General features: G+C 60.2%; 101 protein-coding genes, 1 tRNA gene and 2 pseudogenes (1 of these 104 running past the window's edge). 62 read left to right on the forward strand and 42 right to left on the reverse strand.

The features are described from left to right. Positions 1 to 171: 171 nt before the first annotated feature. A complete protein-coding gene (locus HDE79_RS17125) occupies positions 172 to 588 on the forward strand; it encodes a nuclear transport factor 2 family protein (RefSeq protein ID WP_184603705.1) in 417 nt (138 codons plus the stop codon). Positions 589 to 610: 22 nt separating this feature from the next. Continuing rightward, positions 611 to 1,226: pseudogene (locus HDE79_RS17130) on the forward strand (hypothetical protein); the annotation flags it as partial. 259 nt (positions 1,227 to 1,485) lie between these two features. On the opposite strand, the gene HDE79_RS17135 reads toward HDE79_RS17130, so the two are convergent. Further along, positions 1,486 to 2,817 carry a hypothetical protein gene (locus HDE79_RS17135; protein WP_184603707.1) on the reverse strand — a complete coding sequence of 444 codons (1,332 nt, stop codon included), beginning with the start codon at positions 2,815 to 2,817 and terminating at the stop codon, positions 1,486 to 1,488. A gap of 107 nt (positions 2,818 to 2,924) precedes the next feature. Between HDE79_RS17135 and HDE79_RS17140 the strand changes: the two genes are divergently transcribed. The 4 genes from HDE79_RS17140 (at position 2,925) to HDE79_RS17155 (ending at position 6,882) form a co-directional block, all read left to right on the forward strand. Continuing rightward, complete coding sequence (locus HDE79_RS17140) at positions 2,925 to 4,184, forward strand: FAD-dependent oxidoreductase (RefSeq protein ID WP_184603709.1); 1,260 nt, start codon at positions 2,925 to 2,927, stop codon at positions 4,182 to 4,184. Positions 4,185 to 4,308: 124 nt separating this feature from the next. Then, positions 4,309 to 5,658, forward strand: coding sequence for a glutathione-disulfide reductase (gene gorA, locus HDE79_RS17145; protein WP_184603710.1), 1,350 nt, complete (start codon positions 4,309 to 4,311; stop codon positions 5,656 to 5,658). Between the two features lie 45 nt (positions 5,659 to 5,703). After that, on the forward strand, positions 5,704 to 6,483 hold the full coding sequence (gene hutG / locus HDE79_RS17150; protein ID WP_184603712.1) for an N-formylglutamate deformylase: 780 nt from the start codon (positions 5,704 to 5,706) through the stop codon (positions 6,481 to 6,483). A 186-nt stretch (positions 6,484 to 6,669) separates the two neighbouring features. Beyond that, positions 6,670 to 6,882 (forward strand): hypothetical protein, encoded by a 213-nt coding sequence (locus HDE79_RS17155; RefSeq protein WP_184603714.1) that lies wholly within the window; start codon positions 6,670 to 6,672, stop codon positions 6,880 to 6,882. Positions 6,883 to 7,030: 148 nt separating this feature from the next. Here the strand turns inward: HDE79_RS17155 and can are convergent, their stop codons facing one another. The 5 genes from can to asnS all read right to left on the reverse strand — a co-directional run bounded on the left by can (position 7,031) and on the right by asnS (position 11,240). Then, positions 7,031 to 7,702, reverse strand: a complete 672-nt coding sequence (gene can, locus HDE79_RS17160; protein ID WP_184603716.1) for a carbonate dehydratase — start codon at positions 7,700 to 7,702, stop codon at positions 7,031 to 7,033. Between the two features lie 136 nt (positions 7,703 to 7,838). After that, positions 7,839 to 8,630 carry an SDR family oxidoreductase gene (locus tag HDE79_RS17165; protein WP_184603718.1) on the reverse strand — a complete coding sequence of 264 codons (792 nt, stop codon included), beginning with the start codon at positions 8,628 to 8,630 and terminating at the stop codon, positions 7,839 to 7,841. A 19-nt stretch (positions 8,631 to 8,649) separates the two neighbouring features. Beyond that, positions 8,650 to 8,964 carry a hypothetical protein gene (locus HDE79_RS17170; protein WP_184603720.1) on the reverse strand — a complete coding sequence of 105 codons (315 nt, stop codon included), beginning with the start codon at positions 8,962 to 8,964 and terminating at the stop codon, positions 8,650 to 8,652. Further along, positions 8,961 to 9,809 (reverse strand): MalM family protein, encoded by an 849-nt coding sequence (locus HDE79_RS17175; protein WP_184603722.1) that lies wholly within the window; start codon positions 9,807 to 9,809, stop codon positions 8,961 to 8,963. Before HDE79_RS17175 ends, HDE79_RS17170 begins: the two co-directional genes overlap by 4 nt. Before the next feature lie 15 nt (positions 9,810 to 9,824). Further along, positions 9,825 to 11,240: an asparagine--tRNA ligase gene (gene asnS, locus HDE79_RS17180; RefSeq protein ID WP_184603723.1), complete on the reverse strand. Its 1,416-nt coding sequence runs from the start codon at positions 11,238 to 11,240 to the stop codon at positions 9,825 to 9,827. Positions 11,241 to 11,441: 201 nt separating this feature from the next. Here asnS and HDE79_RS17185 point away from each other — a divergent pair, with 201 nt between their 5' ends. The 7 genes from HDE79_RS17185 (at position 11,442) to radA (ending at position 17,536) form a co-directional block, all read left to right on the forward strand. Further along, positions 11,442 to 11,768: an iron-sulfur cluster assembly accessory protein gene (locus tag HDE79_RS17185; protein ID WP_184603725.1), complete on the forward strand. Its 327-nt coding sequence runs from the start codon at positions 11,442 to 11,444 to the stop codon at positions 11,766 to 11,768. A 268-nt stretch (positions 11,769 to 12,036) separates the two neighbouring features. Then, entirely contained in the window at positions 12,037 to 12,456 is a 420-nt protein-coding gene (gene rpsF / locus HDE79_RS17190) for a 30S ribosomal protein S6 (RefSeq protein ID WP_184603727.1), read from the forward strand. Between the two features lie 14 nt (positions 12,457 to 12,470). Further along, positions 12,471 to 12,701: a 30S ribosomal protein S18 gene (gene rpsR, locus HDE79_RS17195; protein ID WP_007081973.1), complete on the forward strand. Its 231-nt coding sequence runs from the start codon at positions 12,471 to 12,473 to the stop codon at positions 12,699 to 12,701. Between the two features lie 134 nt (positions 12,702 to 12,835). After that, positions 12,836 to 13,285 carry a 50S ribosomal protein L9 gene (gene rplI, locus HDE79_RS17200; protein WP_184603729.1) on the forward strand — a complete coding sequence of 150 codons (450 nt, stop codon included), beginning with the start codon at positions 12,836 to 12,838 and terminating at the stop codon, positions 13,283 to 13,285. Between the two features lie 238 nt (positions 13,286 to 13,523). Then, a complete protein-coding gene (locus HDE79_RS17205) occupies positions 13,524 to 14,918 on the forward strand; it encodes a replicative DNA helicase (protein WP_184603731.1) in 1,395 nt (464 codons plus the stop codon). Positions 14,919 to 14,946: 28 nt separating this feature from the next. After that, a complete protein-coding gene (gene alr / locus HDE79_RS17210) occupies positions 14,947 to 16,035 on the forward strand; it encodes an alanine racemase (protein ID WP_184603733.1) in 1,089 nt (362 codons plus the stop codon). A 115-nt stretch (positions 16,036 to 16,150) separates the two neighbouring features. Then, the gene (radA, locus tag HDE79_RS17215) at positions 16,151 to 17,536 is read left to right on the forward strand and encodes a DNA repair protein RadA (protein ID WP_184603734.1); all 1,386 of its coding nucleotides are present in this window, start codon (positions 16,151 to 16,153) and stop codon (positions 17,534 to 17,536) included. On the opposite strand, the gene ccsA is transcribed toward radA, so the two are convergent. After that, positions 17,537 to 18,340: a cytochrome c biogenesis protein CcsA gene (gene ccsA, locus HDE79_RS17220; RefSeq protein ID WP_184604106.1), complete on the reverse strand. Its 804-nt coding sequence runs from the start codon at positions 18,338 to 18,340 to the stop codon at positions 17,537 to 17,539. Positions 18,341 to 18,437: 97 nt separating this feature from the next. Here ccsA and ffh point away from each other — a divergent pair, with 97 nt between their 5' ends. The 5 genes from ffh (at position 18,438) to rplS (ending at position 22,107) form a co-directional block, all read left to right on the forward strand. Then, positions 18,438 to 19,826: a signal recognition particle protein gene (gene ffh, locus HDE79_RS17225; protein ID WP_184603737.1), complete on the forward strand. Its 1,389-nt coding sequence runs from the start codon at positions 18,438 to 18,440 to the stop codon at positions 19,824 to 19,826. Positions 19,827 to 20,056: 230 nt separating this feature from the next. Beyond that, positions 20,057 to 20,311 (forward strand): 30S ribosomal protein S16, encoded by a 255-nt coding sequence (gene rpsP, locus HDE79_RS17230; protein WP_179479683.1) that lies wholly within the window; start codon positions 20,057 to 20,059, stop codon positions 20,309 to 20,311. A gap of 2 nt (positions 20,312 to 20,313) precedes the next feature. After that, complete coding sequence (gene rimM / locus HDE79_RS17235; RefSeq protein WP_184603739.1) at positions 20,314 to 20,829, forward strand: ribosome maturation factor RimM; 516 nt, start codon at positions 20,314 to 20,316, stop codon at positions 20,827 to 20,829. Positions 20,830 to 20,891: 62 nt separating this feature from the next. After that, positions 20,892 to 21,668 carry a tRNA (guanosine(37)-N1)-methyltransferase TrmD gene (gene trmD, locus HDE79_RS17240; protein WP_184603741.1) on the forward strand — a complete coding sequence of 259 codons (777 nt, stop codon included), beginning with the start codon at positions 20,892 to 20,894 and terminating at the stop codon, positions 21,666 to 21,668. 31 nt (positions 21,669 to 21,699) lie between these two features. Next, entirely contained in the window at positions 21,700 to 22,107 is a 408-nt protein-coding gene (gene rplS, locus HDE79_RS17245) for a 50S ribosomal protein L19 (RefSeq protein WP_184603743.1), read from the forward strand. 91 nt (positions 22,108 to 22,198) lie between these two features. Here the strand turns inward: rplS and HDE79_RS17250 are convergent, their stop codons facing one another. Further along, positions 22,199 to 24,274: an EAL domain-containing protein gene (locus tag HDE79_RS17250; protein WP_184603745.1), complete on the reverse strand. Its 2,076-nt coding sequence runs from the start codon at positions 24,272 to 24,274 to the stop codon at positions 22,199 to 22,201. A gap of 136 nt (positions 24,275 to 24,410) precedes the next feature. After that, on the reverse strand, positions 24,411 to 25,433 hold the full coding sequence (epmB, locus tag HDE79_RS17255) for an EF-P beta-lysylation protein EpmB (protein WP_184603747.1): 1,023 nt from the start codon (positions 25,431 to 25,433) through the stop codon (positions 24,411 to 24,413). Positions 25,434 to 25,530: 97 nt separating this feature from the next. On the opposite strand from epmB, the gene efp reads away from it, so the two are divergent. The 7 genes from efp to folE2 all read left to right on the forward strand — a co-directional run bounded on the left by efp (position 25,531) and on the right by folE2 (position 31,305). Beyond that, positions 25,531 to 26,109, forward strand: a complete 579-nt coding sequence (gene efp, locus HDE79_RS17260; protein WP_184603749.1) for an elongation factor P — start codon at positions 25,531 to 25,533, stop codon at positions 26,107 to 26,109. Between the two features lie 119 nt (positions 26,110 to 26,228). Continuing rightward, positions 26,229 to 27,560, forward strand: coding sequence for a TRZ/ATZ family hydrolase (locus tag HDE79_RS17265; protein ID WP_184603750.1), 1,332 nt, complete (start codon positions 26,229 to 26,231; stop codon positions 27,558 to 27,560). 54 nt (positions 27,561 to 27,614) lie between these two features. Then, positions 27,615 to 27,869 (forward strand): YciI family protein, encoded by a 255-nt coding sequence (locus tag HDE79_RS17270; protein ID WP_184603752.1) that lies wholly within the window; start codon positions 27,615 to 27,617, stop codon positions 27,867 to 27,869. A 27-nt stretch (positions 27,870 to 27,896) separates the two neighbouring features. After that, entirely contained in the window at positions 27,897 to 28,619 is a 723-nt protein-coding gene (gene ubiG, locus HDE79_RS17275) for a bifunctional 2-polyprenyl-6-hydroxyphenol methylase/3-demethylubiquinol 3-O-methyltransferase UbiG (protein WP_184603754.1), read from the forward strand. A gap of 8 nt (positions 28,620 to 28,627) precedes the next feature. After that, positions 28,628 to 29,311, forward strand: a complete 684-nt coding sequence (gene gph / locus HDE79_RS17280; RefSeq protein ID WP_343205993.1) for a phosphoglycolate phosphatase — start codon at positions 28,628 to 28,630, stop codon at positions 29,309 to 29,311. Position 29,312: 1 nt separating this feature from the next. Then, positions 29,313 to 30,167 carry a phytoene synthase gene (locus HDE79_RS17285; RefSeq protein ID WP_184603763.1) on the forward strand — a complete coding sequence of 285 codons (855 nt, stop codon included), beginning with the start codon at positions 29,313 to 29,315 and terminating at the stop codon, positions 30,165 to 30,167. A 190-nt stretch (positions 30,168 to 30,357) separates the two neighbouring features. Beyond that, positions 30,358 to 31,305, forward strand: coding sequence for a GTP cyclohydrolase FolE2 (gene folE2, locus HDE79_RS17290; RefSeq protein WP_184603765.1), 948 nt, complete (start codon positions 30,358 to 30,360; stop codon positions 31,303 to 31,305). Positions 31,306 to 31,489: 184 nt separating this feature from the next. On the opposite strand, the gene HDE79_RS17295 is transcribed toward folE2, so the two are convergent. The 4 genes from HDE79_RS17295 to HDE79_RS22085 all read right to left on the reverse strand — a co-directional run bounded on the left by HDE79_RS17295 (position 31,490) and on the right by HDE79_RS22085 (position 33,427). Then, positions 31,490 to 32,314, reverse strand: coding sequence for a M23 family metallopeptidase (locus HDE79_RS17295; protein ID WP_184603766.1), 825 nt, complete (start codon positions 32,312 to 32,314; stop codon positions 31,490 to 31,492). Continuing rightward, positions 32,311 to 32,439: a hypothetical protein gene (locus HDE79_RS22080; RefSeq protein WP_255488487.1), complete on the reverse strand. Its 129-nt coding sequence runs from the start codon at positions 32,437 to 32,439 to the stop codon at positions 32,311 to 32,313. The genes HDE79_RS17295 and HDE79_RS22080 overlap by 4 nt, the downstream gene beginning before the upstream one ends. Beyond that, positions 32,429 to 32,701 carry a membrane protein insertion efficiency factor YidD gene (gene yidD, locus HDE79_RS17300; RefSeq protein ID WP_184603768.1) on the reverse strand — a complete coding sequence of 91 codons (273 nt, stop codon included), beginning with the start codon at positions 32,699 to 32,701 and terminating at the stop codon, positions 32,429 to 32,431. The genes HDE79_RS22080 and yidD overlap by 11 nt, the downstream gene beginning before the upstream one ends. A 75-nt stretch (positions 32,702 to 32,776) precedes the next feature. Beyond that, positions 32,777 to 33,427 (reverse strand): hypothetical protein, encoded by a 651-nt coding sequence (locus tag HDE79_RS22085; protein WP_255488488.1) that lies wholly within the window; start codon positions 33,425 to 33,427, stop codon positions 32,777 to 32,779. Positions 33,428 to 33,509: 82 nt separating this feature from the next. Here HDE79_RS22085 and dksA point away from each other — a divergent pair, with 82 nt between their 5' ends. Then, positions 33,510 to 33,998, forward strand: a complete 489-nt coding sequence (dksA, locus tag HDE79_RS22090; RefSeq protein ID WP_255488489.1) for an RNA polymerase-binding protein DksA — start codon at positions 33,510 to 33,512, stop codon at positions 33,996 to 33,998. A gap of 97 nt (positions 33,999 to 34,095) precedes the next feature. Here the strand turns inward: dksA and HDE79_RS17310 are convergent, their stop codons facing one another. Beyond that, complete coding sequence (locus HDE79_RS17310; protein WP_184604108.1) at positions 34,096 to 34,533, reverse strand: SufE family protein; 438 nt, start codon at positions 34,531 to 34,533, stop codon at positions 34,096 to 34,098. 50 nt (positions 34,534 to 34,583) lie between these two features. Beyond that, the gene (gene cysS, locus HDE79_RS17315) at positions 34,584 to 35,954 is read right to left on the reverse strand and encodes a cysteine--tRNA ligase (protein WP_184603777.1); all 1,371 of its coding nucleotides are present in this window, start codon (positions 35,952 to 35,954) and stop codon (positions 34,584 to 34,586) included. Positions 35,955 to 36,133: 179 nt separating this feature from the next. Here cysS and HDE79_RS17320 point away from each other — a divergent pair, with 179 nt between their 5' ends. Then, positions 36,134 to 36,706 carry a glycine zipper 2TM domain-containing protein gene (locus HDE79_RS17320; protein ID WP_184603779.1) on the forward strand — a complete coding sequence of 191 codons (573 nt, stop codon included), beginning with the start codon at positions 36,134 to 36,136 and terminating at the stop codon, positions 36,704 to 36,706. Positions 36,707 to 36,873: 167 nt separating this feature from the next. Here the strand turns inward: HDE79_RS17320 and HDE79_RS17325 are convergent, their stop codons facing one another. Next, a complete protein-coding gene (locus HDE79_RS17325) occupies positions 36,874 to 37,080 on the reverse strand; it encodes a hypothetical protein (RefSeq protein WP_184603781.1) in 207 nt (68 codons plus the stop codon). A gap of 30 nt (positions 37,081 to 37,110) precedes the next feature. Between HDE79_RS17325 and HDE79_RS17330 the strand changes: the two genes are divergently transcribed. The 13 genes from HDE79_RS17330 to HDE79_RS17390 all read left to right on the forward strand — a co-directional run bounded on the left by HDE79_RS17330 (position 37,111) and on the right by HDE79_RS17390 (position 51,278). Beyond that, complete coding sequence (locus tag HDE79_RS17330; protein WP_184603783.1) at positions 37,111 to 38,118, forward strand: N-acetylornithine carbamoyltransferase; 1,008 nt, start codon at positions 37,111 to 37,113, stop codon at positions 38,116 to 38,118. A gap of 10 nt (positions 38,119 to 38,128) precedes the next feature. Beyond that, complete coding sequence (locus tag HDE79_RS17335) at positions 38,129 to 38,755, forward strand: FMN-binding negative transcriptional regulator (protein WP_184603785.1); 627 nt, start codon at positions 38,129 to 38,131, stop codon at positions 38,753 to 38,755. After that, complete coding sequence (locus HDE79_RS17340; protein WP_184603786.1) at positions 38,752 to 39,237, forward strand: OsmC family protein; 486 nt, start codon at positions 38,752 to 38,754, stop codon at positions 39,235 to 39,237. The genes HDE79_RS17335 and HDE79_RS17340 overlap by 4 nt, the downstream gene beginning before the upstream one ends. 39 nt (positions 39,238 to 39,276) lie before the next feature. Continuing rightward, positions 39,277 to 40,482 (forward strand): argininosuccinate synthase, encoded by a 1,206-nt coding sequence (locus HDE79_RS17345; RefSeq protein WP_184603788.1) that lies wholly within the window; start codon positions 39,277 to 39,279, stop codon positions 40,480 to 40,482. Continuing rightward, positions 40,482 to 41,582, forward strand: coding sequence for an acetylornithine deacetylase (locus tag HDE79_RS17350; RefSeq protein ID WP_184603789.1), 1,101 nt, complete (start codon positions 40,482 to 40,484; stop codon positions 41,580 to 41,582). The genes HDE79_RS17345 and HDE79_RS17350 overlap by 1 nt, the downstream gene beginning before the upstream one ends. Before the next feature lie 37 nt (positions 41,583 to 41,619). Then, a complete protein-coding gene (locus HDE79_RS17355; RefSeq protein WP_255483603.1) occupies positions 41,620 to 42,885 on the forward strand; it encodes an acetylglutamate kinase in 1,266 nt (421 codons plus the stop codon). 4 nt (positions 42,886 to 42,889) lie between these two features. After that, positions 42,890 to 43,876, forward strand: a complete 987-nt coding sequence (argC, locus tag HDE79_RS17360) for an N-acetyl-gamma-glutamyl-phosphate reductase (RefSeq protein ID WP_184603793.1) — start codon at positions 42,890 to 42,892, stop codon at positions 43,874 to 43,876. A gap of 52 nt (positions 43,877 to 43,928) precedes the next feature. After that, positions 43,929 to 45,293 carry a proline--tRNA ligase gene (gene proS / locus HDE79_RS17365; RefSeq protein WP_184603794.1) on the forward strand — a complete coding sequence of 455 codons (1,365 nt, stop codon included), beginning with the start codon at positions 43,929 to 43,931 and terminating at the stop codon, positions 45,291 to 45,293. Beyond that, positions 45,290 to 46,585 carry an argininosuccinate lyase gene (gene argH, locus HDE79_RS17370; RefSeq protein WP_184603796.1) on the forward strand — a complete coding sequence of 432 codons (1,296 nt, stop codon included), beginning with the start codon at positions 45,290 to 45,292 and terminating at the stop codon, positions 46,583 to 46,585. Before proS ends, argH begins: the two co-directional genes overlap by 4 nt. Beyond that, positions 46,582 to 46,944 (forward strand): cupin domain-containing protein, encoded by a 363-nt coding sequence (locus HDE79_RS17375; RefSeq protein WP_184603798.1) that lies wholly within the window; start codon positions 46,582 to 46,584, stop codon positions 46,942 to 46,944. Before argH ends, HDE79_RS17375 begins: the two co-directional genes overlap by 4 nt. A 6-nt stretch (positions 46,945 to 46,950) precedes the next feature. Next, entirely contained in the window at positions 46,951 to 48,123 is a 1,173-nt protein-coding gene (proB, locus tag HDE79_RS17380) for a glutamate 5-kinase (protein WP_184604110.1), read from the forward strand. After that, on the forward strand, positions 48,120 to 49,382 hold the full coding sequence (locus tag HDE79_RS17385) for a glutamate-5-semialdehyde dehydrogenase (RefSeq protein ID WP_184603800.1): 1,263 nt from the start codon (positions 48,120 to 48,122) through the stop codon (positions 49,380 to 49,382). Before proB ends, HDE79_RS17385 begins: the two co-directional genes overlap by 4 nt. 594 nt (positions 49,383 to 49,976) lie before the next feature. Then, on the forward strand, positions 49,977 to 51,278 hold the full coding sequence (locus HDE79_RS17390) for an MFS transporter (protein WP_221440226.1): 1,302 nt from the start codon (positions 49,977 to 49,979) through the stop codon (positions 51,276 to 51,278). Here the strand turns inward: HDE79_RS17390 and HDE79_RS17395 are convergent, their stop codons facing one another. After that, positions 51,279 to 52,313 (reverse strand): helix-turn-helix domain-containing protein, encoded by a 1,035-nt coding sequence (locus HDE79_RS17395; protein ID WP_184603802.1) that lies wholly within the window; start codon positions 52,311 to 52,313, stop codon positions 51,279 to 51,281. It lies immediately after the preceding gene. 607 nt (positions 52,314 to 52,920) lie between these two features. Here HDE79_RS17395 and HDE79_RS17400 point away from each other — a divergent pair. Next, positions 52,921 to 53,736 carry a sulfotransferase gene (locus tag HDE79_RS17400; protein ID WP_184603804.1) on the forward strand — a complete coding sequence of 272 codons (816 nt, stop codon included), beginning with the start codon at positions 52,921 to 52,923 and terminating at the stop codon, positions 53,734 to 53,736. Positions 53,737 to 53,869: 133 nt separating this feature from the next. After that, entirely contained in the window at positions 53,870 to 64,087 is a 10,218-nt protein-coding gene (locus tag HDE79_RS17405) for an autotransporter-associated beta strand repeat-containing protein (protein ID WP_184603806.1), read from the forward strand. A 206-nt stretch (positions 64,088 to 64,293) separates the two neighbouring features. Here HDE79_RS17405 and HDE79_RS17410 read toward each other — a convergent pair whose 3' ends face one another. Beyond that, positions 64,294 to 64,698 carry a hypothetical protein gene (locus HDE79_RS17410; RefSeq protein WP_184603808.1) on the reverse strand — a complete coding sequence of 135 codons (405 nt, stop codon included), beginning with the start codon at positions 64,696 to 64,698 and terminating at the stop codon, positions 64,294 to 64,296. A gap of 500 nt (positions 64,699 to 65,198) precedes the next feature. On the opposite strand from HDE79_RS17410, the gene HDE79_RS22095 reads away from it, so the two are divergent. Further along, positions 65,199 to 66,401, forward strand: a complete 1,203-nt coding sequence (locus HDE79_RS22095; RefSeq protein WP_255488490.1) for a transglycosylase SLT domain-containing protein — start codon at positions 65,199 to 65,201, stop codon at positions 66,399 to 66,401. Positions 66,402 to 66,414: 13 nt separating this feature from the next. Here HDE79_RS22095 and kynU read toward each other — a convergent pair whose 3' ends face one another. The 6 genes from kynU to HDE79_RS17445 all read right to left on the reverse strand — a co-directional run bounded on the left by kynU (position 66,415) and on the right by HDE79_RS17445 (position 73,074). Continuing rightward, positions 66,415 to 67,710: a kynureninase gene (kynU, locus tag HDE79_RS17420; protein WP_184603810.1), complete on the reverse strand. Its 1,296-nt coding sequence runs from the start codon at positions 67,708 to 67,710 to the stop codon at positions 66,415 to 66,417. Between the two features lie 185 nt (positions 67,711 to 67,895). Continuing rightward, positions 67,896 to 68,420: a hypothetical protein gene (locus tag HDE79_RS17425; protein ID WP_184603812.1), complete on the reverse strand. Its 525-nt coding sequence runs from the start codon at positions 68,418 to 68,420 to the stop codon at positions 67,896 to 67,898. A gap of 613 nt (positions 68,421 to 69,033) precedes the next feature. Then, positions 69,034 to 69,219, reverse strand: coding sequence for a hypothetical protein (locus HDE79_RS17430; protein WP_184603815.1), 186 nt, complete (start codon positions 69,217 to 69,219; stop codon positions 69,034 to 69,036). A gap of 120 nt (positions 69,220 to 69,339) precedes the next feature. Beyond that, positions 69,340 to 71,448, reverse strand: a complete 2,109-nt coding sequence (locus tag HDE79_RS17435; protein ID WP_184603817.1) for an FUSC family protein — start codon at positions 71,446 to 71,448, stop codon at positions 69,340 to 69,342. Positions 71,449 to 71,612: 164 nt separating this feature from the next. Next, positions 71,613 to 72,176: an elongation factor P-like protein YeiP gene (gene yeiP, locus HDE79_RS17440; protein WP_184603819.1), complete on the reverse strand. Its 564-nt coding sequence runs from the start codon at positions 72,174 to 72,176 to the stop codon at positions 71,613 to 71,615. A 130-nt stretch (positions 72,177 to 72,306) separates the two neighbouring features. Beyond that, positions 72,307 to 73,074 (reverse strand): SDR family oxidoreductase, encoded by a 768-nt coding sequence (locus HDE79_RS17445; RefSeq protein WP_184603821.1) that lies wholly within the window; start codon positions 73,072 to 73,074, stop codon positions 72,307 to 72,309. A gap of 242 nt (positions 73,075 to 73,316) precedes the next feature. On the opposite strand from HDE79_RS17445, the gene HDE79_RS17450 reads away from it, so the two are divergent. The 3 genes from HDE79_RS17450 (at position 73,317) to HDE79_RS17460 (ending at position 74,550) form a co-directional block, all read left to right on the forward strand. Beyond that, entirely contained in the window at positions 73,317 to 73,652 is a 336-nt protein-coding gene (locus tag HDE79_RS17450) for an RcnB family protein (RefSeq protein ID WP_184603824.1), read from the forward strand. A gap of 40 nt (positions 73,653 to 73,692) precedes the next feature. Beyond that, entirely contained in the window at positions 73,693 to 74,031 is a 339-nt protein-coding gene (locus tag HDE79_RS17455; RefSeq protein ID WP_255488491.1) for an RcnB family protein, read from the forward strand. Between the two features lie 324 nt (positions 74,032 to 74,355). Next, a complete protein-coding gene (locus tag HDE79_RS17460) occupies positions 74,356 to 74,550 on the forward strand; it encodes a hypothetical protein (RefSeq protein WP_184603826.1) in 195 nt (64 codons plus the stop codon). 599 nt (positions 74,551 to 75,149) lie between these two features. Here HDE79_RS17460 and HDE79_RS17465 read toward each other — a convergent pair. From HDE79_RS17465 to HDE79_RS17480, 4 genes are all read right to left on the reverse strand, one after another. Continuing rightward, the gene (locus HDE79_RS17465) at positions 75,150 to 77,003 is read right to left on the reverse strand and encodes a hypothetical protein (RefSeq protein ID WP_184603827.1); all 1,854 of its coding nucleotides are present in this window, start codon (positions 77,001 to 77,003) and stop codon (positions 75,150 to 75,152) included. A 12-nt stretch (positions 77,004 to 77,015) separates the two neighbouring features. Beyond that, positions 77,016 to 79,625 (reverse strand): ATP-binding protein, encoded by a 2,610-nt coding sequence (locus HDE79_RS17470; protein WP_184603829.1) that lies wholly within the window; start codon positions 79,623 to 79,625, stop codon positions 77,016 to 77,018. Then, positions 79,625 to 80,938: a hypothetical protein gene (locus HDE79_RS17475; RefSeq protein ID WP_184603831.1), complete on the reverse strand. Its 1,314-nt coding sequence runs from the start codon at positions 80,936 to 80,938 to the stop codon at positions 79,625 to 79,627. Before HDE79_RS17475 ends, HDE79_RS17470 begins: the two co-directional genes overlap by 1 nt. A 354-nt stretch (positions 80,939 to 81,292) precedes the next feature. Then, complete coding sequence (locus HDE79_RS17480) at positions 81,293 to 81,568, reverse strand: hypothetical protein (RefSeq protein ID WP_184604151.1); 276 nt, start codon at positions 81,566 to 81,568, stop codon at positions 81,293 to 81,295. Positions 81,569 to 81,673: 105 nt separating this feature from the next. On the opposite strand from HDE79_RS17480, the gene HDE79_RS17485 reads away from it, so the two are divergent. Beyond that, on the forward strand, positions 81,674 to 81,868 hold the full coding sequence (locus HDE79_RS17485; RefSeq protein WP_184603832.1) for a hypothetical protein: 195 nt from the start codon (positions 81,674 to 81,676) through the stop codon (positions 81,866 to 81,868). Between the two features lie 180 nt (positions 81,869 to 82,048). On the opposite strand, the gene HDE79_RS17490 is transcribed toward HDE79_RS17485, so the two are convergent. Both HDE79_RS17490 and HDE79_RS17495 read right to left on the reverse strand, forming a co-directional pair. Continuing rightward, on the reverse strand, positions 82,049 to 83,191 hold the full coding sequence (locus HDE79_RS17490; protein WP_184603834.1) for a DUF3800 domain-containing protein: 1,143 nt from the start codon (positions 83,189 to 83,191) through the stop codon (positions 82,049 to 82,051). Positions 83,192 to 84,005: 814 nt separating this feature from the next. Next, the gene (locus HDE79_RS17495) at positions 84,006 to 85,022 is read right to left on the reverse strand and encodes a hypothetical protein (RefSeq protein ID WP_184603836.1); all 1,017 of its coding nucleotides are present in this window, start codon (positions 85,020 to 85,022) and stop codon (positions 84,006 to 84,008) included. A gap of 599 nt (positions 85,023 to 85,621) precedes the next feature. Here HDE79_RS17495 and HDE79_RS17500 point away from each other — a divergent pair. Together HDE79_RS17500 and HDE79_RS17505 are read left to right on the forward strand one after the other, a co-directional pair. Then, a complete protein-coding gene (locus HDE79_RS17500; protein WP_184603838.1) occupies positions 85,622 to 85,921 on the forward strand; it encodes a hypothetical protein in 300 nt (99 codons plus the stop codon). Positions 85,922 to 86,218: 297 nt separating this feature from the next. Next, the gene (locus tag HDE79_RS17505; RefSeq protein ID WP_184603840.1) at positions 86,219 to 87,319 is read left to right on the forward strand and encodes an IS1595 family transposase; all 1,101 of its coding nucleotides are present in this window, start codon (positions 86,219 to 86,221) and stop codon (positions 87,317 to 87,319) included. 919 nt (positions 87,320 to 88,238) lie between these two features. Here HDE79_RS17505 and HDE79_RS17510 read toward each other — a convergent pair. The 8 genes from HDE79_RS17510 to HDE79_RS17545 all read right to left on the reverse strand — a co-directional run bounded on the left by HDE79_RS17510 (position 88,239) and on the right by HDE79_RS17545 (position 94,712). After that, positions 88,239 to 88,802, reverse strand: coding sequence for a GNAT family N-acetyltransferase (locus HDE79_RS17510; RefSeq protein ID WP_184604117.1), 564 nt, complete (start codon positions 88,800 to 88,802; stop codon positions 88,239 to 88,241). 13 nt (positions 88,803 to 88,815) lie between these two features. Then, the gene (locus tag HDE79_RS17515; RefSeq protein WP_184603842.1) at positions 88,816 to 89,418 is read right to left on the reverse strand and encodes a DUF1801 domain-containing protein; all 603 of its coding nucleotides are present in this window, start codon (positions 89,416 to 89,418) and stop codon (positions 88,816 to 88,818) included. Positions 89,419 to 89,432: 14 nt separating this feature from the next. Next, the gene (locus HDE79_RS17520; RefSeq protein WP_184603843.1) at positions 89,433 to 89,921 is read right to left on the reverse strand and encodes a GNAT family N-acetyltransferase; all 489 of its coding nucleotides are present in this window, start codon (positions 89,919 to 89,921) and stop codon (positions 89,433 to 89,435) included. Between the two features lie 30 nt (positions 89,922 to 89,951). After that, positions 89,952 to 90,851: a hydroxymethylglutaryl-CoA lyase gene (locus HDE79_RS17525; RefSeq protein ID WP_184603845.1), complete on the reverse strand. Its 900-nt coding sequence runs from the start codon at positions 90,849 to 90,851 to the stop codon at positions 89,952 to 89,954. Between the two features lie 53 nt (positions 90,852 to 90,904). Beyond that, on the reverse strand, positions 90,905 to 92,893 hold the full coding sequence (locus HDE79_RS17530) for a biotin carboxylase N-terminal domain-containing protein (protein WP_184603847.1): 1,989 nt from the start codon (positions 92,891 to 92,893) through the stop codon (positions 90,905 to 90,907). A 91-nt stretch (positions 92,894 to 92,984) separates the two neighbouring features. Further along, the gene (locus tag HDE79_RS17535) at positions 92,985 to 93,506 is read right to left on the reverse strand and encodes a cupin domain-containing protein (RefSeq protein ID WP_221440227.1); all 522 of its coding nucleotides are present in this window, start codon (positions 93,504 to 93,506) and stop codon (positions 92,985 to 92,987) included. A gap of 2 nt (positions 93,507 to 93,508) precedes the next feature. After that, positions 93,509 to 93,895, reverse strand: coding sequence for a VOC family protein (locus tag HDE79_RS17540; RefSeq protein WP_184603848.1), 387 nt, complete (start codon positions 93,893 to 93,895; stop codon positions 93,509 to 93,511). A gap of 22 nt (positions 93,896 to 93,917) precedes the next feature. Beyond that, positions 93,918 to 94,712 (reverse strand): enoyl-CoA hydratase/isomerase family protein, encoded by a 795-nt coding sequence (locus HDE79_RS17545; RefSeq protein ID WP_184603850.1) that lies wholly within the window; start codon positions 94,710 to 94,712, stop codon positions 93,918 to 93,920. 130 nt (positions 94,713 to 94,842) lie between these two features. Here HDE79_RS17545 and HDE79_RS17550 point away from each other — a divergent pair, with 130 nt between their 5' ends. From HDE79_RS17550 to HDE79_RS17560, 3 genes are read left to right on the forward strand one after another with little or no spacing between them, the layout of a single operon-like run. Next, on the forward strand, positions 94,843 to 95,085 hold the full coding sequence (locus tag HDE79_RS17550; RefSeq protein WP_184603852.1) for a FeoA family protein: 243 nt from the start codon (positions 94,843 to 94,845) through the stop codon (positions 95,083 to 95,085). Next, on the forward strand, positions 95,082 to 96,938 hold the full coding sequence (locus HDE79_RS17555; protein ID WP_184603854.1) for a ferrous iron transporter B: 1,857 nt from the start codon (positions 95,082 to 95,084) through the stop codon (positions 96,936 to 96,938). Before HDE79_RS17550 ends, HDE79_RS17555 begins: the two co-directional genes overlap by 4 nt. Further along, the gene (locus HDE79_RS17560) at positions 96,935 to 97,231 is read left to right on the forward strand and encodes a DUF6587 family protein (protein ID WP_184603856.1); all 297 of its coding nucleotides are present in this window, start codon (positions 96,935 to 96,937) and stop codon (positions 97,229 to 97,231) included. The genes HDE79_RS17555 and HDE79_RS17560 overlap by 4 nt, the downstream gene beginning before the upstream one ends. 119 nt (positions 97,232 to 97,350) lie before the next feature. On the opposite strand, the gene rpsT is transcribed toward HDE79_RS17560, so the two are convergent. Further along, the gene (gene rpsT / locus HDE79_RS17565; protein WP_072760571.1) at positions 97,351 to 97,614 is read right to left on the reverse strand and encodes a 30S ribosomal protein S20; all 264 of its coding nucleotides are present in this window, start codon (positions 97,612 to 97,614) and stop codon (positions 97,351 to 97,353) included. A 255-nt stretch (positions 97,615 to 97,869) separates the two neighbouring features. Here rpsT and murJ point away from each other — a divergent pair, with 255 nt between their 5' ends. The 6 genes from murJ (at position 97,870) to HDE79_RS17595 (ending at position 105,318) form a co-directional block, all read left to right on the forward strand. Continuing rightward, complete coding sequence (gene murJ / locus HDE79_RS17570) at positions 97,870 to 99,477, forward strand: murein biosynthesis integral membrane protein MurJ (protein ID WP_184603858.1); 1,608 nt, start codon at positions 97,870 to 97,872, stop codon at positions 99,475 to 99,477. 62 nt (positions 99,478 to 99,539) lie between these two features. Continuing rightward, positions 99,540 to 100,493 carry a bifunctional riboflavin kinase/FAD synthetase gene (locus HDE79_RS17575; RefSeq protein WP_184603860.1) on the forward strand — a complete coding sequence of 318 codons (954 nt, stop codon included), beginning with the start codon at positions 99,540 to 99,542 and terminating at the stop codon, positions 100,491 to 100,493. 111 nt (positions 100,494 to 100,604) lie between these two features. Next, positions 100,605 to 103,445, forward strand: coding sequence for an isoleucine--tRNA ligase (ileS, locus tag HDE79_RS17580; protein ID WP_184603862.1), 2,841 nt, complete (start codon positions 100,605 to 100,607; stop codon positions 103,443 to 103,445). 64 nt (positions 103,446 to 103,509) lie between these two features. After that, positions 103,510 to 104,010 (forward strand): signal peptidase II, encoded by a 501-nt coding sequence (gene lspA, locus HDE79_RS17585; protein ID WP_184603863.1) that lies wholly within the window; start codon positions 103,510 to 103,512, stop codon positions 104,008 to 104,010. A gap of 122 nt (positions 104,011 to 104,132) precedes the next feature. Beyond that, positions 104,133 to 105,095 carry a 4-hydroxy-3-methylbut-2-enyl diphosphate reductase gene (gene ispH / locus HDE79_RS17590; RefSeq protein ID WP_184603866.1) on the forward strand — a complete coding sequence of 321 codons (963 nt, stop codon included), beginning with the start codon at positions 104,133 to 104,135 and terminating at the stop codon, positions 105,093 to 105,095. 147 nt (positions 105,096 to 105,242) lie between these two features. Next, positions 105,243 to 105,318 (forward strand) — tRNA-Thr (locus HDE79_RS17595). A gap of 310 nt (positions 105,319 to 105,628) precedes the next feature. Here the strand turns inward: HDE79_RS17595 and HDE79_RS17600 are convergent. From HDE79_RS17600 to HDE79_RS17610, 3 genes and pseudogenes are all read right to left on the reverse strand, one after another. Further along, complete coding sequence (locus HDE79_RS17600; protein WP_255488492.1) at positions 105,629 to 106,879, reverse strand: FtsX-like permease family protein; 1,251 nt, start codon at positions 106,877 to 106,879, stop codon at positions 105,629 to 105,631. Between the two features lie 10 nt (positions 106,880 to 106,889). Continuing rightward, complete coding sequence (locus HDE79_RS17605) at positions 106,890 to 108,161, reverse strand: ABC transporter permease (protein WP_343205994.1); 1,272 nt, start codon at positions 108,159 to 108,161, stop codon at positions 106,890 to 106,892. Positions 108,162 to 108,568: 407 nt separating this feature from the next. Then, a pseudogene (locus tag HDE79_RS17610) lies at positions 108,569 to 108,997 on the reverse strand (IS30 family transposase); the annotation flags it as partial. 266 nt (positions 108,998 to 109,263) lie between these two features. Between HDE79_RS17610 and pilV the strand changes: the two are divergent. The 4 genes from pilV to HDE79_RS17630 form a co-directional block, all read left to right on the forward strand. Next, the gene (gene pilV, locus HDE79_RS17615) at positions 109,264 to 109,794 is read left to right on the forward strand and encodes a type IV pilus modification protein PilV (RefSeq protein ID WP_184603870.1); all 531 of its coding nucleotides are present in this window, start codon (positions 109,264 to 109,266) and stop codon (positions 109,792 to 109,794) included. Continuing rightward, positions 109,794 to 111,122, forward strand: a complete 1,329-nt coding sequence (locus tag HDE79_RS17620) for a PilW family protein (protein WP_184603872.1) — start codon at positions 109,794 to 109,796, stop codon at positions 111,120 to 111,122. Before pilV ends, HDE79_RS17620 begins: the two co-directional genes overlap by 1 nt. A gap of 125 nt (positions 111,123 to 111,247) precedes the next feature. Further along, positions 111,248 to 111,877, forward strand: a complete 630-nt coding sequence (locus tag HDE79_RS17625; protein ID WP_184603874.1) for a PilX N-terminal domain-containing pilus assembly protein — start codon at positions 111,248 to 111,250, stop codon at positions 111,875 to 111,877. A gap of 19 nt (positions 111,878 to 111,896) precedes the next feature. Then, positions 111,897 to 115,343, forward strand: the 5' portion of a protein-coding gene (locus tag HDE79_RS17630) for a PilC/PilY family type IV pilus protein (protein WP_184603876.1). 288 nt of this gene lie beyond the right edge of the window; only the first 3,447 of its 3,735 coding nucleotides appear in the window; its start codon is at positions 111,897 to 111,899; its stop codon lies off the right edge, out of view.

Genomic DNA, 115,343 nt, shown 5'->3' on the forward strand with positions numbered 1-115,343 from the left:
CGCACCGATCCAACTTGGCGGGCTTTCGGAAGGTGGACTGCTTGTGCAGGCGCGCGGAAATAGCTGGGGTCAACTGATCTTTAAGGACTTGGTCACGTTCGACTGATTAATCGTGATCGCAAATTTTGATGCGATCGACACGATCCGATGTAAGGAAAACGGAGAGATTCGATGAGCGTGGAAGAGAATGTCCAGACTGTGAAGGACTTTTTTGCAGCAATAGGCGGCGGCAATAAGCTAGATGTGCTGGCGTTGGTTGCCGAAGATATTGAGTGGATCATTCCGGGTGAGGATTGGCCGCTGGCTGGCACTCACCGCGGGCACGCGGGGTTGGCGGATGTGCTTCAGAAGGCGTCCGAAGAGGTGGAAATGACATACCCAGAGCCCCCCGAATTCGTAGCGCAAGGGGACCGGGTTCTGGTCGTCGGTGTTGCTACGGGGAAAATCAAAGCCACGAATAAGCCGTTCAAGGACGACTGGGTCTTCGACATTACCGTTCGAAATGGCAAGCTGAAGACCATCCGAGAGTATATCGACACGCAAGCGCTGGCGCGGGCCTCCGAGATGGAAGCGAGCTCCAGGTCCTGATCCACCGACACCGTTACCACGCGAAACGGATGTTCGACCCCACGAGTTACCGATGCTCGACAGCATGCCGGCGGGCCATCCCAAGGTCCAAGAGCCGCGCACGTTTTAGCTGTGGCTCGAGGGTCAGGTGCGGGTGAGTCCAGAACGCCACGGTACGGTGATTGGCGCCTTCACGACTGGCTGCCGTTAGAGGATGGCAGCGTGCGCCCGACGCAGGGATGCACGCTGGCGGTGATGCAGTTTTTCAGTCGCTCGCAGTCGTTCAACGCGGTGAAAGCGCTGCGCTTGCTCGGCCGCCGAGTGCGCACTGTAATCATCCCCAACCAGTCTTCTGTCGCCAAGGCTTGGTAGGAGTTCGACGACGCCGTGCGCATGGAGCCCTCGACTTACTACGGCCGCGTGGTGGGCGTGATGGAGGAGTCCAAGTTCACGCTCACGATTCGCGACCGCGGTGATCAGCTAGTTGCCGTTACAGCGAGCGGAAGGGATCGAATGGAGTGAGAGAGCTTGCTAGAGCAGCGAAGGTCGTTGCGTCGAATGAGCAACCAGCACGCTCAAACCAATTTACTGAGCAGCGGTTAACGGTGATCTTAATAATGACTCTTAGGCGCCGGGTCGGCGGTCGAGCGACGTCATGACCATTACTGGCGCGCCCGCCAGGGGTTAACCGGAATCAATGACCAGCTTCACCGGAATCCGCACTCTATTTGGATTGCCTCCCATTTCATCCCTTTTTTCTCTATGCCGCGGTTCCTCAAGCCCTGTGCCCCAGCACAGTAGGCGACGGTGGATACAGAGTATTTGGCGCTTTCACCGCGTCGTCTTGAATACTGAAAGTGACGGGAATCTTGGAATAAGCAGTGATGCGGAGACACCTTGGCCGTTCAGCCGGGTCGGCTAGTGCTTGGCTATGTGAATAGTCTGCTCGGACAGAATTCCACCAGAGCTATTCAGCGCACTTAAGCGGTAAAGACCAGGTCGCAGATATAACTTGCTTTCGACAAGTGGCTCAAAGAAAACGTAACGGTCAGCGGCTATGGCGCCATCTGACTCATTGACGTATTCCGCTTTAATGACACAGGGAAAATGTCTTTTGCAGAGGTCGGCGCTGATGGGTATCGAAGAACGAGTTCCTGAAAGCGTCAGCCAATTCGGACGCTGCATGTCCTTTGGGTTCATTAAATCTAGTGAGAGCCGCGTTATGTCCTCTACATGATTGGCTTCTGCGCTACTGCCAAAGGATCTCAAACCCACGGATGCCGGTAGAATGACATTCACGTCATACAGCCTGGGTTCGGCGCTCCATAACTTTCCATTTATGTGGTTGGCCAGCACCACTGGAATCGTCGGATGAAAGCTGGTGACGAGTTGGTGATAGGCATCAGATGGATCCGTGACTACCTCGAGAAATTGAGTTTGGTCAATCGACAACGGATCAAAGCCAGTCAATTCGCGCAATCGCATGGCCAAGGGCTTGATATTGCCCAATCGTCCTGCGGCTTTATCGATGTGAGCATAGCCGCAGTGCACAAACAGGCGCGCTTTAGGGTCTTTGGCAAAGACTCTTTGATACAGGTTATTCGCCTGTCCGATTTCACGCTCCTCACCGCTCTCGCTGGAATCGTAAGGCACGATAATGAAGCCAAGTCGGATCGCTTCGCGCACGATCTCGCCGTAAAGGGGCTCGCGCAGATACTCGGTGCCACTTTCCTTGATGGGATAACCTCGCCGCATTAGTTCGAGGTCTTTGTCGCTCAAAGCCTCAGCTGCGAAGTATGTAAATCCCAATGCACGCAGACGAGGCAGCAGTGTCAACGTCAGCTGACGGGTGTGGGCATCGTGATGGGCCTCATTGACAAGGACGATACGACGGTCAGTACTCAGTTTCGTTACGGCGTCGGACGCGTCTATAGCCTCCCAATCGCCTGTCGTTGGAAGGGTCAGGTTTGGCAGTGCCTTACTCTTGAGGGGAAAGCCAAGAATGGCCTGATCATAAAGACCAAGCTCGCTTTCAGATGATGAAAGTAATTGGTTGGCTACAATTTGGTCCGAAGCGGAAAGGTGCGGTATCACCCGTTTTAGATAAATGTAGCGAGCCAAATCGCCATCTTGCTGATTTAACTTCTGGAAAAGCTCGATTTCGGCTTGGTCATATGCCTGCGATACGACAGTCATCGGCGTCAGCAATGCGACAACACAGATCCCAGCAAGGAAGAGTTTGGCCGTCATACCCCAAGTCCATGAAGACGATCTATAGCCAGCCTGCGCGCGCAATGTCGGTAAAGCAATATCCGGGAGAGTCCAGTCAGCCATAGTCGCGTTGTTAGAATGGCGAAATGGATACCAAGCGCAGTGATGTATTGATTCTTGGCGGCGGCGTCATCGGGCTGGCGTGTGCGCTATCTCTGCTCAAGGCCGGCGCCAGCGTGCGGGTGCTTGAGCAGGGCACCGCAGGTTGCGGCAGCTCTCACGGCAACTGCGGCACGATCACACCCAGCCACGCGCCGCCGTTGGCGATGCCTGGGATGATCGGTGTGGCATTGCGTTCGATCTTGAAATCCGACGCGCCGCTGTATCTCAATCCGCGCTTCGACGGGCCGCGCCTTCGCTGGTTGTTTGGTTTTGCACGACGCTGCAATTGGCGCGACTTCAACCATGCGGCGGCGGCGCGTCTGGCCATCCTGCAGCGCTCGCGGCAATTGCTGGGCGAGCTGGTGCATGACGAAAAACTCGATTGCGAATTTGCCGAGGATGGCGTGCTTTACGCTTACCGCACGGCGAAAAAACAGGCCGTTGACGAGCAACATCATGCGGCCGTGCTCGACGGTCTCGGGATCGAGGTGCAGCGTTTGCGCGGCGAAGACGTTGAGGCGATGGAGCCGGCGTTGACGCCAGGCGTTGTCGGTGGTTTGTTCCACCCAGGCGATGCGCGACTGCGGCCGGATCGCTACGTGGCCGAGCTGGCGCAACGCGTTGTGGCACTCGGCGGTGTGATCGAGACGGGTGCACGTATCGATGATTTCACGACCAGCGAAGACCGCATCACGCAGGTAGTCACCAGTCGAGGCGCATTCCAGGGCGATACCGTGCTGCTGGCGCTCGGCGCCTGGTCGCCGCTACTGGCAAAAAAGCTGGATCTGCGCCTGCCGATGCAACCCGGCAAAGGGTACTCGCTCACCTATGCCAGACCCTCACTGGCGCCGCGTCATGCGCTGGTGTTGCGCGAGGCATCGGTGTGCGTCACCACGTGGCAGAGCGGTTATCGGCTCGGCAGCACAATGGAGTTTTCCGGCTATGCCGAAGGCATCAATCGCACGCGACTGAATGCGCTGCGCCGCGGTGCTGCCGAAGGTCTGCGCGAGCCGGAAGGCCCCGAATTGCTTGAGGAGTGGTGGGGCTGGCGGCCGATGAGCGTGGACGAATTGCCGATCATCGGACGAAGCGCACGCTGGTCCAACCTGCTGCTGGCGACGGGACACGGCATGCTGGGCGTCAGCATGTCGACGGGCACCGGAGAGTTGGTGACCGGCATGCTCGGTGGCCCAGCTTCGCCCATCGATGCACTGCCTTACGCGCCGGCAAGGTTTGGACTTTAAGCGTTGGGCGCAGCGTTGAGGGCGTATCGCAATTGTGTCGTCCGCATCTGAACTGGTTGCATAGAGTGACGGCGACTTCGCATGTTATCGGTTAGCTTTGCCGAACCAGACGAAGGACGCGCCAATGACTGCAAGCTATGACCTGATCGTACTCGGTGCCGGCTCCGGCGGATTGTCGGTAGCGTTTCGCGCAGCCCGCCATGGCGCACGCGTCGCCTTGCTTGATCCTGCGTTGGCGCTTGGCGGTACCTGCGTCAATCGCGGCTGTGTGCCGAAGAAGGCGCTGTGGTTTTCCGCGCAGTTGGTGCAGGCTCAGCAGCTGGCCGTCGAGTTTGGTTTTGACCTGCAACCCGCGCGGCTGGACTGGGAGCATTTTCGTGGCTTGCGCGATCGTTATATCGCGGGCATCAACCAGCGATATGCCAAGCGGTTGCAGGAAAAAAACATCGAAGTCGTGCATCAGGCCGGACATTTCATTGCTGCCGATACGGTCGAGTTGACCGATGGTAGCCAGCTGCAGGCAGCTCACATTGTGATCGCCAACGGCGCTCGTCCGCGCTGGCTCGATCTGCCGGGCTTCGAACTGGGCATGGTGTCCGATGACATGTTTTCGCTGCAGACCTTGCCGCGTCGTATCGCGATCGTCGGCGGTGGTTATATCGCGGTGGAATTCGCCGGCTTGCTGCGGGCACATGGTGCCGACGTCGATGTTCTGGCCGTCGAACGACTGTTGAAAAATTTTGACGTCGAAATGGTGAAGGCGCTGAGGGAGAAAATGGAAGCACAGGGCATTCGCATCGACGATCAGAGCGCGGTCAAGGGCGCATGTCGTACGGCGGATGGCATCATGCTGGACGACGCCAGGGTCGGTTTGCGCGGTCCCTACGATGCCGTGCTGTGGGCCGTGGGGCGTGTGCCCAACAGTGAAAAGTTGGGGCTTGATGACATCGGCGTGAATACCGACAAGCTTGGCCACGTGCTGGTCGACGCGCAGCAGAACACCAGCCTGTCGGGCGTCTACGCTGTGGGCGACATTACCCAGAACAAGGCACTGACACCGGTAGCGGTGGCTACCGGAAGGCGACTCGCTGACCGGCTGTTTGGCGGTCAAACGGATGGCCATATCGATAACGACATCATTCCCAGCGTGGTTTTTTCCGAGCCACCACTTGGCACGGTCGGGCTGACCGAAGAGCAGGCTCGCAAGCAATACGGCGATGCGGTCACAATCCACCGCAGTCACTTCACGCCGATGCAGCTCATGCTGGTGGGGCGCAACGAACAGAATCTGATGAAGCTGGTTTGTGTGGGAGAGAATGAGCGCGTGGTCGGCATCCATCTGCTGGGTCCGGGCACCGACGAAATACTCCAGGGCTTCTCGGTGGCAATGAAGCTTGGTTTGCGCAAGCGCGACCTTGAGGCAGCGGTGGCGATTCACCCCACGGTTGCCGAAGAACTCTTGTCGATGAGCTGATGGTGGCAGGGCAGTCGATGCGGGATCGCCACTACAATCAAGCCCATGAATACCTTCACGCTTAAACGCGGCAGCTCGCCGCTACTGATCAGTCTGCCGCACGACGGCAGCTTCATTCCCGACGATATCGCAGAGCGCATGCTGCCGGCGGTCAGGCGCTCGCCGGATACTGACTGGCATGTCGGTCGTCTTTACGAACCGTTGGCGCAGAAGCTCGGTGCCAGCGTGCTGAAGCCTGTTTCGTCGCGCTATGTGATCGATCTCAATCGACCGGCCGACGGTCATGCGCTGTATCCCGGGCAGCGCGAAACCGGTCTGGTATCGACGATAGGTTTCGATGGCGAGCTGCTCTATCTGGATGGCAAGGCTCCCGATGCGTCTGAAGTACAACAACGCATAAACGAGTTCTGGCGTCCTTATCATCAAGCGCTTTCGCATGAAATTGCGCGATTGCTTGAAGAGCACGGTCGCGCCGTGTTGTGGGAGGGCCACTCCATCCGCAGCCGTGTGCCAATGCTTTTCGATGGTCAACTGCCCGATTTCAACTTGGGGACGGCAGCGGGTGAAAGTTGTGGCGGGCCGCTGCAAGCGGGGCTGGAAGCTTGCCTCCAATCGCAGTCACTCTTCAGTTTTGCCGTCAACGGCCGCTTCAAAGGTGGCTATATCACCCGGCAGTACGGCAAGCCGGCTAGCGGAGTGCAGGCGGTGCAACTGGAGCTGGCGCAGGTCAACTATATGGACGAGGAAAGCTTCGCTTACGACGAGCAAAAAGCGTCGGCAGTGCAGGATTTGATCGGGCAATTGCTGCAAACCGCACTGGCATAATCGCAAGTTATTCCGTTATGAATTGACGCTTTGGAAAGTCAAGACTGGGCCTTCCTTTCGACGTGAATTTCCCGTGTTTTGTTCAGCTTCGGTATCCCCCCTTTGCTGTTAAGGTCATCTCGTCGCGCCACCCGAGACGCCGGGTTCCGGCCGGGTTCGCGATACCTAATTTTGAGGCTCAACATCATGATGCGTAAACTTGCGATCGCTTCCTTGCTTGTAGCTGGCGTGGCTCTTTCCGGCTCTGTGTTCGCCCAGGCTGCCGCTAGCTCCGCTCCGGCGGCCGCGTCCAGCACCAAGGCTGCTCACGCCACCAAGCACAAGAGCACCACCACCAAGACCCACAAGAAGGCAGCAACCAAAAAGGCTGCTCCGGCCTCGGCTTCGACGGCTGGTTAATACCCAGCGAGTCAGTTGCACGAGTCGAAACCCCGTCGGCAAAACCGACGGGTTTTTTATGTCCTGGGCACTGGCTCAGGATTGAATTGGGTTTGCCAGGCTTCCAATCGACATGGCTGGAGTCGAGGGATCGCCTCTGTCGCTTCGGTCAGGCCGGCGACTTTCCCGCCAAGGCGGCGAGTCGATTCAGCGCCTTTGCATAGGTTGGCCATAGCGCATCGCGCGCATCGACATGCATGTCCAGATCGTTCATGTGACCGTTGTCGAGGCTGTAGCACCAGGCGTGCACCGCGAGTTTCTGGCCGCGTTCCCATGCGTCCATCACCATCGTGGTATGGCAGACATTAACTACCTGTTCGATCGCATTGAGTTCGCACAGCCGCATATTGCGCAGTGTCATCGTATCCAGCGCGGAGAGCATGATGTCGTGCTTCTGCGCGACGTCTCCGACATGGCGCAGCCAGTTGTCGACCAGTCCGAGACGGCGCTGGTCCAGCACGGCCTGGATACCACCGCAGCCGTAGTGGCCCACCACGATGATGTGCTCGACCTTGAGTATGTCGACGGCGAACTGGATCGTGCTGAGGCAGTTGAGATCGGTGTGCGACACCACGTTGGCGACATTGCGCTGCACGAAGATCTCGCCGGGCGGCAGGTCCACAATCTGAGTGGCCGGCACGCGCGAGTCGGAGCAACCGATCCATAGATATTTTGGCGACTGCTGCCGCGCGAGATTTTCGAAAAAGTGCGGGTCGGCGTCGTTCATTGCCGCGGACCAGCGTCGGTTGCCGTCAATCAGATCTTGCAATGGGTTGGTCAAGGTGCTGGTCTCCGTTACGGCTTTCAGGTCGAAATTATCCCGTTAGCATAGCGCGAGAGCGGTGCTGGCAGCCTGTGCAAACGTGGTCGGAGCATCGGCAGTCCGGGCGAATTTCCGCACCCTCGGGCATCGTCGATCAACTCAGCGCACGGGTGCGGCCACCATCGACGGCGATGCTGACACCGTTGACGTACGCGGCGGCAGGCGTGCAGAGAAAAGCGATGACCGCAGCGACTTCATGGGCTTCGCCGAAACGGCGCGCGGGGACAGTGGCCAGCAGGCTTTCGGCGATGTCGTGTTCGCTGCGCCCGCTGGATTTGGACTGTGCCGCCAGCAGGCTGTCAAGCCGATTCGTGCGCGTGTAGCCGGGCAGCACGTTGTTGACGGTGATGCCTTCGGCGGCCAGTTCACCGGCCAGCGTCTTGGCCCACGCGGCAACGGCGGCGCGCACCGTGTTGGATACACCCAGGCCGGCGATCGGTTCCTTCACTGAGGTGGAAATCACGTTGACCAATCGACCGTAACCGCCGGCACGCATGCCCGGCAGCACGGCTTGCAGCAGCACTTGCCCAGCAAGCAACTGCTGGCGAAAAGCGCTTTCGAATTCGACCAGCTCGGCGGCATGTGCCAAACCGCCAGGCGGACCGCCGGTGTTGTTGATAAGGATATGCACTGGGTTAACCGCCACAATTTCAGCGGCCGTTGTCTGCAGCGCTGCAGTTTCCCGCATATCGATGCTGCGCCATCGGTGCTGCTGCTTTTCGTGCGTGTGCGGAAGGCTATCGGCCAGTGTCTGCAAGGCATCACCCGAGCGCGCCAGCAGCGTTACATCTGCACCCAGTTCGGCGAGTTCAATCGCACTCGCGCGGCCGATGCCTTGAGACGCGCCACAAACCAGCGCATGTCGTCCCGTCAGATCCAGTTGCATGTTGAACCTCCGTCAAAATTCAGCGCAGCAGAAGGCGCATCGCCAACGCAGCTAACCAGCACAGCCAGCCAAACCATGGGCTGTAACGCCACAAGCGCAGCCATTGGTTGATGGTGGAATCATCGAGTGCAGGCATCGCAGGCGAGCGCATCGCGTGTTGCATGCGAACCCAGGTACGAAACCCCGAGGCCTTGCCTGACTCCGGTTCCGCGATGATCTTCCAGTGCTGCGGATAACGCTCGCGCATCAGGCGAGCCAGTCGAAACTGCGCGACATACGATAGGGCAAACGCGATGACACCTGCGACGAGCAAGGTCAGATAGAGAATGATCATTGGCTGCTCTTGCTGCTGTTGTTTTTATCAGCATCGCTGCCATTGATCCATGGAATCGGCAGATCGGCACGCAAGGTGTTGAGCACGCCGGTGCCTGGCGGTGCCTTCTTGCAAATGGCGTTGTCCACTGCCTTGGCATAGGTCTTGTCCATCATGCCGACCCACAGCGTGCCGTCCGGACCGTGCGGTACGCTGAAGCTGCCGCTGGGGTTCATGTTCAGTGACGGATTGGAGTCACTGGTGGTAACCGATGCCGGCGACTGCTCCCAATAGGTCTTGCCTGACTGCTGCGCGGCGGAGCTGTAAACAAGTAGATAGCGCGCTTTGTCGCTGGTGATCGAAACCGCGCCAAATGCGCCAGTGGTTTCGTTGCTCCAGCCCACGTGTTCGCACAGGCCGACATCGTTTGTACCGATGGGCTGAAAACCTCCGTCAAGCAGCACGATGGTCGGGGCGAACAGGTAGCTCGAACGCAGCCAGCGGCCGTTCAATTCCGACTTTACCGCGACGCGATAAGGCAGCTTCACGCCCGTAGGAAGGCCAAACGCAATGAAGTAGCTGTGCACGCCATTCAGGTTCGCCACCATGGCGTCGCTGCCCAGTACAAACTTCTGCGGCTGCCACGGCAGGATGGTCTGATAGGAAAAATCCGCAAAGCTGCTGCAGCACGGCGAAGCGTCCTGCAGCTTCTTTTGAGCCAGCTTCAATGCTGCGCCGTTGTCTTCGGCGGGTGGCCGAAGATTCGGCGGAATCAGCGCCGGCGGAATCAGGTTGGCTGTGTGGCAACCGCTGAGCAGGGCAATGCATGTCAGCGCGATGGACAGTGCGGGCAATCGGTACGTCATTAGCGTTGGCAATACTCAGAATTCTGCTGTGCCGGCGGCACGTGGGAAGGGAATGGCATCGCGTATGTTGGACAGGCCGCAGACGTAGACCAGCAGGCGCTCGAATCCAAGACCGAAGCCAGCGTGCGGCACCGTTCCGTAGCGCCGTAGATCACGGTACCAGCCATATGTGGTGGTATCGAGTCCAAACTGGGTCATGCGACGGTCAAGATAGTCCAGCCGTTCCTCACGCTGCGCACCGCCGATGATCTCGCCGATGCCGGGTGCCAGCACATCCATCGCGGCGACGGTCTTCTCATCATCGTTCAAGCGCATATAGAACGCCTTGATCGCTTCGGGGTAGTTCATTACGACTACAGGGCGGCCGATATGTTTCTCGGCGAGGTAACGTTCGTGCTCGGTCTGCAGATCGATGCCCCAGGCGACGGGGTAGTCGAACTTCTGACCTGACTTTTGCAGGATGCTAATCGCATCGGTGTAATCGATGCGTTCGAACGGTTTGGCGATAAAGGCTTCTAGACGGCTGATGGCATCCGGTTGTACGCGCTCGGCAAAGAACGCCATGTCGTCGGCGCGCTCGTCGAGGATCGACTTGAAGATAGCCTTGAGTAACGCTTCGGCCTCGTCGGCGTTGACGTTGAGGTCGGCAAAGGCAATCTCCGGCTCGACCATCCAGAACTCGGCCAGGTGCCGAGGCGTGTTGGAGTTTTCCGCGCGGAAGGTTGGTCCAAACGTATAGACCTTGCTCATCGCCATGCAATACGACTCGACGTTGAGCTGACCTGACACGGTAAGAAATGCCTCGCGGCCGAAGAAGTCCTTGCGGAAGTCGATCTTGCCCTTGTCATCGCGGGGCAGGTTGGCCAGGTCCAGCGTGGACAGGCGGAACATGTCGCCCGCGCCCTCGGCATCGGAGGTGGTGATGATCGGCGTATTGATCCAGAAGTAACCGCGCTCGGTAAGGTGTCGATGGATCGCCATCATCATCGTGTGGCGCACGCGTGTCACCGCACCGAACAGGTTGGTGCGCGGGCGCAGGTGTGCGACCTCGCGCAGGAATTCCACCGAAAGCGGCTTGGGCTGGATCGGGTAGGTCATCGGATCATCGACCAGGCCGGTCACGGTGACCTCACTGGCCTGCAGTTCGAAGCTCTGGCCTTTGCCCTGGGATGGCACCAGGGTGCCGCTGACGATCAGTCCGGCACCTGTGCTGAGGTGCTTCACTTCACTTTCGTAGTTGGCTAGCGTGGCGGGAACCACCGCCTGGATCGAGTCGAAACAGGAGCCGTCGGTGACGTTGACGAAGGACAGGCCGGCTTTGGAGTCGCGTCGCGTGCGTACCCAGCCGCGCACGGTGACCGTGCTGCCGGCCTCGATGGCACCGGATAAAGCCTGTTTCACGCTGCACACCGTCGCGCTGACCACTGCCATGAATTGAAACTCCTGCTAGACGCCATATCTAGGTATGTACGCCGGATGATGAATGCGCACGCCGTGTTGCGCGACATGCATAGTGAGCCGGCATGATAATGTAGGCACCGCCCGAGCCGCGACTTTGCGGCAACAGCAAATCCGCCGTCTTGCTCGGCATGTCGGCACCGCGTTTCAGAGTCCGAGGTTCGACCAACCGCCATGACCATCACGATCACCCCTGCTGCCAGCGACCGTATGCGCCATTTCCTGGCTCACATGCCGACCGCTGCGGGCGTGCGTTTTGGCGTCAAGCGCACCGGCTGCTCGGGTTTTGCGTATGTGGTCGATCTGGCCGAGACGCTGGGCGACGGTGATCAGATGGTCGATGTCGATGGCGTGCCGCTGATCGTCAACGACAAGAGCGTGGCCCTGGTGGAAGGCACCGTGATCGATTTCCAGCGCCAGGGGCTGAACGCGAGTTTTGTGTTCCACAACCCCAATGCCACCGGCGAATGCGGCTGCGGTGAGAGTTTTACCGTGGGGTGAGGCGAGCAGGGTTGCAGGGGCGGGCGCCGAGGCAGGGCATAGCTTTCGCATTCTGCAGTCCTGATTGCTCGGTTTTTGCACCCTCGCTACTTGTCCCTCGTCCCTTGCGATACTAGCCCTTACGCAACAACGACTTGCGCGATCCTGCGTCGGCACCGTACAATTCCGCTTCTGTCCAGGCCTGATTGGCTTGGACGGGCACTTGCCTCACCGCAACGGCGGGAGGCTGCGAGGCCGCAAGGCCGCATCCACAAGGAGTCAAACCCCAATGACGCTGCGTCATTACGAAGTCGTGTTTCTGGTCCACCCTGACCAGAGCGAACAGGTTCCGGCGATGATCGAGCGCTACAAGGCGCTGGTCGAGACCGACGGTGGCAAGCTGCACCGTCTGGAAGACTGGGGCCGTCGTCAGCTGGCCTATCCGATCGTGAATCTGGCCAAAGCCCATTACGTGATGCTCAACATTGAAGTGAGCCAGAACGCACTGAACGAGTTGGAGTCGGGTTTCCGCTTCAATGACGCCGTGCTGCGCCACCTGGTGGTGCGTCGTGATGAGGCCGATACCGAGCCGTCCTTCATCATCAAGAGCAAAGAGAAAGATGATGCCAAGTCCTCGCGTCGCCGCGATGACGACGATGGCGAAGGCCGCGGTCTCGACCGTGACAACGATCGCGACAGCGACGACTGATAGGAATCCAGACCATGTCCAAGTTTTTCCGCCGCCGCAAGTTTTGCCGCTTCACTGCCGAAGACGTCAAAGAGATCGACTACAAGGATCTCAACACGCTGCGCCAGTACGTGACCGAGAATGGCAAGATCGTGCCCAGCCGCATCACCGGTACCAAGGCGCGCTATCAGCGTCAGCTGGCCACCGCGATCAAGCGCGCACGCTTCCTCTCGCTGCTGCCGTACACCGACAACCACGACGTCTGATCGTGCCGGTGGGCAATCCTCGGGTTGCCTGCCATCTGTCACGCTTGGCCATGGTCGGGCGTGACTTCAGATACTTCGGACAGCCGTCCACGGCTGCGTCGGGCCACACCAGCGCTAACGAATAGGGATACACCATGGAACTCATTCTTCTGCAGAAAGTCCGCAACCTCGGCACGCTCGGCGACAAGGTCGTCGTGAAGCCTGGTTATGGCCGCAATTTTCTCCTGCCGCAAGGCAAGGCCGTTCGCGTCAATGCCGCCAATCTGGCTGCGTTCGAGCAGCGTCGCGCCGAATACGAAGCCAAAGCTGACAGCCAGCTGGCCGATGCCCAGGCACGTCAGGCCAAGCTGGCCGATGCGTCGGTCACCATCGCGGCGCACGCCAGCGCCGAGGGCAAGCTGTTCGGTTCGGTCGGCCCGCGCGATATCGCCGAGGCTCTGGCTACCGCTGGTTACGCCGTGAACAAGGGTGAAGTGATTCTGGGCGAAGGTCCGCTTCGCAACACCGGCGAATACGACGTGGCGGTGCACCTGCACGCCGACGTCCACACCACCGTCAAGGTGATTGTGGTCGGCGACAAGTAAGTCGATACATCCCAGTGATGTACCAGAACGGGCGCCTTCGGGCGCCCGTTTGTTTTAGCGGCGGTATCGACTGATTCGGGTGATGGCGCCGAGTGATATCGCCGTTCTATCCACAGTAACGCACAGCTTATCCACAGACTTATTGTCTCGGCGGCTGAGATGACGCCGCGTATGATGACGGTCAGTGCCGCCATGCCTTCGGCGTCGGCGCACCGCTGCTTTTTTGTGAGGTAAATCCATGTCCTTTGTGCCCGAACGCAAATCTTCTTCCTCGGCGATCGAGGCGTTGCGCGTACCGCCGCATTCGATCGATGCCGAGCAGGCGGTGCTGGGTGGCCTGATGCTGGCACCCGATGCATTGGACAAGGTGGCCGACAAACTGGCCGAGCTTGATTTTTATCGCAAGGATCACCGGCTGATCTGGCGCGCGATCAATGAGCTGGCGAACAAGGGCATGCCTTGCGACGCAGTGACCCTGGGTGACTGGTTCGAGAGTAACGGTCTGGCCGAGATGGTTGGGGGTGCGAGCTATCTGATCGAGTTGGCGAACAGCACACCCAGCGCGGCCAACATCAGCGCATACGCAGGTATCGTGCGCGAGAAGTCGGTGATGCGGCAGCTGATCGATGCTGGTACATCGATCACCGAAGACGGCTATCGCCCCGAAGGCAAGAGCATGCAGGAGGTGCTGGAAAGCGCTGAGCAGCGCGTGTTCCACATTGCTGAATCCGGTGCGCGCGGCAAGAAGGATTCCGTCTCGATGCGCGAGGCGGTAAAGGATGCCTTCCGGCTGCTCACCGAGCGCTATGAAAATCGCGGCCAGCTCACCGGCATCACCACCGGCTTCACCGATCTGGACAACCTCACCTCAGGCTTGCAGCCGTCCGATCTGATCATCGTGGCGGCGCGCCCGTCGATGGGCAAGACGGCATTTGCGCTGAATATCGCCGAGACCGCTGCCATCCGCAGCAAGAAGGCGGTAGTGGTGTTCTCGATGGAAATGTCCGCCTCGCAGCTGGCGTTTCGTCTTATCTCCTCGGTCGGCCGCATTCACCAGCAGCATTTGCGCAACGGTGACCTGCAGGAGGAAGACTGGCCGCGCGTCTCCAATGCGATCCAGATTCTGTCCGAGGCGAAGATTTTCATCGATGACACGCCCAGCCTGTCGCCGGTAGAGCTGCGCTCGCGCTCGCGCCGATTGCACCGCGAACACGGCGGTCTTGGCCTGATCGTGATCGATTATCTGCAGCTGATGCAGGTGCCCGGAAACAAGGAGAATCGCGCCACCGAAATTTCAGAAATTTCGCGTTCACTCAAGGGCCTCGCCAAGGAGTTGAACGTACCCGTGATCGCACTCTCTCAGTTGAACCGCTCGCTCGAGCAGCGCGCCGACAAGCGGCCGATGATGTCCGACCTGCGCGAGTCCGGTGCTATCGAGCAAGATGCGGACGTGATCATGTTTATTTACCGCGACGATTACTACAACAAGGAATCGCCGGACAAGGGCATGGCCGAAATCATCATCGGCAAGCAGCGTAACGGCCCCACCGATACCTGCAAGTTGACCTTCCTCGGTCACTACACCAAGTTCGAGAACTACGCGGCCGACTCGTTTGGCGGGACGTTCGATTGAGAGCGGGGAATTCCCGTTTCCTGCAGCCATGAGCCGCACCACGGTCGCCACCATCCATCTCGGTGCGCTGCGCCATAACCTGGCGCGGCTCAAAGCCATCGCTGCGCCAGCGAAAGTGATGGCGGTCGTCAAGGCGGATGCTTACGGTCACGGATTGGAACGGGTCGCGCGTGCGCTGGCGGCCGATGCCGACATGTTCGCCGTGGCGGCGATCGGCGACGGCCTGCGGCTGCGTGCAGCGGGTCATCATCAGCGCATCGTGGTGCTGTCCGGTCCCGACAACGCCAGCGACATCACCGAGATGCAGCGGCTGACGCTGGAGGCTGCGATTCATCATGAGGCGCAGCTGCAGTGGTTGACGCACGCTACGCCACCGCGCGGCAAACTGCGCGTATGGCTGAAGATCGACAGCGGCATGCACCGACTGGGCTTTGCGCCTGAGCGCGTTGCCGACGTGCACGCGCGACTGCTGGCGATGCGTGGCATCGATCCGGAAATCGGACTGATGACGCATTTTTCCGAGTCGGAAGTAGCCGATGGTCTTCAGACGCCACTGCAGATGGCGCGCTTCAGTGAAGCCACGAAAGATCTGCAAGGTTCTCGCTCATTATCCAACTCGGCAGCGGTGATCGGCTGGCCTGAATCGCGCGCCGACTGGGTCCGCACCGGCGGCTTGTTGTATGGCCTCTCGGTGGTCGATGGGAAGACCGGAGCCGACTTCGGTTTTCGTCCGGCAATGAGTCTGAGCACGCGGCTGATCGCGATCAATCCGATCAAGCGCGGCGAGCGCATCGGCTACAACGGCACCTGGATCTGTCCTGAGGACATGAACGTGGGCGTCGCCGCAGTTGGCTACGGCGATGGTTATCCACGCAGCGCCGTGGCTGGTACACCGGTATTGATCGGCGATCAATCCGTGCCGCTGATCGGCCGTGTCTCGATGGATCTGATTACGCTGGATCTGCGCGATGCGCCCCAGGCCAAGGTCGGTGATCGCGTGACGCTGTGGGGGCCGTCGTTGCCGGTTGAACGCATTGCGGTCCAGGCTGGCACGATCTCCTATGACTTGACCTGCGGTATGACGCGACGGGTGCTGGTTGTCGAGGACGAGAACTAGACAGCGGCAACGTTAGTGGGCGAGAGCTGACAGCCGTATCCGTCAAGGCGTCTCGCGATCTGCAACCACGGCAGGCTAAGCTCGCCGCATTGATTGCATCGAGTACGAGAATCTGATGGCCAAAGCCAAGACAGCCTATGTCTGCACCGAGTGCGGCGGCGAACACAGCAAGTGGCAAGGCCAGTGCATCGAGTGCGGCGTGTGGAACACGCTGAGCGAAATCGTGCTCACGCCGTCCTCGGTTGCCAAGTCGTCGGTAGGGGCTCAGCGCTCCAGCTATGCCGGCAATGCGGCGGGCAGCGCGCGCATCACGCCGCTGACCGAAGTGGCGCTGACCACCGAAGCACGGACACATACCGGCATCGGTGAGCTGGACCGCGTGCTGGGCGGTGGACTGGTGCAGGGATCGGTGGTGCTGATTGGTGGCGATCCGGGTATCGGCAAGTCAACCTTGCTGTTGCAGGTGCTGGGTACGCTCGGTACCCAGCTATCCAGTGTCTATGTCACCGGCGAGGAATCGCTGTCGCAGGTCGCCTCACGCGCGCAACGATTGGGCTTGCCGCTGGAGCCGCTGCAGGCGCTGGCGGAGACCTGCATCGAGCGGATTCTGGAACAGGCCATCGCGACGCGACCGCGGGTGCTGGTCATCGACTCGATCCAGACCATCTGGACCGAGCTGCTGACCGCGGCGCCCGGATCGGTCAGTCAGGTACGCGAATCCGCGGCCAAGCTGACGCGCTTTGCCAAAGAAACCGGTACCTCGGTGTTTCTGGTGGGCCATGTCACGAAAGAGGGCGGTATCGCCGGTCCACGCGTGCTCGAACACATGGTTGACGCCGTGCTGTATTTCGAGGGCGAATCGGGCAGCCGTTTCCGCATCCTGCGCGCGTTCAAGAACCGCTTCGGTGCGGTGAACGAGCTGGGCGTGTTCGCGATGTCCGACAAGGGCCTGCGTGAGGTACCCAACCCGTCGGCCATTTTCCTTTCTGCGCACACGGGTCCGACGTCGGGCAGTGCGGTGATGGTGACGCGCGAAGGTTCGCGGCCACTGCTGGTCGAGGTGCAGGCGCTGGTCGACCAATCGTCATTGGGCAATCCACGTCGCGTGGCGTTGGGTCTGGAACAGAACCGACTGGCGATGCTGTTGGCGGTGTTGCATCGGCATGGCGGCGTGGCGGCGTATGACCAGGACGTGTTCGTCAACGTGGTCGGCGGTATCCGCGTGCAGGAAACCGCAGCGGATCTACCGGTGCTGCTGGCGGTGCTTTCATCGCTACGCGATCGGCCGTTGCCGGAGCAGACGATCACGTTTGGCGAAGTCGGCCTTTCCGGCGAGATCCGCCCGGTGCCCAATGGCGAGGAGCGCCTCAAGGAAGCGGCCACGCACGGCTTCAAGCGTGCAATCGTGCCCAAGGCCAATGCGCCAAAGAAAGGGCGCGTCGGTGAGATGGAGGTGATCGGGGTGGAGCGTCTGTCGGACGCGATCGACGCCTGTCGCTAATCAGCTGTCGATGCCGCGATGCAGGATCAGTTCCAGCACGAACTTGGAGCCGAAGAAAGCCAGTAGCAACACGGTCATGCCGATCAAAGTGAGATTGACCGCGCGCTGCCCACGCCAGCCGTGCCGCCAGCGCCCGTAGAGCAGCACGCCGAACACCAGCCATGCCACGATCGAGAGAATTGTCTTGTGTGCCAGGTGCTGGCCAAAAAGGTCATCCACAAACAGCGCGCCGGTCACCAGCGTCAGCGTCAGCAGCAGGAAGCCTGCGGCGATCAGCCGGAACAGCAAGGTTTCCGTCAGCGTCAGCGGCGGTAGTGCGCGCATCCAGGGACTGAATTGGCGATGGCGCAGCGCGCGTTCCTGCACGGCCAGCAGAATCGCGAGCACGGCGGCCATCGACAGCACGCTGAAGGCGATCAGCGCCACAGTGACGTGCAGCTTGATCTGCCAGTCCATCGTATGCGGCAAGGTCGGCGGTGCCACGAAGCTGTCGATCAAGATCAGCAGCGCGGTCAGCGGAAACACGATCACGCCCAGCGCCGCGACCGGACGTGAGAGATTCACCAGCAGGGTCAATGTTGCGACCACGAAAGCGACCAGTGACAGCGCCGCAAAGAAATGCAGGTCCAGCGCACCACGATGCGCCCCCAGCAGAATGGCGGCATGCAGAACCATGGCACTGCCGGCCAGGCCCAACGCTAGCCGGTTCAGCGGCTGGCCGCCGTTGAGCAGCGGCCGCGCCAGCGCCGCCGCAGCGGCGAGGTATAGCACGATGGCGAACAGGGCGGCGGTGTGGATAAGCATAGTCTGGGAAGTGTCGCACAGGCTCTGCGGGGCGTGCAGGCGGCGAGCGGCGATACGTCCGCTATAATCGAACACTTTCCTGTTTGCCGGTCCCGTCATGTTCGAGTCGCTCAGCCAACGCCTTTCCACCACCGTCAATCGCCTGCGCGGCCGCGGCCGGCTGACCGAGGAAAACATCCGCGAGTCGCTGCGCGAAGTCCGTATCGCACTGCTTGAGGCCGACGTCGCGCTGCCCGTGGTACAGGCGTTGATCCAGCGGATCAAGGTGCGTGCCGTTGGCCAGGATGTGATGAAGAGCCTGAGCCCGGGCCAGGCCTTGGTGAAGGTGGTCAGCGACGAGCTGACCACGGTGATGGGCACCGCCAATACCGAATTGAATCTGGCCCAGCAGCCGCCAGCCGTCGTGCTGTTGGCTGGCCTGCAGGGTGCCGGCAAAACCACCACCGTAGCCAAGCTGGCGCGCCTGCTGACCGAACGCAAAAAGAAAAAGGTGATGGTGGTGAGCTGCGACGTTTACCGTCCAGCCGCGATCGAGCAGCTGCGCACGCTGGCCGAGCAGGTCGGCGTGAAGTTCTTCCCGTCCGATGCGTCGCAGAGCCCGGTCGAGATCGCGAAGGCTGCGATTGCCGCGGCCAAGCGCGAAGTGATCGATGTGCTGCTGGTGGATACCGCCGGCCGTCTTGCCATCGACGAAGCGATGATGGCCGAGATCAAGGCGCTGCATGCTGCGATCAATCCGATCGAGACCCTGTTCGTGGTCGACTCGATGACGGGCCAGGATGCCGCGATCACGGCCAAGGCGTTCAGCGAGGCCCTGCCGCTGACCGGCGTGATCCTGACCAAGACCGATGGCGATGCGCGTGGCGGCGCAGCGCTGTCGGTGCGCTACATCACCGGTCGACCGATCAAATTCTTAGGTGCCGGTGAGAAGACCGACGCGCTGGAACCGTTCCACCCGGATCGTCTGGCCCAGCGCATTCTCGGCATGGGTGACGTGCTGTCGCTGGTCGAGGAGGTCGAGCGAAAGGTCGATCAGGAGAAGGCCCAGAAACTCGCTCAGAAGGTGATGAAGGGCAAGCGCTTCGACCTGAACGACATGAAGGATCAGCTCGAGCAGATGGGCAACATGGGCGGCCTGGCCGGCCTGATGGACAAGCTGCCGGGCATGTCCAGCTTGCCGGACAGCGTCAAGTCCAAGGTCAACGATGGTGAGATGAAGCGCATGATCGCCATCATCAGCTCGATGACCAAAAAGGAGCGGCGTCATCCGGACCTGCTGAACGGTTCTCGCCGTGCCCGCGTGGCGCGCGGCTCTGGCACCCAGCCAGCCGACGTCAACCGCCTGCTCAAGCAATACATGCAGATGGAAAAAATGATGTCCAAGCTGTCCAAGGGCGGCACCAAGGGCCTGATGCGCCAGATGCGTGGTGCCATGAAGGGCATGGGCGGAATGGGTGGCATGGGCGGTTTGCCGCCGCCGCGTTGATTGTGAAGCCAGGGACGAGGAGCGAGAGCGGAATACCTGGGGCTACGGCGATTCTGAAATGGTTGTTTCGCCTATCCGCTGCACTGGCGGGTTTTGGCGCCCTCGCAACTCACCTCTAATGCCTTAGCTCTTGTAACTCTTCCCTTTTCCCCAAAAACCGCTAAAATGCCCCGTTTACCGCGCACGTCTCTCGTGTGCCTGCCGATATCCGGCAATTCTGGAGTTTTACTATGGTCAAGATTCGTCTTTCGCGCGGCGGCGCCAAGGGCCGTCCGTTCTACCACGTTGTCGTCACCGATCAGCGCAACAAGCGCGACGGCCGCAACATCGAGAACATCGGCTATTACAACCCGGTGGCTTCAGGCAAGGACAAGCGCCTTGAACTGAACGTCGATCGCGTCAAGGAATGGGTTGGCAAGGGCGCCCAGTTGAGCGACAAGGTTGCTGCACTGGTGAAGGAAGCCGGTAAGCAGCAGGCTGCCTGAGCATGAGTGAATCCGGTCGGCGCGTCCTGATAGGGCGCATCGTCGGACTGTACGGTGTGCAGGGCTGGCTCAAGATCGAATCCTGGGCCGAACCTCGCATGAAGATCTTCGATTACCAACCATGGCTGCTCAATACAGCGCCCGGTGTGGAAACGCAGATTGCGGGTGCCAAGGGTCGTCAGCAGGGCAAGGGCATGGTGGCCCAACTGCCTGGCATTGACGATCGCGAGCAGGCGGCAGCATTGATCGGCATGGATATCCATGTCGATCGTGGACAGCTTCCGCCACCCGGCAAAGACGAGTATTACTGGGTCGATCTCGAGGGTCTTGAGGTCGTCACCACGGAAGACGTGGTTCTGGGTCGCGTCAGTCATCTGTTCGCGACCGGTGCCAATGATGTCGTGGTAGTAAGGGACGGCGAGCGCGAGCGGCTGATTCCTTTCATCCAGCGTTCTTACGTGCGTTCGGTGGACCTGTCCGCAAAACGCATGGTGGTGGACTGGGATCCTGAATTCTGACGTTGCCGGATGGCGAGACAAAGAGTTCAAAATCCAGGGCTCCGGCACCGAGGTTAAGCATCATGCGCATCGACGTCGTCACTCTGTTTCCCGACTTCGTGCGCCAGTGTGCTGCGGTTGGTGTGGTAGGACGCGCACAGCAACGCGAGTTGTTGCAGGTGGAAACCTGGAATCCGCGCGACTACACCACAGACCGGCACCGTACCGTGGATAGCAGCTCTTACGGCGGCGGTCCCGGGATGGTGATGTTGATTCAACCATTGCGTGCAACCCTCGAGGTCATGCGCAATGCCGCACCAGAACCGGTGCATGTGATTTATCTCAGTCCGCAAGGAGCGCGGCTGACGCAGGGCAGGGTGGAAGCGCTGGCAAAACGGCCGCGCATCGCTCTACTTTGTGGGCGTTACGAAGGTGTGGACGAACGTCTGCTGACGCATGAGGTCGACGAGGAGCTTTCGATCGGCGATTATGTACTGTCAGGCGGCGAGCTCGCGGCGGCGGTGATCATCGACGCGGTTGGCCGCTTGCAGGACGGCGCATTGAACGATGCGCAGTCGGCCGAGCAGGATTCATTCTCGGATGGCCTGCTGGATTGCCCGCACTATGCGAAACCGGTGCACGATGCGCTGGGTTCCGTACCGGAGGTGTTGCTTTCCGGTGACCATGCGGCCATTGCCCGCTGGCGCCAGAAGCAGTCGCTGGGACGAACCTGGTTGCGCCGTCCGGAGCTGTTGTCACAGCGCGCGCTGGATGCTCAATCCCGTGCGCTGCTGGATGAATTCCGTCGCGAACATGTTCAATACGAACAAAAGCGGCAAAACGATGCGGTCGACGACTGACCGCAGTTGATTGAAAACAATAGGTGTTGCCATGAACAAGATCATTGAACAGTTCGAAGCCGAGCAGATCATCCGCCAGCTGCCGGAGTTCGGCCCCGGCGATACCGTGGTCGTCAACGTCAAGGTGAAGGAAGGCAACCGCGAGCGCGTGCAGGCGTTCGAGGGCATCGTCATTGCGCGTCGTAGCCGCGGCCTGCATTCGGCCTTTACGGTGCGCAAGATTTCGCACGGCACCGGCGTGGAGCGTGTATTCCAGGCACATAGCCAGGCGATCGATTCGGTCACCGTGAAGCGCAAGGGCAAGGTCCGCGGCGCCAAGCTGTATTACCTGCGTGGCCTGGAAGGCAAGGCTGCCCGCATCAAGGAAGACGTCGCCGCTGCTGCTGCTGCCAAGGCTGCCAACAAGGCCAAGGCTGCCGCCGCTTCCAGCGCCGAGTAAATCAGCGCCGGATAATCCGGTCAGCGTTGTTCGATGCAATAAAAAAACCGCGGAGCGATCCGCGGTTTTTTGTTTTAGGGATACGGGATGGTCAGCTGACGACGGCCTGTGCGACGCTGCCGGCTCCGGTCAGCTGCTGCGGTATCTGCAGGAAATTGCCCTGCACGAAATCCACGCCATACGCGAACAGCAGCGATGTGCTGGTCGCATCTTCCACCCACTCGGCGATAGTCTGGCGCTTCAGTTCGCGGGCCCGATCGCAGATCTCGGTGATCTTCTTCTGACTCTCCGGGTGCTGGGGCAGGTCAGCCATGTAGCTGCGGTCGATCTTCAGATAATCCGCATCGATATGGTTGAGCAATTGGAACGAGTTCAGGCCGGAACCAAACTGCTCCAGCGCGAACTTTCCGCCAAGTTTCTTCCAGCCGTTGACGAACTCCTGTGCGGGCCGAAGCATCGTCATCACCTTGCTCTCGGTCATCTCCAGCACGATCTGGCCATGTTTCAGCGCCGCCCGCTTCAGCCGATCGGCCAGCCATGGCAGCAGGGTTTCATCGTTCATCGAGGCGGCGGTGAGCTTGACGAAGAACGTGGTGTCCATCCCGTGGCTTTCGCGAATCTGCAGTGCGCTGATGGTCCGGTGCAACACCCAGCGATCGATCGCGCCGTTGAGGTTGTGCTTCTCGGCGATCGGCATGAAGAAGCCTGGCGATACCTCACCCTGAGGACCATTCATTCGCACCAGGATCTCGGAATAGTCGCCTTCGGCATCCTGCAGGCTGATGATTTGCTGGTGGTAGAGCACCAGACCGTTTTTTTCCAAGGCCTCGCGCAGCAGGTCCAGCCAATAGCGGTCGCGCTCGTCGTCGGCTTTTTCGCCGGCTGCCGGGTCGTTCAGTTCCACCTTGCTGCCGCCAAGGCTTTGCGCCATGCGCAGGGCTTGGCTAGCCTGATTGAGCAGCAGGTCAGCATTGGCATTTTTCTCGCCGAGAAGGCTGCCACCGATGCTGGCGGTTACGCTCATCGAGCGTGCGCCGACATCAAAAATTTCGTTGCTGACGCTGTGTTGCAGCTTGGCGATCCACTCTTTGATGGCATCGTCCTCGCGCGTGTCCAACACAATGCCAAAGGTATGTTCGGCAAGCATGCCAGCCACGTCACCGGTACCGAGAAGCATCCGGACTCGGCCAGCAAACGCGGCCAACAGTCCATCGGCCTTGCCAAGGCCAATGCCGGCAACGAGGTTTGTCCAGTTGTCGGGCTCGACCAGCAGCAGGGCCTGCCCCTTTTTACCGTTGGTGGCATCAGCTACCGCGTTGTCCACGCACTCGAGCATGCGTGAGCGGTTGAACAGACCGGTGACTGGGTCGCGCTGAAGCTGTTCAAGCACGGCAGGGTCAACCAACTGCCGCCGGAACACAATCTGCAGACACGATTCACCCTCGAACGTGGCGGGTGCGAACTCAACGGTGGCATCGAATTGACTGCCGTCGGCGCGGCGCGCATGCAGGGTCAGTTGCGAGAGCATCTTCTCGTGGCGCGCGTGACCCTTGAGCAGCACCTTGAATTCATCGGCGTTAGCCGAATCGACCATGTCCATCACGGGGATGCCGAGCAGGTCGTCGAAGCTCGCGTAACCGAAGTTGTCCAGGTAGGCCTGGTTGGCACGCACATGCATGCCTTCGTGCACATAGGCGATCGCATCGTTGGATGAATCCAGCAGTGCATCGCAGCGCCGTTCCGATTCGCGCAGCGAGGTTTCCAGCCGGCGCACTTGCCGACGCGTCTGCAGCGCGTCAAATTCACGCTGCAATATGATAATCAGCTGCTTCGGCTGATTGCGCGGAGCGACGCCACGGGCGCCGCCGACAAAGAGGTCGGCGACCTGCTGGCCGTCGAGCTTGTCCGGTAGACCAATCAGTGAATAGTCGCGGCCGTAGGCATCGAGCGCCTGCACGACTTCGCGCAGTTCCAGGCCTTTGACGGACGGATCGAACATCACGATGTCCGGCTCCAGCTCGTCGATCGCTTTCTGCAACTGTTCGGCGTTGGTAGCGCGGGCCGGACGCACGGCGATGCCGCTGTTGCGCATGAGGCTGATGATCTGTTCGGCCTCTTCGAGCGAGTTCTCGATGAAGAGGATCTTGATGACGTAATCTTTTTTCATGGGGCGTCGAACTGTCCGTTGAGCACCGCTGACTCTACTTTATCGATCTTCCGGGACTTCCGGCTGACGACATTCATACTTACGTTTGTAGCGGATTCTGCTACGTGCCGCTAGCGAAATGCGTCGCCAGAGCCGATTACAAAGGTCGCTTGGACGCCTCGCCACCCACTTCGCGAACCAGCTTGGGAACCAGATAGCCCGGCAGCTGCGCACGCAGGCCATGTACCAGCTCCAGCGCGCGGGCGTCATCCACTTCGAAATGCGCCGCTCCCTGGACGCGATCCAGTTGATGCAGGTAATACGGCAGCACACCGGCAGCGAACAGTTGTTCGGAGAGTGCGGCCAGTGCAGCGACGTCATCATTGATACCGCGCAGCAGTACCGACTGATTTAGCAGCGTAACGCCGGCATTGCGCAGTCTTGTGCAGGCGGCTGCGACGCTGGCATCGATCTCGTTGGCGTGGTTCGCGTGCAAGACCAGAACCTTTTTCAGCGGCAACGATTCCAGCCAGGCGATGAAAGGTGAATCGACCCGCTCGGGCAGGACCACAGGGAGACGCGTGTGGATGCGCAGTCGCGTGACGTGTGGAATATCGGCCAGGCCGCGGCTTAGCTCTTCCAATTTGGATGTGGCCAGCGCCAGCGGGTCGCCGCCGGAAAGGATCAACTCCGTGATGGAGCTGTCGCTGCGCAGATGCTCCAATGCCTGCCGCCACTGGCCTGCCGCCGCCATTTCCTCGCTGTAGGGAAAGTGCCGCCGAAAACAGTAGCGGCAGTTGATTGCGCAGCTGCCGCTGGCGATCAGCAGGGCGCGACCGTGATATTTGTGCAGCACGCCGTGTGCCGCCCGGGCGTCCATGTCGCCAACCGCGTCGGTTACGAAGCCGGACACCTCTTCACACTCGGCCAGCTGCGGCAAAACCTGCAGCAACAGCGGATCGCGGGCGTCACCACGGCGCATGCGTGCCACGAAACCGCGTGGCACGCGCAAGGCGAAGCCGGCATCGTTGGAGGGAAGCTGCGTGGCGAGTTCATCAAGGCCCAGCAGCGCAAGGAGTTCAAGTGGGTCAGTCACCGCATGGCGCCACAGATGACGCCAGTCGCGACCGTCGGAGTCGGTTGCTGAGGTTAGGCGGGCGGCGGTGCTTGCGGTTATCATGTGCGGCCTTGGGGCGGGCGTTGAGCCCGACTGACCCGTGATTTTAACCGCTGACAGTGGCGGTTTTTACGTTACAACCTACAACGGAGTGAAATGCATGGCGACCCTTGGCCTCAATGATGTCAAAACGGGCAAGAAGATCCTTCATAACGGTGATCCCTGGATCATCACCGAAGCCGACTTCGTCAAGCCCGGCAAGGGCCAGGCATTCACCCGTATCCGCATCCGCAACCTGAAGGATGGCCGCACCACCGAGCAGACGCTGAAGTCCAGCGACTCCTTCGAGGAAGCGGATGCCACCGATACCGACATGCAGCTGTCCTTCGTCGACGGCATCGGCAAGGATCGGGTGTGGAACTTCATGCAGATGGAGACCTTCGAGATGGCACAGGCTCCGCTGGCTGCCATGGGGGATGCATGGAAGTGGCTCAAGGGTGAGGAAGAGTGCGTGGTTACCCTGTTCAACGGCCAGATCATCGCCGTGCAGGCGCCGAAGTTCGTCGAGCTGAAGATCACCGAGACCGATCCTGGCGTTCGCGGCGATACCTCGGGTGGTGGCGGCAAGCCGGCCACGCTGGAGACCGGGGCCGTGGTGCGCGTGCCGCTTTTTGTCAATCAGGACGAAATCATCAAGGTCGACACCCGCACTGGCGAATACGACAGCCGCGTCAAGTAAGTGCGTCAAGCTCGGGTCATGCCGGAGCGTCAGCATCGATGGGGCGGACGTCGCAAGGCGTGCCGCCTCTTGTTTTATCAAGTCACGTTATACCTGCGGCCAACCGGAGCGAGCCCACGATGAGCGAAACCTCACTGCAGCCGATCGACCTTTTGATCGAAGCACGCTGGGTCGTGCCGGTCGAACCCCATGCCGTGGTGCTCGAGGATCACGCGGTGGCGGTGCAGGGCGATCAGATCATCGCGCTGCTGCCAATCGGGCAAGCCCGCGCACGCTACGCGCCGCGCGAACGCGTCGAACTGACCGAGCACGCGCTGATTCCCGGCCTGATCAACAGCCACACGCACAACCCGATGACCTTGCTGCGCGGCCTGGCCGATGATCTGCCACTGATGGTGTGGTTGCAACAGCACATCTGGCCGGCCGAGGCCAAGGTGATCGGGCCGGAGTTCGTCCGTGACGGCGTGGAGCTGGCCGTGGCCGAGATGCTGCGTGGTGGTACAACCTGCGTCAACGAGAACTATTTTTTCCCGGACGTGATTGGCGCGACGTATCGCCAGCTTGGTTTTCGCGCGGTGGTCGGCCTACCGGTGATCGATTTCCCTACCGCCTGGGCCAAGACGCAGGACGAATATTTCGAGCGGGCCTGCGACGTGCACGACAGTTTTCGCGGCGATGCGCTCATCAGCACGGCGTTCGCGCCGCACGCGCCGTATACGGTGTCGGACGAGAGTTTCGAGCGCATCCGCGTGCTGTCTGATCAGCTCGATATTCCGGTGCATCTGCATACGCACGAAACCGCCCACGAGGTCGAGGAGGAGAAAAAGAAGAGCGGCCTGCGTCCGTTCCAGCGCCTGCAGAAACTGGGTTTGATCAATGACCGTTTGATCGCCGTGCACATGACCCAGCTCACCGACGGCGAGATAGCCGTCTGCGCCGAATCCGGCGTATCGGTGGTGCATTGCGCCGAGTCGAACATGAAGCTGGCCTCGGGTTTCTGCCCTGCAGAAAAGCTGCGCCGGGCCGGCGTCAACGTTGCGCTGGGTACCGATGGCTGCGCCTCCAACAACGATTTGGACATGTTTGGCGAGATGCGTAGCGCGGCGCTCATGGCCAAAGTCGTCGCCGAGGATGCTGCCGCTTTCGATGCGAGTTACACCTTGCGTGCTGCCACGCTCAACGGCGCGAAGGCGATCGGGCTGGAAGCGAAGATCGGTTCCATCGAAGTCGGCAAGCAGGCCGACCTGGCCGCCGTGCGCATGAGCGATCTGGAAACCCAGCCGATGTTTCATGTGGTGTCACAGCTGGTCTACGCGGCCGGCCGTCATCAGGTCACCGACGTCTGGATCGCCGGTCGGCGCAAGCTGGCCAATCGCGTGCTGCCCGATATCGACACCGCCGCTGTGCTCACCAGAACGCGCGCCTGGCGTGAGCGCATTGCGGCGCACTGAGTGCAACAACTTGGTCATCATCGATCAGATCATCATTGATCACTGGGAATCGCCATGAATCGCTATCTCGTCCTCGCCATGCGTCGCGCCCAGTTCGATGCCGCCGTCGTGCCGCTGCACCAGCAGTTTCTCGAGGAACTGCGTGCGGAGGGTCGGATCGAGTTGTCTGGTCCGTTCGGCGACAAGTCCGGCGGTGCCTATTTGTTGCGCGCCGATGACCTGACTGAAGCAAAGGTCATTGCCTATCGCGATCCGGCGCATATCAGCGGCGGTTGGGATATCACGCTGTACGAATGGGCTGCCCGTTAAACTCGGCCGCTAGTTCTGGAGAATTCGATGATGCAGACCGCAACGCACGCCAGCACCAACGTAAGCGCTGAGGAAATCGCCCATTTCGACAAACTGGCCTCGCGCTGGTGGGATCCGGATGGCGAATCGCGTCCGCTACACGATCTCAATCCGGTGCGTGCGGCTTACGTCGCGAAGCACGTCGACGTGCGCGATGCGCGCGTGGCCGACGTCGGTTGCGGCGGTGGATTGCTCAGTGAGGCGCTGGCGCGCGCCGGTGCCAAAGTCACCGGCATCGATCTGAGCCACAAAGTGATCGATATCGCCAAACTGCATTTGTACGAGTCGAATCTCAGTGTCGATTACCGCGTGCAGTCTTCGTCGGATCTGGCTGCCGTGGAACCGGAAGGTTTCGACGCGGTGTGCTGCATGGAGCTGATCGAACACGTGCCCGATCCGGCCGCGCTGGTGCAGGATCTGGCAACGATGTTGAAGCCTGGCGGCTGGCTGTTCATGTCCACTCTGAATCGCACACCGGCGTCTTTTGGCGCGGCGATTCTGGGCGCCGAGTACGTGATGCGCATGCTGCCGAAAGGTACCCATCACTATGCGCAATTCCTGAAGCCGTCGGAGCTGGGCCGACTGCTGCGACATACCGGGTTGGAGCTGGAGGAAGTATCCGGGCTCGCTTATAACCCGCTGACCCGCAAGGCGTGGCTGAGCCGATTCACGGCGGTCAATTACATACTCTGCGCGCACAAACCCCTATGAAATCAGACGTGTCGAAGTCGTTGCCTGAAAGCATCCAGGGCGTGCTGTTCGATCTGGACGGTACCTTGCTCGATACCGCGCCCGATCTTTATGCCGCGCTGGTTGCGCAATGCGCTGAAGAGGGCGTGTCACCATCGCCGTATGCGCCGGTGCGCCAGGTCGTTTCGCACGGCGCGCGCGCCGTGCTTCGTTGTGCGTTCGTCGATCGCGATGAGCCGGCAATCGACGCGCTGATGCCGCGCTACCTGGAAATCTATCAGCGTCTGATGGGCGAACAGACCACCGCATTTGACGGCATCGACAACCTGCTGGAACGCATCGAAGCGCAGGGCATGCCCTGGGGCATCGTGACCAACAAGGCTGGTTTTCTTACCGACGACTTACTGGTGCGTATCGGCTGGGGTGGCCGAGCGTATGCGGTGGTTTCCGGTGATACGTTGCCGGTGAAGAAACCCGATCCTGCCCCGGTACTGCTGGCCTGTGAGCACGCGGGGATCAAACCGGCAAACGCTGTCTTCGTCGGCGATGACCGACGCGACATCCAGGCTGGCGTTGCAGCAGGGCTCTACACTGTCGCAGTGAGTTGGGGCTATCTCGACGGTGGCGATCCGCATACATGGGGCGCCGATGCCGTGGTGGATCATCCGGCTCAGCTCGCCGAGCTGCTGCGGTTGCAAACGGTTACTGCCTGAGATGGTCGAGCTGGTCGAACAAAGCGCCAAGCTACAAAGTTTCATCGACAAGTGGTTGGCGGTGCAGCCGCAGCAGCGCGTCGCGCTGGTCTTTGTCGATGGGCAACGCCACCCCGGACATATCGCGCTGGCTGCGTTGGAGCAAGAGCTGGTTGCCGCGGCCTACGGCATTCGCGAGCCGCAGGTCGCCGTGGCGAAGCTCAACTGGTGGGCGGAGGAACTGTCTGGAGCGGCAACTAGCGGCGGTCGCCATCCGCTGACCCAGGTGATCTTTGACGACGAGCGCGTCCATGCCATCGCTGGCGAACGCTGGCTGGCACCCGTGCTTGCTGCGATGGCACAGTTGGAGCAGGGCACGGCGGCGGACTTTGCCACGCAGATAATCGCCGCGGCCCCGCTGCACGGTGCGTTGGCGGCGCTGGAAACGGCGTGGTGGTATGGCGCCGAGGCGTCGCCCGATCGCGCGGCACGCGTCGCCGCGCTCAATCACCTTCTGTATGCGCTGCTGCGCCTGGAGCAAGACGCCGATCGCGATCGCCTGCCACTGCCCATGGTACGGCTGGCGCGCCATGGCCTGAGTCGAGCCCAGCTGCGTGTGCCCGGCGATGCGCGCCAGGCAGCGATCAAGGCTCAGCTGGACGATTTGCTGGCGAGTTGGCGCGAGTCATCCCGATTGCCCGGGCCGCTCAGCGTGTTTCGTGCGCTGGAGTCGCGCCATGGCCAGCAGCTGGCGCAAAATGCCGCAGGCGCGTCGGATTCGCTCGTTGCCTTGCAGTCGGGTCAGCCGCGCACTGGACTCGGCACCACGATTCAAGCCTGGAATGCAGCGCGTGCCTGGCGTCGCCAGATGGCTTGACGGCAAGTGCTGGCCGACGTTTTATCAGCAGGCTTTTGTTATTTGTTTGAGTGAAAAGCAACGCTTTGACGTTGCGAAAGCACTCATGCAAGACGCACTGTTTCCAGCAAACCACTATTGCGCGACACCCGGCTTGCCCCAAGATTGAAAGCTTTCGCGGTGATCTGTTCGCCGATGTCAGGATTCACCCATGTCAAATCAAGAAAATACCGCCCGCCTCCTGCCCGACGTTGCCGTGCACGCGCAGCCGCATCTTGCCGGTGCGCTGGACTGGGTCGGCATGGCCGATATCCAGGTACCGGTGCATTTCGATGCCGGCGATGGCGAGGTGCATCGCGCCAGCGCCAAGGTCGGTGCCTTCGTCAATCTGAAGCGAGCGGACAAGCGCGGTATCCACATGTCGCGGCTTTATCTGCAAGTCGAACAGGTGCTCAGCACACAGCCATTGACGGTCGATACGCTGCAGGTATTGCTGCGCGGGTTCCTTGAGTCACACAAGGATCTCTCCGACCGCGCCTGCCTCAGCGTCAAGTTCGAGCAGCTGGTGCGTCGCCCTGCGCTTCGCAGCGACAACAGCGGCTGGCGCTCCTATCCGGTGACCATCGAGGCGAGCCTCACCGGAGATACCTTCCTGCTCGAGCTGGGTACCGAAGTGGTTTACTCCTCGACCTGTCCGGCCTCGGCGGCGTTGTCGCGGCAGCTGATCCAGGACCAGTTTTCCAAGGACTTCGACGCCGCCAAGCCGATCGATGCCGCCGCCGTGCTGGCCTGGCTAGGCAGCGAGCAGGGCATCGTCGCCACTCCGCATGCCCAGCGCAGCGTCGCCTGCCTGCGAATTCGTCCCAACGTTGGCTCGGGCCTGCATCTGATCGATCTGATCGACCGCGTCGAACACGCGCTGGGCACCCCGGTGCAGACCGCGGTGAAGCGTGAGGACGAGCAGGCTTTCGCGCTGGCCAATGGCAGCAACCTGATGTTTTGCGAGGATGCTGCGCGGCGCATTCAGAAAGCACTGGATGCCGATGATCGACTCAGCGATTTCCATGTCCGTGTCGAGCATCAGGAGAGCCTGCATCCGCATGATGCGGTGGCTTATGCGAGCAAGGGCGTGGACGGAGGTTACGGCGCGACGCCGTGACTCTTCCTTCCTGCTTCGCTATGTTGGGTAAAGAATCCAGCTGAGTCCGAACACGCTTTTCCTCCTCTCGCTGCCGGCGAGAGGGCTGCGGTGAGAGGTGGGTGATCGCGTAGCAACCTGATTTTTCGTTTTAAGAGTTTCTCGTGCCCCTTCGGAGCCCGAGTCACACTCTCTGCGAGGTTACTTACGGAGCCACGATCCCAGGCAACAACAGCGGATCGAGCCTTACGCCAAACCAGTTGAATCCCCAATGCAGATGCGGGCCGGTGGCACGGCCGGTCATGCCCGAGAGGGCAATGATTTGGCCCTGACTGACATGCTGGCCGACATGGACTTCGAGCTTGGACAGGTGCAGAAAGTTGGAGCTGAGGCCGAAGCCGTGGTCGAGCAGGATGGTGCCGCCGGTCAGGTAGAGGTCGGGCTGGGCGAAGGTGATGATGCCGGCGGCAGGCGCTCGGACGGGCGTGCCTTGCGGTACGGCGATATCCATGCCGGAGTGCGGGGCCTTGGGCTCGCCGTTGTAGATGCGCTGATTGCCGAAGCGGCCGCTGATGTGCCCTTGCACCGGCCAGCTGAAGCCGCCGAGGAAATCTTCGCGATTGTCGTCACGGTTGCGTGCGGTGGCGACGGCGGCCTGTTCGCGTTCGATCCGTGCGGCGAGTTCGGGTGGCGGGTTTACTGTCGCGGGCGGTACGCCGTTGACGCGCTCGATCGGCCAGTCGCGCGGCGTGATGGCTATGCGTGTGTTCTGTTGATGGCCATCGGATCCGACCACGCTCACCATCAGTGGGCCTTGTTCGTCGCGACCGGCACCGAAGACCGCCACACCGTCCTCCCCCACATGCACGGGTTTGCCCGCGACATTGAGCTGACTACCGGGTTTCAGCTGGACGACAACCAGGCCGCCCTGCGATAGCGTGCTGGGCAATCGGGTAGCGACGGATACAGCGAGCGCGGGTGCGCAGAGGCCGACGAAGAGCAGCAGCGCGAACCAGCGCGCCTGCCTCATCGATCGGAGGCCAACCACAGGCTGCTGGCGTCGATCACCTGTGCGCCCTTCGCACGGAGGTCAGCGTGGCAGCGGCGGCCTTCGTTGACCAGTTCGGTGTTCTTGATCAGCCGGTCATGGGACATCAGGGGAATCTCCTTGGCCGCGGCAGCGCGGGTAGTGAAAATGGTCGGGCACCGGGTCGTTGCCGCCCGTGCACAGCGGTTGGCAGCGTAACAGCCGCCAGCCGGACAGCAGACTGCCGCGCCACGGACCGAAGCGCAGCACGGCAATCCGTGCATAATCCGAACAGCTGGGATGGAAGCGGCAGCGCTGCCCAAGCAAAGGACTGATCCAGCGCTTGTACAAACGGAGCAACCACAGTATCAATCGGGTTGGGGAATTCACGTTATCGGCACGACATACGGCGTCTAGTGGCTCGATTATTCCAGATGCATGCTTGCCGGTGGTGAACACTTTGAGCTATAACACCCGGCCGTCACGGCCGAAATGGTGAAGGGATATGGCAAAGACAACGCGTAGTGCAAATGCCACGAAGGCGCAGAAAGGAAAGATTTCGGCGAAGGCGCATGATGTCAAAAGCGGCGGGTCGAAAACAGTTGCCAAAAAGGGAGCAGCCGTGAAGAGCGCCACCAAGACACCCGCAAAGAAAACCCATGCTGCCAAGCCAGTCAAGAAAGCGCCAGTCAAGAAAGCGGTTGTAAAAAAGGCGGCGCCCAAACCGGTAGCTGCCAAAAAGCCGGCAGCCAAGGTTGCTGTCAAGAAGGCCGTCGCCAAACCGCAACCAAAAAAAGTCATTCTGCCCAAGAAGCCTGTCCCGCCCAAGAAGCCCGTCGCCAAGAAAGCTGCAGTAAAAAAGGTAACAGTGAAAACACCCGCATCCAAAGCCGCACCTGCTAAAAAAGCCCCGGTCAGCAAACATGCTGTCAAGGCAGCGCCAGCAAAGCCAGCCACCAAGCCGCTGGCCAAGAAAGCCGCTGCACCAGTCAAGCCGGCGCCAACCAAAACGGTAGCCGTCAAGTCGACAGAGAAGGCTGCTCCGGCTCCGGCTCCAAAAAGCGCATCCCTGGCATCCGCAGCCAACCTTTTCAAAGGCAAGGTCGCGAGTGCCACCGCTATGGTGACGCCGCGTGCAGCTCCGGCTGACGTGCACCATGCTTCCTCCAACAAAAGTCAGAAAAACTCGTCATCATCAATGAATAAATTGGCTACGAAAAAACTCGATAACGGTGTCACCCGCGAAGACGGGCGTTACGCACTACCTGCCACCAGCGTGATTGTGTTGCCGAAGGGATTCAAACCCTCCAGCAAAGAGGAGTACATGAATCCGGAGCACCTGGCCTACTTCCGCAACAAGCTTCGCGATTGGCGTGATCAGCTGGTGGAAGAGTCGCGCCAGACGATGGACAACCTGCGTGATGAAGTGCGTGATGTCGGCGACGAAGCCGAGCGCGCCACGCGTGAAACCGAAAACTCGCTGGAGCTGCGTACCCGCGACCGCTACCGCAAGCTGATCTCCAAGATCGACAAGGCCTTGCGCCGAATCGAGGACGGAAGCTACGGTTTCTGCGAAGAGACCGACGAAGAGATCGGCGTCGAACGTCTCGATGCTCGTCCGATCGCCACGCTGTCGCTGGATGCGCAGGAACGTCGCGAGCATCTGCAGAAGCAGATGGGCGACTGAGTTCGTTGTTCTTTGCATAAAAAAGCCCCGCCGATGTGCGGGGCTTTTTTGCGTTGAGCCTTGCGCGGGTCTGGTTTTTGGAAAATATCCGTAGCAATTACACCGACTTCAGCTCCTGCGCGGCGTACTGCTTCAGCTGCGTCAACATCGCGGCCAGGCCATTGGAGCGTGTTGGTGAAAGGTGCTTGGCCAGCCCGATCGTGCCGATGAATTCCGGTTGGGTATCGACGATCTCCTGCGCCGACCGATCGGAGTAGACCCGCAGCACCAGAGCGATGAGCCCCGATACGATGGCAGAGTCGCTGATTGCATCGAAATGCATGTTGGTCGCTTCACCGCTGGGTACCAGCCAAACCATCGACTGACAGCCATGCACGCGGTGTTCTTCGGTTTTCCAGTCATCCGGGAAGGGCGGCAGCTGTTTGCCCAGATCAATCAGGTACTGGTAGCGCTCGGTCCAATCACCGAAAAAGGCGAATTCTTCGGCGATCTCGCGTTGTGCGTCGGCAGCGCTGGCGGTGACAGTCGTATTCATGCGTGGATTATCGCGCGCTTTGCGTGAATTCACGCGTGCGCTCGAATGCCTCAGGCTTTCACCACGCTCCAGCGCGTGCCCTGGGCGCCGTCCTCGATCACGATGCCCATCGCAGTGAGTTCGTCGCGGATGGCATCGGCTCGGGCAAAATCCCGGGCGCCTCGGGCGGCACGACGCTGCTCGAGCAGATCGTCGACGTGCGCGGCGTCGATATCGCTTTCGCCGCGCTTGAGCCAGGCCTCAGGTTCTTGTTGCAGCAGGCCGAGCAGAGCGCCACCGCCGAGCAACGCTGCCTTGGCTTCGCCGTTTCCGCTGTGTCTGGCCTGATCCGCCAGCTGCGATAGCTCGGCCAACGCCTGCGGCGTGTTCAGGTCGTCGCACAGGGCGGCTTCCACACGCTCGGGAACAGGCAGATCACCGGCAGGTATCTCGATATGAGCCAGATCACGCAGCACGCGATACCAGCCGTCGAGCGTGCTGATGGCCTGCTGGATCGCGTTCTCGGACCAGTCCAACGGCTGGCGGTAATGGCCGCGCAGCAGCAGCAGGCGCAGCGCCTCCGGCGGGTGCAGCTTCAGCAGTTCATGTACCAGCAGCACATTGCCGAGCGACTTGGACATTTTGCGGCCGTCGAAGGTCAGCATGCCGTTGTGCATCCACCAGCGCGCGAATGTCTTGCCGCCGTGTGCGCTGGTCGACTGCGCGATCTCGTTCTCATGATGCGGGAACAGCAGGTCGACGCCGCCAGCGTGAATGTCGATGGTCTCGCCAAGCTGCGCGGCGCACATCGCCGAGCATTCGATATGCCAGCCCGGGCGGCCGCGGCCCCAAGGGCTGTCCCAGCCGGCAAGGTCAGGTGTGGAAGGTTTCCACAGTACAAAGTCGACGGGGTTTTTCTTGTACGGCGCAATCTCGACCCTGGCGCCGGCGATCAGCTCCTCGGTGTCGCGGCCGGACAGCGCGCCGTAGGCCGGGTACGAATCGACATCGAACAGCACATGGCCTTCGGCCGCGTAGGCGTGGCCATTGGCGATCAGCGCTTCGTTCATCGCAATGATTTCGCTGATGTGAGCGGTGGCGTGCGGTTCCAGATCGGGTGGGGTGATGCCGAGTCCGGCCATGTCGTCGCGATAGGCAAGCGTGTAGCGATCGGTAATGGTGGCGATCGGCACACCTTCGCGCTGCGCGGCGGCGTTGATCTTGTCCTCGACGTCGGTGATGTTGCGGGCGTAGACCACATTCGGGTAATGCCGGCGAAGCAGTCTCGCCAGTACATCGAACACCACGGGGCCGCGCGCATTGCCGATATGTACGTAGTTGTAGACCGTGGGGCCGCACAGATACATCGTCACCCGTTTCGGGTCGAGCGGGGCAAACGGCTCGGTGCGGCGCGTTAGGCTGTTGTAGAGCGAAATCGGCATTGGCGAAAAGTCCGCAACGTGGGGCGTGTTTTGGCAAGGCAAAGTTAGCCCAACATCTTAACAAGATGTAAGTGGAACGGTTGCGAAACGTTAATTCTAAGCCTGTATTCAGCGTGAACTTGATGCAATGATCGCAGGGAGCACACATCGCGCTCCACGTCCCGAGATTGGAGGTCGAAATGACCAGGTTATGGCTTTCCACGCTGGCATTGGCCCTGATGGTCACCAGCATTCATGCGCAGGACGTGCGTTATTCCGATCAACCACCACCGCCGCCTCCGGGTGCTCCCGGTCCGGGCCCCGGTCCCGATGACAACGCGCATTTTGGTTGGGCCGATGTGCTTCGCGCCGATCCGGTGCAGGGCATCGTGCGTACCAGCGTGCCGCAACAGCAGTGCTACAACCAGCAGGTGGTTCAGCACGATCCCGGTAACAGCGGCGTCGGTACGGTACTCGGCGCGGTGGTCGGCGGCGTGCTCGGTAGCACCATTGGCAAGGGTGGTGGTCGGGTTGCAGCGACGGTGGGCGGTGCCGTGGTCGGCGGTGCCGTGGGTAACCATGTGTCAGATCAGGGTGGCGATTACGCCACGACCCAGACCAACTGCCAGCAGGTGAATACGGTCAGCGATCAGCGCCGCATCATTGGCTATGACGTTGAGTATCGCTATCGCGGTGAGGTTTACACCTCGCGCCTCAACTACGACCCGGGTGAGCGTTTGCGGGTTCGTGTGCAGGTGCAGCCGGCGGATTGATCGGCCCAATAATCCAGCCGATTGTTGCCAAGATCGCCGCCTTCGGGCGGCGATCTTCATTCAGGGGTCCGGATTTTATTCAGGGCCTCGGATTTTTCTGTTGCGTGGCAGCGAAATTCTCGCCATCATGCGACTTCACCAGCTGGAATCTGCATGTCCGCAGCCGTCTATACCGCCACCGTACTTACCAGCGCCCGCGCGGCTGCTGGCATGACATCGCGTGCGCGCCGACCGTTGTATCGACATTCGGCCGGGTAGGCTGTCGCACGCGTTTCATGTGTATCGACGATAAAACCCGGCCATGCGCCGGGTTTTTTTGTTTTGGAGTTAATTTCACGCAGGCCCATCTGCAAAAACCAAACCCGGCCATCCATGGCCGGACTCTTCACCAAGAGCCGCTAACCATGACGATTCGACATTTCATCACCACCCAGGATTACAGCCGCGCCGAGATCGATGCCTTGCTGGTGCAGGCGGCAGAGTTCAAGCGTTCGCCGCACGGCCAGCAGTTGGCCGGCAAGTCGATTGCACTGCTGTTCTTCAACCCGTCGATGCGCACGCGCACCAGTTTCGAACTCGGCGCGTTTCATCTGGGTGGCCATGCGATCGTGCTGTCGCCGGGCAAGGACGCGTGGCCGATCGAGTTCGAGGTCGGTTCGGTGATGGATGGCGACACCGAGGAGCACATCGCCGAAGTGGCGCGCGTGCTGTCGCGCTACGTCGACCTGATCGCTGTGCGCGCCTTTCCGAAGTTCCAGGACTGGGCGGTGGACCGGCAGGACAAGGTGATCAAGGCCTTCGCGCAGTACGCCACGGTGCCGGTGATCAATATGGAGACGATCACCCATCCCTGCCAGGAGCTGGCGCACGCACTGGCGCTGAAGGAGCATCTGGGCGACCTGCAGAACAAGAAGTACGTGCTGACCTGGACCTATCATCCGAAGCCGCTGAATACCGCTGTGGCCAACTCGGCCCTGCTGATCGCCACCAAGCTCGGTATGGATGTGACCCTGCTATGCCCCACGCCGGACTACGTGCTGGACGAGCGCTATATGGCGTTTGGCCGTCTGAATGCCGAACAGAACGGCGGCTCGCTGAAGGTCAGCCACAACATCGAGGAAGCTTATCGCGGCGCCGACGTGGTTTATGCCAAGAGCTGGGGTGCGCTGCCGTTTTTCGGCCAGTGGGAAAAGGAAAAGCCCGTGCGAGAGGCCAGCAAGCACTTCATCGTCGACGAGGCGAAGATGGCGCTGACCAACAACGGCCTCTTCAGCCACTGCCTGCCGCTGCGCCGTAACATCAAGGCCACCGACGCGGTGATGGACTCGCCCGCCTGCATCGCCATCGACGAAGCCGAGAACCGGCTGCACGTGCAGAAGGCCGTGATGGCTTCGCTGATCGCGCAGCGCTAAGACTCTATCCATGTACACGCCGAAAACTTTCCGGGAGACAAACCCTGAAGTCCTGCATGGACTGATGCGGGCGTATCCGTTCGCCACGGTGGTAGTGCATGCGGCATCCGGATTCGTCGCCAATCATTTGCCGTTCGAAGTCGCGGGCGATGCCCTGCTGCACGGTCACGTTGCGCGTGGCAATGAACTGGCGCAAATGGATGGTGCCGAAGTGCTGGTGATCTTTCAGGGACCGGACGGCTATATCAGTCCGAACTGGTATCCGAGCAAGCACGAGACCGGTCGCGAAGTGCCGACCTGGAACTATGCCGTGGTGCACGTGCATGGCCGTTTGCAGGTGATCGACGATGCCGCATGGATGCGCCAGTTCCTGGAGACGCTTACCGATCGGCACGAGGCGATGCAGCCAAAGCCGTGGCACGTTTCGGATGCGCCGGCCGACCATGTCGAGAAATCCTTGAAAGCGATCGTCGGCATTGCGATCACGATCGAGCGTATCGAAGGCAAGTTCAAGCTGAGCCAGAATCATCCGGCGCGCAATCAGATCGGCGTCGTTGAAGGTTTGCGCGAGCGCAATGGTGACGGTGACAGTGAACTGGCACAGCTAATGGCGTTAACCCGAGAGGGCAAATCATGACCGAAGGCATACTGCATCAGCATCGTTATCGTGTGGATGTCGACTGGACCGGCAATCGCGGTACGGGCACGCAAAGTTATCGTGGCTACGAGCGCAGCCACGATATCCGGGTGCCCGGCAAGCCGGTGCTGGCCGGATCGTCCGATGCCGCATTTCGTGGCGACGCTTCGCGCCACAATCCTGAAGACCTGCTGGTTGCCGCGCTGTCGTCGTGCCACATGCTGTCGTATCTCCATCTGGCAGCGACCTCCAAAGTCGTGGTGACTGCCTATAGCGATATCGCCGAAGGCATGATGGAAACCGACGCCAGCGGCGGCCGCTTCGTCGAAGTGGTGCTGCGTCCCACCGTGACCATCAGCACGACCAGCGACGCGGCGAAAGCCGAGGCTCTGCATGCCGAGGCGCACCACGCCTGCTTTATCGCCAGCTCCGTCAATTTCCCAGTGCACTGCGAACCACGCATCGTGGTCGAACCTGCCTAGAACCCCATAGCCCCTTTCCCCATCAAGGATTCGCAAGTCATGAGCCAAGCCAGCGCCCACAAAGACATCGTCCTCGCCTTTTCCGGCGGCCTCGACACCAGCTTCTGCGTGCCTTATCTGCAGGAGCGCGGCTGGGCCGTGCACACCGTGTTCGCCGATACCGGCGGTGTCGATGCCGAGGAACGCGCCTTCATCGAGCAGCGCGCGGCCGAGCTGGGCGTCGCTTCGCATGTCACCGTCGATGGCGGCCCGTCGATCTGGCAGGGCTTCGTCAAGCCGTTCGTTTGGGCGGGCGAGGGTTACCAGGGTCAGTACCCGCTGCTGGTCTCCGACCGCTACCTGATCGTCGAAGCCGCGCTGAAGCGCGCGGGTGAACTGGGCACCAAGGTCATCTCGCACGGCTGCACTGGCATGGGCAATGACCAGGTGCGCTTCGATCTGGCGGTGAAGTCGCTAGGTGATTACGAGATCGTCGCGCCGATTCGTGAAATCCAGAAAGAGCACACTCAGACGCGCGCTTACGAACAAGCGTATCTGGAGGAACGCGGTTTTGAAGTGCGCGCCAAGCAGAAGAGCTACACCATCAACGAGAATGTGCTCGGCGTCACCATGTCTGGCGGCGAGATCGATCACTGGAAGACGCCCGGCGAAGGTGCTCGCGGCTGGTGCAAGCCGCGCGCCGAATGGCCGTCCGAAAAGCTCAGCGTGACGCTGGGCTTCGAGAAGGGCGAAGCGGTCTCGCTTGACGGTAAAAAAATGGCCGGCGACAAGTTGCTGGTCAAGCTCAACGAGCTGTTCGCTGCTTACGGCGTGGGTCGCGGCATGTACACCGGCGACACCACCATCGGTCTCAAGGGTCGCATCGTGTATGAGGCGCCAGGGATCGTGTCGCTGCTGACCGCCCATCGCGCGCTGGAGGAGGCCGTGCTGACCAAGCAGCAGAACCGCTTCAAGCCGGAGATCGCGCGCAAGTGGGTCGAGCTGGTGTACGAGGGTTTCTACCACGACCCGCTGAAGACCGATCTCGAAGCCTTCCTGGCTTCCAGCCAGAGCTGTGTCAACGGTGAGGTGGTGCTGGAAACCCAGGGCGCGCAGGTTACTGCGGTCGAGGTGCGTTCGCCGCACATCCTCAACGCCAAGGGCGCGGTCTATGCGCAGTCGGCCGACTGGGGCGTGGCCGAGGCCGAGGGCTTCATCAAGCTGTTCGGCATGAGCAGCACGCTGTGGGCCGAGGTCAACCGCTGATGAGCGCGCTGCTCGATGCCACGGTCGAACATCTGAAGGCGCTGGTCGCCTTCGATACGCGCAATCCGCCGCGCGCAATCGGCACAGATGGCTTGTTCGATTATCTGCGCGCGCAACTGCCGGGTTTCACGTTGACGTTGACCGATTACGGCGCGGGCGCAGTGACCTTGCATGCCGTGCGCGGTGAGCCGAAATTTCTGTTCAACGTGCATCTGGACACCGTGCCCGATTCGCCGAGCTGGAGTGCCGATCCACATACGCTGCGTCTCACCGAAACCCGCGCGATCGGACTGGGTGCGTGCGATATCAAGGGTGCGGCTGCGGCGTTGATAGCCGTCGCTAATGCTGGCGACGGCGATATGGCGATGCTGTTTTCCACCGATGAGGAGGCCAATGATGCGCGCTGCATTGCTGGCTTTCTCAGCGAATCGCATCCCTACGAGGCGATCATCGTGGCCGAACCGACCAAGGGTGAAGCGGCGCTGACGCATCGCGGCATTCATTCGGTGATGATGCGTTTCGCCGGTCATGCCGGCCACGCGTCAGGTGAGCAGAAAGCCACTGACAGCGCCCTGCATCAAGTGATGCGCTGGGGCGATGCCGCACTCGATTTCGTCGCGGCACAATCGCACGAACGTTTCGGCGGACTCACCGGTCTGCGTTTCAATATCGGCCGAGTCGAAGGTGGCATCAAGGCGAACATGATCGCGCCATCGGCCGAGGTGCGCTTTGGCTTTCGGCCGCTGCCGACGATGGACCCGGATCAGCTGCTGCGCCATTTCCGTACGCTGGTGGAACCGCAACCGGCCGAGTTCGACGAGACCTTCCGCGGTGCTTCGCTGCCCGCCGGTGACACCGCCAATGCCGAAGCCAACCGGCTGGCGGCGCGCGATCTAGCCGACGAACTGGAGATTCCCGTCGGCAACGCCGTGGATTTCTGGACCGAGGCGGCACTGTTTTCCGCTGCCGGTTACACGGCTTTTGTCTATGGCCCCGGCGACATCGCTCAGGCGCATACCGCCGACGAGTGGGTGACGCTGGCTCAGTTGCAGCATTACGCAGAAACCATTGATCGGATCATCAACCGTGCAAGCGCATAAAAACACCCGTCAAACCATCGTGCGCCTGCTGGAAAGCATGGGTAGCGCGAAGGAAATCCAGCAATACCTCAAGCGCTTTTCGCAACTCGATGCGAAGCGCTTTGCCGTGGTCAAGGTGGGCGGCGCCGTGCTGCGCGACGAATTGTCCGAGCTCACCTCGTCGCTGACCTTCCTGCAGCAGGTAGGACTTACGCCGATCGTGCTGCATGGCGCAGGCCCGCAGCTCGATGAAGAACTTGCCGCCGCCGGCATCGAGAAGCAGACCGTCAACGGCCTGCGCGTGACCTCGCCACAGGCGCTGGCGATCGTGCGCAAGGTCTTCCAGCAGCAGAACCTGCGTCTGGTCGAGGCGTTGCAGTCGATGGATACGCGCGCCACCTCGGTGCCGTCGGGTGTCTTCACGTCGACCTATCTCGATCAGAATGTCTACGGCTTGGTCGGCAAGGTGCAGAGCATCAACCTCGCGCCGATCGAAGCCAGCCTGCGTGCCGGTTCCATTCCGGTCATCGCCAGTCTCGGCGAAACCGAGCAGGGGCAGATTCTCAACATCAACGCCGATTTCGCCGCCAATGAGCTAGTACGCGTGCTGCAGCCGTACAAGATCGTGTTTCTCACCGGTACCGGCGGGTTGCTTGACGACAAGGGTGCGGTGATCGATTCGATCAACCTCAGCACCGAGTTCGATCATCTGATGGCGCAGCCGTGGATCAACGGTGGCATGCGTGTGAAGATCGAGCAGATCGCCGATCTGTTGGGTGATCTGCCATTGACCTCGTCGGTGTCGATCACGCGGCCTGCGGAGCTGGCCAAGGAGCTGTTTACGCACAAGGGCTCAGGCACTTTGGTGCGGCGCGGCGAGCGCGTGCTCACCTTTGATTCGTGGGACGGTATCGACCTGGCGCGCATGCGCGTGCTGATCGAGTCGAGTTTCGGCCGCACGCTGGTGCCGGATTATTTCGAGCGCACGACACCGCGGCGCATCTACCTCAGCGAAAACTATCGTGCGGCGATGATTCTCACGAACGAGGAAGGGCTGGCCTACCTCGACAAGTTCGCCGTGCTCGACGACGCGCAGGGCGAAGGCCTGGGCCGCGCCGTGTGGCAGGTGATGCGCGAGGAAAATCCACAGCTGTTCTGGCGTTCGCGCCACGGCAACGTGATCAACCATTTCTACTACGCCGAATCGGACGGCTGCCTCAAGCAGGAGCGCTGGAAAGTGTTCTGGTACGGTTTGCCCGACTTCGGCACCATCGCCCGCTGCGTCGCGCACTGCGCCACGCGGCAGCCGACACTGCTGGATTGACACCATGACCTTGTCGAACAACGAAGCGCAAAAGAAATCCATCGGCATTGTCGGTGCACGCGGTCACACCGGCGCCGAACTGATCCGGCTGATCGCTGCGCATCCGTCGTTGGAACTGGCTTTCGTTTCGTCGCGCGAACTGGACGGCCAATCCGTGGCCGACCATGTGGACGGCTATAGCGGTGAGCTGCGCTATGCGAGCCTCGATGCGCAGGCGGTGGCAGGGCAGGCGGCGGACGTGGTGATCCTGGCCTTGCCCAATGGTGCGGCGGCATCGTATGTCGAGGCCATCGAGGCGGCGCATCCGCAAACGCTGGTACTGGATCTGTCTGCCGACTATCGCTTCGACGAACGCTGGTATTACGGCCTGCCAGAACTCACCCGCGACAAGTGGCACGGTCAGACGCGCATCAGCAACCCCGGTTGCTACGCCACCGCGATGCAGCTTTCCATTGCGCCGCTGAAGGACCTGCTTGCCGCGCCGCCGGTGTGCTTCGGCGTGTCGGGCTATTCGGGTGCAGGCACCACACCATCGGACAAGAACGATCCAGAAAAGCTGCGCGACAACCTGATGCCGTACGCGCTGACCGGCCACATGCACGAGAAGGAGGCTTCGCGCCATCTTGGTGTGCCAGTGGAATTCATGCCGCACGTGGCACCGCACTTTCGTGGCCTCACTGTTACCACCAATCTATATCTCTCGCGCAAAATGACGCGCGAGGAAGTGCTGCAGCGTTTCCGCAACGCTTACGATGCGGAGCCGCTGGTGAGGGTTGTCGACGAGGCGCCGTGGGTTAGCCACATCGCGCATCGACATCATGCGGAGATCGGTGGCTTCGCACTCTCCGCCGATGGCAAGCGCGTGGTGATCGTCGCGACGCTGGACAACCTGCTTAAAGGCGCCGCCACGCAGGCGATGCAAAACATCAATCTTGCCATTGGCTGCGCCGAGCTGGCCGGCATCGATCCGGAGACGACTGGCCGACCGTGAAAGGGCATCGCAGCCCCTCACTGTCGTCCAAGTCAACTACCGGAGATTCATCATGCGCTTGTCCCGCTATTTATTGCCCGCCCTGAAAAACGATCCTGCCGAAGCGCAGATCGTCTCGCACCGCCTGATGCTGCGCGCCGGCATGATCCGGCAGGAAGCCGCCGGCATCTACGCCTGGCTGCCGTTGGGCCTGCGCGTGCTGCGTAACGTCGAGCGCATCGTGCGCGAAGAAATGGACTTGGCCGGCGGAGTCGAGTTGCTTATGCCGACCCTGCAACTGGCCGATCTTTGGCGTGAGAGTGGCCGCTACGATGCCTACGGTCCGGAAATGCTGCGCATCACCGATCGCCACGAACGCGAATTGCTCTATGGGCCGACCAACGAGGAAATGGTCACCGAGATTTTCCGCAGCTATGTCAGCTCCTGGCGAAGCCTGCCGCTGAATCTCTATCAGGTGCAGTGGAAGTTCCGTGACGAGCAGCGTCCGCGTTTCGGCCTGATGCGCGGACGCGAGTTTCTGATGAAGGATGCCTATTCGTTTGATCTGGACGAAGTTGACGCGCAGCGCTCCTATCGCCGCATGTTCGTCGCCTACTTGCGGATGTTCGCGCGAATGGGCCTGAAGGCCATTCCGATGCGCGCAGAAACCGGCCCGATCGGCGGCGACTTGTCGCACGAGTTCATCGTGCTGGCACAAACCGGCGAGTCTGCCGTCTACTGTGATAGCGACGTACTCGATCTACCCGTGCCCGCATCGGATATCGACTATGCCGGCGATCTTCAACCGGTGATTGATGCATGGACCAGGCTCTATGCAGCGACCGAAGATGTGCATGATACCGCGCGCTTCGAGCGCGAGGTGGCACCAGAAAACCGTGTGCATACGCGTGGCATCGAAGTAGGGCAGATTTTCTACTTCGGCACGAAGTATTCGCTTCCGATGAAGGCGACGGTGACCGGTGCGGACGGCGTGGCCCGTCCGATTCACGGAGGCTGCTATGGCGTGGGCATATCACGCTTGATCGGTGCCATCATCGAGGCCAGTCACGACGAACATGGCATCGTATGGCCCGCATCGGTATCGCCGTTCGACGTTGGTTTGGTCAACCTGAAGTCCGGCGATGCGCGCACCGATACCGCCTGTGAAACGCTGTACGCAAAGCTCCAGGCAGTCGGCGTGAGTGTGCTGTACGACGACACCGACGACCGTGCCGGCGGGAAGTTTTCCAGGATGGACCTGATCGGTCTGCCCTGGCAGCTCATCGTTGGCCCGCGTGGTCTCGACACCGGCGTGGTAGAGCTGAAGCAGCGCGCCAATGGTGAACGGCACGAGCTATCCATCGGGGCGGCATTGCAATTACTGACAGCATCGCATTCAAATCAAGCCAGCAACTATTCGGGCGGAAAAACCTCATGACTGATCTTCTATGGCAAAAAGCGGGCGTGGCGACGAATGCGCGAATCATGGCGTTTCTTGCCGGTGACGACGTGCTGCTCGATCGCGAATTTTTTCTGCACGACATCACTGCCAGCAAGGCGCATGTCGAAGGTCTGGCGAATATCGGTGTTGTAAGTGCCGACGAGGCGGCTGAATTGAAGCGCGAGCTGGATGCGCTGGCCGAAGATTTTCGCAGCGGATCGTTCGTACTGGACGACCGCTACGAAGACGGTCACTCGGCGATCGAGGCGCGACTGACCGAGCGTCTTGGCGATGCCGGTCGCCGCGTGCATACGGGTCGCAGCCGCAACGACCAGATCCTGGTCGCGACGCGCCTGTGGCTGAAGGACCAGCTAGCCACCTTGCAGTCGCATTGCCGCGCCATCGCGCAGGTATGTCTCGATCGTGCCGCACAGCCGGCGTTGCCGCTGCCGGGCTATACGCACCTGCAGCGTGCTGTGGTCTCGTCCACCGCGATGTGGTTTGCCGGTTTCGCCGAAGGTTTTATCGACAATGCACAGCGTGCCAGACAGACGTCCATTTGGATCGATGCCAATCCGCTGGGCACTGCAGCCGGCTACGGCGTCAATCTGAAGCTCGATCGCGAGCACACTACACAGGCATTGGGTTTTGCGCGCATGCAGGTTTCGCCGATCTACGCGCAGCTCTCGCGTGGCAAGTTCGAGATGGCCGTACTGGAAGCCATTGCCAGTGCGCTGCTCGATCTGCGTCGGCTGGCGTGGGATCTGTCGCTGTTCACCACGGCAGAATTCAACTTCGTCAGCCTGCCGTCGGAGTACACCACCGGCAGCTCGATCATGCCGAACAAGCGCAACCCCGATGTGGTGGAACTGCTGCGCGCCAGCTATGCCAGCGTGGCCGCGGCGCGTACCGAGATCGAGCAGCTGCTGTCGCTTCCCTCGGGCTATCAGCGCGACCTGCAGTTTTCCAAAGGCTCGCTGTTCCACGGTTGCCGGCATGGACTCAGCGCGCTCGAACTGGTGCCCGATCTGCTGGCACGGTTGCAGTGGAATGAAGCTGCGATGCGCGCTGCAATCGAGCCGGCGATGTATGCCACCGATGTGGCGATCGAACAGGCCGCCGCCGGTGTGCCGTTCCGCGACGCCTATCGCGCTGCCGCCGAAACTGCAGCCAACGCTGGCGAAGGCCGCACGCCCGAGTCCAGTCTCGCCGCACGCACATCGCCCGGCGCTGGTCACGATTTGCGGCTGAATGAATTGGTCGCGCGGCTGGCGCAGTTCGACGCATGAACGCATCAGTTTCCACGGACAACGCCGCGCACTATCGCTGGGGTGGAGTCTGCGATGGTTGGCATCTTTTGGCTGGCGATGACCTCAGTGTGATTGAAGAACGCATGCCACCCGGTGCAGCCGAAGTGCGTCATCGTCATGCGCGTGCACGGCAGTTTTTTTATGTGCTGGAGGGTGTAGCCACGTTGGAGGCCACCGGTGTGACGCATACACTGAAAGCAGGGCAGGGACTGCATATATCGCCGGGCACGGCGCACCAGATGCGCAACGAATGTGCTGCCGACCTGCGTTTCATGGTCATCTCTGCGCCGAAGAGTCACGGTGATCGCGAACTCGCCCCGCTGGACGAGGTGGGATAGGTGGGAATTCGGACATCCGTTCACGATCTACCCGAGCAGCCGTTGCCGCCTTGGCGCCGAGCAGTGCTCAAGGTCGGCAGCAACTTGTTGGCAGCGGATGGCGGCGGGCTGACCGTGCGCCATGCGTCTGCGCTGGCGCAGTTCATCGCCGCCAGCCATGCGCAAGGCAAGCAGATCGTGCTGGTTTCTTCGGGTGCGGTGGCGGCGGGTCGCGCGCTGCTGCGCGAGCACACGGTCAGCGCCAGCGATCTGGTGGCGAGGCAGGCGCTGGCAGCGCTTGGTCAGGCGCCTATGATTGCACTGTGGCAGAGGTTGTCCGCGCGTCCGGTGGCGCAGGTGCTGCTGACCCACGACGACCTGCGTCATCGCCGTCGCTATCTCAACGCGCGCGCCACACTGCGCGAGCTGCTGGCGCTGGACGTGCTGCCGGTGATCAACGAGAACGACACGGTAGCTGTCGATGAATTGAAGCTCGGTGACAACGACAACCTCGCAGCCATCGTGGCGGCGTTGGTCGATGCCGATCTGTTATTGATCGCCTCGGATATCGACGCGCTGTATACCGCCGATCCGCGTATTGATGACACGGCCATGCCGATCGCCGAAGTCACTGAGCTCACACCGGCGATTCTCGCGATGGCCGGTGGCAGCGGTAGCAGCGTCGGCACCGGTGGCATGCGTACCAAGCTTGAGGCGGCCGGCAAGGCTGCGGCTGCGGGCATCGCCACGGCGCTGTTCTGCGGCAGTGATGCGGCGACCGTACAGGGGCTGAGCGAGGGCCGGCTGCAGGGCACGTTGGTGCACGCACCGGGCAGCCGCATGCAGGCGCGCAAATACTGGTTGCGTCATGCGCCAGCCGCGCCGGGTCGCATCGTGGTCGATGACGGTGCGGCGCGTGCGTTGGCCGGTGGTCGCGCTTCGCTCCTGCCGGGCGGTATCGTCAGTATCGAGGGCGAGTTTCATCGCGGTGACATGGTGGAGATCATGACCATAAAAATAGGCGACGCGGCGCAGCGCGCCGTCGCGCGCGGCCTCAGCCAGTACGGCGCGGCCGAAGTGCGCCGGCTGGCCGGTCATCACAGCCGCGAGATTCCCGCGCTGCTCGGCTACAGCTACGGTGGCGAGGTGGTGCATCGCGACGATATGGCCACGCTGGTTAGCTCGGATACCGCCGCATGAGCGCGATACGCACGCAGGCACTGGCTTGCCGCGAGGCAGCGCGCCGCATTGCTGTGCTCGATACGGCGGCGAAGCAACGCCTACTGTGTGACATGGCCGACGCACTCGAATCGCAGGTCGATGTCGTGCTCGAAGCCAATGTGGAAGACATGCGGCTGGCCATGGAAAAAGGCGTGCAGGGTGCGATGCTCGATCGTCTTCGGCTCAATGTTTCGCGCGTGCAGACGATGGCAGCTGGATTGCGCGAAGTCGCCGAGCTACCTGATCCCGTCGGTATGGTCACACGCCGTGAAACCCGACCGAACGGCCTCAGCATTGAACGTGTGCGCGTGCCGCTGGGCGTCATCGCGATGATCTACGAGGCACGCCCAAACGTCACTGCCGATGCCGCCGCACTGTGCCTGTTTGCGGGCAACGGTGTGATCCTGCGCGGCGGTTCGGAAGCACTGCAGTCCAACCTCGCCATCGCCGCCGCCTTGCAAACCGCACTGCAGACCAACCATCTACCCGCCGCTGCACTTACGTTAGTGGATGACCTCAGTCGCGAGGCGATGGTCGAGTTACTGCAACTCACCGATATCGTCGACCTGGCGATTCCGCGTGGCGGCGAGGGGCTGATCCGTTTTGTCGCCGAGCATGCACGCGTGCCAGTAATCAAGCACTACAAGGGTGTTTGCCATCTGTACGTGGATCGCGCGGCCGACCTTGCCTTGGCGCTCAATCTTTTGATTGACGGTAAGACTACGCGACCTGGCGTCTGCAATGCGCTGGAAACTCTGCTGGTGCATGCGGACATTGCCGAAAGCTTTTTGCCGCTGGCGGCGGCAGCGTTAAGTGAGCGTGGCGTCGAACTGCGTGGCTGCGAGCGCAGTCGCCAGTGGGTGCCTGCCATGAAGTCAGCGACCGACGACGACTATGCCGCCGAGTTCCTCGACCTGATTCTCGCCGTGCGCATGGTCGACGATCTCGATGAGGCCATCGCGCACATCCAGCGCCATGGCTCCGATCACACCGAGGTCATTGCCAGCGCCGACGAAGCCGCGGTGCAGCGTTTCGTGCATGCGCTTCGCTCAGCGGTGGTGATGGTCAACGCCTCCTCGCGCTTCTCCGACGGCGGCCAGCTCGGCCTCGGCGCCGAGATCGGCATCTCCACCACCCGCTTGCACGCCTACGGTCCGATGGGTGCCGAGTCGCTCACTATCGAGCGTTTCGTGGTGCGTGGCCACGGCCAGGTTCGGCATCCGCACAACCGTGTGTGAGTGTCGGTAACCGGCCATGCACCGGCATCTTTCGGCCGACCACTCGCGAGAAATACGGAACTGAACATGCTCGACAGAAAAGGCTGGTTTCGCCGACTGCCTTGAAGGTTGTGGAGATGCCGTAACATGGCATGGTTGATGCTTCCATGTTTACCGGGCCGGCGGCGGCGGATCGCTTGGCCTCGGTGAAATCGGTATCTCCGCCGCTCGCTTGTATGTCTTATGCGTCGCACGGAGGTGTGCAGAGGAACCGTCAATACCAGGGGGGAATGTGCGATCAGTTCATTTGTTTTGGGTCTGCCGAGGTCATATTCGACACCGACCGGCTCTGGTGCAGCAAGCCGTGCCTTCTGGCGCGATCCGCAATTCAACCTGCGCGGGGTAAGGGTAGTGTGAGTGCGCCGGTCGGCGATGCCTGCGCTGGCAACGGCGATCGCCATGCCACCTTGTTGAGAGTCTGTCCAAGGACGACGTAATGCCTATCGACAAAGTTGGAACCGGGGGAAATTGGCATCGCCTATTGATTCCCGTACGCAAAATGTTCACTGCTGCATTGAAACGCTGCGCACATAAATCCGGAGAACGCGGCTAGCCATGACCATGCTGACGGATTTCGATAGACCAGCTCGCGCGGGACTGACGCGGATGGTTGCCGCCATTGTGGTGGGCAATGGCTTTATCGCGTACGACTTCACGATCTACAGCTTGTCAGCGGTGACGATAGGCACGCTGTTCTTTCCGTCCCGTAATCCCGTCTCGTCGTTGTTACTGTCGCTCGCCACGTTCGGCGCCGGTTTTGTGATGCGACCGCTCGGTGCGGCGATCATTGGACATATTTCCGATAGCCGAAGCCGCAAGACGGGCATGATGCTTTCGCTCATGTTGATGACGATTGCGACGTGGATGATCGCGTGCATGCCGACCTATGCATCGATCGGTCCGGCGGCGACGGTGCTGATGGTCGTCGCGCGATTGATGCAGGGGCTGGCTGCGGGCGGAGAGATTGGTCCAGCGTCGGCATCGTTGATGGAGGCGGTGGCACACGAGCGTCGCTGTTTCATCGTCAGCTGGCGCGGTGCCAGTCAGGGAATGGCCGCATTCACGGCGGCACTGATTGCGGCGAGCACGACGGCACTCCTCTCTCCAGCGACCATGCAGGACTGGGGCTGGCGCATACCCTTTATGATTGGTGGGCTGATCGGTCCGGCAGGCTGGTACTTGCGTCGCCGCATGCCGGCGATCGCCGAGCAATCCAGCAGAAAACTCATGTTCAGGCCGCTGTTTGCCGAGCATGCGCGCACGCTTGTGTACGGCGTGCTCATGATGGCGGCACCATCGGCGAGCTTTTATGTTGCGGTGTTCTACTTGCCGAGTTACTTGGTCCAGACACTGCATTGGCCCGCCACGATCAGTCTGGTGACAGCCTGTCTGTCGGGTCTGATCATTCTGGTGATGACGCCGCTGGTCGCCGCTATCGCGGACCGCTACGCGAGCCGAAAGACAGTTCAGTACGTCATGTTCTCAGTCTCCCTGATGGCGACCTATCCTGCGTTCCGGTTGTTGACCCAAGGCGTCGGTCATATCGGGGGGCTGCTCATCATGGCGACCTACGTGACGCTTTCGCTGAATAACGCCGGCGCAGGATCGGTGCTGATGCTTGAGGCGTTCCCACGACATCAACGCGCGGCGGGGCTTTCAGTGATCTATAGCCTTGGCGTGGTGATTTTTGGCGGATTTTCGCCGCTGCTGGTGACCTGGCTGATCCATCTCACCGGCGACACCATGATGCCCGCGTGGTATCTGATCGGCGCCACGGCGACTACGCTGTATGCGTTGAATCGGTTTCCCGAGAATAGATATGCACGAGTCGCAACCTCTGGCATCAGTGCGGATTGATCAGTGCGCAGCGAGCGTTTGCTGAAGGGCGATAGCCCGAGCCCGCATGTCTTTGGGGCTCATGCTGAAGGCCCGACGAAAAGCGCGGGTAAAATCCGAGGCGCTCTTGAAGCCCAGCCCGTAGGCAATCTCGACCACCGGGAGGTGGGTAAAGCGCACCAGCTCATCGGCCGCCGTTCGCAACCGGCGATAACGGATATAGGTGCCCAGGCCACCTTCGTACTCGAACCAGCGGTAAATCGTGGCGCGTTTCAGCTGCAGCGCATGGACGACATAGGTCGGTGTGAGATCGCTCTGGTGCAGATTGGCCTCGACGAAGCGTCGCACCTGACCGATCACGGCGGTTTGCACGGCGGCACGATGGTCGCCGGCCAGATGAGACGTTTTCCGAAATCCAGCGACGAGAAGTTCGGCGCTGGCGCGCAATGCGTCGAAGGCATCGGTGGCGTCAAGCCCGGATATCTCGTTGCCGATGGCTGCCATGTGATCCCAGACAAGTCGGCCAAGTGGCGTATCCATTGGCAGCGCGCGGCCGTGAATCGATTCGCTGTCGGGCAAGCCCGCATCCACGATGGCGCGCGGCACAAACAGTGTCAGAACCCGGCATGCCGGCCGGTCGACGCGAAACGGCTGGCTCATGTCAAACGCGATGATGCTCTTCGACTGGTTGGCCGTGCTGCGCTTGTGACTCATGCCGGTCACGTTGCCAGTGCTGCCTTCCAGAAAGAGATGAAAAGCGTAGTCCCGGCGCATGTCCGTGGAAACGCGGGCCACCGAACGCTCAAGCACCATCGAGTCCGTGCGGCAGTCAGTAAAGACCATCCCGTCAACCGCGTACAAATCGATGTTCGCGCCAAATCCGTCGGTCAGCTGGGTGGACGATGGCGGTACATCGACCACGTGGCCGACTCGCTGGCGCCAAGCCAGTACCTGCGCGTCGGTACTTAGCGCGCGTGTGCTGAAGCTGCTGGTCGCGGTGTACGCGAGCTGTGTGTCTTCATCGACAGGTCGACGCGCGATTGATGTTTGGGTCATAGGTACCGTCGAGGAAAAAGCAACCGGTCCAGCGTTGATGAAAGGTCGAGCAAGCAGCATGCCAACGATCGCAGGTCATTGAACGAGCGTTTTCGCGAAGCGCTGTCCTGGTTTTGGTGAAACGCAAATGCCGGTATGTCCTGCTCCTGTACTCGCAAATCGGTTGTGACGACGCACAGCGTCGGGTCGCGCCCACCCACGCAACTTTCGCCCTGGAACACGGGCGAAAGTGAGCATTGCCTCGAAAGACCCTGCTGACCGGACACGGCGGATTCTGGCTGGCCTGGGTCCATTTTTTATCCCGGCATCTGATTTGTCTACGCATAAACGGCAAATTTTTGGAAGTGAGACGCACGGTCAATAGTTGCCAAATTTTGTGACCATACTCACAAAAAATGACATCAAGTTAACCCTGGCCCCTACCGTGGCCTGTCGAAAAAGCTTGCGCAGGAGAGTTTTGCTTGCCGGGCAGGCGAGGTTCACCTGGACAGGGTGGACATCGCCCGCACCAGCAAGGCGTGAACAGGTGTTGGGTGAAGTTCAACGGGCATAAGCCAGTTTTTTTCGTTCAACGTGCCAACGGATAAGACGTCGGCAGAGGGGAAATATGGAGCATCAATTTCACTTTGTTTCGGGTCTGCCGAGGTCGGGTTCTACCCTTCTGGCGGGGCTGCTGCGCCAGAATCCGCGTTTTCACGCCGGCATGAGTGGGCCCGTCGGTGGGCTGTTCAATACTCTGCAAGGCGAGATGAGTGGCCGCAACGAGTACTCGGTATTCATCACCGATGCCCAGCGCCGACGCCTGCTGCAGGGCCTGTTCGAGGATTACTACGGCGAGGAATTCACCGCCGAGGTGCTCTTTGATACCAACCGGATCTGGTGCAGCAAGCTGCGCCTGCTGAAAGAGCTGTTTCCGACGGCCAAGGTCATTGCCTGCGTGCGGCATATGCCGTGGATCATCGACAGCATTGAGCGGCTGGTGCGCAAGAACGCGTTCCAGCCCTCGTCCATCTTCAACTACCAGCCCGGTGGCACGGTTTACTCGCGCGCCGAGGGCCTCGCCAACGGCGACGGCATGGTGGGCTTTGCCTATAACGCACTGAAAGAGGCGTATTACAGCGAAGACACCGCCAATCTGATGTTGCTGCAGTACGAGACGCTGACCAGCGATCCGGCCAAGGCCGTGAAGGCGATCTACGACTTCATCGGCGAACCGGCCTTCGCCCACGACTTCGACAACGTCAGTTACGACGCCAACGAGTTCGACCTGCGAGCCGGCACGCCCGGCTTGCATACGGTGCGCAACAAGATCGAGGCGCGCGCGCGCCGCACCATCCTGCCGCCGGACGTGTTCTGCCGTTTCGAGAACGACGCCTTCTGGCGCGAGCCGCAACTCAACCTGCGCGGGGTGCGGGTGGTCTGAGCACCGCCAATTGCCGATGACTTCGTCGACAAAAATTCTGTTTCTACAAATTCGATCCGGGCAGGGCGATGCACTGGATCACTTCCATAACTAGCAAGCCATTTCATTTAGTAACACCACAGGGAGCTCCACCATGAATCGCATCTACCGCATTGTCTTCAACCGCACGCTCGGCGTGCCACAAGTGGTTTCCGAATTGGCGAGTTCCTCACAGGGCGGTGCTGGCTCCAGTTCAACGAGTCGTATTCGAGGATTCATTCGACATCCCCTGATGCTGGCTTGCGCGATGGCGCTTGCTCTGGCTGCCGTGACACCCACTGAAGTGCGTGCAGACGGAGGCAATGGAGGACGCGGAAACGGCGCTAGCGGTGGTGCTGGTGGCACGGGAAGTAATCCGGTCGGCCAAGCCGGCGCAACGAATCTTTCGGGCCCGTGGGATTATGGCGGCGGCGGCGGCGGCGGCGCTTCGTACTTTAGCGGCATATTGCTCGGTCAAGGTGCGGCCGGGGGCAATGGCGGTAACGGCGGAGCAGGGGGCGCTGGCGGTGGCGTCGGTGGCGCCTATTCGTCCACCACCATTCTTGCCGTAAGCAAGAGCGGCGGCGTGGGCGGTGCCGGTGGCAACGCGACTAATAATGTCGGCGGATTTGTCGACGGCGGCGGCGGCGGCGGCGGCGGCGGCGGTTTTGGTGTCGTAAGCACCGGCGGCAATTTTTCCGTGGGCGCTGGTTTATCGGTGACCGGTGGCGCTGGCGGAATGGGTGGCGCCTGGGGCGGCAATGGCGGAGAAGGCGGCGGCGGTGGCGGCGGCCAGGGCGGCGGCGGCGTGCTGCTCTCGAGTACCGGCACGACCTTCTCCAACAACGGCACTGTCACGGGCGGTGCAGGCGGTGCAGGCGGTTCAACCGGTTATGAAACAGGTGGCTCAGGTGGTGCCGGTGGCGCTGGAGTAGTGTTTACGAATGCCGCGGGTGGCAACCTAGTCAATACAGGGGTCATTAGCGGTGGCGCAGGCGGTTCAGCCGGAAATAATAACGGCGGTGCCGGTGCCGGTGGCGTTGGAATTACGGGTAGCAGCCTCTCGATCGTCAATAGCGGCACCATCAGCGGTGGCTTCGCCAATGGTGGCAGCGGCGCGCAAGCCGATGCCATCTTGTTCAGTGGCATCAACAACACCTTGGATTTGCAGACCGGCTCCGCTATCAACGGCGCAATCGAACTCGCTTCCGGCAGTACCGCCACGATTGCTGCCCAAGACAGCAGTCTGGGCCTGAGCAATGCCATAGAACTCGACAGCAGCACATCCGCACTTACCGTCGACACCAGCACGGACAATCTCACTGTGTCCGGCGTGATTTCTGGTGCGGGTTCATTGACCCAGAGTGGTAATGGCGTACTGATACTCGCAGGAGCTGATACTTATAGCGGAGGCACCACCATCAGTGCCGGCACCCTGCAGGTGGGCAGTGGTGGCACTACGGGTTCCATCACGGGTAACGTTGCCGATAGCGGTGCTTTGGTGTTCGACCGCAGCGATGCAGTGACCTACGGTGGCGTGGTCAGCGGCACCGGCGCGCTTTATCAGAACGGCGCAAGCGAGCTGGTACTGACTGGCGCCAATACCAATACCGGCGGTAATGTCATCCAGTCCGGCACAATGCAGATCGGTAACGGCGGCACCACTGGTTCGATCATGGGTGATGTGACCGACAACGGCACGTTGGCCTTTGACCACTCCGACGACGTGACCTTCGACGGTGCGATCACTGGCGCCGGCAATCTGACGCAGTCGGGTACCGGCGTGCTCACGTTGAGCAACGGCACCAGCAGCTACAGCGGTCTTACTACGGTCAGCGCCGGTACGCTGGCGCTGACCGGTGATGCCAGCATCGCCGCATCCAGTGGTTTGGTCGACAACGGCACGTTTGATATCAGCGCTACCAACAACGGCGCCACCATCGCTTCGTTGAGCGGGAGCACCAGTGGTGCGGTGTTACTCGGCGGCCAGTCGCTGACGTTGTCCAACGCCAACGATACGTTCGGTGGTGCAATCAGTGGCACGGGTGGTCTGACGCTTTCGGCTGGCAATGAAATGTTGACCGGCACGAATACCTACACGGGCGACACGGCGATCAACGGCGGCACGCTGGCGATCACCAGTGGCGGCAGTGTGACCAGCACCGGGAATGTTATCGACAACGGTACGTTGATCGTGGACGGCGCCGGGTCGAGCATCACCGCAACCGCCGGCGGCACGCCGTTCCAGGTGGGCAGCACCGGCACCGGTAGCCTGACGGCGAGCAATGGCGCATCGGTCAATAGCACGGGCGAACTCAACATCGGCCAGAACGCCGGCGATACCGGCATGGTCACCGTCACCAGCGGCGCAAATGTCACTGCGGCGGCGAGCATCAATGTCGGTAAATACGGCAGCGGCGCGCTGACGGTTTCCGATGGCGGCTCGGTCGACAGCAGTTTCCTCTCGATCGCCGACCAGGCCGGTTCGACCGGCGCGGTGACCGTGACGGATGCAGGTTCATCGGTGACAGTTGAGCCAGGCGGCCAGATCGTGGTTGGCAACCATGGCGGCAATGGCACGCTGACCATCGCCAACGGTGCTTCGGTGATGGGCGACAGCGTGTCGATTGCGGCGGATGCAGGCTCGATCGGTGTGCTGAACATCGGTGCGGCCGCAGGTAATGCCGCGACAGCGGCGGGTACGCTGAATACCGGCGCCGTCACCTTCGGCGCGGGTACGGGTTCCCTGGTGTTCAACCACACCGATCCCGGCTACACCTTCGATCCGACGATCAGCGGTAACGGTGCAGTCAATGTGCTGGCCGGCACGACCATTCTCACCGCAGGCAATACCTACACCGGCGTCACCAACATCAACACCGGCGCCACGCTGGCACTGACCGGCACGGGCAGCATCGCCAACTCCAGCGATGTCATTGCCAATGGCACGTTCGATATCAGCAACACGACCAACGGCGCATCCATCGTGTCGCTGGACGGCAGCGGTAATGTCGACCTGGGCACACAGTCGTTATCACTGACCAACGCCAGCGGTACCTTCGGTGGCGTCATCAGCGGTAGTGGAAGTCTCAACGTGGCAGGTCCCATTGAAATCCTGTTGGGCGAAAACACCTATACCGGCGGTACGACGATCGGTAACGACACTGATCTGCTCATCGGCGATCAAGGAACGACCGGTTCCATTGTCGGTGACGTGACCAACAACGGTTATCTGCTTTTCGACCGCAGCGATGCCATCACGTACAACGGCGTGGTCAGTGGCAGCGGCGGGCTCTATCAATACAATGGCACCGGCACACTCACGTTGACGGGCGTCAACACGTTTACCGGAAATACCGCGATCTTCGGCGGCACGTTGGCACTGAACGGCAACGGCAGCGTTGCGGACGCGTACAACGTCATTGACTACGGCACGTTCGATATCAGCAATACGACCAACGGCGCATCGATCACCTCGCTGAACGGTAACAGCAGCGGCAACGTCAATCTCGGTGCACAGACGCTGACGTTGACCAACGCATTCGATGAGTTCGACGGCAGCATCGCCGGCAGCGGCGGCCTCACGGTGGGCGCGGGCACCGAGACGCTGGGCGGCGCCAATGCCTACACCGGCAGCACGACCATCAACACCGGCGCTACGCTGGCACTGACCGGCACGGGCAGCATCGCCAACTCCAGCGATGTCATTGCCAACGGCACGTTCGATATCAGCAACACGACCAGCGGCGCGTCCATCGTGTCACTGGACGGCAGCGGCAATGTCAACCTGGGTACACAGTCGTTGTCACTGACCAACGCCAACGGCAATTTCGCTGGCGTCATCAGCGGCAGCGGTGGCCTCAGCGTCGCAGGCCCCATTGAAGTTCTGACCGGAGACAACACCTATACCGGCGGTACGACGATCGGTAACGACACTGATCTGCTCATCGGCGACCAGGGGACGACCGGTTCCATTGTCGGTGACGTGACCAACAACGGTTACCTGCTTTTCGACCGCAGCGATGCCATCACGTACAACGGCGTGGTCAGCGGCAGCGGCGGGCTCTATCAGTACGATGCCACAGGTACCCTCACGTTGACGGGTGCCAGCACGTTTACCGGAAATGCCGCGATCTTCGGCGGCACGTTGGCACTGAGCGGCAACGGCAGCGTTGCGGACGCGTACAACGTCATTGACTACGGCACGTTCGATATCAGCAACGCGACCAACGGCGCATCGATCATCTCGCTGAACGGTAACAGCAGCGGCAACGTCAATCTCGGTGCACAGACGCTGACGTTGACCAACGCATTCGATGAGTTCGACGGCGTCATTGCCGGCAGCGGCGGCCTCACGGTAGCGGCGGGCGGCGAGACGCTGGGCGGCGCCAATGCCTACACCGGCAGCACGACCATCAACACCGGCGCTACGCTGGCACTGACCGGCACGGGCAGCATCGCCAGCTCCAGCGATGTCATTGCCAACGGCACGTTCGATATCAGCAACACGACCAGCGGCGCATCCATCGTGTCGTTGGACGGCAGCGGCAATGTCAACCTGGGTACACAGTCGTTGTCACTGACCAACGCCAACGGTACGTTCAGCGGTGTGATCGCGGGCAGCGGAGGTATGGTTGTTGCTGCTGGTCAGCAGGTTCTTGACGGCGTCAACACCTATACCGGTGCGACGACCGTCCAGGGCGGCACGCTGCTGATCGGTGACAGCGCCAACGCCGCTGCATCGATTGCTGGCGATGCCAGCGTTGATAGTGGCGCAACGCTCGGCGGCTTTGGTTCGGTGAGCGGGAACGTGGATGTCGCGAACGGTGCGCATCTTGCTCCGGGTAGCAGCGGCAGCATCGGTACGCTGACAGTCAACGGTGACCTGATCGTCGCGCAGGGCGGCGTGCTCGATTACGAGTTCGGCACCCCGGGTGCCGGTTTTGGTACGGCTGGCACCGGCGATCTGGTCAATGTCGGCGGCAACCTGACGCTGAATGGCGCGACGCTCAACGTCAACGCCGATCCTGACTTCGGCTCGGGCCTGTACCGACTGTTCAACTACAGCGGCACGCTGACCGAAACCAATGGCGGCATCACGTTCGGAACGGTGCCGGCCGGCGACACGCTGGTGATCCAGACGCTGACGACGGACAAGCAGATCAATCTGGTCAACACCGGTGGCCAAGCACTCAACATCTGGAACGGCAACGGCCTGGCGTCGCCCACGCAGATGGGCGGCGGTACGGGTACGTGGTCGACGACTTCGTCAAACTGGACCGACGTCAATGGCGACGTATCGGCGCCGATGATCCCGCAGCCGGGTGTCGCGATCTTCGGCGGCGTTGCAGGCACGGTCAGCGTAGACGACAGCGCGGGTGCGGTATCCGCTACCGGCTTGCAGTTCATGACCGATGGCTACGTCATGAACGGCGATGCGTTGACGCTGGTCGCCGATGCCAAGGGCAACGCACCGGTCATCAACGTAGGTGATGGCACCACGGCTAGCGCCAGTGATGTCGCCACGATCGACAATGTGTTGCAGAGCACTGACGGCCTGGTCAAGAACGACTACGGCACGCTGATTCTCAACGGTGCATCCAGCATCAGCGGCGCGTCGGCGGTCGAAACGGGCGAGCTTGACCTGGACGGCAGTGGCAGCAACTTCTCCGGTGGCATCACCCTGTCCAGCAGCACCACGCTGGTGGTTGGCGGTGCCGGTGCCGGCGTGACCGTGACCGGCGCCAGTGGCACGGCGGGTAGCTCGCCGTTCAAGTACGGCGGTGCTGGCGGCAACGGCGTAGCGGGCGGCGCAGCGATCAGCGGCAGCGGTTTTGTGCTGACCAACAACAGTCAGGTCGTTGGGGGGCAAGGCGGCTCGGGTGGTGCTGGGAAATACTGGCCGGGTACGACGCCGGTCAGCGGTAGCGGCGGCGCCGGCGGTGCGGGCGGCGCCGGCGTGAGTGGCACGGGTTTCAGCTTGACCAACACGGGCTTTATCGGTGGTGGTGCCGGTGGCTATGGCGGTCGTGGTGGCAGCGGGGTCGCGAACGCGAGCCAGGGAGCGGCTGGCAACGGCTACACCGGTGGTGCGGGCGGCGCGGGCAACGACGGCGTCACGGGTACCGGTTTCACCTTGAGCAATGCTGGCGTCATTGCCGGTGGCTACGGCGGCCGCGGCGGTCAGGGTGGTTACGGCGCCCACGGTACGACCGATGCGAGTCAGGCCGGCGGCAACGGAGGTGTCGGCGGCAATGGCGGTAACGGCGGCGTCGGCGTGGGCGGTACCCAGTTCAGCCTGGACAACAGCGGTCTCGTTCTTGGCGGCGCAGGTGGTTCGGCAGGCACCGCGGGCTCGGCGGGCAGCGGCAGCTACTCCAGCGGCAGCGCGGCGCCTGGCAACGGCGGTACGGGTGGCGTGGCCGGTGTGGGCGGCGCCGGTGGTGCCGGCGTGGCGGGCAGCTATTTCAACGTGACGAACGAAGCGGCAGGCACTATCGCCGGTGGCCGAGGTGGCTACGGTGGCTACAGTCGCCGTGGCAGCAGTGGCGGCTCCATGGCGGGTGGCGGCGCGACAGGCAGCTATGGCGCAGGTGGTATCGCGAGTGTGGCGGGTGTCGGGGGTGCGGGTATCAGCGGCGATCACTTCGAGGTCGTCAATAATGGCGCGATCAATGGCGGCTACGGCGGCTTTGGTGGCGAGCCCGGGGACAATGCTACGACTGCGGCGGCGATGGCAGGCGGCACCGGCGGCACCGGCGGTGCGGGTATCAGTGGGAGCTACGCCACGATCACCAACAATGCAACGGGTGTTGTCACCGGCGGTCAGGGCGGTTCGGGTGGCTACGGCAGCTATAGCAATGCAACCGGCGCGACCTCCGGCGCGGGCGGCACCGGCGGCACCGGTGGTGCCGGTATCAGTGGCACGCAACTGCTGATCACCAATGCGGGTGCCATCAGCGGCGGCGCGGGCGGTTTGGGCCACTACGGTGCCAGCGACAGCAATGACAGTTCCGCACTGTCCGCGGGCGGTGCGGCGGGCGCTGGCGGCATCGGCGGCGCGGGTGTCGCCGGTTCGTCCTTCACACTGACCAACACGGGTACGGTCACCGGCGGTGCCGGTGGCATCGGTGCGGTAGGTAACACGGGCTCCTCGTACGGCGGTGCCAACGGCAACGGCGGTAACGGTGCCGCCGGTGCTGCGGGCGGTGCCGGTGTCAGTGGTTCGTCGTTTACCGTGATCAACAGCGGCAGCATCGTGGGCGGTGCCGGTGGCTTGGGTGGCACCGGTGGGGCGGGCGGCAGCAACGGCACGGCACCCAATGGCAGTGCCGGCACCGACGGTGTAGGCGGTGCGGGTGGCGTGGGCGTGGTGTCGACGGGTAACTCGATCGTGGTCAATAGCGGCAGCATTGCCGGTGGTCTGGGCGCGGACGGCACGCAGGCCGATGCGGTCGACTTCAGCGGCGGCAACAACGCGCTGGAGATCGATGCCGGTTACGCGTTTACCGGCAAGGTCATCAGCACTAGCGGTGCGACCCAGGGCGGTGACACTCTCGATCTGGGTGGCGTCACCAACGACAGCTTCAATGTTTCGCAGATCGGCGCCGTCGGTAGCGGCACCGAATATCAGGGCTTTGCCAACTTTGCCAAGACCGGTTCCAGTACCTGGACCTTGACGGGTACGGGCAATGCCAGCGAGGCGTGGACCATCGTCGCCGGTACATTGGCGGCCAACACCACCAGTCTGCTGGGCAACGTGACCTTTGCACCGGCCGCGGGCAATACGGTGGCGGTTGATTTTGATCAGACGCAGAACGGCATTTATGCCGGCGTAGTGTCCGGTGATGGCACGCTGGAAAAAACCGGTAGTGCCACATTGACCCTGACCGGCGCCAACAGCTATACCGGTGGCACCACGATCAGTGCCGGTACCTTGCAGTTGGGCAACGGCGGCACGACCGGCTCGATCGCCGGCAATGTCACGGACAACGGCACGCTGGCATTTGATCGGGCCGGTGCGGTGACCATCGATGGGGTGATCAGCGGCACGGGCGGCGTGACGCAGCTCGGCAGCGGTGCCGCCGTATTGACCGCGGCCAACACGTATACCGGCAGCACCACGATCAGCGCTGGCACGCTGCAACTGGGCAACGGCGGCACGACCGGTTCGATTGCTGGCAATGTCACCAACAACGGCACGCTGGCGTTTGATCGTTCCGATGATGTGAGCTTTGCCGGGGTGGTTTCCGGTACTGGCAGCGTGGCCCAGTCCGGTCCGGGTAGCTTGACGGTGACCGGCACCAACACCTACACCGGTGGCACCACGATCAGTGCCGGTACGCTGCAGTTGGGCAACGGCGGCACGATCGGCTCGATCGTCGGCAATGTCACGGACAACGGCACGCTGGCATTCGATCGGTCCGATGATGTGAGCTTTGCCGGCATCGTTTCCGGCAGCGGCCGGGTGACCCAATCCGGTTTGGGCAGCTTGACGTTGAGCGGGCTCAACAGCTATAGCGGCGGCACCACGCTCAACGCCGGCACGCTGGTGCTGGGCAATGCTTCCTCGATCGGCAGCGGCACGCTGGCGATGGCGCAAGGCACGACGCTGGATATCGCCAACAGCTTCACGTTGGCCAACGCGATCACGCTGTCGGGCGATCCGACCATCAACGTGGCTACCGGCCTGAGCACCACGCTTAGCGGTGGCATCAGTGACGGCACGCAAGCGGGCGATCTGGTCAAGACCGGTGCCGGTACGTTGATCTTGACCGGTGCGGACACCTATACCGGCAGCACGGAAGCGGCGGCAGGTACGCTGGACGTGGAAGGCAGCCTGACCAGCGCGGTGAGCGTGGACAGTGGTGCAACCCTGGTGGGTAACGGCAGCACCGGTGGCATGACAATCGCCGCCGGGGGCGTGGTGTCGCCGGCTGGCAATGCCATCGGCACGCTGACGGTGAACGGCAACGTCACCCTGGCCGCCGGTTCGACCTATCAGCTCAACGCGACCGATACCGGCAGCAGCGATTTGATTCAGGCAACTGGTAAAGCCACGCTTGGTGGTGGCTCGGTGGTGGCGATGGAGGCGGGCAGCAACTGGAATGCCAAGACCCGCTACACCATCCTGACGGCGAGTGGCGGTGTCAGCGGCACCTTCGGCACGGCGAGCAACAACTTTGCTTTCCTGACCCCGACGCTTAGCTACGATGCCAACGATGCGTATCTGACCTTGCTGCGTAATAACGTCGGATTTCCCACCGTCGGCGTGACGCCGAATCAGATCCATACGGGTGCCGCCATCGAGGCCTTGGGTACGGACAGTGCTGTTTACGAGGCTGTGGTGCCGCTGGCAGCGGATCCGGCGCGTACGGTGTTTAACGAACTGGCCGGCGACAGCTTGGCCAGCACGCGCACGGCGATCATCGACGACAGCCATTACGTGCGTGATGCGATCAACAACCACCTGCAGGGTGCGCAGGGCACGGGCGAGACGACCCAGGCCGACGATCAGGGCAGCGTGTGGGCCAGCACCTGGGGCCACGGTGGCAACAACGACAGCGACGGCAATGCGGCCCGGATGGGCAGCAACGGCAGCGGGCTGTTGGTGGGTGCCGATCACAACCTCGATGCGTGGCGTGTGGGCGCGGTGGCCGGCTCTGGCCAGCTGTCGAACAACACGACCTACGGTTCGGGCGATGCGCATAGCACCGATACGGTGTTTGGCCTGTACACCGGCGTGGACGTGGGTGCCTGGCAGTTCCAGGGTGGAGCGGCGCACAGCTGGTACCAGACGAGCAGCCATCGTCAGATCGATGTGACCGGGATCGAGGATCGCGCCACCGCCAGCTACAACAACGGCGTGACGCAGGCGTATGTGGATGGCGGTTATCAGTTCACCTTTAACCAGGGCAGTCTGACGCCGTACGCCGATGTGGCGCGTGTGTGGATCCATCAGGGGGCGATCAACGAGGGCAACGAAGCGGCGGCAGCGCTGGATGTGCAGGCCAATGGGACGGCGGTGAACTACGGCACGGTGGGCTTGCGTGGTGCCTACAACCCGTCACCGGTGGTGCAACTGCACATGAGTCTGGGCTTCCAGCAGGCGTGGGGTGATCTGCGCTCGATCGATCAGCAGACTTTCGCCAACGGCGGCACGACGAGCTTTACGGTGGCCGGTGTGCCGGTGGCCAAGAGCTCGGGTGTACTGGACTTCGGCCTGCGCCTGCAGCTGAGCAAGAGCGTGAGCGTGGATACGAGCTATCACGGTCAGTTCGCCAGTGATGCCAGGGATCAGGGTGCACGCATGGCGCTAAACGTGGCTTTCTAAAAGACGCGTGGTCTGAAACGAAAAGCCACCCTGGTTATCAGGGTGGCTTTTTTATGCGGGGATAGGCTGTGATGAAATGCAGATGGACCCGGTTGGGCATTTCTTCCCGACGAGTTCGGCATCTGACCAACATCCAAATAACAGGGAACTTGCGCTAGCCAGTTGACGCTTGAATGATTTCTAATGGCCGGTGTTGTTTTACGTTGCTAGCGCAGACTGCGCTGGATCACGAGTTCGCCATCGACTGTTCTACCGGCTTGGGTGAAGCCGAGTTTTGTGAGAATTTTTTGGACAGCTCGACGTTCGAGCTTGCGATTTTCGACGGTGGCGACCAGGTGGCCAGGTGCGCCGTTTTCGCGTACGAGGCCTTTGAAGCCTTCGATCGTCTTTTCCATCAAACGAACGTTCAAGCCAGCGAGTCGACTCGCCGGACGGATAAACATGCGGACAAATCCGTAGGACACGCCCTGGTCATCGAGACGTATCGCCACCGTGCAAGCGCCAGCGATGCTGTCACTTTCCACGTTGTGGAGAACGCACGCTACTTCCCATGATCGGCGCCATGCCTCATCCGGATTCGCGAGTGCTCCTTCCTGCAGCCAGAAAGTCACGATTTTCTGTCGTAGTGATTTCGTTATGTTTCCGAATACCCAACGTATCTCAAAATCCGATAGAGGCCCAGTTGATGTAACCGACGTTTTGGTCATGAAAGAGTCCTGTCTACGGATATGTTTTGCAGCATTAGAGGGGTTTGAGAAACATGAGGGTCTATTTTGGAGGCTGATACCGTTGCGAAAGAAGCAGACAGCGACGGCCCATCGACGTTGAATAGAGCGGTAGTAGGGAAAGTCTGAGCCGACTTGAAAGCGGCCCAGGCAGTCGATGGATGGCTATGCACGATGGCCTTTGAGCCAGAATATCCATGTTTCGTGCTGGTCGACTATCATGGACATCCGCGTCGAGCCGTTAAACGTCACTCTTTCGGCGCATTCCGCACGGCCAAGAGCCGATGCGGGGATAACAGTTTTGCACTGCCGCGTGCAGTGAATCAGCTTGTGAATGGTTTGATGGATGGATTACAGATGCTTGGCGTTCGGTGGCTCTGATAAACATGGTTGCCTCCGATACGAGCGCCAAACGACCTGCTGCCGTTGCTTCCCTGCGCAGGCCCAAACGGGTTTATCTCGTGCCGCCTGCGTGCTGGAAATCCGCCAGGCTGGCCGCGCAATCAGCGGCAGTGGACTGGTCGCTGGTCGTATCCGCGCCCGCGTCGTGGTCAGAGCGATGGACCAGGCCAGCGCCAACATCCAAGGTCTCGCTGCATGGTTTGAGTAGCGCCGCACTGCGCATTTCTGCATCGGCGCATATGGCCCGTTTGCATGCAGCATTGTTCTCCGCGCTGCGCGGCGTGGATGTTGCGAAAACGGTGGCGGCTCTCGGAAATCGTGTGGCGCGCTGGCCCTGGCCAGCGTGGGATCAAATCAACAGGCGCAGGGCACTGACCGCGTTTTCGCTCTGCGTGGCCTTCGGCGCTATCGCCATCCCGTTGGTGAGCGGCGTGGCGCATTCGCAGCCGGAGCTTGAAAGTCACGCGATGCTGAGTGCGCCAGTGACTTCGCAAACACTGGCAAAAAGCGTTGCCAGGCCGGTTATCGCACCCCCGGTGTTGACTGAGAAAACGGACGATATTGAATCTATCGTAGTGCTGCCGAAAGCGGCTCCGGCGATGCGCTCCGATTCGCCATCCGCTATTGCGTCGCTGTCGGACGTCAGCACGATGGACTTGATGATGCCGATCGCCGAGCCCGATCTGAATATCGCCTCGCATCAAAGTCTGTGGGCGCAGGTGGGCAAGGAGTTTGGCGTCGATCCGCTGCTGCTTTACAGCATCGCGCTGGTCGAGTCGCGATCGCTGCATCCCGGTGGTGACATCGGTCCGACCCCTTGGTTGTTCCGGGTCAACGATCGCCTGGTTGTTGGCGAACGGCATCACGTGCAGATGGAGATGGCTGTGGCAAGCCAGCTCAATGCCACCGTCCAGGACGTGGGCATCATGCAGGTCTACTACCCGATGCACCGGGACGCTGTTCGCGATCCGCTAAGCCTGCTCGACCCAAGAACCAATATCTCGGTGGCGGCGAAGATCCTGCACGACGGCATGCGCGAAACACGTGATCCGGTACTCGGCGTTGGCTATTACCACAGCCATACGCAACAGCTGGCAAGGGACTATGGCACCGCCGTGATGACGGTCTATCAACGTCTGAAGATTGTCTATCGCTCCGGGAAAAACGCGCAGATCGTTGCTCGTTAATCCGAATCGTTTCTTACTTCGCCCACTCCCGCACTGCTTGAACAAACGCCAGGCAATCCGTGAAACGGTTGTACAGCGGAGCAGGCGAGATACGGATGACATCGGGTTCGCGCCAGTCGCCGATGATGCCGTGGTCCATCAGGTAATCGAACAATGCGCGGCCGCGCTCGCGGCCACCGACGACGCGGATGGAGAGCTGCGCGCCGCGGCGGTTGGGATCGCTGGGGGTCACGATTTCCAGTACGCCAGCAAGTTGGGTATTCACCAGCCACTCGAGATAGCCGGTGAGCTGCAACGATTTTTCGCGCAGCGGATGCATGCCGGCGCGACGAAACATGTCCAGCGATACGCGCAGCGGCGCCAGCGAAAGAATCGGCGGGTTGGACAGCTGCCAGCCTTCCACACCGTGGATCGGCACGAACGCCGGACCCATCTGGAAACGCGTGGCCTTGTCGTGACCCCACCAACCGGCAAAGCGTGGCAACACGGCATCGGCATGACGCTCGTGCACAAAGGCGCCGCCAACCGCGCCGGGGCCGGCGTTGAGATATTTGTAGTGGCACCAGATCGCGAAGTCGACGCCGCTGTCGTGCAATTGCAGCGGCAGGTTGCCGACGGCGTGCGCCAGGTCGAAGCCGACCGCGCAGCCGTGGCTGTGTGCCAGCGTGGTGATTGCCTTGAGATCGAACGCCTGGCCGTTGCGGTACTGGATGCCGGGTAGCATCACCAGCGCGATGCGCGAGCCGTGTTCTGCCAGCGCGCGTTCGATCGCGCTCATCGATAGGAGGCCGTTCGGTTCGTCAGGCTCCAGTTCGATCAGCGCGGTGGCCGGATCAAAGCCGTGGAAGCGGACTTGCGACTCCACCGCGTAGCGATCGGTGGGGAAGGCACCCGCTTCGATCAGGATCGCGGGGCGATCCTTGGTCGGGCGATAAAAGCTCACCATCAGCAGATGCAGGTTCACGCCCAGCGTGTTCATAGCGACTACTTCGGATGGCTTGGCGCCGACGACCAGGGCGAGGTCGTCGCGTAGGTAATCTTCATAGTTCAGCCACGGCTGGCGACCCTTGAAATGGCCCTCCACGCCGAGCTCAGCCCAGTAATCCAGCTCGGCGTTGACGGCGTCGCGCACACCGCGCGCCTGCAGCCCCAGCGAATTACCGCAGAAGTAAACGCTGTCTACCTTTTTACCGTCAGTACCCTCGTGCGGCGGGATCAGAAATTCGTCGCGGAACGCGCGCAGCGGGTCGGCTGCATCGTGGGCTTGCGCCCATTCGGCAGTCGCCTGGTAATTGCTGACGTCATGCATTTCGGATGTCCTGTGGTTTTTGCGAGAGCGCCTGCAATGGCACTCGCTTGGCACACTGCGGCGACTTTAACCGTGATCGTTTTGATGATGAAGTGAAAGCGTGAAGTGAAAGCGGCCGCTGGCGTTGTCGCACGTCAACGAATGCCGGCACGATACGCCGGCATCAAATCAGCATCGTCGAGGCCTTACTTGAGCTTCGCGGCAATCCCGTCGCAGCCCTTTTCGAAGGCAGCCTTCCATGCCGGACCGGCGGCGCTTTCCGAGGGGCGTAGGCAGCGCAGCTGAATCGCGTTGCCGTCCTTGAGCCAGTAACGCTCGCTGTAGCTGTACTGCGCGCCGCTTTCCTGCGCCGTGTATACAAACGTATTGGGTCTGGGCGGCACCGCTGCTGCCTTGTAACCGGGCAGCGTCAGCGCCTTCGCGGAGGAGGTACTCACGTACTGCTGAAAACCGCTGATGTCGCCAACCTGCTTCACCGTCACGGTGACGCGGGACAGGCTGACCTTGCCGGTGGCAGAGGTATCGGGCACCTGGAATACGTGCACTTCCGGATCGCCCTGGGTGTCGAGAATGTCCACCCAGTCATCCGGTGTGTGGAACTGCACACTGCCGTTGGCCATGCTGACGTCAGCGGCGTGTAGCGTGCCGGCCAGCAGCAGGGTCGCTGCGAGGGCGATGATGCTTGAAGAAATGGTGCGCAGAAAGCTCATGCTGACTCCTGGAAAGTGCGGCTGGATCATGAAAGGCCATGGGCACGGCGATGTCGAATCCTGTCTGGCGATTCCGGCTTGGTGTCATGAAACGACGCCAGTCACGATCGATGCCTCAATGCCGACATCCGCGTCAACCCCAGCGCATAAGGATAGTGGTTATCGAGCTTCATCTGTTCGATGCCGGTCATATCCAGTCGCCGCCGCTTTCCCCATGCGGCGCGTCCCGCCATTCCAGGTCGCACACAATGCACGCTCGTGTTCGCCACGATCACTCAGAAAATCTACCTGCAGGCTGATGCGCTCAGCCTGATCCGCAGCGTGGTTGTCGAAGTTGGCCTTTGAACCCGTGTGTCGGGTCACGAGAACGAATTACGTGACGTCGAGCTGGCTCGCGGGCGCGCTGCTCTGCCGGCACTGCTAATGCCAGTTCGCGCACTTGCAAGGCGTCCTGCCAGCGGTCGGAGAGCTCGGTGTCGTCGGCATCGCTGATGGCCTAGGGCTACGGGCCCAGTTCGCATCTAAAGACGAGACTGGCCTCGGCATCGGCGCGGACGCGCCAATCGCGCATCAGTCCCTGCCAACAGCCAGAAACTGTTGCGGCTAGATGCGCCTAGCTTCGCGTACCGATCAGTGCGTCCGCTGCTTGGCCTGGTGGCCGGCGCAGGTAGCGGCTAGCGGTTTTTACCAATGGCACCAGCAGCATGGCGCAGCTGGCCAGCGGACTTTGTGTGATCAGATAGTGGTTTGCAAAAGACGCGCCCAGCAACTGGGTGGTCTGCGTAAAGGTCTTGAACATAGTGGTGGCCAGCAGAGATGGCTATATAGTGAACTTAAAAGTTCATTATATCCAATCGTTTTTTGGATTCTGGCGACAGCCTTTAACTAACGTTTAACCAGCGGGCGACCGATTGAAGTATCAGGAGTGCGCATTGGGATGCAGATCTGGCGTGTATTCAGTCCCAATGTGACTGCGGCCCAGCACGTGCGCGAGCGTGTCGACATTGTCGACCAGGCGATCGCTGATGCGCTTGAGCAGATCGGCGTTGTGCCGGTTGTCGGCCATGGCGAGCAGAGCGGCCAGGCTGCGCTGCAGGGTGCGCAAATCGGAGGTTAGCTGCAGTGTGCGATCCTCGCGCAGCGCGGTGGCGATTTCCTGCAGGGCGATGGCTACATGATCGACGAAACCACTGACCTCGCTGGATTCTGACATCGCGTTGTCATTGTCGATCACCGCTTCCAGTGTCATTGCGGTGCGTGCCAGCCGGTTGCCGTTGGCGAACAGTGCCGTGGCCAGGTCCAGCAGGACGACTGGCGCGCCGGGTTCGGCGCGCATGCGATCCAGCGACGCCTGCGCATTGGTACGCGCAGTGCGCGCCGCGGTACGTGCTTCGCGATGGGCGTCGCGGAGCATTGGCTGTGCCAGGGCGCGCAGGTAGTTGGCGTAGGCATCGAGCATGTCCGACAATGCGGCGCGCACGCGGCCTTTTTCCCATGTTGGCCACAGCAGGTAGGCAAGCAGGGCCATGCCGCTGCCGAGCAGGGTATTGATCACCCGATCGTGCACTGCGGCGCCGGAGTTGACGCCTTCAAAAGAGAGAAAAATCACTACCGTGCCGGTGAGCGCGGCTACGGCGGCGCCGTAGTGTGCGGTAGCGAGATAGCGGAAGGTCAGGCACAGCACGGCCATCAGAGCCAGATGCGTCCACGGCTCGTGCGGTGTGATGTGCAGCAGCACCGTGGTGAGCACCAGACCGAGAATCGTCCCCACCACACGCAGCAGGCCAAAGTTGAAGGTGGCGGCAAAATCCGGTCGCAGCACGATCGCGGCGGTCATCGGCAGCCAGTAACCGTGTGGCAGGTGCAGTTCGCGCGATACCAGCATGGCCAGGCTCAGGCAAACCGCGCTGCGGATGGCGTGGCGGAAAGCCACCGACTGTGGTGTCAGGCTGGCGCGCAGTGTGGCCAGCGCCGAGCTGCTGCGCAGCGCGGCTGGCAGTGGTGTCTCGGCGGCAACGGCGCGCATTTCGCCTTTGCTGCCGGCCCAATTGGCATTACGCACTGCCGCGGCCAACTGGCCGGACAGTGCGTGGATATGGCGGGCGAGACTGTCGGGTGGCCCATCGCCACCAAGCAAGGCGGTTTCGCTGGCCTGCAGGGTCTGCAACATGCGCTCGGCCTGCTGCGGGGGCTCGCCTTCATCGAGGGCATCGGCGATGGCGGCAAGCACGCGTGCGGCGTCGTCGCGGAACATCGCATGGATGGTAGCGTTCGCCCGCAGTTCGGCCATCGCCGTCAGTTCCAGCCGTATGCGCTCGGCCAATTCCAGCAATACCCCGAAGGCTTCCATCGCGCGACCGCGCGCGTGGTGGCGGCCGAGCAGGGTGTGCTGCAACGTTGTCATCGCTCCGGTCAGCGCAGGTACGTCGGCGTCGTCGTAGGTTTGTTGACGTGCCAGCGTGGCCAGGCCGCGATAGACGGCGGCCAGTGCCTGCCGCTCGGGCCGATAGCGTTGCAGTGGCCATGCAGCGACTGAGAACGCCATGAGCAGCATGCCACCGCTGAAGATCAGCCCGGCACCGAGCAGCGCATGCGGCAAGGTAGTGGGCGTATAGGTGGTGACCACGAGCAGGATCATGCTGGTCATGCCGACGCGGGCGATATCGACGCCGAACACCACCAACAGCCCGCCGAAAAATCCAAAGATCATGGTGGCGAACAGCAGTGGCAGCAGTTGATCGCCAATCAGGAAGCCGCATAGCGAAGCGATTGCCGCGGCGAGCGAGGCCAGCAGCAACTGCTGCATGCGTTGCCGATACGGGCCTGGCTGATCGGAAAACATCGTATTGAGCGCGCCGGCCGCAACGCCGATGCCCACTTCCGTATATCCCGTGGCCAGGCCAATGCCAAGTGGCAGAACCACTGCGGCGGTATTGCGTAGCAATACCCACAGCGGCACATCCGGCCGCTTCGCCGTGGTCAGACTCTCCAGCATTTTTCTGCTCAGCGAGTAGCCGGTTTTGGGCATGGTGCGTCGATGACTCAGGTGGCTGAGCAGTGATTCTGCATCACGCAGGCTGAAGCTGCTGCGATGGTTTCGCGTATAGGTCGGATGGTGCGCTTCGGATGGCACTGATATGACGATGGCGCCTTGCAGAGCGCGGCGCCATCGTCATCGATCGAATGCAGCGATCAGGCGCGACCGGCGAACTCACCGGTGAGCGTGCTGACCCAGATTTTTTCATCATTGCTGATGTACTCGGGTACCTGCACTTCGATGCCGGTGTTGAGCTTGGCCGGCTTGTTGCGCTTGGTGGCGCTGGAGCCCTTCATTTCTGGCGCGGTATCGACGACGGTCAGGATCACGCTGGACGGCACCTGCAGGCCGACGGGTGCTTCGTCGATCACCTGCACGTAGTAGCCCTCGATGCCTTCGACGATATAGCCGGCGTTGTCGCCAACCAGTTCGGGCGACAACAGATATTGGGTGTAATCCTCGGCGTCCATGAAGACGAATGCGCCGTCATCCATGTACGAGAAATTTGCAGCGCGGCGCACCAGATCCATTTCGCGCAGCTCGTCATCGGCGCGCAGGCTGAGGTCGAACTTGCGACCGCCGGGAATCGAATACAGCGTGAAACGAAACGTGACGTTCCCACCACGTGCACTCGGTGAGCTGCGTTCGATATCGCGCACCTGATAGACGGTGCCGTCGTTTTCGACCACATTGCCTTTCTTGACGTCGGAAGCTTTCATGGGAAGTAACTCAGCGGCTAGGGGTTAGGGGTGAGTGGCGAGGATGTGCCAACGGATATTTTTGTTGTGGCGGTGTTCGGGACGATAGCCGAATGGAGCGTTGCCTCGCCCCTCGTTTCTCGTCCCGGCTTTATTTAGCTTGCATCCGCACCGCACCATCGAGGCGGATGGTTTCGCCATTGATATAGCGGTTGCCGAGAATAAAGCCGACGGTATCGGCGTACTCATCGGGTTTACCCAGTCGTGACGGAAACGGAATGGATGCGGATAGTGATGCCTGCACCTGTGGCGGCATACCGTCGACCATCGGAGTCCAGAAGATGCCTGGTGCGATGGTGTTGACACGGATACCGACGCGGGCCAGTTCGCGCGCCAGCGGCAACGTCATGGAAACGACGCCCCCTTTGGAGGCGGCATAGGCAGCTTGGCCGATCTGGCCTTCGTAGGCCGCGACGCTGGCGGTGTTGATGATCACGCCGCGCTCGCCATCGTCACCCGGCTCATTGTTTTGCATCAGTGCGGCGCCGGCCTTGGCCACGTTGAAGCTGCCGACCAGATTCACCATCACCGTGCCGGTAAAATTGGCCAGTGGCATCGGGCCTTCCTTGCCCAACATGCGACCGGAACCAAGGATGCCCGCACAATTCACCACGACGTTGAGACCGCCCATGGATTCGTGTGCGGCTGCCACATTGATCACCACACCGTCCTCGGAAGTGACGTCGGTGCGGAAAAATCGTACGGCGTCGCCCAATGCCTTTATCGCGGTTTGTCCCTTGTCATTGTCGATGTCAAAAAGCGCAACCTGAGCGCCATTTGCAACGAGGTGTTGGGCTACCGCGTAGCCCAGGCCGGACGCGCCGCCGGTGATGATCGCCTTGACCTGATCGAGTTGCATGCGGACTTCCCTGATGAATCAAACGGGCATGGTAGCCGACTGGCGTGGCGTGGCGAAGCCGCTGGCGTGCAAATGTGAGGTTGTCTTCACTGAAATATTCACGCGCTATTGAGTGTTGAACCGCGATGGTCGGCTCTTGGCTCACCGAGTTTCTTCCGCTTTATGAATTTGGTGCTGCAGCGCAACGCAGCTATCGCCACATTATTTACGTTCCATCGTCGTCACATCAGTAGGAGTGCGTCATGCAAAAGCAATTGGGTACATGGCTAGTCATCGGTGCCTTGATGATGTCCTGCGCTGCCAGCGTAACGGCTCAGCCCCAGGATGATCATGGTCAGAACCATCAAGCTCAGAACCACCAGAACATGTACGACCGTGGCCGCAGTGAGGGCTGGTACAAAAAAGGCGGGCATGTCCCTGCTGAGTACAACGGCGGCTCCTACGCCGTAGATGACTGGCGTGGACAACACCTTCGCCAGCCACCGCGTGGCTACCACTATGTGCGCAGCGACAACGGTGATTTTCTGCTGGTAGCCATTACGACAGGTGTGATCGCGAGCATCATCGCCAGTCATTGATGCAGTGTTTTCGCCACTGTCATCCACTTAGGAGCGATCCATGAAGAAATCCACTATGAAGAAATCCCTGGGAACGCTGGCTATTTGTGGCGCCATGATGATGGCCAGCGGATCGTTGCTGGCGCAGTCCTACGATCATGACCACGATAACCATCCGCATCACGAAATGTACGACCGAGGTCATCAGGAAGGTTGGTACCGCCAGGGTGGTCGCGTGCCCGACGACTATCGCCATGGCAACTATATCGTCAGCGACTGGCATCGCGAGCACCTGCGGCCACCACCGCGTGGCTACCACTATGTGCGTAGCGACAACGGTGATTTTCTGCTGGTAGCCGTTACGACGGGTGTCATTGCGAGCATCATCGCCAGTCATTGACGCGGTCAGCTCTATCTCAGCTCTATTATCCTAGGGTCATCAAAGAAACCCCGCCTTGTTGGCGGGGTTTCTTGTCTGGCACGCCATTTGGTAGCAAATGCCCCAAGACAGTCAGGGGCAATCTCACAAGGATTTCTTGGCGAATCGGGCAGTTAAGGGTCGACTAATCGATCTCGGCCTGATTCGCCAAGGATGGAGAAATGAGATGATCCAGACCACGCTGTTTGAGCTGGAGCTCACATGGGGGCAGATGCCCCCCATGAAGGCTTGATTCAAGCAGAGTAGGATCGCCCCACAGCCTGTTCCTTGTTCATGGAGTCCGACATGCGTGAGTTCCTGCTGGGCATACGCGACGGTTTTCGCAAAGGCAAGGCATCGCCGTGGAGCGTGGTCGTGGCCGGCTATTTCGCGCCGTTTACGGGTCTGGCGCGCACGATTCATTTATGGATCGAACAGGCCATGGATGAGGCACAACGCCAACACGATCAAAAGATCACCGATCAGCACAGGGACTCTTGAATGGGCTCAGCTAAGACCTTGTGAGCCCGTTTTCGACACCGGCACGCTACGCCGCGGTCGTTCGTTCGTCGATCCCACCAGAGCGCATCCTGCACGCTCCACTGCTGCAATGCGGTGCCCGCGCGCAGGAACCTAGTTAGGGGCTTGGCGACCAGCCTGCACCTAGCGGTAGTCTCTCCGGATCGAGCACCCTCAAGAGAGGCCATGCTGCTCGCTCTCTTACAGGGTTCACTACTGCCTATATGGGATTGTGTGAGACACCAACGGTACGCCACCAGCGCTACATGGATCTTATGCCGTCCTCGTGTCTGGCTGCCCAGCAAACGCAGGAACTGCCAGATGGAGTCATAGAGGTGGCGGGTAAAGCCACTCTTCATGTGGTCCATGCGCCCGCAATGGGAGGGGCCATCCAAAGAGCAGTTGGTTCAGCTATTACGTACGCTAGCGTGCCGCGCGGATGCTGCCGGGGAGATTCCGTGGGATTATTAGCGCGGCAACGCGCACTTCGCACCTGACTTATCGGCTTGGAATCTAGGGTACGTGATGTGAGGAATCAGGAGTAGTAAAGCGGGGAGCCGGGGGCTTGGGCGTATGGCGCCCTAGGCCTTCTTCTCTGTCACCGCGCTTCTATCTGCCACGTCAGCTGACAGCGCGTGTGCCGCGGCGCCGGGCGATACGAGGGCCGCCTCGGAGTTGGACGCCGACGACGGCGTTGTTCGGCGTTGTTCGGTGAAGTCAAGATCGTACGCTTCTCTTCCCACTACGGCGAGATAGTTTCTGAGCATGGCCGCCGCGTAAGAGGCACGAATGCGTCCGTCGCGTCGCAGCCCCCATGTAATGCGTGCGCCGAGGCGTACGTCATCACGTTCCGATGGCTCCTTTCGCTTGGCTTTGGTTGCCGTCGACAGCCCCCCTCGCCCGCCGAATGTGAGAAGGTATTTGGGATCCGCTAACGGATCGATCTGATTACCACGCGCGGGGGGCGCATTCAGGATGCTATCGCACTGTCGCTTGATCTTGCCGTGTTGGATCTCGAGGCCCGGGAGCAGTACGTGCGCAGGCTGGTTTTGCTCAAAACAAACGCGACCGTCGCTGCGGTAGGAAGCGAGCTCCAACACCGTCAGCTGGACGAGCGCCACCTCGCCGAAATCGCATGCGTACTTCTGGCCGTCGAGTTTGAAAGGCAAATGAGGCTTCTTGATATTTTTCTTGTCTTCTTCCTCGGGTGGCACCTCGACTAAGGGGACAAAAAACGCCGTTGGCTGGCGGCGATGACCGTCTCCCCGCAGTTGAACATCGCAGGGTTGGCCAAGCAGCACATAGCGGCGAAGCTTTGCATCCGCCGCCGTGAGTTCGAAGGGATCAAACGAGAAGACGTCGCCCGAGGCGAGAGGCGAAAGGCCTTCGTTAATGAGCGCGGGTTCTTCCCAAATTTCCAGCCGCCGAAAGAGGCTGAGGCTTTCTTCTACCTGGCCATGGCCCTTAGGCTGAAGTTCGATTTGACGGAGCTTCCGCATGCGCATCGCGCTGGCTTGGGCAATGGGACTCGACGCGAAACCTTTGCGAATTGAGGTGGCCATTTGGGCCGTCACTGCACGTTCCACGACATTTAGTTCCGACAGGCCCTCGCCATAGCCCATTTCGACAATGTATTGATCCAACTGCTCCGGGGCCAGCCCGTAAAGGGTTTCTTGGGCAGTGGTGTACGCCGCTTCCAGCTCGGATTTCATGAAACCCAGCACGTGGTGAAGGCTGCGTCGAAGCCCCGCACGCTTGATCGCAATCCGCAACGACTCTTTGATCACACCATCATCGGCGAAGTCGCCAAAACGCCCTTTTGCAATCACGCATACAGGCGGGATATTGACTTCGTCCAATCCCTTGCGTAATTGTTCCCGTAACTCCTTCTCTAGCTCGGCTTCCGTCGCCGTCGTGGCCTCATTGGTGAGCAAAAACACCGTGCCCTTGAAGGTCTTTTCCGACAATAGGCGAATCGTATCAAGCCCGGCCCCTTGGTCGCCGAGGCCATTGTTCAAGTCGACGATACAGCTCACTTGATCGGTGGGCGTTGCGCATAACGTCGCTAGTTGATCGCCAGCTTGCGGAAAATCCCAGCAATCGTCCTGTGCGATGCTCAACAACTCCCGCATCTTTTGCACGAATACGTCCCCAAACTCGCGGACACCGGTGCTTTCGGCGATCTTGTCCAGCAGCGCCGTGCGAATCGTGGCGGTGCGTTCGACGCTCGCCTGCTCGATGAAATCGCGCAGCGCCTCTCGTTCAACATCAAACTCGTTGAGCGTAGCGGCGAGATCCGCTATGCCCAATTCCGGCACCAGATGCTCATGCTCACGTAAAGCGCTAATGAGCTGCGCGCGACTGGTGCTGAAAATGTCGTCGATCCAGACGGTTCGGTTGATGCCCAGAACCGCCAACGCTTCTTGTACTTGCATAGTGACCCGTCCTTAGCTCCGAGCGTCAACAGCACTTAAGTTGACAACAAATCGATAGAGGCGACCGTGACTGTTGCGTGCGCCGTCCAAGTAAATTTCGCATCCGTCCAAGGCCAAAAGCTGTCGTGAAATGAACAGCCCAAGGCCTTGCCCCTGTCCGCCCTGCGGCTTGGCGGAGACAAACATGTCAAAGAGTGACGCTTCATAATGCGGCTCCACCCCCATGCCGGAATCGCTCACCACAAAGCCCGACGGGGTGGTGACAATCTCGATAATCTTGCCTCCCGATAAATCACCGGTCATCTCCGCGCGATTCAGCCAATAGATGCTATTGCTGACTAAATTGTCGACGACCTGCAAAAGCCTCGCCTGGTTCATGCGGACGGTGAGCGAATCGTTTTTTCCTGCGGGCTCTACCTTGATCTGATTGCGCTCGAATCGTGACCGCCGTGCCTCAACGTATTCCTTAATAAACGTGAATACATCAAAGGTGTCTTTCATCGCGCGCGTGCGCGGAAGCATGGGGTCCAATAGCGACGCTTGTCCGCTAATCGCCGTACACGAGAGCTTGATGGCCCGTATATCGGCCTCATAATCTCGCGTAGATGGCGGCACTTTCCGGCGCGTGAGCGCTTGAATGGCCGCAAGGCGCTTTCTTATTTCCGTCAGATGCGTGCGCAACTCATGAGCCAGCCCCCTTGCGCTCAGTCCGATAGCCGCGCTTTCAATCAGCGATGTGACTAACTCGCGTTGCTCTTTTTGATCCTCGCGAATGCTGCCAATGGCGTCCGCTGCCGTTTCGGTATGCAAAGACTGCTGGAGTTGAGCCACAACGCCCATTGCGCGCTCGGCAATGGCGATGGCACGCGCCGCTTGCTCTTGAGCCGGAGCACGGTGGCCGGCGAGAGCATCGAGTTCTTTCTGGATACCGAGTGCCGAATCGCCAGCCGTTTGCCGAACAGAATCCGCCGCCTGAATGATCCGCTCGACACTCGTTACCGATTGTGCCGGCGTTAGGGGGATGTCTTGAACATTTTTTTTGAGCTGTTTCGCGCACTCATCGACAGCTCGGCGGATGGATTCCAGAGCCTCGTTGGAGAAGCTAAGACATACTTTGGCAATCGAATGAAAGCCACGATAAGCTGCGTTTTCAATGAACCCTTCTCGATCTGATTTTTCGACCAGGCGGTAATTATTTTGACCATTCAGCGCAAAATAACCAACCGTGTTATTGAAGCGCATCCCATAGGTGCTGCCAGAGGTCATGCCTTCGGACAAGCCCAGCCAATCGCTGCTGGACCTAATGCGAAACCCATCGCGCAAAAGGCTGATGCCCGCCATTTTGTCGACCATCGTTTTTAGCGCGACCGGGTTGGCCACGGCCGCCTCGCGAAGATATTGCCGATCGATATGGAAGAAATAGAAGGCCCCCTCGAACGCGCCGGGATCCTCGATAGAGGCCTGGGTATCGAGCATGAACTTCGACCAGGGATACGTTCTTTCAAATTCCACAAACCAGCCGTCGGGTACGTTGGATTCGATGTGGTAACCCTTCGTGCGCGAAAAGGTATTTAAGAATCGAACGAATTCCTCGTCGGCATTGTTCCGCCCAAACACCCGTGCAGAGCGCACCCGCTGGTCTTCCGACCGCGACGTAGTCAGCAACGACTTTTTAAAGGCAGCGCGGGCCACCAGTCGCTTCTTGTCCTGGTGCATCTCCCAGCGGAACGTAAACTTCGCCACGGCCGACTTGAGCAATTCGTCCGTTACTTTGACCAACGAATGCTCCACGCCATCGAACTTCAAACTAACGGGGAACGTCGAGGTCGATTCAAAGGGGGATATCAGCCCCGCCAGGCTTGCCATCAACTTGTCAGGTCGGTCAGCGCTTCGCCAATTCGGCAAATCGTGCAACCCAAACACAGACACGCGGGTACCTTTGAATCCCTCAACGTTCGGCGTATTTCCCGTCACCACCGGAACCAAGTCAATAGACTCGGCTATTTCGCAATCCTTCCAACGAAAGTGCGCGTGAGCCATATCATTGGTCGGCAATTGCGCCGATTCGACGCGGAGAATATCGCCGATTTTCATCGTGCCCAGCCGTCCTAGACCTTTGTCGCCCAACGGGGTTCGTCCCTTCGTCGTGGTCTGCTTGGGTCCCAGGCCCTGAACGCGTTTGCCCGAACTGCTGACGACCAGCCAAGATTTGTGAATATTTTCCTCGGAGATGCCGTCGCCCGCATCGGCGATTGTGACACGCCCGTTGTACGTCAGTGTTCGTGTGACGCGTTCCGCGGAATCCAATCCCCCCAGGTCAGGTTGACCGGACTGGGTGCGTGTCAGCGCGGCGCTGACGCCTTCGGCAGGTTCCAAAAAGGGCTCCAGCCATTCGCGAGGACCGGAGTCTTCAATCGTCCCGACCTCCGTGGTATCGACCTCAATCAAGCAGCCCGGCGAGTCGGCGTCATAAGCATTCTTGACGCACTCCAGAATGGCTTGCTCGACGTCGGTGACCAATTCCGAACCCAGTTGAATGATCACGCGCCCCGCGATCTTGATGTGCGCGTACTGCTCGGGTCCGCCCTCACGCGCGGCACGTCCCTCGGTATTGTCACTCACTACGCGAACTCCGCAACCAAGGTCGTTTCAGCATTGATCAGTTCACCGATCGAATTGCGATTGGGCATGCGCTTGACCGGAAGCTTTCGCTGAATCGAGGTCACGCACCGACCGCCGAGTGCCTCGACGATGTCGCGATTAATCGCGTCGAAGGGCACCTTCAGTCCTGCGGCATTGCGATTGCCGGTAGTCATCACCCAATGGGCGCTTCCCAATGCTTTGGAGTTTATGCGATGCAACGATTCCCAATAGTCGTACATAAAGCAGGACACTTTACGGACGTCGCGGTTGTCGCGTTTGGCTTGCCGGCTGAAACGCTTGTAGGTAGGCGACACCTCCATCATTTCGGCATGCTTTTCTTGTGCATCGAGCACCGAGCCACCCAGACTCGCCGCATCCAATGCGTGAGTATTGGCCAATAACTTATCATCGACACCGCCGGGCAAATCTTTAGGGTCGATCCAGTTTAAGGCTAAGAACGAGAATTGCCCGTAAGGAATTGTGGTGACGTTGTCCCCATAGGGGGGCGACGTTACTAATATCTGGTGCCGTGTTCGACTGGTTGGGATTTTTGCCGTGCGAATGTCACCGCAGATGATGCGTGCCTTAGGAGTTTTTCTTCGCGACTGTGCGAGGATCTGCTGATAGTCTCTTGTGCGCTGAAGCGCCTCACGCAATGTCAAGAAAAAGACCTTGCGTATCCGAGACACGTCGACCATCTCGGCATCGGGACGAACGTGGAGTTTGTAGGTGCTTGTCCGGCTGTTGGAGCAACGACGAATGGTGTCCGCGAACGCGACCCATAAAACTTTGCGCGTGCCGACATCCTCGACGCGCATGATGGCGCGACGGATTTTCGAAAAATAAATGGCGCTCTCTTGACTAAACCATTTGGCGCGCCCGGCGAAATCAACATCGATCGTCATCTCGATATCACGTGCCAGGTGATGGAGGACAACTTCGACGCCATGCTCAACATCCGCGCGCGCATCGACTGCAATTTTTGCCTCGCACACCATGGCCGCAAGCGGATTGATATCGATGCCGACGAAATCGAGCCCTCGAATGAGCGCTTCGGTCATGACCGTTCCGGAACCAACAAACGGATCGGTTACGCGACACGGGCCATCTATCTCGGCCAACACGACATCCAAGATGTCCCCTTGCATGCTCGGGATCATCATCGCGGGATAGCGCAGAAGTCCATGAAGATTGGGTCGCGCGTCGCGTCCAATCGTTGCCCAGCTCGGGGGCTGATGGCTGGCCAGTCGCTTGACCCGTGCGGCGAGGGAGGCCGGCGCTTTCCTTTTCATGATCGCTCTCTCTCTATATTAAGGGTACTGGGCGAGGTACCGCTCGGCTCATGGTAGTACTGCGGCCTGGCAAAACACCAGGTATATGGCGCAGGGCGTCCAAGGACCCCATCGGCTGCGCCGACACGCGCGCGTAGTGTGCTCACGGTTCGCCTCGCCGCCAGACTGGAAATAGCCAATCACGCTGCTGATCGACCGATGCTCTGTCATCGCAGTCTCCTTGCCAGCGTGCGTGCATCGCACTGTTCCCTTGAAACCGCGCGTTGCGCGCGGTGCATTTCTACAACTACCGTTACGCGGAGTATTTCGTCAACGGGCAGATTCTGGAGAGCTGAATTGCTTTAGCAGTGCGTCTCATCGATTCTGCCACAGGCGGCACCACAAACCCATATCCGGTTCTCTGGTTCCGACCCGCTCGGGGAAGGCCTGCACTTCGGGCCAGTTTCGAACGCCGGGGAGGGCAACGATGAGATCCAGCGCGTGGCTATCGCCAATGGTGTGGTTCGATTGCTGCTGCAACAAGCCCCGCACCTGCCCAGCCAGCAGCTTTAACTGCTGAGTCTCCGTGATCTTCTCCTGGGCACTTCCGATGCACGCATCGCGAGCCGCCCATAGAATAGAAGGCACCATGGTGAGGTCAGCGAATTAACCACCTTCGTTAGTGAATCTGGACTCTAACCGTCCCGCCAATCAAAATGACGCACGTCTACTCAATGCCAAGAAGGAGCAGTCGCGATGAATGAGATTCTAGCCACCATCCGCCAACGCTTCGTCAAGGGCCTCCGTGAAGCGCCCTATGAGTTTTTTGCACCGATCATCGTAGCCAGCCAAGGTATTCGGCTCGGTCTTCGTATCATTACGAGGCAACTGGACACTGCCATGATAGACGCGCGGGAAAAAGCTTATCGTTCGAAAAAGCATAAAGAATGATTTGCTAAGCGTCTCTCTCTACGTCTATGCGACGCCGTTTCTCGGCAGCTTGTTGACCTCAATTCGGGCGTTTCACACGGATCTTGGATATCCCTCGTGTAGTCGCTGAAAGATTTGTGTTGCCACACGCCGGGATAGCAGTATTTGAATGCCGAAGCCGATCCGCCTAGATCGGCGACGCTATTGCGCCCGAGCAATGCCCCAAAAGAACCGCCGATGCTTTTCGACATCGTCGTCGCAAATTGTCATGTGAATGAAGCCATCGCTGATTCGGTCCGCCGCAACTATGGCGCGCTTGAGAGTGGCGACAGTAGTGCGCTGGGCAGCGTTCAGACCTTTCATGTCTGCAACCATGGTGTCGTAATCCACTGTGTTGATGTAAGTCCAGTACTTGCCGAGCAGCCCGGTGACGACATCCGCGACCTGGATGCCGGGGTCGGCCTTCGAGTCGAGGAAGGTGTAGCCAGTGTAAGGTACGCCACTATCCTTCAGTGGGACGTTGGTGAGGCGTTCGGCGACGACATCTTCCTTGTCGAGGAAGTGGCGAGAGTCCTTGAATAGACAAATGACGTGCCGATAAAAGCCGTCAAACCCCGAGATGAGCACATGACGTTCTTCATCCTGGATGAACTCAAGGACCGCATCGTCCATGCTGTCTTGTAGAAGTTCGATCAAGCGCGCGGCTTCTTCGGCCGATAGCACGGGACCGCTGGATTTAACCACGTCCACAAGCCGTTCAATGAAGGCTCTCGTCGCACCGGGGGCAACGTCAGGGTAATCGGCAGAGAACAGTAGTGCCGAGGTCGCCGCGAGGTCACGCTTGAGGACACGGTATAGAAAATTCTTGTATTCGCGTGCATGTACAACCCGCGCGTCATCGAGCCTGTTGACCAGAATCGAATCGATGATGTCGACGACTGACCAGTAGACGACATCGACGACACTAAAATGGACGTGGATGTTCCGTTGGGTGAGCCATTTGAGGAAGGTTGGCAACTTTTTCGAGGATAGGAGATCGAGGAAGTCGCCCTTGCCCAAATGCTTGAGCTTGAGTTCCTTGATGGTGGTCTGGAGCTTCAGTGATCGAAGCAGCGCGGTCCAGTCCGGGACGACCGAGGGACGATAGACCACGCCGCCGAGTACAAAGCTCTTCGGCTCAGGATTGTTTAGGCCAGTCTCCGTCAGCAGGAGCTTGCGGATGTTATTGGTTTCGTCATGATAGAACGTATAGGTGCCGTCAACCCCGCGAAGCGGATTACCGTAAAGGATGGTGGCCTGAATGTCGTTGACGTCCAATTTTAAATCCTCTGTCTCGATGAGCATGCATATTGCCAACGAACTGACCATTCGTTGCCAACACAGTTGATCAGAGTTGGCATATCACTTGACCGGCATCGCCAAACGGCTAACCACCTGACTGAAGGTCGATTGCCACCCGAAGCAGACGTTCTACCCATTCGCATTCCGGCATCATCCCTCCCTGTCGCCTAAAGGTTCAGCACTATGCGTTGGATGGCGTTTTGCAATCGATCAGGAGGCGCGTCGACGCTCCATCGCCGGGAACTTGGGCATCCGGACTGCCTGCAGCTGCGGCATCTCGGTAATCCGCATCATCTCGCCCTATGAGAAACCTTACAGGCAAAATCGTCCAGTTTTCGCCGCTTTGCCCAAGGTGTTCGCTCCGCGCCGCGTGAGTTTTTCGCGCCGTTAGTCGTTTTGTGGCGTGGCGTTAGGTTCGTCTTAGGCCAGCTTGAAGATGCCATGCGTGGGCCTGAGCTGGCCAGCACGACCGGAAGGTTGACAGTTACTAAGCCGCTCACCAGAGGCCTTTCCGCTCGACGCACCTCGACCCTGGTCGCTCGCTTGAGACATGGGGGTTTCCTATCATCCGTAGGACAGATCTCTTCAAGCGGCCTGGATCAAGAACTCGCTGGGCTTGGCCACAGGCTGCACTTATATGCATGCCGGCACAGTTCGACCAGCCCGTAGTGCTCCATCATTTTGAAAGTGCGCGATAGATTGCTCGGCGCAAGCAGCAAATCAGAGAGTTGGAACATGAGGCAAGTCTTTTTACTATCGAAGCACCAATGTCTTCCGTTGTCGCGTAGATCAGCCTATCTAGATTGCAGCGTAACCTCTAAAGTTGTTTCAATGGGACTTGAAAGATATGTGACCTAGTGATGCCTGTCTTTTTTGTCCCGAAAACACCAAATACGCCTTCTAGGATGAGATCCACTCTCAAGGCCGTATAGCCTCGCTCAATCAGTTTCTCGCGAACTGATTTAACAGCAATAATGTCTTGACTAACTATTTCACGATTGTATTTCTCTTCACTGAAAAAGTGCTTTATGAGAGCCGCCTCAGTAATTAGCGCTATCGAATCTCGATCTAGTTCGTCATCCGTCGTGTTGGTTATTAAGGAAATGGGGCCAAGGCTTTCCTTCATAATTGAAGATTGCTCGATATCCATAAAGTATACAAAGGCAAACTCATCGCTCTTAAGGTCTGTGGTTATCTCGCCCCATTTATTATGATTTATCGCACGATTTAGCACGCTGCTTTTGCTTTTGCCGACGTAGAGAATTTCTATATCATCAAGTAAGTACCAGTCGAACATATGAGCGAGATCTAAGGGCTGAACAATGACGCGCCGAGAAGTATTGCCATTGCCAATACTTTGATAAAGCATGCACTCTATGTAAAGCCGCGTTTCATTGGATAAATCAAGATCTATTCGACTTCCACGTCGATACTTCTGGCTAGACGAAAGGTGTGATTCCTCCTTTATGGCCCAGGCGGACATGACTCTATCAGCCCAACTTCGCCATCCATCATATTTGTGTGTTACTCCAGATTTTTCGAAAAGTAGCTTTGCGATGTTGAACATAACGTCTTCTGTACGACCACCTACTAGGACTTTACCGAGGATGCAAAAATCATCTATTACCCGAAACGAGTCGATCACGAAGGACATCTTCTTTGTTTTGGCGATCATATAAACAGTTGATTTCTTTCGATGGAAATCGCTAAATACATTCTTATCTGGTGCAGAATAAAGCGTGTCCTTAGCTACGGGCTGAAATTCACGAATGTAGGAAACAAACGCTCTTTCGGGATTTGGATTGCCGAGGTCGATAGGAGACGTAAATTTCAATTGTTCCATCCTTACCGTTTGTTGAGTCCACATGAGAAGCGATCGTCAACAGAACCGCCAGTGCGCTCGTGATCTAATACGACCATTCAATGTCCTCCGTGCTTCGTAAAGCCTAAACGCTTGAGATAAGCGGCTGCTGCCGCGAAGAGGTTCAGTCTATATCGGCCGGCGAAGATCGAAGGTGCGCAGAATTTGTGTCGGGGCTGAGATATCGCAATGAACGGTTATTAGCGCCCTCTACGAAACGGCATTTGAGTGTCGATATATCCCTTATATCCGACCCAACCCCTTTTGTACCGCCGACACTTTGCCGCTCAACGACACTATTGCCGATTTATGCTTTCTGCGGCCGGCCAACTTAAGCTTTCAGCTACAACCGTCGACGTGAAAGCTTCGAATGTGAAGATTGCATCAAAAAGTACTAGCTCTCCCCACATTCAATTGGCATGTTTACGTAAAACGCCATCAAACGGCTTAAGAGCTGTCAACGCTTTACGTGTTTAACGTATTCACTTAAAAATTTATTAATATCAAAGAGTTGACAGATACTTGCGCTAGTCACTACCTTCCGTCTCATCAGTCTGAATGGAGGACCAGTCATGACAACAGATGGCGACGCGCTTTCGCCCATGACTCGTTATCTCCTCGACGAATATGGCGCGACCCTATCTTCAGCCGCCGTCGCCAAGCTCCTGGGTTTCAACAATCTCAACTCCCTAGCGCAGGCTCGACGACGAGGGCACGTGCCGATCCGGATGTTCCAGCTACGCGGACGGCGCGAGTGGTTCGCCACAGCCGCCGATGTTGGCGCGTGGCTCGATCAGCTTGGTACTGCGTCGAGCGAAGAAAGCCTGCCGGTCGCTATACCGTCGTCGCAACGATCGGGCGTTCCCCATTGAAGGCATTCGCTAAAAAAATTTACAAAGGAGGCGACATGACGACGTAGCGTCAGTTAGCAAATCCAGGCCTTGAAAAGCACGAGGCCCAGGGTCCCCTGGCAGGGATTGTCCTGAGCCTCGCGAGATGCAGTTTTGAAGCGCTGCAACTCCATAGTAGCTTTTCTTATCCCCGCGTCAATCCCCGATGGGGTGAGCGCGCGCGGAAGTGTGCCTGGTGGGCGGCTATCGCCGCCCCCACCCGGGGCCACCCTCTTTTGAGGGCGTATCCGCCTTTTGACTCCCATTGGGAGACATTGCGTGGCACAGCACTATTTACACTCCAAAGAATCAAGAAACGCAGCCCGATTCATACAATCGCTGAATGAGAGCGAGTCCGAATCGTGGCTGGCGCTACTGCGCTGGGGGAGCCATACGGAGCAAGGTTGCCGGATGTGCGGTTCTTTCCGAGCACACTATCGTCGCCGGCACAGGCGCACGTGGCATTGCGCGGAATGTGACCACGAATTCAGTGTAAAAAGCGGCACGGCGCTACATGGGACCAAGCTCACTTATCGTCTCATCGTTGAGTTGATTTTCGCGTTTGAAAACGGAGCGAAGGGGCAATCTTTATTAGAGATGTCGCGTCGAATCGGCGCCACACCCAAATCCATCCAAGTTTTTTTTGGAAAAATAAGAGAGTGGATGGTGCACGCCATGGATCTAACGCCTCTTCAAGGGATTGTGCATATCGATGGGGGCTACTTTTGCGGTAAGCCTCGGCCACCGCGTCAGAAGATCAAAATGCCTGCAGATGCATTGAAGGTTCGATTCGGTAAAAAGTCTCCCACCCATCCAGACAAACCTTGGATCGATGCAGGCATGACGCGGCGGAACTGGCTGAAGCGCGCGAACAAACGTGTGGTGGTCGCGCTCTGCGAATCCGCGGGTAACAGGGAAGGATCAAAGCGATCCATCGCGATGGTTTGTCCTGCGGAAGACACGGCTACCGCTTTGCAGCTTGTTCGGAGCTTTGTGAGTCCAGACGCTATTGTCATGACCGACGAGAGTGGTGCCTATGCAAGCATAGGAGCATTGGTAAAAGGACATTTCACGGTCCAGCATGCACGGGAATTCGCCACTGCAGAAGGTGTCTCCGATAACATGGCCGAGACTTTTTACAGTCGCATGCGACGAGCCGAGTATGGAACGACACATGGATACCGGCCCAAGTATCTGCAGGACATCGTCTGCGAGATGGTGTGGCGTGAAAACCATCGAAAAACAGATCAGTCGGAGCGGTTACGTCTATTGCTTACGGGAATGCTTCATGCGCCAAAATCACGGTGGTGGACGGGATACTGGCAAAGCAAGAACCGTGCAGGTGAGCTTGGCATGAACTATTTCATGAAAAAATCATAGGCGCATCTTCTGTTTTGTACGACTAGATTGCGGTCCCATGTAGCACCGCGGACCGCAATCTCCATTTGGCTGTCCAGCATCGTCAATCGGGGATATGTCGCTCGATCAGTCCACGATTGACCAGCGTTTTAGCCGTCGCTTTACGCGACACCGTACAGTCGTCTGGTCCAAATATTTAATGCTAGAAAAATGGCTTGTGATGCACGAGGCTATCCCGCTCGTTTATAGTCAAGTTTCGGTTTGGCGTAGTTTGCTCAAAATAAACCTAGTCATCATTCACGCAAGCAGTTGCTGCCCAACTTTTTTAGGACGGCAATTTTTCTGCATTGGCTCGTGCCCCCGCTAGACGCCATAGGCCATGTTCACCTGTTGCGCGGCTTTCCGCTGGGGTGGCGCTTTGCCGCTCTACGATCCCTTTTTTAGCCAGCTGATTAAGCCTACGTCGCACGGCCGCTAGTGCTAGGCGGGGGTCAATGTATTCAAAATCTTTAACGTGCACTCCGACGCGTGACGTCAGTTCGCGAGCCGTTAGCCAGCCGTTCTGCGCTCGAAGTATTTGGAGAATCATTCTGGTCATCTGACCATAAGGGAATAGCGGCTTGCGTCCGTGGGGAACTACAGGTGTGATGTCCGTGGGTTCCACCTGAATCTCGTGCTGCGGAAGTATCAGGTCAATCGCCGCTAAATCTCTTTGGACTAGGGGTACCTTAGCGTTGATGGCTTCTAGCCGAGCCAAATACTTCGCACGCTTAGACTCCAGATGCAAAAGCGTTCCCGATAAGTGGGAACGCTTTTTGATCAGCCATTTAAGTGACGAGGGTGTTCTCCACATGCCTCAAGCCTACCTAGCGCTCAGATATTTAGGCTTGGGGCGTGTGCTACCAAATGGCGGTCTGGCAGTACCGACCGCACGCGTGCATCAATAAAGCAGTGCGCGACCTTCCGTCGATGCCAGCAACTGCGGAAACGGGATGACTGGGCTGGGTGGTGTTTGCGCCACTTGCAGTTCCCTCTGCCATACGCCAACGTCCCACCATTGTCCGAGTTTGTAACCGCATTGGCGCCATACGCCGGCGGCAGTAAAACCCATCGCCTCGTGCATCGCCACGCTGGCCGTGCCGGGCAGGGTGATGGCACCGATAGCCTGGTTGATACCTTGCAGGCGCATTACGTCCAATAGCGCGGTGTACAGCCGGCGTGCGATGCCCCGGCGTTGCGCCTGGTGATGCACATAGATCGATGTTTCGGCGATCCAGTCATACGCCGCGCGATCGCGAAAACGTCCGGCATAGGCATACGCCAGCACCTCGCCATCTTCGTCCCAGACCAGCCAGGGATAGTGTTGCAATCGTGTGCTGATGCGTTCGCGCATCGTCGCCACACTGGGCAGCGCCGTCTCGAATGTGGTTGCGCTGTCAGTGACGGATGGTGCATAGATGGTGTGGATCGCGGCCGCATCGTCATTGTGGGCAGGGCGGATCATGCAATACAGGCCTTCAGCATTTTTCATATTTCCAGTTGCGTGATTTTCCCTCGGCCAACCATGCCAGCGCGGTGGCAACGCGCTTCATGCGAGTGATATCGGTTTTTGCTTCGTCAATCCAGTCGGTGTACTCGCGCTGCATGCTCGGACTGAAGGCCTGGTAGTGGGTGCGCGCGGTGATGTTTTTCTTTTTCGCGAATTCCGTAGCCAGTACGTCCGGTGATAGCGGCGGTGGTTTCGGTGCCGCCTTTGGCCTTCTCAGTTTTATGCCGGCCTCGTTCAGCGCCATCGCCTTGCGGATGAAATCGACAAACTGCTTTTTTTTGGGCAAGTTGGCCACAGACGTGAGCTTGCCGAACTGGCCCATCCCTTCTTCCGCGGTTTCACCGACGACCTGCCTGGACAGCCAGAAGCCGAATCCACAGTGCTGCTTGAAAGCCGCCATCATGCACAGTGGCGATTTTTTGTAACTGAAGAAGGGCATACCCCACTTGATGCCTTCTTCGACCTCGGGGCAGGTGGCATGTATCACAGTGCGAAGATGCTCAAGAATGGGCTGAGCGAATGGCGCCGCTTTGGCGATATAGGCGTCGATGCGCGGATCGTTATTGGCCATCCCCGTATTTCCCGTCAAAGTTCGAGAATAAAGAACCTGTCGCAACTGAAGTGACCGGTACCGCCCATCGGCGCGGATAACGGCCTGAAACCGCTGCGCAGGTAGAGCGCCTGCGCACCATCCATGCCGGTGAGCGTTTCCAGATAGCAGCGACGAAAGCCGCGCGCTCGCGCGGCGTCCAGGCACCGCTGCATCATGGCCGCACCTGCGCCGATGCCGCGGGCCTCAGGCAGAAAATACATCTTGCGCAGCTCGCACACATCCGGCTCACCGTTTTCCAGCGGTGCCACGCCGCCACCGCCCAGTACTTCACCGTCGCGTTCGATCACAAAATAGGCGCTGTGCGGTTGCGTGTAGGCCTCGTACAGGCGATCTACTTCGGCGTCGTGGATCGCAAAGCCCGGCCCGTCGGCACCGAACTCTGGCATGACCTTGCGGATGATGCTGGCCATCGCCGTGTTGTCGCTGGCGCTGATGGGGCGGATCAAAAACGGTGTGGACATGGAGACGATCTTTTGGGGTGAGTGGTGACTTCAGCTGGCCGTGCGTGCGCGTGTAACGCGGCTCGCGGTTTCCTTGCCGAGCTGACCGGCGAGCCATGCACCGGTGGCGATCAGCTGATCCAGGTCGACGCCGGTGGTCATGCCCATGCCGTGCAACATGTAGATGACATCCTCGCTGGCCACGTTGCCGGTAGCGCCCTTCGCATACGGGCAGCCGCCGGTGCCGGACACGGCGCTGTCGACTACGCGCACGCCTTCTTCCAGGCAGGCCAGGATGTTGGCCAGTGCCTGGCCGTAGGTGTCATGAAAATGCACGGCGAGGGCTTCCATCGGTACCTCCTGCGCCACCGCACGCAGCATCGCGCGTGCCTTGGCCGGTGTGCCCACGCCGATGGTGTCGCCCAGCGAAATTTCGCGGCAGCCCAATTGATATAAACGAACGGCCACACGTACCACTTCGCTCACCGGCACGTCACCCTCGTAAGGGCAACCGAGTACGGTGGAGATGTAGCCGCGCACGGTCACGTCATCGGCCTGTGCATGCTCGATCACAGGTACGAAGCGCGCCATCGATTCGTCGATCGAGGCATTGGTGTTCTTGCGGCTGAAGGTTTCCGAGGCGGCGGTGAAGATCGCCACCTCACGCACGTTGACCTCGCGGGCGCGCAGGTAACCCTGCTCGTTGGGCACCAGCACTGGATAGTTCACGCCTTCGACCTTGCGGATGGCGCTGAACACCTCTGCCGCATCGGCCAGCTGCGGTACCCACTTCGGGCTGACGAAGCTGGTCGCCTCGATCGTCTTCAGGCCGGTGGCGGAGAGCCGGTCGATCAGCTCGATCTTCACCGCAGCGGGCAACAGCGTTTTTTCGTTCTGCAAGCCATCGCGCGGGCCGACTTCGACAATGTGGACGTGGTTGGAGGAATTCATGCGTGGTCCGGGCAGGTCGTGATGGCGTGTGCAATTCAGGCTGACCAGTCGGGTCAGTCGGCGAAGCGCACCAGTACGGCATCGGCCTCGACGAACTCACCCTGGGTGGCGTTGATGCTTTCGATGATACCGGCGCGCGGGGCTTTCAAGGCGAGTTCCATCTTCATTGCCTCCATCACCAGCAGCTCGTCGCCTTGCTCGACGCTGTCGCCGGGTTTGGATTTCACCAGCACGATGCGGCCAGGCATCGGCGCGATGACCTGGTTGCCGCCGGCGGCATCTTTCGCTGCCCAGGCGAAGGCGATAGCCCGCGTAAAGCTGTAGCGCTGGCCGCTGGCGTCGTGCAGCAGCACACGATGCTTGTCGGTGCGCAGAAGCACGCGCAAGGATTCGCCATTGAAGCGGGCGCTAAGGCTGTCGTCGTGCAGGCGCGCACCGCGCACTTCGCAACTCGCATCGCCATGGCGCAGGAGGTAGTTGCCATCTTGGCCATGCGCTTCGATGTCGTAACGCTGGTCGCGCAAGGTCAACGCGATGACGCGCTTGCCGGCATGGCCGATGCGCCACGCATCGGCGCGTGCCCAGGGTGAATGCGGGTCGGCTGGTGAGGTGGCGACATCGGCTTCATCTTGTAGCAACGCGGCCGTAGCGGCGGCAAACAGTACCGTATCCGTTGGCGCGATATCGCCAACCAGAAATTCTTCCAGATGTCGATCCAGATAGCCGGTGTCGATCCTGCCTTCGACCACTACCGGGTGACGGGCCAGTCGTTCAAGAAAACCGATATTCGATTTCGGGCCGATGATTTCGCAAGCGGCCAGCGCTTCGCGCAAGCGCTGCAGTGCCTGCGTGCGATCGTTGTCGAATACGATCAGCTTGGCGATCATCGGGTCGTAGAAAATCGTGACCGTATCGCCTTCGATCACGCCGCCGTCGAGTCGTACGTGGGGTGACGGGGAGGGCAGGCGAAGCGTCTGCAGTTTGCCGGAGCCGGGCAGGAAATTCTGGTCAGGATCTTCCGCATACAGCCGTACTTCGATCGCGTGACCGTGGGCGTGAATCTGCTCCTGCCGCAGCGGCAGTGGATGGCCGGCGGCCACGCGCAGCTGCCATTCGACCAAGTCCAGCCCCAGCGTCATCTCGGTGACCGGATGCTCGACCTGCAGCCGGGTATTCATTTCCATGAAAAAGAATTCGCCGCTCGCCGCGACGATGAATTCGATGGTGCCGGCGCCGACATAGTCGACCGCCTTGGCCGCGGCAACCGCGGCTTCGCCCATCGCGGCGCGGCGGGTAGCGTCGAGGAAGGGTGAGGGCGTCTCTTCCAGCACTTTCTGATAGCGCCGCTGCGCCGAACACTCGCGTTCGTTGAGGTGTATGACGTTGCCGTGGGTGTCGCCGAACACCTGGAATTCGATATGCCGCGGATGCTCGACGTAGCGTTCAAGGATCACGCGTGTGTCGCCGAACGCGCTGGCCGCTTCGCGCTGCGCTGAGGCTAGCGCGTCGGCAAATTCCTTTTCGTTGCGCACGATGCGCATGCCCTTGCCACCGCCGCCGGAAGCGGCTTTGATCATGAGCGGGAAGCCGGTGGCGCGTGCCTGCTCGGCGAGATAGGCGTTCTCCTGGTTGTCGCCGTGATAGCCGGGTACCAGCGGTACGGCGTGGTTTTCCATCAGCGCCTTGGCAGCGGCCTTGGAGCCCATCGCGTCGATGCTTTCCGGTTTCGGGCCGATGAACACGATGCCCGCCTCACTGCAGGCGCGGGCGAAACCGGTGTTCTCTGAGAGAAAGCCGTAGCCGGGATGGATCGCCTGCGCGCCGGATTTTTTCGCTACCTCGAGAATCGTATCGCCGCGCAAATAGGAGTCGGCCGGGCGCGGTCCGCCGATCGGCCACGCCTCGTCGGCCAGGCGCACGTGCTGCGCGTCGGCATCCGCCTCGGAATACACCGCGATGGTGTGGATGCCAAGGCGCTGGCAGGTGCGGATCACACGACAGGCGATCTCGCCGCGATTGGCAATCAGTACGCGCTCGAACATGCGGAATCCTTTGGGTTGTGCGCGGTCTTGCAAAGCCGGTTAACTTATCAGATGAACGGGCTGCAGCCGATGCGCGGCGCAGCATCGGGAGCTATTCACCCTCCCAGTAGTCGACCGTCGAGTCATATCGACCAACGATGCGAAACGATCGCTGCGTTTCATCCTGCGCAGGTTCAATGACTTGATACTTGCCGGAATCCGGGTACTCGCAGATATCCGTCTCGCCATTGCTGGATACCGCCAGAAAGCGCATCTCCACGTCGCCGGTATTGATGATCTGATGCGCGGTTTCCTGGCCGCCAGGTGGGCAGGCGATGATGTCGCCGCTGCGTATCGGATGGCGCTCGTTACCCAGCCGAAGCTCCCCGCTGCCTTCCAGGATGAAAAACATTTCCTCTTGCGAGCGGTGATTATGGAATGGACAAGCCAGTTTGCCCGGTGCAATGACGGTGAGGTTGTAGCCCAGCTTGCGTGCGCCGATGCGACGGGCAATCTCGCCCCAGCGCAGGTCGTAGTTTGCTGCCAGCGGGGCCGGCGGCATCTGCTCGGGAGTCGCCGTCTGCAAGGTGACGTCGGCGATGTTGAGGATGTTTCCGATGCCTGGTATTGCCATGCTCAAGCCTCCGGTGCGCGGCAGACCGCCTCGATGTTGTAGCCATCAGGGTCCAGCACAAAGGCGCCGTAATAGTCGGGGTGATAGTGCGGTCGCAGTCCGGGTGCGCCGTTGTCACGGCCGCCAGCGGCCAGGGCGGCGCGGTGAAATGCATCGACTTCGGCACGGCTGCTGGCGACGAACGCGACGTGGATCGATGAAGACGGCAAGCCTTCGCCGATCCAGAACGATGGCTTGCCGTTTGCACCGAAACCGATCGCTGCGTGGTCGCCGGTCTGTTCGGCGCTGACTTCAAGTTCGATGTTGTAGCCAAGCGACACCAGCGCATCCAGGTAGAACGTGCGACTGCGTGCAAGATCAGAAACCGGGATACCTAGATGGTCGAACATGGATGGCCTGCGTTCGTGAAAATCAGGGGGAAGGGGACCAGCGTGGTCCGCGCTTGTCGAGAAATGCGCCAAGGCCATGCTGACCTTCTTCGGATATGCGCAGGCGCGCTATCAGCTCGGCGTTGGCGGTATCGATGCGCTCGGCCTGCGCCGGATCGATACCGCCGACGCGCAGTGCGAGTGCCTTTGCCTCGCGCTGCGCATGCGGGCCGGCCTTGGCCAGCAGGTACAACTGGCGTTCGATCATCTCATCCAGCTCCGCCGAGGGTACGGCAGCGTGCAGCAATCCAATGCGCGCGGCAGTAGTAGCGTCGAATACTTCGCCGGTGATGAACAGCCGCCGCGCCTCGCGCAGGCCGATCGCCGCGATGACATAAGGTGAGATCACTGCGGGCACCAAGCCCAGCTTTACTTCCGACAACGCGAACTTGGCGGTGTCGACGCCGACCGCGATATCGCAGCAGGCGACCAGCCCCACGCCGCCGCCGTAGGCTGCGCCATTGACCCGAGCGACCGTGGGCTTTGACAGAAACTGCAGCGTACGCATCAGACGCGCCAGGCGCAGCGAGTCGTTGCGGTTCTCCTGTTCGCTGGCGCTGGCCATGCCACGCATCCAGTTCAGATCGGCGCCGGCCGAGAAGCAGCTGCCGTTGCCGGTAAGCACGACGGTACGCACGGCAGGGTCGTCGTCAGCCTGTTCGAGCAAACCGGTGAGCGCGGCGATCAGGGTGTCGTCGAACGCGTTGTGCACCTGCGGGCGATTCAAGGTCAGCCACGCGGTGGTGCCGCGGCGTTCGCACGATACAGAATCGGTCATCGGAGAATCAGTCATCAGTGCCCCCGCAAAGACCGTCATCATAAACGCTGGCCATCGCGGCGTTGCCGGCATGCTGCAGCAAAGCGCACAAAGGATTACAATGCGAACAATTCTTATTTGAGAAGTGCCCGTGCGTCTGTCCGATCTGCCCAAAGGTAAGCTCGCTGTGGTCGATCGCGTTGACGATGCTCACGCGGCGGACCCGATTGCGCAACGTTTGCGCGATCTGGGCTTCGTGGATGGTGAGCCCGTGCGGGTGGTGGCGATCGGGCCGCTCGGCGCCGACCCATTGCTGATCCAGATCGGCTCGACCCGTTTCGCCCTGCGTCGCACCGAAGCCGCTCGTGTGACCGTGCGTCAGGAAGCAGCATGAGCGCCGCAGCCTTGCGCATTGCCTTGGTCGGCAACCCCAACTGCGGCAAGACGGCGCTGTTCAACCAGCTGACGGGTGGCCGGCAGAAGGTTGCCAACTATGCCGGCGTTACCATCGAGCGCAAGGAAGGTCGATTCACCACGCCGTCGGGTCGGGTGCTGCAAATACTCGATCTGCCGGGCACGTACAGCTTCGACGCCAACAGCCCCGATGAGCAGATCACCCGCGACGTGCTGGAAGGCAATTATCCCGGCGAAGCAGCGCCCGATCTGATCGTCTGCGTAGCCGATGCCACCAACTTGCGCCTGCATTTGCGCTTCGTGCTGGAGGTGAAACGTCTCGGCCGTCCGGTGGTGCTCGCTCTGAACATGATGGATGCGGCGCGTCGGCGCGACATCGTCATTGACGTGCCGGAGTTGCAGCGCCGGCTGGGTATTCCGGTGGTGGAAACGATCGCGGTGAAGCGCGGTGGCGCCGCCGCGCTGGTCGAGCGCGTCGATGGCGAAATGCCGGTTGCCGCATCGGCGGCGGCTGGCGATGCATCCAGCCGTGCTGATCTGCATAGTGTCGATTTGCATCGGCAGGTGCGCGACATGCTTGCCGCCACGGTAACGATGCCACGCCAGACGGCAGTGACGGATGACGCGCTCGATCGCTGGGCACTGCATCCAGTGTTTGGTCTGCTGATACTCGGCATCGTGATGTTTCTGGTGTTTCAAGCCGTCTATGCAGCCGGCAAGCCGATGACCGATTTGATTGGCGATGGTTTCGGCTGGCTGGGCGACCACGCTGCCGCCAGCCTTCCGGTCGGACCGATCAAGAGCCTGGTCGTCGACGGCTTGTTCGGCGGCCTTGGTACGGTGATCGGTTTTCTGCCGGAAATCCTGGTGCTGTTCTTCTTCATCCTGCTGCTGGAAGAGTCCGGCTATCTGCCACGTGCAGCCTTTCTGCTCGATCGCATGATGATGTCGGTGGGACTGACCGGACGCTCGTTCATTCCATTGCTGTCGAGCTTCGCTTGCGCCATCCCCGGCATCATGGGTACGCGCAGCATCCAGGACCCGCGTGATCGCCTGGCCACGATTCTGGTCGCGCCGTTGATGACCTGTTCCGCGCGTTTGCCGGTGTACGCGCTGTTGATTGGCGCGTTCATTCCCATGCATCACGTGTTCGGCATCTTCAACCTGCAGGGGCTGGTGCTGTTTGCGCTGTACGCGGCCGGTATTCTCGGCGCGATGGCGGTGGGCTGGGTGATCAAGCGCATCCATCGCGACAAGAGCGAGCATGCGCTACTGATGGAGCTGCCGTCGTACCGCATGCCAAAGCCGCGCGATATCGCCATCGGCCTGTGGGAGCGCTGCTCGATCTTCCTGAAGCGCCTGACCGGCGTGATCCTGGCGCTGACCATCATCATGTGGGCTATCTCCACCTTCCCGTCGCCACCGACAGGTGCGACCGGCCCGGCCATCGATTACAGCATCGCCGGCTATATGGGTCATTACCTGCAATACATTTTTGCGCCGCTGGGGTTCAACTGGCAGATCAGCCTGTCGCTCATTCCAGCCTTTGCGGCGCGTGAGACGGCAGTAGCCGCGCTGGCGACGGTATATGCGGTGGGTGGCGATTCCAATACGGTTGGACTGGCGCACGCGCTGGCGGCCAATTTTTCCGTGGCCAGCGCGCTGTCGCTGATGGTGTGGTTTGCCTTTGCGCCGCAGTGCATGTCGACACTGGCGGTGATCCGTCGCGAAACCAATTCCTGGCGTAACGTGGTGATCTCTTTCAGCTACATGTTCGTCGTGGCTTACATAGCGTCGTTGCTGACTTATCAGATCGCGAGGCTTTTCGCATGAGCCTGTTACTGCAGTATGTGGTGATCGGGCTGGTCGTGCTGACCAGCGTGCTGGCAGTATTTCGCAAGCTGGCGCCGCAGGTCAGCAACCGTTGGCTGGCGGCGGCATCGATCAGTTTTAGTCGGTCCGAGCGGGCCGGTTGGCTGCGTGCGCTGGGGCAGCGGCTACAGCCGAAACAGGCCACCGGCGATTGCAGCGATGGTTGCAGCACATGCGGCGCTTGCGGCACGAAACCCCCAGCCGCCGCCAAAACAGAAGCGATGCCGCTGGAATTTCGGCCGCGGGCCAAGTAGGCACGTGCTGATGTGGCTGGAAGGTATCAACGAAAAAGCCGGCTTTCGCCGGCGTTCGATGCTTATATAGGAAAAGCCGGCTCTCGCCGGCTTTTCAGCAACACGAGTCACGAAGTGGCTTACGCCAGTTCGCGGATCTTCGCGTTGAGGCGGCTCTTGTGGCGAGCGGCTTTGTTCTTGTGGATCAAACCGCGGGCGGCGTAACGATCCATCACTGGCTGGGCGACGGTGAAGGCGGCGATAGCGCCTGCCTTGTCCTTGGCCTCGATGGCCTTGACGACCTTCTTCAGGGCGGTGCGGACCATGGAACGTGCGCTGATGTTGCGCAGACGGCGCTGCTCGGACTGGCGCGCGCGCTTCTTAGCGGACTTGATGTTGGCCAAGGTAGAACTCCGGAATCGGTGTAGAGGTGTGGAAAAAGACGCCAATTATGCGGTTGATTTGCCGGTGCGTCAATCATTTAGCGGTGTGATTGTCAGCCGGCGACCGACCTGTTTACGTCGCAACGTTCCCTGACGCCTGCATTTTGCCACATTCGGGCTGTCATAAGGCCTGCAGCGGCTGTCAGACTATGCGCCTTGTGCCCCGCCGAAGCCGGGCATCCAACCCTCCAGACAGCACAAGGTTCCGGCAGACGCATGAAGTCTCCCAACATGTTACGAGGGCTGCTTTCGTTCAGCAGCATGACCATGATTTCGCGTGTGTTCGGGCTGTTGCGGGACGTATCGATGAGCCATGTGTTCGGTGCCAATGCCGCCACCGACGCATTTGTCATTGCATTTCGCATCCCCAATTTCATGCGGCGGCTGTTCGCCGAGGGATCGTTCTCCACCGCGTTCGTACCGGTGTTTACCGAGGTCAAGGAAACCGGCACGCATGCGGACCTGAAGCAACTGATGGCGCGCGTATCCGGCACGCTGGGTGGCGTTGTGCTGGTCATTACGGCATTAGGACTGATCTTTGCACCGCAGGTCGCCGGGACGTTTGCGCCAGGCTCGCTTGATCAGCCGCACAAGTTTGACCTCACCACCGATCTGGTGCGGCTCACATTTCCCTTCATCTTCTTTGTCTCGTTGACTGCGCTGGCTGCGGGCGCGCTGAACAGCTTTCACCGGTTTGCGATGCCGGCACTGGCGCCAGTCATTCTCAACGTGTGCATGATCGTTGGCGCGGTGTGGCTGGCGCCGCGACTGCATACGCCGATCATGGCCATGGGCTGGGCGGTACTGGTGGCGGGTGTTCTTCAGCTGATGTTTCTGTTGCCGGAGGTTCGCAAGCTGGACCTGCTGAGCCTGCCACGCTGGGGCTGGCGCGACCCTGGCGTGCGCCGGATCATGCGGCTGATGGTGCCGACGCTGTTCGGCTCGTCGGTGGCACAACTCAACCTGTTGCTGGATACGGCGGTCATCTCGCTGCTGATGGTCGGTTCACAGACCTGGTTATGGCAGTCGACCCGCTTCCTGGAGTTGCCGCTGGGCGTGTTCGGTGCGGCGCTGGGCACGGTGATTTTGCCGGCGCTGTCGCGTCATCACGTAGGCACGGACACCGCCGGCTTTTCGAAGGCGCTGGATTGGGGTTTGCGTCTTACACTGTTGATCGCCGTGCCGGCCACCTTTGCGCTGGTGCTGTTGGCTGGGCCGCTGGTGGCTACGCTGTTCGAGAATGGTCACTACACCGCTTTCGATGCGCATATGTCGACACTGTCGATCATTGCTCTCAGTTGCGGTTTGCCGGCGTTCGCACTGGTCAAGGTGGTGCTGCCGGCGTTTTACGCGAGGCAGGATACCCGTACGCCGGTGCGCGCCGGTGTGGCTGCGTTGGTTGCCAACATGGTGTTCAACGGGATTTTCATTGTGCTTTTGTACCAGCTCTGGGCCACTCCGGAACTCAAGCAGGGGAGTTTTCTGGACGGTATCGCCAAGGTTGCTGGCCTGCATGTGGCCTTGGCGATCGCCAGCACGCTGTCGAGCTATCTCAATTTCGTCCTGCTATGGCGCTGGCTGAAACGGGCGGGCGTCTATCAACGCCAACCGGGCTGGTCGAAGCAGTGGTTACGGCTGGCAGTGTCGTGCGCTGCGATGGTGGTGGCGCTGTTACTCGGCCGCCTGCTGTGGCCGGACTGGACGCACGTGTCGATATTCACCCGTGTGTGGCATCTGTGCGTGCTGGTACTGGTCGGTGCGCTGGCTTATGTGGCAGCTCTATTTGCCAGCGGCTTCCGCATGCGTGAATTGCGTGGCGTATAGCGGCACCCGGCGGGTTACCTGAAACCGTCGAGACGCGGCCGTGCAGCCGTTATACTCAGGCGATGATGAAACTTTCCAGGAATGTGGCGGGGCCTTGTCTGGCGCCGAACGGCAGCGTGATCGCGATAGGTGCCTTCGATGGCATCCACCGCGGACATCAGGCGCTGCTGTTGCAGGTGCGTGAGCGGGCAAAAGCGCTTGGCTGCCAGCCGATCGTGGTGAGCTTCGAACCGTTGCCGCGCGCGTATTTTTCCAGTGAGCCACTGGCACGCTTGTCGAGTGTGCGCGAAAAACTCCGCGGCTTTGCCGCTGCCGGCATGTCCGATACGTTGTTGCTGCGATTCAACGCGGCGCTGGCGGCGATGTCGGCTGAAGATTTCGTGCGGCGTGTGATTGTGGGTCGTCTGGACGCGCGTGAGGTCTGGGTCGGCAATGATTTTCGCTTTGGCCACAAGCGCGAAGGCGATGTGGAGCTATTGACGAAGCTTGGCGAGTCACTGGGTTTTTCCGCATGCATGATGCCGGCGGTCCAACTCGATGGTGCGAGGGTCTCGGCCAGCCGTGTGCGCATGCTGCTCGCGGCGGGTGAATTTGCCGGTGCCGAACCGCTGCTCGGTCGGCCGTTCGTGATCGACGGCAAGGTGGAATACGGCAACCAGCTGGGACGGACGTTGGGTTATCCCACAGCGAATATCCATCTGCAGCAACGCGTGAGTCCCGTGCACGGCATCTTTGCGGTACGCGTCGGGCTGAACGAGGGCGAGTGCAGTTGGCCAGGCGTGGCCAGCCTGGGCGTCCGACCGACAGTCAATCAGGTCAGCGAGCCGCTGCTGGAAGTCCATCTGTTCGACTTCGATGGCGATCTTTACGGACAGCGCATGTCGGTGGAATTTGTCGGCAAGCTGCGCGACGAGCAGAAATTCGACGGGCTCGATCCGCTGAAGGCACAGATGGATCGCGATGCCCGCATGGCGCGTGAGCTGCTGGGCATGAACCCGCGGCTGGTCGAAGCTTGATTTTTCAGGATCGGATCGATAGTTCCTGGTGAGCGTCTCGACCGATCAACTTTTTGAATTCCTTGTCTGCCCTTGTGCAGACAACCATGTTTCAGCGACGGCAACCACGTAATGACCCACGACTACAAAAGCACCATCAACCTGCCGCAGACCGATTTCCCGATGCGCGGCGACCTGCCCAAGCGTGAGCCGGGCTGGCTGGCCGAGTGGGAGAAGGTCGATCGCTATGCGCAGATTCAAAAGGTGACTGCCGGTCGCCCGATGTTCGTGCTGCACGATGGTCCGCCGTATGCCAACGGCGTGATCCATCTCGGCCATGCGATCAACAAGATCCTCAAGGACATCGTGGTCAAGTCCAAGCTTCTGGCCGGCTTTCATGCACCGTATGTGCCGGGCTGGGATTGTCACGGCATGCCGATTGAAATCCAGATCGAGAAGCAGTTCGGCAAGGGCTTGCCGCCGGCCGAAGTGCAGGCCAAGGCGCGTGCTTACGCCACGGTGCAGATCGACAAGCAGAAGGCCGACTTCAAGCGGCTGGGCGTGCTCGGCGAATGGGACCGTCCGTACCTTACGATGGATCACGGCAACGAGGCTGGCGAAATCCGCGCCCTGGCGCAGATGCTGCGCAAGGGCTACATCTATCGCGGCCTGAAACCGGTGAACTGGTGCTTTGATTGCGGCTCGGCGCTGGCCGAGGCCGAGGTGGAGTACGAGGACAAGACCGACATCGCCATCGACGTGGGCTTCGCGTTTGACGATCCGGCCGCTGTAGCCAAGGCATTCGGGCTCGATGCCTTGCCGAAGCCGACCGGTCAGATCGTGATCTGGACCACCACGCCATGGACTATCCCGTCCAATCAGGCGCTGAACCTGCATCCGGAATTCAGCTACAGCCTGGTCGATACGTCGCGCGGTTTGCTGATCCTCGCCACCGAGCGCGTGGAAGAGTGCCTGAAGACTTATGGTTTGGACGGCCAAATCATTGCATCGGTACCGGGTCAGGCGTTGGGTGAGCTGCGGTTCCGTCATCCGTTGTACGCGGTCGATCCGGGCTACGCGCGCACCGCACCGGTCTACTTCGCCGATTACGTGACGCTGGATACCGGTACCGGCGTGGTGCATTCGGCGCCGGCGTATGGCGTGGAAGATTTCATTTCCTGCAAGGCGCACGGCATGGCGGATGACGACATCATCAGCCCGGTGATGGGCAATGGTGTCTACGCTTCGTCGCTGCCGCTGTTCGGCGGCCAGTTCCTGTGGAAGGCCAATCCGCATATCGTCGAGGTGCTGGAGCAGGCTGGCTCGCTGCTGCATCACCACAAGTACACGCACAGCTATATGCACTGCTGGCGGCACAAGACGCCGATCATCTATCGCGCCACCTCGCAGTGGTTTGCCGGCATGGATATCGTGCCGAACGATGGCGGCAAGACGCTGCGTGAAACCGCGCTGGCTGGCATCGAGCAGACCCAGTTCTTTCCCGCGTGGGGTAAGCAGCGTCTGCAGAAGATGATCGCCGAACGCCCCGACTGGACGCTGTCGCGCCAGCGTCAGTGGGGCGTGCCGATGGCGTTTTTCCTGCACAAGGAAACCGGTGCTCTGCATCCGCGCAGCGCCGACCTGCTGGATCAGGTCGCCGATCGGGTCGCGGAGGGTGGCATCGAGGTATGGCAGAACCTCGACCCGCGCGAGCTGCTGGGCGACGAGGCCGAGCACTACGAAAAAAATCGCGACACGCTGGACGTGTGGTTCGACTCCGGCACGACGCACTGGCACGTGCTGCGCGGTTCGCATGCCGACGTACTGCGCTTTCCGGCTGACCTGTATCTGGAAGGCTCGGACCAGCATCGTGGCTGGTTCCACTCATCGCTGCTTACCGCGTCGATGCTCGACGGCCAGCCGCCGTACAAGCAACTGCTGACGCACGGCTTCAGCGTGGATGCGAACGGCCGCAAGATGTCCAAGTCGCTGGGCAACGGCATCGAGCCGCAGGACATCATGAACCGCATGGGCGCGGATATTCTGCGTCTATGGGTATCGTCCACCGATTACCGCAACGAGATGTCGTTGTCGGAGGAGATCCTCAAGCGCGTCGCCGACACCTATCGCCGCATTCGCAACACGGCACGTTTCCTACTCGGCAATCTGGACGGTTTCGATCCGGAAAAGCATCTGCTGCCGGTGGAAGAGAGCCTGCTGCTGGACCAGTGGGCTGTACAGCAAGCCTACGATGTACAGCAGGGCGTCGTGGCGGCGTATGAGCGTTACGACTTCCCCGAGATCGTGCAGCGCGTGCAGAATTTCTGCACCAACGAACTCGGTGCGCTGTATCTGGACATCACCAAGGATCGGCTCTACACGATGCCGACTGACAGCCACGGCCGGCGCAGCGCACAGAGCGCGATGTACCGTATCGCCGAGGCGCTGGTGCGCTGGCTGGCGCCGGTGCTCAGCTTCACCGCCGAGGAGATCTGGCGCGAGCTGCCGGGTGAGCATGGCGACAGCGTGCTGTTCGAAACCTGGTACGAGGGCTTGGTGACAACTAAATTAAATTGGTGGGGAGATCTACTGGCTATTCGCGAAACTGCGTCACGCGTACTGGAAGTCATGCGTAAGGACGGTCAGATCGGCGCAGCGTTGGAAGCAAAGCTTGTCGTTTATGCGAATGAACAGTTTCGCGAAAAATACGCGGAAATGTTGAAGGAACTGCGCTTTTTCTTCATCACTTCTGACTTCCGATTTGACGCACTTGATGCCCGCCCGGTCGATGCGGTGAGGGTAGAACTCGACGGCTCAGAAGTTTGGGTATCCGCCACGGTGAGCGACGCCGCCAAATGCGTACGCTGCTGGCATCGCCGCGAGGATGTCGGAAGCCACGCCGAGCATCCGGAACTGTGCAGTCGTTGCATCAGCAATATTCAGGGGCCAGGCGAGGACCGCCGCTGGTTCTGATGAACCTGTTTTCTTCCTCTGACCACTTTCATGTGTTCTGTTTACGCCAAACGAGATCAATTCCTTGAGCAACAAACCCAACGCACTCGTCTGGTTGTTATTGTCCGTGGCCGTCATCGTGCTCGATCAGCTCAGCAAGCTGTGGGCAGTGCGAGCGCTGCAGCCGATAGGTTTGCCACATCCGGTGATTCCCGGCTTTCTGAACTGGACGCTGGCCTTCAATACCGGCGCGGCCTTCAGTTTTCTGGCTGACGGGGCAGGCTGGCAGCGCTGGTTCTTTGTGCTGCTGGCACTGATCATCAGCGTCGTGCTGGCGGTGTGGCTTGCGCGCACGCCGCGGCGTGACTGGCGTACCGCCATGCCGTTGGGCCTGATCGTAGGCGGTGCGTTGGGCAATCTGATTGATCGCCTGCATGCCGCGCAGGTCACCGATTTCATCCAGGTGTATTTCCATCAGTGGAGCTACCCGGTGTTCAATGTCGCCGACTGCGGCATTACGGTCGGTGCGGTGATGCTGGTGGCGTTCGGGCTGTTTGCCGGAAAGTCAGCGGGTGGCGTGCGATAATTCGCCCAGCTAGGTATTCCGACACAAGTCGGAGTGCTGTTTCAAATCAAATGCCTATCAAACTACCGAGCGCGGCCTTCACCAAAGTAACGGTTTGAGCTGAGCTCCCGCCGAGGTCTGTTTTGGACATTCTGCTCGCCAATCCCCGTGGATTCTGTGCCGGCGTCGATCGCGCCATCGCCATCGTCGAACGCGCGCTGGAGTCGTGGGGTGCGCCCATCTACGTGCGGCACGAGGTGGTGCACAACCGTTACGTGGTCGAGAAGCTGCGTAACGATGGTGCCGTGTTCGTCGAGGAGCTGCATGAGGTGCCGGACGGCGCTACCGTGATCTTCAGCGCCCACGGCGTGTCGCAGGCGGTGCGCGAAGAGGCTGATCGACGGCACCTGAAAGTGTTCGATGCCACTTGTCCGCTGGTGACCAAGGTACATATGGAAGTGGCTCGACTGGGGCGAATCGGCCGTAGTGTGGTGCTGGTCGGTCATGCCGGCCATCCCGAAGTGGAAGGTACGATGGGTCAGTGGAACCCTGACAACGTCGGGGAAATTTTGCTGGTCGAATCGATCGATAGCGTTGCCGCGCTGACACCTACTTTTCCGCATCAGCTGTCTTACGTTACCCAGACTACGCTGTCGGTGGACGACACGAAGGCCATCATTGCCGGGTTGCGTGAAAAATTTCCGGACATCGAAGGGCCACGCAAGGACGATATCTGCTACGCCACGCAGAATCGCCAGGATGCCGTGCGCCGCCTCGCCGATTCGGTCGACCTGATGCTGGTCGTCGGCTCGGTCAACAGCTCCAATTCCAACCGCCTGCGAGAGTTGGCCGAAAAGCAGGGCGTGCGTTCCTTCCTGATCGATGGTGCCGAAAATATCGATCGCAGCTGGCTCGATGGCGTCAAACGCATCGGCCTCACCGCCGGCGCCTCAGCGCCGGAGAAGCTCGTACGTGACGTGATCGGTCGACTGCAGTCGTGGGGCGCGGGCGAGGTTCGCGAACTCGATGGCGAGCCGGAAAACATCACCTTCGCCTTGCCTAAGGAACTGCGCGTGGTCGGCGGCAGCTCAACGGCGAGCCTTTGATTCAAGCCGTTTTTGATGATGCGAGAGCGCTGTGTTCGTAGCGATTTCCAAGGGTTTGGTTCGCGATGGAGAAGCCATGGTGCGAGCGCCAGATCTTTTCTGTGGCTTGCGCCATCAGACCCCACACCGTAGAATTTGCGGCTGTTCGCCGGAATAGCTCAGTTGGTAGAGCGGCGCATTCGTAATGCGTAGGTCGTAGGTTCGATTCCTATTTCCGGCACCAGTTTTAGTCTTAATTGATTGTTTTTCAAGGTTATTTAACTATAACCTGAACTCAAATACCCCCAGCGTTACCCCGTTCGAATTTGCCGCTGACGATGGTCGAACAAAGAGGACTCTGCTTTGCAGGGTCTTTTTTTGCCTTGAGGGTAGGGCTGGCGAGTATTTCCCCCAAGTCATTCACGCGCCTACGAAGCGGGGCGTTGGGCATGCGGATAAATCCAGAGTCAAGCGAGAGATCCCATCCGCTATCGACCGGATAAAATTGCAGTCAAAAGCAGACACGTCCAAATCAGGGCAATCACTATCGCCGTTCACTCTGTGCGAATCGCGACCACAGGGGGCACCTTGGCGGCATATCGTGCCGGTCCCCATACGGCCAGTTGACCGAGTAGCCACAACAGCAGCGCACCCAGTAGTGGCACGTATAGCGGCATGCGTGGCAATTCGTAGACACGCATCAGGCCGAGATTCGCAAAGAACGCAAGCAACGCTCCGAGTACGATGCCGCCGCTGACGATCAATAAATTTTCGGTATGGAAGTAGCCAAGGATATCGCCCGTTGTTGCACCGAGCGAACGGCGGATGCCGATCTGTCTGCGTCGCTGGCTGACCCAGAAACTGCTCAACCCCACGATGCCACCCGCGGTAGCCAGCAGTAGCAATCCACTGAGGATGCTCATCAGCACCGCCACGCTATGGTCGTCTGCATAAGAGTGCGCACGTACCAGAGCCATGGTGGTGACGCCTGTGTTCGGATCGATGATGCGTGTACTGCCACGCTGCTGCAGCGCTTTCAGCGTTGCCGCGATCACCGGTGTCATGGCGGTGGAGTCGGTCCGCACCAGATACGAGACACCCTCTGGATCGAGATAGTGCGTCGGGACCAGCACGGTAAATCCGTCCATGGATTTCGAATTTCTGAGCGGCCCCTGCAGACTGGCGAGGATACCGATGATCGCGGCAGGTCCATCCGGCAGATAAACCGTCTTGCCCAGGCCCGAACCATCGGGAAACAGCTTGTCGGCAAGAGCGCGGGTGACGATGACGCCTGGGGGAGACATCTTGTCGTCGGGGCTGATGGCGGTGATTTCATCAGGGCGAAAATTGCGCCCTGCCACGAGTGATATGCCCAGCGTATTGATGGTGTGCTCGTCAGAAGCGAAGAACGTGGCCAGTTGCGCGCGTGTCTTCTGATCGGGCTTCAGCTTCAGGTGCACAATGATATTGGCGTTGTATCCACCCAACGGAATACCCTGGCTGGAGAATGCGTCGCGCACTCCTGCGACATGATGCAGGGCATCCAGGTCGGCACGAATATTCGCATCGATCTGGCCCTCTGTCTGGCCCATCTTCCACCCGTTGCGGATAACGAAGAGATGGGCTTCGTCCGTGCTGGTAGGGCGAGATAGATGGACGATGCGCGTTGCCACGATAAACAGTGCGTTGGATGCCACGGCCAGCGTCAGCGCCACCTGCAGGACGATGAGCAGGGTGGCCACCTTATGTCGACCCAGAGCAGCCACGATCGGGCGCAGCTGCATGAATGTTCTGGTTAGTGCCATGAAGGAAGCCTCAATTGATCTTGATTTGCCAGGCGGGCTGGGTTTGCGCCGCTCGCCAGGTCGGGTACAGGGCGGCAGCCACCGTGGCGGTCATGGCAAGCAGCACGGTCAGCGCTATCAATGAGGTATCCGCATGCACGAGGCGTGCAATGGTCGGCTCGAAAAGGCCCCCGGCACCCCACACGCCCAGCAGCGTCAGCGCTACGCCGAGCAGGCCGCCGACGAAACCCATAGTGGCCGCCTCGATCAGGAACTGCCGGTAGATGACCGCGCGCGAGGCACCCAGCGCGCGGCGAATGCCGATTTCCGGCGCTCGTCGCATGAATCGGGCAAGCATGAGCCCGACGACGTTAACCAGGACAATCAGCAGAAAGCTGGCCGAGACCAGCATGGACAAGGTCGATGCTGGCGGCGTGACGTCCCAGTACACCAGTGAGTCCGTCAGATTGCGCAGGCGTATGTTGGGCGCCCACGAAAAGCGCCCGAGGCGCTGCTGTTCCGCGGCATAGTTGCGCAAGTATTCGCGGTAGTGGTCGGCATCGGCGGGTGTCGCCAGTTCCACCCAGGCATCGATCCGGTCACATTCGCTGTGCAGGTAACCATTCCAGTTGGATTTATCCGATAGCCACGACGCCGTCGGGCAATAAACGACCAGGCTGTCCTTCTTCATGTCGGTCGCGCGGGTGAATGGAATATAGATATCCCCTGCGTCATCGAAGTTATAGACCGTTCCATGACTGCCGGCGTCAAAAAAGCGGGGTCTCGGGTTCCAGTCCCCCAGCACACCGCTGATCCGAAAGAGTTGGCCATCCAATCGAATCTCTTGCCCGACACTGTTTTTTCCACCAAACAGCGTTTCGTTCAAGTGCCGACTGATCACCGCCACCGTGGCGTCGTGTGCATCGTCATCCGCCGTCCACCCGCCGCCAAAACGAAAAGGCACATCGAACATCGAGAAGAAATCGGCGGTCACCGCATCGCCACCCAGCGACATCGCCGAAACCAGTGGATTATCCGATTCCAGTTGCCACTTTGTGGCATAGAGCAGCGTTAGCCGACTCGCCTTGCGCGCACGCCACAGCGCCATCGCATCGATGTAGCTTAGGGACCAATGTGGTTCGCCCTGATCGGTGTAGGACGGACCAACATTGTCGATCAGCGGCACGTAAAGCTGGGACGACTTGGCGGGGAGTGGGTCGCTCGTGGTCGCACGGAACACGGCATAGCTCACCATGCAGGCCGCCACTCCGAACGCCAGCAGCGTGATCACCAGCGCGGTCAAAGCCTTGCTTCGTGCGCTGCTTCGCAACGCCAATACAATGTAATACCCCCCCATAACGCTCCCCTGTGATGTCACTCGATAGTTGGAAGATGTCCGGTCTGCCGATCTATCGAGCGCACTATCGTCTATGTGTTCATCGCTAATGCGACGCCCACGCCAATGCTGAGCACCATCAATGCGGTGAGTGCCGGATTACCCCTGAGGCTGCGTAGTGCGAGATCTAAGTAGTCGCTGAACAATGTCATGCCTCTCGGATGGTACGGAGTGCCGCACTCCAGCGTTTCTCTGCTCGAAGCGAATATCGTGCCAGTTATGCGATAAGCATTTTTCGATGTTTTTCATAGTGTTATAAGTCGTCGCGGCGCGCGCATTCTGTCCGCGGACAGAATGGCGGACAGTGCGGGGACATGCGAGGCGCGCTGCCAGGGATGCTGCGGATCGCAAAAGTAGACCCGGGTGTCTGTCGCCAAGGTAAAGCGACGGTGATCGGCCATCTTCTTTCCGCGATCCCAGGTCAGCGATCGATAGAGCTCTTTAGGCAAGCAACGCGCGTGCTTCACTAAGGCATCAATGACGGTCTGCGTATCTTTGCGTCGATCTTCACAAGCATCACATACCGTGTTTCCGCTCGACCAGCGTGGCGATCGGGCTGTTCCTGTCGCCAAACAACAAGTCACCTTCCAGTGCCCGGCACTGCGCGATCTTCCACCGCCGCCGGACGCTCACTGGTCGAAACGGTACCGTTGATCCTGCCGTGGTTATTCGTCTTGTTGCGTGTGGTGGCGCGAGTGACGCATGGCACGCGTACGTCGCCGGTGCGCCAGCAATTCCTATTTCCGCACCAGAAAAACAAAGGCTCACGCAAGCGGTTTTTTGTTTTCAATATCCTCATCTCGACCGGCAGCTCTACTGCGAACGCGGCGTGTCCGGCGTCGATAGCTGCTTCCGCCGACGCGAATACGGTCGACCTGGCGCTCACGCGCGTCTTTCCAGCCACCCTTGCTCACCGCTCGTCGGAGAAATGCTACCGCCTGTCGCGTAAAATCTTGACGTAATAAATTACGATAACTAGGGTGCATGAGTGACGCTAGGGAGAGTCTTCATGCAAGTTTTGTCGCGTCAGCGAGGGGTCTCGTTGATCGAAGTGCTGATGGCGGTGCTGATCTTCAGCGTCGGCCTGATCGGTCTTGCGGGTCTGATGGTAATGGCTGCGCGTTCCAACCATGCGGCCTACCAACGTACCCAGATGACGTTTCTGGCCAACAACATGGCCGATCGCATGCGCGCCAACCCGTTGGGCATCTGGAGTGGCAGTTATGACAGTGCTGCCTTCCCGATCACAGGCACGACCGATTGCGAAACCACAGCCTGCACGCCGGCCGATGTGGCCAAGCGCGACCAACAAACCTGGAGCGGTTTGCTGACCACGCTGTTGCCGAAGGCAACAGCCAGCATCAAGTGCGCCAGCAAAGACTCGCTCAGCTACAGCGGCCTCAATACGGATCAACTCAATCGGCGTCCGCCCTACGGGGGCAACTGTGCGATGACAATCAGCTGGGGCGAGCGTGGCGCCGGCGACAACACGCATAGCGACACCGCCATGCAAACCTTCGCCTGGGAGTTTCAGCCGTGATGGGCCACTTCTCTGCGCACAAACAGCACGGCATCACCCTCATTGAACTGATGGTGGCGATGGTGCTGGGACTGCTAGTGGCAGCCGGTATCGTCACCGTGTTCGCCTCTACTTCCAACAGCAACAAAGCGCAAACCCAGTTAGCGCTCTTGCAGGAAGAGGGACGTTTTGCCATCACCCGACTCAGCAACGACCTGCGCATGGCCAATGGCCAGTACTGCAGCAATACCGGTGGCGTTGCCAGCAATACCGGTAGCAACAATTTGTACATGGATGGCCTGCGTTCACCCAAGGTCTATGCCAAGGACCTGCTGGGTGCATTGAGCGACGTCACCACCAAGTGGGCTGCCGCGCCGTATCCCGCAACGCCTGTTGCGCCGTATTACTTTCCCGCGTTCCTGTCCATGCGCGGTTACGACTGCAGCAAGACTGCCCCATGTACGCCAGATGTGCCCGCAACGTTTTTAAAAGCCATGGGAACGGGTGTCGGTGCACGTGTTGTCGGTGCCAGCGTACTCACGCTGCGTTACATGAGTCCCTCACGCGGCTGGACGCTGGATGGCATCAACAGCACGGTCAGTGCTGATAGCACCGGCAAGCTGAAGAGCCTCACGCTGAAACCGGCCACTGGAGAGCCGGCCTTGTCAGAGTTCCAGGCGGGCCACCTCGCCATGCTTGCTGATTGCTCCAATGCACAGATCTTTGCGGTCGACGCCCCGTCGTCGGGCGTGTTGAATGTGCGTGCTGCGGATAATTTCTCTGAAAGCTCCCCGATCAACCAGCCGCTGCAGTCGGCACCAAGGTTGTTCGATCTGAATACCGACCTGCTCACTGTCACGTATTTCCTGCAGGTCATCGATGACGGCAATGGACGCAAAGTCGGAGCGTTGATGCGTCGTGTCAACGGTACAAGTGAAGAGGTCGTGCGCGGAGTGGAACGATTGGATTTTCTCTACGGCGTTGAAGACAGCAACGGCAGTACGCGTTATCTCAGTGCGTCCGGCGTGGATACCCGTGTCAACGGCGCTATCAACTGTCCTGCATCGGTACCGAGTGTCGACAGCAGTGCACCGGCGAGCAATCCCGCGGGTTGTCTGTGGCGCGCAGTCAAGAGCATCGAGGTACGCATCCTGATGGATGGGCAGGTACCCCTCTATACGCTCACTTCGAATGAACTGAACTACACCTATGTGGCCGACAAGATCACCGTACCCAAGGCGCCGGATGATGCCGGCCGCGTGGTCAAGCCGGTCGAGCAGGGCTTCGCCAATCCGGTGCTGCGCCGCGAGTTCAGCGCACTGGTTTCCCTGCGTAACTACAACCCGTGATGTGCGAGGAATCCGTCGTGTCCCTATTTTTTCGCATAAGCCAACAAATCTTTTCTCCAATGAAGGCGCCAGTAGCTATTCCCAACGCTTTCCGGCGTCAGGGGAGGAATGCTCGTGGAGTCAGTATGTTCCCACGTGCCCAGCAAGGCGCGGTGATGGTCGTGGCGCTGATCTTCCTGATGTTGTTGACCCTTCTGGCGATCAGTGCCTCGAGCCGTTCGTTGCTGCAGGAGCGGATGGCGGGTGGTTTACGCAATGCGCAACTGGCCGAGATCGGTGCGGAAGCTGCATTGCGCGGAGCGGAGTGGCGCCTGTGGAGTCTTCCAGCGCGAGGTATCCGCTTGAACTGCCCGAGCGATTCCCTGGCTAACTGTTACGCCTTTGATGCGATCAATCCGAGCAGTTATGTCACTGCGTTCCGTAGCGGCGCCGGCTGGCCCACGAGCGGCTCTACGGAATACAAGGGTGATGGCGGCAACTTCGACTACACCACATTGGCCTCCAGCAGCTTGGCTGCCGCCCACAAGCCGGTGGCGAAATTAGCGAAGAATCCACGCTACATCATCGAACGGCTTGGCCAGGAAACCTCGCCTGGTGTCGGCAGCCAGATCGAGGGCGGCGTCACCGCCGCTTACGGCAGCAGTTCCACACCGTCCACCGCACTGTGGATATGGCGCGTCACGGCCCGCTCCACCGGCGGCAGTGAAAACACGGTGCGGACATTGGAAAGCACCTACGCCGCTCCCGGCAACTGAGTCACGAGGCTACAAGATCATGCGCAGTGCTAACTCCATACATGGGCGTGTGACCGCCTGTCTGAGCGGTCTGGTTATGACCCTTGCGGCCGGTTTCTCGGGTGCTTCCTTGGCCGGTACGGTGGATCTGAGTACCACGCCGCCGGAGGCCAGCACCACGGTGGCGCCGAATCTGGTGCTGACCTTCGATGATTCGGGTTCGATGAACTGGCATCACTCGCCGGATCAGCGACCGTATACCGGCGCGGGCTGGAACACGGCCAGTGATACCGACCAGAGTGCTTCGGCAAATATCACCTATCGCTCGCAGGCTGGCCCATATCTTTGCGCCGGTGTGATCACGCCGGGCATCACGGATCCAACCGATCCGCGCGCATGGAGCATGAACGGTGTTTATTTCAATCCGGACAATACCTATGCCCCGCCATTGAAGGCGGATGGCACCACGGCGATGCCGGATTCGTCGTATACGAAAGCCTGGGACAACGGCATTCAGATCAATCGCCCGGTCAGTCCGGTTGCTGTACTGACCTCTGGTAGCAGCCAGAACACGCGTGATCTGAGCAGTGTCTCCTTTTGCGGAAAAACCGGTGCGGGCTACTACAAGTACAACGGCACCAAGGCCAGCCTGCCCCTGGATGCGAAAGGGCAACTCAATACGACGGCTACAAACGCTCTTTACACGAGCGGTAGTTGGACTTGGGTAGCGCTGACTTCGGCTGCGGACCAGAAGAATTTCGCGAACTGGTATTCGTATTACCGCACTCGCACGATGGCTGCGGTGACAGCGATCTCGCGTGCCTATGCGCCATTCGACAAGAGCGTGCGCGTCGCGTGGCAGAACATCAATTCAAACAATCTGAGCAACAGTACGGCGATCTACAAGTTCGTGGATGACACCACGACCAACAACGTACGCACCAAGTTCTACAACTGGCTGTTTGCCACGACGGCCAGTGGCGGCACGCCGAATCGTTCGGCGGCGAAACTGGTGGGCACGTATTTCACCAATCGCACCGGCGCCGTGGACAGCAACCCCTACTGGGACAGGGACGCGGGCAAGGAGTTGGTCTGCCGGCAGAATTTCCATATCCAGATGACCGATGGCATGTGGAATGGCGATACCGGAATTACTTTGCCAGCGACCAGCGGCAACGACACCGCGAACATTTCGCTGCCTGATGGCCGACCGTTTTCAACGGCCGACAAGGAAAGTGGGATCGTCTGGAATGAAGTCAGCAACTCCGTCGTGACGATGGCGGACCTGGCGTTCTATTACTGGTCACGCGATCTGCAGGCTGGCGTCAGTGGCACCAGCCTGTTCGCCACGCAGGCCAACCGCCGCAAAGTGGCATCGTATGTCACCGATACCTCGCCGAACCTGTTCGGCACGCCGCTGACGGCGAACAGCGATCCGCGCGACAACAAGGAGATCTTCTGGAACCCGGTGAACGATCCGGCGAGCTGGCCACATCTCGTGCAGTACATGATCGGCTTCGGCGCCTCGGGCTCGCTGGCCAACAACGACACCACCTACGCCAGCTTGCGCAAAGGTGGCACGCAATGGCCCGCGCCGGTGGTTGCTACCGACGACGGCAAGAAGATCGATGACATGTGGCATGCCGCCCTGAACAGTCGTGGCCAGTTCTTCGCTGCCAACAGCCCGAGTGACCTGATCGCCGCACTGACCAAGATCATCAGCAGCATCGTGGCGCGCAGTACGACGGCAGTGGCTGCCAGCTTGAGTACGTCGGTGCTCGGTCCTGCGGCATTGACCTACCAGGCCGGCTACGACACCAATGATTGGACAGGCACGCTGACCGCCAATCAGGTGAATTCCGATGGCACGGTTTCCACGACGGCGATATGGAACGGCCGTGACCTGCTCGATACCCGGGCAAGGGCGGGTGATACCCGGGTGATACTGACCAGTACGGGAGTGGGAACCAACAAGGGCACAGCCTTCAGTGGCACGTCTGCGGTCAACGTAATCAACGCAGTGGACTCGAATTTTGGCACGGGTACGGCAGGCGCCGATCGGCTGGCATGGCTGCGCGGCAACCAGAGCAAGGAGGGCACCAGTTTCCGCCAGCGCAACCACATCCTGGGTGCGGTGATGAACGCACAGGTGCTGTACGTGACGCAGCCAGCCAGCGGCTATCGCAACATGTGGCCGGCCACGTCGAGCGAGGCCAAGGCAGAAGTCGCCGGTACTGGATATGCCAAGTTCCAGTCGGACCACGCCACGCGCGCACCGACGATCTACGTGGCGGCCAACGATGGCATGTTGCATGCGTTCGATGCCAGCGCCGCCAATGACACGTATCCCGCGACCGTCGACGTATCGCCGAACCCAGGCAGGGAGCGTTGGGCATATGTGCCGTATTCGGCATACGGACGACTGACCAATTGGTCTGCGCTGACCAACTTCAGCTTCCAGCCATCGGTGGACGGTACTCCGGTAAGTCGTGATGTTTATTTTGGCAGTGGCAGCAACTCGGGCTGGCACACCATTCTCGTGGCCGGCCTGCGTTATGGCGGCCGTGGTGTATACGCGCTGGACATTACCGATGCGTCGGCCAGCGAGTCGTCACCCGGTGCGAAAGTGCTGTGGGAATTCAACAACACCAGTACGGGGGGCGCCAATCTCGGTTACACCTTTGGCCGTCCCAATATCGGTCGGCTGGCCAGTGGTCAATGGGTGGTATTGGTGCCAGGCGGTTATTTACCAAGCGGCAGCACGGATGCCGCAGCGAGCAACAATTTCAGCTCGCTGTTCGTACTCGATGCACAGACCGGCGCGTTGATCAGAGAGATCAAGACACCCACCACGGTCAGCGGCGTCACCGGCACCGTGGTGAGCTATGGTCTTACCACGCCGGTGCTGGGTGACTATCAGGGCGACCAGATCGACGACGTGGCATTTGCCGGTGATCTGCAGGGCAATATTTGGCGTTTCGATCTGACTGGCAGCAGTACTAACTGGAGCGCCGAGCTTTTCTTCCGCTCGTCCAATCCGGGTGATCGCCCGGTGACGGTGATGCCACGGTTGTTCGCCGATCCGATCGGCGGGGGTCTGGTGGTGGTGTTCGGCACGGGCAAGTATCTGGCCAGTGCCGATAACGTCATCGACAGCAATACCAAACAGCAGGCGGTATACGGCATTCGCGATTCCGGTCAGTCCAGCCAGGCCGTGGTGGTGGAGGGTGCGGCCGCCACCCCGTTGGTGGCACAGACGCTGACCGAGAAAAATTCCACCCGAGGTCTGACCACCAACGCGGTGCCCGTAAAGAACCCGGGAACGGGCATAACGAACCGCGGCTGGTACTTCAACCTGTACATCAACGATGGCACCAATCAGACCGACAAAGGCGAGCGGGTGGTGGTTGATGCCACGTCGCTGTCCGATACCAACCATGCCGTCATCACGACGCTGATTCCGCAAGACAACGATCCTTGCGACCCC

It is taken from the genome of Rhodanobacter sp. MP1X3 (assembly GCF_014207165.1).
Classification (GTDB): domain Bacteria; phylum Pseudomonadota; class Gammaproteobacteria; order Xanthomonadales; family Rhodanobacteraceae; genus Rhodanobacter.

Bases quoted from the DNA above. Each gene is read 5' to 3' on its own strand.
- HDE79_RS17520 (WP_184603843.1), bottom strand. From the start codon at position 89,921: ATGTCCACACCGTTTTTGATCCGCCCCATCAGCGCCAGCGACAACACG.
- HDE79_RS17285 (WP_184603763.1), top strand. From the start codon at position 29,313: ATGGTCGAGCTGGTCGAACAAAGCGCCAAGCTACAAAGTTTCATCGAC.
- HDE79_RS17525 (WP_184603845.1), bottom strand. From the start codon at position 90,851: ATGAATTCCTCCAACCACGTCCACATTGTCGAAGTCGGCCCGCGCGAT.
- rplI (WP_184603729.1), top strand. From the start codon at position 12,836: ATGGAACTCATTCTTCTGCAGAAAGTCCGCAACCTCGGCACGCTCGGC.
- HDE79_RS22080 (WP_255488487.1), bottom strand. From the start codon at position 32,439: ATGTCCCATGACCGGCTGATCAAGAACACCGAACTGGTCAACGAAGGC.
- HDE79_RS17250 (WP_184603745.1), bottom strand. From the start codon at position 24,274: ATGAAAAAAGATTACGTCATCAAGATCCTCTTCATCGAGAACTCGCTC.
- rpsP (WP_179479683.1), top strand. From the start codon at position 20,057: ATGGTCAAGATTCGTCTTTCGCGCGGCGGCGCCAAGGGCCGTCCGTTC.
- HDE79_RS17390 (WP_221440226.1), top strand. From the start codon at position 49,977: ATGACCATGCTGACGGATTTCGATAGACCAGCTCGCGCGGGACTGACG.
- HDE79_RS17620 (WP_184603872.1), top strand. From the start codon at position 109,794: ATGGGCCACTTCTCTGCGCACAAACAGCACGGCATCACCCTCATTGAA.
- proS (WP_184603794.1), top strand. From the start codon at position 43,929: ATGCGCTTGTCCCGCTATTTATTGCCCGCCCTGAAAAACGATCCTGCC.
- HDE79_RS17435 (WP_184603817.1), bottom strand. From the start codon at position 71,448: ATGCCCAAAACCGGCTACTCGCTGAGCAGAAAAATGCTGGAGAGTCTG.
- HDE79_RS17555 (WP_184603854.1), top strand. From the start codon at position 95,082: ATGAGCGCCGCAGCCTTGCGCATTGCCTTGGTCGGCAACCCCAACTGC.
- HDE79_RS17155 (WP_184603714.1), top strand. From the start codon at position 6,670: ATGATGCGTAAACTTGCGATCGCTTCCTTGCTTGTAGCTGGCGTGGCT.
- HDE79_RS17135 (WP_184603707.1), bottom strand. From the start codon at position 2,817: ATGACGGCCAAACTCTTCCTTGCTGGGATCTGTGTTGTCGCATTGCTG.
- alr (WP_184603733.1), top strand. From the start codon at position 14,947: ATGAGCCGCACCACGGTCGCCACCATCCATCTCGGTGCGCTGCGCCAT.
- HDE79_RS17480 (WP_184604151.1), bottom strand. From the start codon at position 81,568: ATGGTGCCTTCTATTCTATGGGCGGCTCGCGATGCGTGCATCGGAAGT.
- HDE79_RS17535 (WP_221440227.1), bottom strand. From the start codon at position 93,506: ATGGCAATACCAGGCATCGGAAACATCCTCAACATCGCCGACGTCACC.
- murJ (WP_184603858.1), top strand. From the start codon at position 97,870: ATGAAGTCTCCCAACATGTTACGAGGGCTGCTTTCGTTCAGCAGCATG.
- HDE79_RS17475 (WP_184603831.1), bottom strand. From the start codon at position 80,938: ATGAAAAGGAAAGCGCCGGCCTCCCTCGCCGCACGGGTCAAGCGACTG.
- HDE79_RS17575 (WP_184603860.1), top strand. From the start codon at position 99,540: ATGATGAAACTTTCCAGGAATGTGGCGGGGCCTTGTCTGGCGCCGAAC.
- HDE79_RS17395 (WP_184603802.1), bottom strand. From the start codon at position 52,313: ATGACCCAAACATCAATCGCGCGTCGACCTGTCGATGAAGACACACAG.
- HDE79_RS17325 (WP_184603781.1), bottom strand. From the start codon at position 37,080: ATGGATGGCCGGGTTTGGTTTTTGCAGATGGGCCTGCGTGAAATTAAC.
- ileS (WP_184603862.1), top strand. From the start codon at position 100,605: ATGACCCACGACTACAAAAGCACCATCAACCTGCCGCAGACCGATTTC.
- rpsR (WP_007081973.1), top strand. From the start codon at position 12,471: ATGTCCAAGTTTTTCCGCCGCCGCAAGTTTTGCCGCTTCACTGCCGAA.
- asnS (WP_184603723.1), bottom strand. From the start codon at position 11,240: ATGGCAGTGGTCAGCGCGACGGTGTGCAGCGTGAAACAGGCTTTATCC.
- HDE79_RS17140 (WP_184603709.1), top strand. From the start codon at position 2,925: ATGGATACCAAGCGCAGTGATGTATTGATTCTTGGCGGCGGCGTCATC.
- HDE79_RS17515 (WP_184603842.1), bottom strand. From the start codon at position 89,418: ATGGCCAATAACGATCCGCGCATCGACGCCTATATCGCCAAAGCGGCG.
- pilV (WP_184603870.1), top strand. From the start codon at position 109,264: ATGCAAGTTTTGTCGCGTCAGCGAGGGGTCTCGTTGATCGAAGTGCTG.
- HDE79_RS17330 (WP_184603783.1), top strand. From the start codon at position 37,111: ATGACGATTCGACATTTCATCACCACCCAGGATTACAGCCGCGCCGAG.
- HDE79_RS17355 (WP_255483603.1), top strand. From the start codon at position 41,620: ATGGGTAGCGCGAAGGAAATCCAGCAATACCTCAAGCGCTTTTCGCAA.
- dksA (WP_255488489.1), top strand. From the start codon at position 33,510: ATGAATAAATTGGCTACGAAAAAACTCGATAACGGTGTCACCCGCGAA.
- argC (WP_184603793.1), top strand. From the start codon at position 42,890: ATGACCTTGTCGAACAACGAAGCGCAAAAGAAATCCATCGGCATTGTC.
- ffh (WP_184603737.1), top strand. From the start codon at position 18,438: ATGTTCGAGTCGCTCAGCCAACGCCTTTCCACCACCGTCAATCGCCTG.
- HDE79_RS17485 (WP_184603832.1), top strand. From the start codon at position 81,674: ATGAATGAGATTCTAGCCACCATCCGCCAACGCTTCGTCAAGGGCCTC.
- HDE79_RS17465 (WP_184603827.1), bottom strand. From the start codon at position 77,003: ATGCAAGTACAAGAAGCGTTGGCGGTTCTGGGCATCAACCGAACCGTC.
- HDE79_RS17405 (WP_184603806.1), top strand. From the start codon at position 53,870: ATGAATCGCATCTACCGCATTGTCTTCAACCGCACGCTCGGCGTGCCA.
- rplS (WP_184603743.1), top strand. From the start codon at position 21,700: ATGAACAAGATCATTGAACAGTTCGAAGCCGAGCAGATCATCCGCCAG.
- HDE79_RS17450 (WP_184603824.1), top strand. From the start codon at position 73,317: ATGCAAAAGCAATTGGGTACATGGCTAGTCATCGGTGCCTTGATGATG.
- HDE79_RS17445 (WP_184603821.1), bottom strand. From the start codon at position 73,074: ATGCAACTCGATCAGGTCAAGGCGATCATCACCGGCGGCGCGTCCGGC.
- ubiG (WP_184603754.1), top strand. From the start codon at position 27,897: ATGATGCAGACCGCAACGCACGCCAGCACCAACGTAAGCGCTGAGGAA.
- rimM (WP_184603739.1), top strand. From the start codon at position 20,314: ATGAGTGAATCCGGTCGGCGCGTCCTGATAGGGCGCATCGTCGGACTG.
- HDE79_RS17340 (WP_184603786.1), top strand. From the start codon at position 38,752: ATGACCGAAGGCATACTGCATCAGCATCGTTATCGTGTGGATGTCGAC.
- HDE79_RS17460 (WP_184603826.1), top strand. From the start codon at position 74,356: ATGCGTGAGTTCCTGCTGGGCATACGCGACGGTTTTCGCAAAGGCAAG.
- HDE79_RS17560 (WP_184603856.1), top strand. From the start codon at position 96,935: ATGAGCCTGTTACTGCAGTATGTGGTGATCGGGCTGGTCGTGCTGACC.
- argH (WP_184603796.1), top strand. From the start codon at position 45,290: ATGACTGATCTTCTATGGCAAAAAGCGGGCGTGGCGACGAATGCGCGA.
- hutG (WP_184603712.1), top strand. From the start codon at position 5,704: ATGAATACCTTCACGCTTAAACGCGGCAGCTCGCCGCTACTGATCAGT.
- efp (WP_184603749.1), top strand. From the start codon at position 25,531: ATGGCGACCCTTGGCCTCAATGATGTCAAAACGGGCAAGAAGATCCTT.
- rpsF (WP_184603727.1), top strand. From the start codon at position 12,037: ATGACGCTGCGTCATTACGAAGTCGTGTTTCTGGTCCACCCTGACCAG.
- HDE79_RS17170 (WP_184603720.1), bottom strand. From the start codon at position 8,964: ATGATCATTCTCTATCTGACCTTGCTCGTCGCAGGTGTCATCGCGTTT.
- radA (WP_184603734.1), top strand. From the start codon at position 16,151: ATGGCCAAAGCCAAGACAGCCTATGTCTGCACCGAGTGCGGCGGCGAA.
- HDE79_RS22095 (WP_255488490.1), top strand. From the start codon at position 65,199: ATGGTTGCCTCCGATACGAGCGCCAAACGACCTGCTGCCGTTGCTTCC.
- HDE79_RS17375 (WP_184603798.1), top strand. From the start codon at position 46,582: ATGAACGCATCAGTTTCCACGGACAACGCCGCGCACTATCGCTGGGGT.
- HDE79_RS17345 (WP_184603788.1), top strand. From the start codon at position 39,277: ATGAGCCAAGCCAGCGCCCACAAAGACATCGTCCTCGCCTTTTCCGGC.
- HDE79_RS17350 (WP_184603789.1), top strand. From the start codon at position 40,482: ATGAGCGCGCTGCTCGATGCCACGGTCGAACATCTGAAGGCGCTGGTC.
- HDE79_RS17295 (WP_184603766.1), bottom strand. From the start codon at position 32,314: ATGAGGCAGGCGCGCTGGTTCGCGCTGCTGCTCTTCGTCGGCCTCTGC.
- HDE79_RS17400 (WP_184603804.1), top strand. From the start codon at position 52,921: ATGGAGCATCAATTTCACTTTGTTTCGGGTCTGCCGAGGTCGGGTTCT.
- HDE79_RS17425 (WP_184603812.1), bottom strand. From the start codon at position 68,420: ATGAGCTTTCTGCGCACCATTTCTTCAAGCATCATCGCCCTCGCAGCG.
- HDE79_RS17185 (WP_184603725.1), top strand. From the start codon at position 11,442: ATGACCATCACGATCACCCCTGCTGCCAGCGACCGTATGCGCCATTTC.
- HDE79_RS17175 (WP_184603722.1), bottom strand. From the start codon at position 9,809: ATGACGTACCGATTGCCCGCACTGTCCATCGCGCTGACATGCATTGCC.
- epmB (WP_184603747.1), bottom strand. From the start codon at position 25,433: ATGATAACCGCAAGCACCGCCGCCCGCCTAACCTCAGCAACCGACTCC.
- HDE79_RS17530 (WP_184603847.1), bottom strand. From the start codon at position 92,893: ATGTTCGAGCGCGTACTGATTGCCAATCGCGGCGAGATCGCCTGTCGT.
- HDE79_RS17265 (WP_184603750.1), top strand. From the start codon at position 26,229: ATGAGCGAAACCTCACTGCAGCCGATCGACCTTTTGATCGAAGCACGC.
- HDE79_RS17385 (WP_184603800.1), top strand. From the start codon at position 48,120: ATGAGCGCGATACGCACGCAGGCACTGGCTTGCCGCGAGGCAGCGCGC.
- HDE79_RS17540 (WP_184603848.1), bottom strand. From the start codon at position 93,895: ATGTTCGACCATCTAGGTATCCCGGTTTCTGATCTTGCACGCAGTCGC.
- HDE79_RS17165 (WP_184603718.1), bottom strand. From the start codon at position 8,630: ATGCAACTGGATCTGACGGGACGACATGCGCTGGTTTGTGGCGCGTCT.
- HDE79_RS17205 (WP_184603731.1), top strand. From the start codon at position 13,524: ATGTCCTTTGTGCCCGAACGCAAATCTTCTTCCTCGGCGATCGAGGCG.
- HDE79_RS17430 (WP_184603815.1), bottom strand. From the start codon at position 69,219: ATGTTCAAGACCTTTACGCAGACCACCCAGTTGCTGGGCGCGTCTTTT.
- cysS (WP_184603777.1), bottom strand. From the start codon at position 35,954: ATGCCGATTTCGCTCTACAACAGCCTAACGCGCCGCACCGAGCCGTTT.
- HDE79_RS17310 (WP_184604108.1), bottom strand. From the start codon at position 34,533: ATGAATACGACTGTCACCGCCAGCGCTGCCGACGCACAACGCGAGATC.
- yeiP (WP_184603819.1), bottom strand. From the start codon at position 72,176: ATGAAAGCTTCCGACGTCAAGAAAGGCAATGTGGTCGAAAACGACGGC.
- HDE79_RS17335 (WP_184603785.1), top strand. From the start codon at position 38,129: ATGTACACGCCGAAAACTTTCCGGGAGACAAACCCTGAAGTCCTGCAT.
- HDE79_RS17320 (WP_184603779.1), top strand. From the start codon at position 36,134: ATGACCAGGTTATGGCTTTCCACGCTGGCATTGGCCCTGATGGTCACC.
- HDE79_RS17510 (WP_184604117.1), bottom strand. From the start codon at position 88,802: ATGATCCGCCCTGCCCACAATGACGATGCGGCCGCGATCCACACCATC.
- folE2 (WP_184603765.1), top strand. From the start codon at position 30,358: ATGTCAAATCAAGAAAATACCGCCCGCCTCCTGCCCGACGTTGCCGTG.
- gorA (WP_184603710.1), top strand. From the start codon at position 4,309: ATGACTGCAAGCTATGACCTGATCGTACTCGGTGCCGGCTCCGGCGGA.
- kynU (WP_184603810.1), bottom strand. From the start codon at position 67,710: ATGCATGACGTCAGCAATTACCAGGCGACTGCCGAATGGGCGCAAGCC.
- HDE79_RS17545 (WP_184603850.1), bottom strand. From the start codon at position 94,712: ATGACCGATTCTGTATCGTGCGAACGCCGCGGCACCACCGCGTGGCTG.
- HDE79_RS17270 (WP_184603752.1), top strand. From the start codon at position 27,615: ATGAATCGCTATCTCGTCCTCGCCATGCGTCGCGCCCAGTTCGATGCC.
- HDE79_RS17500 (WP_184603838.1), top strand. From the start codon at position 85,622: ATGACAACAGATGGCGACGCGCTTTCGCCCATGACTCGTTATCTCCTC.
- HDE79_RS17600 (WP_255488492.1), bottom strand. From the start codon at position 106,879: ATGGCACTAACCAGAACATTCATGCAGCTGCGCCCGATCGTGGCTGCT.
- HDE79_RS17125 (WP_184603705.1), top strand. From the start codon at position 172: ATGAGCGTGGAAGAGAATGTCCAGACTGTGAAGGACTTTTTTGCAGCA.
- ccsA (WP_184604106.1), bottom strand. From the start codon at position 18,340: ATGCTTATCCACACCGCCGCCCTGTTCGCCATCGTGCTATACCTCGCC.
- HDE79_RS17625 (WP_184603874.1), top strand. From the start codon at position 111,248: ATGTTCCCACGTGCCCAGCAAGGCGCGGTGATGGTCGTGGCGCTGATC.
- trmD (WP_184603741.1), top strand. From the start codon at position 20,892: ATGCGCATCGACGTCGTCACTCTGTTTCCCGACTTCGTGCGCCAGTGT.
- HDE79_RS17490 (WP_184603834.1), bottom strand. From the start codon at position 83,191: ATGCTCATCGAGACAGAGGATTTAAAATTGGACGTCAACGACATTCAG.
- HDE79_RS17455 (WP_255488491.1), top strand. From the start codon at position 73,693: ATGAAGAAATCCACTATGAAGAAATCCCTGGGAACGCTGGCTATTTGT.